Origin of the sequence: Parabacteroides gordonii MS-1 = DSM 23371 (assembly GCF_000969825.1) — a bacterium.
In the GTDB taxonomy this organism is placed as follows: domain Bacteria; phylum Bacteroidota; class Bacteroidia; order Bacteroidales; family Tannerellaceae; genus Parabacteroides; species Parabacteroides gordonii.
This window is the reverse complement of the sequence record NZ_KQ033919.1, coordinates 229,373-344,715: the sequence shown is the minus strand read 5'-3', so window position 1 is coordinate 344,715 and position 115,343 is coordinate 229,373. Positions and strand designations below refer to the sequence as shown.

Annotated in this window: 80 protein-coding genes (2 of these 80 running past the window's edge); 37 read left to right on the top strand and 43 right to left on the bottom strand. The window is 47.2% G+C overall.

Translation table 11 applies throughout. The features are described 5' to 3' along the window. The 10 genes from HMPREF1536_RS01410 to HMPREF1536_RS01365 form a co-directional block, all read left to right on the top strand. Window positions 1–6 carry the final stretch of an HU family DNA-binding protein gene (locus HMPREF1536_RS01410; RefSeq protein WP_028727649.1) on the top strand. The gene continues 585 nt to the left of window position 1, outside the view, so the window shows 6 of its 591 coding nt (coding positions 586–591); its start codon lies beyond the left edge, outside the window; the stop codon is at window positions 4–6. Further along, window positions 3–4,091, top strand: a complete 4,089-nt coding sequence (locus HMPREF1536_RS01405; RefSeq protein WP_028727650.1) for a hybrid sensor histidine kinase/response regulator transcription factor — start codon at window positions 3–5, stop codon at window positions 4,089–4,091. The genes HMPREF1536_RS01410 and HMPREF1536_RS01405 overlap by 4 nt, the downstream gene beginning before the upstream one ends. Window positions 4,092–4,190: 99 nt before the next feature. Next, window positions 4,191–5,339 carry a glycoside hydrolase family 88/105 protein gene (locus HMPREF1536_RS01400; RefSeq protein ID WP_081693312.1) on the top strand — a complete coding sequence of 383 codons (1,149 nt, stop codon included), beginning with the start codon at window positions 4,191–4,193 and terminating at the stop codon, window positions 5,337–5,339. A gap of 168 nt (window positions 5,340–5,507) precedes the next feature. Next, a complete protein-coding gene (locus tag HMPREF1536_RS01395) occupies window positions 5,508–8,543 on the top strand; it encodes a SusC/RagA family TonB-linked outer membrane protein (protein ID WP_028727652.1) in 3,036 nt (1,011 codons plus the stop codon). Window positions 8,544–8,564: 21 nt separating this feature from the next. Beyond that, the gene (locus HMPREF1536_RS01390; RefSeq protein ID WP_028727653.1) at window positions 8,565–10,172 is read left to right on the top strand and encodes a RagB/SusD family nutrient uptake outer membrane protein; all 1,608 of its coding nucleotides are present in this window, start codon (window positions 8,565–8,567) and stop codon (window positions 10,170–10,172) included. 84 nt (window positions 10,173–10,256) lie between these two features. Beyond that, window positions 10,257–12,530 carry a hypothetical protein gene (locus HMPREF1536_RS01385; RefSeq protein ID WP_028727654.1) on the top strand — a complete coding sequence of 758 codons (2,274 nt, stop codon included), beginning with the start codon at window positions 10,257–10,259 and terminating at the stop codon, window positions 12,528–12,530. A gap of 32 nt (window positions 12,531–12,562) precedes the next feature. Beyond that, the gene (locus tag HMPREF1536_RS01380) at window positions 12,563–14,980 is read left to right on the top strand and encodes a glycoside hydrolase family 3 N-terminal domain-containing protein (RefSeq protein ID WP_028727655.1); all 2,418 of its coding nucleotides are present in this window, start codon (window positions 12,563–12,565) and stop codon (window positions 14,978–14,980) included. After that, on the top strand, window positions 14,970–15,416 hold the full coding sequence (locus tag HMPREF1536_RS01375) for a hypothetical protein (protein ID WP_028727656.1): 447 nt from the start codon (window positions 14,970–14,972) through the stop codon (window positions 15,414–15,416). Before HMPREF1536_RS01380 ends, HMPREF1536_RS01375 begins: the two co-directional genes overlap by 11 nt. Window positions 15,417–16,054: 638 nt before the next feature. Beyond that, window positions 16,055–16,810 carry a DNA-binding domain-containing protein gene (locus HMPREF1536_RS01370; RefSeq protein WP_028727657.1) on the top strand — a complete coding sequence of 252 codons (756 nt, stop codon included), beginning with the start codon at window positions 16,055–16,057 and terminating at the stop codon, window positions 16,808–16,810. A 629-nt stretch (window positions 16,811–17,439) separates the two neighbouring features. Beyond that, complete coding sequence (locus tag HMPREF1536_RS01365; protein ID WP_052349824.1) at window positions 17,440–19,980, top strand: ligand-binding sensor domain-containing protein; 2,541 nt, start codon at window positions 17,440–17,442, stop codon at window positions 19,978–19,980. On the opposite strand, the gene HMPREF1536_RS26925 is transcribed toward HMPREF1536_RS01365, so the two are convergent. Then, window positions 19,898–20,458, bottom strand: a complete 561-nt coding sequence (locus tag HMPREF1536_RS26925) for a sensor histidine kinase (RefSeq protein ID WP_081693316.1) — start codon at window positions 20,456–20,458, stop codon at window positions 19,898–19,900. The genes HMPREF1536_RS01365 and HMPREF1536_RS26925 overlap by 83 nt on opposite strands. On the opposite strand from HMPREF1536_RS26925, the gene HMPREF1536_RS01360 reads away from it, so the two are divergent. From HMPREF1536_RS01360 to HMPREF1536_RS01340, 5 genes are all read left to right on the top strand, one after another. Next, on the top strand, window positions 20,347–21,486 hold the full coding sequence (locus HMPREF1536_RS01360; RefSeq protein WP_044192097.1) for a response regulator: 1,140 nt from the start codon (window positions 20,347–20,349) through the stop codon (window positions 21,484–21,486). The genes HMPREF1536_RS26925 and HMPREF1536_RS01360 overlap by 112 nt on opposite strands. A 110-nt stretch (window positions 21,487–21,596) precedes the next feature. Next, entirely contained in the window at window positions 21,597–24,767 is a 3,171-nt protein-coding gene (locus tag HMPREF1536_RS01355; RefSeq protein WP_028727658.1) for a SusC/RagA family TonB-linked outer membrane protein, read from the top strand. Window positions 24,768–24,808: 41 nt separating this feature from the next. Further along, window positions 24,809–26,716, top strand: a complete 1,908-nt coding sequence (locus HMPREF1536_RS01350; RefSeq protein ID WP_028727659.1) for a RagB/SusD family nutrient uptake outer membrane protein — start codon at window positions 24,809–24,811, stop codon at window positions 26,714–26,716. Window positions 26,717–26,888: 172 nt separating this feature from the next. After that, window positions 26,889–30,212, top strand: coding sequence for an SUMF1/EgtB/PvdO family nonheme iron enzyme (locus tag HMPREF1536_RS01345; protein WP_028727660.1), 3,324 nt, complete (start codon window positions 26,889–26,891; stop codon window positions 30,210–30,212). Between the two features lie 164 nt (window positions 30,213–30,376). Beyond that, window positions 30,377–31,600: a DUF4925 domain-containing protein gene (locus tag HMPREF1536_RS01340; protein WP_028727661.1), complete on the top strand. Its 1,224-nt coding sequence runs from the start codon at window positions 30,377–30,379 to the stop codon at window positions 31,598–31,600. A 91-nt stretch (window positions 31,601–31,691) separates the two neighbouring features. Here the strand turns inward: HMPREF1536_RS01340 and HMPREF1536_RS01335 are convergent, their stop codons facing one another. Next, window positions 31,692–34,664: an SbcC/MukB-like Walker B domain-containing protein gene (locus tag HMPREF1536_RS01335; protein ID WP_028727662.1), complete on the bottom strand. Its 2,973-nt coding sequence runs from the start codon at window positions 34,662–34,664 to the stop codon at window positions 31,692–31,694. Then, window positions 34,661–35,911 carry an exonuclease SbcCD subunit D gene (locus HMPREF1536_RS01330; protein ID WP_028727663.1) on the bottom strand — a complete coding sequence of 417 codons (1,251 nt, stop codon included), beginning with the start codon at window positions 35,909–35,911 and terminating at the stop codon, window positions 34,661–34,663. The genes HMPREF1536_RS01335 and HMPREF1536_RS01330 overlap by 4 nt, the downstream gene beginning before the upstream one ends. 100 nt (window positions 35,912–36,011) lie before the next feature. Here HMPREF1536_RS01330 and HMPREF1536_RS01325 point away from each other — a divergent pair, with 100 nt between their 5' ends. After that, window positions 36,012–37,682 (top strand): putative transporter, encoded by a 1,671-nt coding sequence (locus HMPREF1536_RS01325; RefSeq protein WP_028727664.1) that lies wholly within the window; start codon window positions 36,012–36,014, stop codon window positions 37,680–37,682. A 67-nt stretch (window positions 37,683–37,749) separates the two neighbouring features. Here the strand turns inward: HMPREF1536_RS01325 and HMPREF1536_RS01320 are convergent, their stop codons facing one another. The 3 genes from HMPREF1536_RS01320 to HMPREF1536_RS26920 all read right to left on the bottom strand — a co-directional run bounded on the left by HMPREF1536_RS01320 (window position 37,750) and on the right by HMPREF1536_RS26920 (window position 43,953). After that, complete coding sequence (locus tag HMPREF1536_RS01320; protein ID WP_028727665.1) at window positions 37,750–40,806, bottom strand: InlB B-repeat-containing protein; 3,057 nt, start codon at window positions 40,804–40,806, stop codon at window positions 37,750–37,752. Window positions 40,807–41,355: 549 nt separating this feature from the next. After that, on the bottom strand, window positions 41,356–43,692 hold the full coding sequence (locus HMPREF1536_RS01315) for a DUF3987 domain-containing protein (protein WP_028727666.1): 2,337 nt from the start codon (window positions 43,690–43,692) through the stop codon (window positions 41,356–41,358). Between the two features lie 36 nt (window positions 43,693–43,728). Beyond that, window positions 43,729–43,953, bottom strand: a complete 225-nt coding sequence (locus HMPREF1536_RS26920; protein WP_081693314.1) for a DUF4248 domain-containing protein — start codon at window positions 43,951–43,953, stop codon at window positions 43,729–43,731. Between the two features lie 225 nt (window positions 43,954–44,178). Between HMPREF1536_RS26920 and HMPREF1536_RS01305 the strand changes: the two genes are divergently transcribed. From HMPREF1536_RS01305 to HMPREF1536_RS01275, 8 genes are all read left to right on the top strand, one after another. After that, complete coding sequence (locus tag HMPREF1536_RS01305; protein WP_028727668.1) at window positions 44,179–44,631, top strand: HU family DNA-binding protein; 453 nt, start codon at window positions 44,179–44,181, stop codon at window positions 44,629–44,631. Between the two features lie 26 nt (window positions 44,632–44,657). Further along, the gene (locus HMPREF1536_RS01300) at window positions 44,658–45,125 is read left to right on the top strand and encodes a glucosaminidase domain-containing protein (RefSeq protein WP_028727669.1); all 468 of its coding nucleotides are present in this window, start codon (window positions 44,658–44,660) and stop codon (window positions 45,123–45,125) included. Window positions 45,126–45,151: 26 nt separating this feature from the next. Beyond that, a complete protein-coding gene (locus tag HMPREF1536_RS27805) occupies window positions 45,152–45,328 on the top strand; it encodes a hypothetical protein (RefSeq protein ID WP_167331500.1) in 177 nt (58 codons plus the stop codon). A 134-nt stretch (window positions 45,329–45,462) separates the two neighbouring features. Further along, window positions 45,463–46,689 (top strand): NADH:flavin oxidoreductase, encoded by a 1,227-nt coding sequence (locus HMPREF1536_RS01295; protein WP_028727670.1) that lies wholly within the window; start codon window positions 45,463–45,465, stop codon window positions 46,687–46,689. Continuing rightward, window positions 46,690–47,574: an SDR family oxidoreductase gene (locus HMPREF1536_RS01290; protein ID WP_028727671.1), complete on the top strand. Its 885-nt coding sequence runs from the start codon at window positions 46,690–46,692 to the stop codon at window positions 47,572–47,574. 99 nt (window positions 47,575–47,673) lie between these two features. Next, window positions 47,674–48,261, top strand: coding sequence for a 50S ribosomal protein L25/general stress protein Ctc (locus tag HMPREF1536_RS01285; protein ID WP_028727672.1), 588 nt, complete (start codon window positions 47,674–47,676; stop codon window positions 48,259–48,261). 118 nt (window positions 48,262–48,379) lie between these two features. Beyond that, window positions 48,380–48,943, top strand: coding sequence for an aminoacyl-tRNA hydrolase (gene pth / locus HMPREF1536_RS01280; protein ID WP_028727673.1), 564 nt, complete (start codon window positions 48,380–48,382; stop codon window positions 48,941–48,943). 8 nt (window positions 48,944–48,951) lie between these two features. Beyond that, on the top strand, window positions 48,952–49,383 hold the full coding sequence (locus tag HMPREF1536_RS01275; protein ID WP_028727674.1) for an RNA-binding S4 domain-containing protein: 432 nt from the start codon (window positions 48,952–48,954) through the stop codon (window positions 49,381–49,383). Window positions 49,384–49,439: 56 nt separating this feature from the next. Here the strand turns inward: HMPREF1536_RS01275 and HMPREF1536_RS01270 are convergent, their stop codons facing one another. Genes HMPREF1536_RS01270 through HMPREF1536_RS01260 form a run of 3 tightly spaced genes read right to left on the bottom strand, consistent with a single transcriptional unit; the run spans window position 49,440 to window position 54,101 of the window. Beyond that, window positions 49,440–49,913 carry a toxin-antitoxin system YwqK family antitoxin gene (locus tag HMPREF1536_RS01270; protein ID WP_028727675.1) on the bottom strand — a complete coding sequence of 158 codons (474 nt, stop codon included), beginning with the start codon at window positions 49,911–49,913 and terminating at the stop codon, window positions 49,440–49,442. 5 nt (window positions 49,914–49,918) lie between these two features. Then, complete coding sequence (locus tag HMPREF1536_RS01265) at window positions 49,919–51,271, bottom strand: hypothetical protein (RefSeq protein ID WP_028727676.1); 1,353 nt, start codon at window positions 51,269–51,271, stop codon at window positions 49,919–49,921. 37 nt (window positions 51,272–51,308) lie between these two features. After that, entirely contained in the window at window positions 51,309–54,101 is a 2,793-nt protein-coding gene (locus HMPREF1536_RS01260; RefSeq protein WP_044192102.1) for a TonB-dependent receptor, read from the bottom strand. Window positions 54,102–54,290: 189 nt separating this feature from the next. On the opposite strand from HMPREF1536_RS01260, the gene HMPREF1536_RS01255 reads away from it, so the two are divergent. Beyond that, window positions 54,291–55,556 carry a DUF3843 family protein gene (locus HMPREF1536_RS01255; protein ID WP_028727678.1) on the top strand — a complete coding sequence of 422 codons (1,266 nt, stop codon included), beginning with the start codon at window positions 54,291–54,293 and terminating at the stop codon, window positions 55,554–55,556. 235 nt (window positions 55,557–55,791) lie between these two features. Here HMPREF1536_RS01255 and HMPREF1536_RS01250 read toward each other — a convergent pair whose 3' ends face one another. After that, a complete protein-coding gene (locus HMPREF1536_RS01250) occupies window positions 55,792–56,817 on the bottom strand; it encodes a Gfo/Idh/MocA family protein (protein WP_028727679.1) in 1,026 nt (341 codons plus the stop codon). Window positions 56,818–56,840: 23 nt separating this feature from the next. After that, on the bottom strand, window positions 56,841–57,569 hold the full coding sequence (locus tag HMPREF1536_RS01245; protein ID WP_028727680.1) for a 2-phosphosulfolactate phosphatase: 729 nt from the start codon (window positions 57,567–57,569) through the stop codon (window positions 56,841–56,843). 236 nt (window positions 57,570–57,805) lie between these two features. On the opposite strand from HMPREF1536_RS01245, the gene HMPREF1536_RS01240 reads away from it, so the two are divergent. Then, complete coding sequence (locus HMPREF1536_RS01240; protein ID WP_028727681.1) at window positions 57,806–58,396, top strand: DUF4251 domain-containing protein; 591 nt, start codon at window positions 57,806–57,808, stop codon at window positions 58,394–58,396. 138 nt (window positions 58,397–58,534) lie between these two features. Here HMPREF1536_RS01240 and HMPREF1536_RS01235 read toward each other — a convergent pair whose 3' ends face one another. From HMPREF1536_RS01235 to HMPREF1536_RS01215, 5 genes are all read right to left on the bottom strand, one after another. Continuing rightward, window positions 58,535–60,529, bottom strand: a complete 1,995-nt coding sequence (locus HMPREF1536_RS01235; protein ID WP_028727682.1) for a glucosamine-6-phosphate deaminase — start codon at window positions 60,527–60,529, stop codon at window positions 58,535–58,537. A gap of 123 nt (window positions 60,530–60,652) precedes the next feature. Continuing rightward, window positions 60,653–61,819 (bottom strand): N-acetylglucosamine-6-phosphate deacetylase, encoded by a 1,167-nt coding sequence (gene nagA, locus HMPREF1536_RS01230; protein ID WP_028727683.1) that lies wholly within the window; start codon window positions 61,817–61,819, stop codon window positions 60,653–60,655. 32 nt (window positions 61,820–61,851) lie between these two features. Then, window positions 61,852–63,018, bottom strand: a complete 1,167-nt coding sequence (nagA, locus tag HMPREF1536_RS01225; protein ID WP_028727684.1) for an N-acetylglucosamine-6-phosphate deacetylase — start codon at window positions 63,016–63,018, stop codon at window positions 61,852–61,854. 154 nt (window positions 63,019–63,172) lie between these two features. After that, a complete protein-coding gene (locus tag HMPREF1536_RS01220) occupies window positions 63,173–65,119 on the bottom strand; it encodes an ABC-F family ATP-binding cassette domain-containing protein (protein ID WP_028727685.1) in 1,947 nt (648 codons plus the stop codon). 37 nt (window positions 65,120–65,156) lie between these two features. Next, the gene (locus tag HMPREF1536_RS01215; protein ID WP_028727686.1) at window positions 65,157–66,128 is read right to left on the bottom strand and encodes an alpha/beta hydrolase; all 972 of its coding nucleotides are present in this window, start codon (window positions 66,126–66,128) and stop codon (window positions 65,157–65,159) included. A 115-nt stretch (window positions 66,129–66,243) separates the two neighbouring features. Between HMPREF1536_RS01215 and HMPREF1536_RS01210 the strand changes: the two genes are divergently transcribed. From HMPREF1536_RS01210 to HMPREF1536_RS01170, 8 genes are all read left to right on the top strand, one after another. Beyond that, the gene (locus tag HMPREF1536_RS01210) at window positions 66,244–66,627 is read left to right on the top strand and encodes a hypothetical protein (RefSeq protein WP_046151776.1); all 384 of its coding nucleotides are present in this window, start codon (window positions 66,244–66,246) and stop codon (window positions 66,625–66,627) included. A 50-nt stretch (window positions 66,628–66,677) separates the two neighbouring features. Next, window positions 66,678–67,544: an IS3 family transposase gene (locus HMPREF1536_RS01205; protein WP_122147178.1), complete on the top strand. Its 867-nt coding sequence runs from the start codon at window positions 66,678–66,680 to the stop codon at window positions 67,542–67,544. Window positions 67,545–68,277: 733 nt separating this feature from the next. Then, on the top strand, window positions 68,278–71,355 hold the full coding sequence (locus HMPREF1536_RS01195) for a SusC/RagA family TonB-linked outer membrane protein (protein ID WP_028730584.1): 3,078 nt from the start codon (window positions 68,278–68,280) through the stop codon (window positions 71,353–71,355). Between the two features lie 24 nt (window positions 71,356–71,379). Beyond that, window positions 71,380–73,038 carry a RagB/SusD family nutrient uptake outer membrane protein gene (locus HMPREF1536_RS01190; protein WP_028730583.1) on the top strand — a complete coding sequence of 553 codons (1,659 nt, stop codon included), beginning with the start codon at window positions 71,380–71,382 and terminating at the stop codon, window positions 73,036–73,038. 159 nt (window positions 73,039–73,197) lie between these two features. Further along, window positions 73,198–74,757, top strand: a complete 1,560-nt coding sequence (locus HMPREF1536_RS01185) for a DUF6057 family protein (RefSeq protein ID WP_028730582.1) — start codon at window positions 73,198–73,200, stop codon at window positions 74,755–74,757. A gap of 12 nt (window positions 74,758–74,769) precedes the next feature. After that, on the top strand, window positions 74,770–76,251 hold the full coding sequence (locus HMPREF1536_RS01180) for a TolB family protein (RefSeq protein ID WP_028730581.1): 1,482 nt from the start codon (window positions 74,770–74,772) through the stop codon (window positions 76,249–76,251). Window positions 76,252–76,303: 52 nt separating this feature from the next. Beyond that, window positions 76,304–76,858: a DUF3332 domain-containing protein gene (locus HMPREF1536_RS01175; RefSeq protein ID WP_028730580.1), complete on the top strand. Its 555-nt coding sequence runs from the start codon at window positions 76,304–76,306 to the stop codon at window positions 76,856–76,858. 95 nt (window positions 76,859–76,953) lie between these two features. Next, window positions 76,954–80,334 (top strand): glycoside hydrolase family 2 TIM barrel-domain containing protein, encoded by a 3,381-nt coding sequence (locus HMPREF1536_RS01170; RefSeq protein WP_028730579.1) that lies wholly within the window; start codon window positions 76,954–76,956, stop codon window positions 80,332–80,334. 88 nt (window positions 80,335–80,422) lie between these two features. Here HMPREF1536_RS01170 and HMPREF1536_RS01165 read toward each other — a convergent pair whose 3' ends face one another. From HMPREF1536_RS01165 to HMPREF1536_RS01150, 4 genes are read right to left on the bottom strand one after another with little or no spacing between them, the layout of a single operon-like run. Then, window positions 80,423–81,280: a TIGR01777 family oxidoreductase gene (locus HMPREF1536_RS01165; protein WP_028730578.1), complete on the bottom strand. Its 858-nt coding sequence runs from the start codon at window positions 81,278–81,280 to the stop codon at window positions 80,423–80,425. A 57-nt stretch (window positions 81,281–81,337) separates the two neighbouring features. Next, a complete protein-coding gene (locus tag HMPREF1536_RS01160; protein ID WP_028730577.1) occupies window positions 81,338–81,967 on the bottom strand; it encodes a hypothetical protein in 630 nt (209 codons plus the stop codon). Window positions 81,968–81,969: 2 nt separating this feature from the next. Beyond that, window positions 81,970–82,953, bottom strand: a complete 984-nt coding sequence (locus HMPREF1536_RS01155) for a TlpA disulfide reductase family protein (protein ID WP_028730576.1) — start codon at window positions 82,951–82,953, stop codon at window positions 81,970–81,972. Window positions 82,954–82,967: 14 nt separating this feature from the next. Next, complete coding sequence (locus tag HMPREF1536_RS01150) at window positions 82,968–83,741, bottom strand: EFR1 family ferrodoxin (RefSeq protein ID WP_028730575.1); 774 nt, start codon at window positions 83,739–83,741, stop codon at window positions 82,968–82,970. A gap of 90 nt (window positions 83,742–83,831) precedes the next feature. On the opposite strand from HMPREF1536_RS01150, the gene HMPREF1536_RS01145 reads away from it, so the two are divergent. Both HMPREF1536_RS01145 and HMPREF1536_RS01140 read left to right on the top strand, forming a co-directional pair. Continuing rightward, entirely contained in the window at window positions 83,832–84,089 is a 258-nt protein-coding gene (locus HMPREF1536_RS01145) for a hypothetical protein (RefSeq protein ID WP_028730574.1), read from the top strand. After that, entirely contained in the window at window positions 84,083–84,397 is a 315-nt protein-coding gene (locus tag HMPREF1536_RS01140; RefSeq protein ID WP_028730573.1) for a type II toxin-antitoxin system RelE/ParE family toxin, read from the top strand. The genes HMPREF1536_RS01145 and HMPREF1536_RS01140 overlap by 7 nt, the downstream gene beginning before the upstream one ends. A 44-nt stretch (window positions 84,398–84,441) precedes the next feature. On the opposite strand, the gene HMPREF1536_RS01135 is transcribed toward HMPREF1536_RS01140, so the two are convergent. The 4 genes from HMPREF1536_RS01135 to HMPREF1536_RS01120 form a co-directional block, all read right to left on the bottom strand. Further along, the gene (locus tag HMPREF1536_RS01135) at window positions 84,442–85,698 is read right to left on the bottom strand and encodes a TolC family protein (protein WP_044193803.1); all 1,257 of its coding nucleotides are present in this window, start codon (window positions 85,696–85,698) and stop codon (window positions 84,442–84,444) included. A 163-nt stretch (window positions 85,699–85,861) separates the two neighbouring features. Continuing rightward, window positions 85,862–88,972: an efflux RND transporter permease subunit gene (locus tag HMPREF1536_RS01130; RefSeq protein ID WP_028730571.1), complete on the bottom strand. Its 3,111-nt coding sequence runs from the start codon at window positions 88,970–88,972 to the stop codon at window positions 85,862–85,864. Between the two features lie 5 nt (window positions 88,973–88,977). Then, entirely contained in the window at window positions 88,978–90,087 is a 1,110-nt protein-coding gene (locus HMPREF1536_RS01125; protein WP_028730570.1) for an efflux RND transporter periplasmic adaptor subunit, read from the bottom strand. Between the two features lie 51 nt (window positions 90,088–90,138). Next, window positions 90,139–90,486 carry a hypothetical protein gene (locus HMPREF1536_RS01120; RefSeq protein WP_028730569.1) on the bottom strand — a complete coding sequence of 116 codons (348 nt, stop codon included), beginning with the start codon at window positions 90,484–90,486 and terminating at the stop codon, window positions 90,139–90,141. A 144-nt stretch (window positions 90,487–90,630) separates the two neighbouring features. Here HMPREF1536_RS01120 and HMPREF1536_RS01115 point away from each other — a divergent pair, with 144 nt between their 5' ends. After that, the gene (locus tag HMPREF1536_RS01115) at window positions 90,631–92,184 is read left to right on the top strand and encodes a M28 family metallopeptidase (RefSeq protein ID WP_028730568.1); all 1,554 of its coding nucleotides are present in this window, start codon (window positions 90,631–90,633) and stop codon (window positions 92,182–92,184) included. A 7-nt stretch (window positions 92,185–92,191) separates the two neighbouring features. On the opposite strand, the gene HMPREF1536_RS01110 is transcribed toward HMPREF1536_RS01115, so the two are convergent. The 19 genes from HMPREF1536_RS01110 to HMPREF1536_RS01020 all read right to left on the bottom strand — a co-directional run. After that, window positions 92,192–92,392: a hypothetical protein gene (locus HMPREF1536_RS01110; RefSeq protein ID WP_028730567.1), complete on the bottom strand. Its 201-nt coding sequence runs from the start codon at window positions 92,390–92,392 to the stop codon at window positions 92,192–92,194. Between the two features lie 35 nt (window positions 92,393–92,427). Beyond that, window positions 92,428–92,733 (bottom strand): DUF4491 family protein, encoded by a 306-nt coding sequence (locus HMPREF1536_RS01105; RefSeq protein WP_028730566.1) that lies wholly within the window; start codon window positions 92,731–92,733, stop codon window positions 92,428–92,430. Window positions 92,734–92,980: 247 nt separating this feature from the next. Continuing rightward, entirely contained in the window at window positions 92,981–98,788 is a 5,808-nt protein-coding gene (locus tag HMPREF1536_RS01100) for an Ig-like domain-containing protein (protein WP_081693459.1), read from the bottom strand. A gap of 1,140 nt (window positions 98,789–99,928) precedes the next feature. After that, a complete protein-coding gene (gene secG / locus HMPREF1536_RS01095) occupies window positions 99,929–100,303 on the bottom strand; it encodes a preprotein translocase subunit SecG (RefSeq protein ID WP_028730565.1) in 375 nt (124 codons plus the stop codon). Between the two features lie 7 nt (window positions 100,304–100,310). After that, window positions 100,311–101,078 carry a hypothetical protein gene (locus HMPREF1536_RS01090; protein WP_028730564.1) on the bottom strand — a complete coding sequence of 256 codons (768 nt, stop codon included), beginning with the start codon at window positions 101,076–101,078 and terminating at the stop codon, window positions 100,311–100,313. Between the two features lie 3 nt (window positions 101,079–101,081). Then, window positions 101,082–101,594 (bottom strand): LptE family protein, encoded by a 513-nt coding sequence (locus HMPREF1536_RS01085; RefSeq protein WP_028730563.1) that lies wholly within the window; start codon window positions 101,592–101,594, stop codon window positions 101,082–101,084. A gap of 1 nt (window position 101,595) precedes the next feature. Further along, a complete protein-coding gene (locus HMPREF1536_RS01080) occupies window positions 101,596–102,780 on the bottom strand; it encodes a sigma-54 interaction domain-containing protein (RefSeq protein ID WP_028730562.1) in 1,185 nt (394 codons plus the stop codon). Window positions 102,781–102,880: 100 nt separating this feature from the next. Next, entirely contained in the window at window positions 102,881–103,708 is an 828-nt protein-coding gene (locus HMPREF1536_RS01075) for a lysophospholipid acyltransferase family protein (RefSeq protein ID WP_028730561.1), read from the bottom strand. A 6-nt stretch (window positions 103,709–103,714) separates the two neighbouring features. Continuing rightward, entirely contained in the window at window positions 103,715–104,602 is an 888-nt protein-coding gene (locus HMPREF1536_RS01070; RefSeq protein WP_028730560.1) for a CDP-alcohol phosphatidyltransferase family protein, read from the bottom strand. A 7-nt stretch (window positions 104,603–104,609) separates the two neighbouring features. Then, window positions 104,610–105,338, bottom strand: coding sequence for an SDR family NAD(P)-dependent oxidoreductase (locus tag HMPREF1536_RS01065; RefSeq protein ID WP_028730559.1), 729 nt, complete (start codon window positions 105,336–105,338; stop codon window positions 104,610–104,612). Between the two features lie 9 nt (window positions 105,339–105,347). Beyond that, entirely contained in the window at window positions 105,348–105,815 is a 468-nt protein-coding gene (locus tag HMPREF1536_RS01060) for an FAD synthase family protein (RefSeq protein WP_028730558.1), read from the bottom strand. Window positions 105,816–105,996: 181 nt separating this feature from the next. Further along, a complete protein-coding gene (pdxA, locus tag HMPREF1536_RS01055) occupies window positions 105,997–107,115 on the bottom strand; it encodes a 4-hydroxythreonine-4-phosphate dehydrogenase PdxA (protein WP_028730557.1) in 1,119 nt (372 codons plus the stop codon). Window positions 107,116–107,128: 13 nt separating this feature from the next. Continuing rightward, entirely contained in the window at window positions 107,129–108,166 is a 1,038-nt protein-coding gene (locus HMPREF1536_RS01050; RefSeq protein ID WP_028730556.1) for a DUF4837 family protein, read from the bottom strand. Between the two features lie 55 nt (window positions 108,167–108,221). Further along, the gene (rlmN, locus tag HMPREF1536_RS01045; protein ID WP_028730555.1) at window positions 108,222–109,253 is read right to left on the bottom strand and encodes a dual-specificity RNA methyltransferase RlmN; all 1,032 of its coding nucleotides are present in this window, start codon (window positions 109,251–109,253) and stop codon (window positions 108,222–108,224) included. Window positions 109,254–109,374: 121 nt separating this feature from the next. Then, window positions 109,375–111,513, bottom strand: a complete 2,139-nt coding sequence (locus HMPREF1536_RS01040; RefSeq protein WP_028730554.1) for a peptidylprolyl isomerase — start codon at window positions 111,511–111,513, stop codon at window positions 109,375–109,377. 97 nt (window positions 111,514–111,610) lie between these two features. Beyond that, a complete protein-coding gene (locus tag HMPREF1536_RS01035) occupies window positions 111,611–112,867 on the bottom strand; it encodes a hemolysin family protein (protein ID WP_028730553.1) in 1,257 nt (418 codons plus the stop codon). 1 nt (window position 112,868) lies between these two features. Then, window positions 112,869–113,537 carry an LPS export ABC transporter periplasmic protein LptC gene (lptC, locus tag HMPREF1536_RS01030; protein WP_028730552.1) on the bottom strand — a complete coding sequence of 223 codons (669 nt, stop codon included), beginning with the start codon at window positions 113,535–113,537 and terminating at the stop codon, window positions 112,869–112,871. Between the two features lie 2 nt (window positions 113,538–113,539). Then, window positions 113,540–114,904: a tetratricopeptide repeat protein gene (locus tag HMPREF1536_RS01025; protein ID WP_028730551.1), complete on the bottom strand. Its 1,365-nt coding sequence runs from the start codon at window positions 114,902–114,904 to the stop codon at window positions 113,540–113,542. A 31-nt stretch (window positions 114,905–114,935) separates the two neighbouring features. Further along, on the bottom strand, window positions 114,936–115,343 hold the final stretch of the coding sequence (locus tag HMPREF1536_RS01020; protein ID WP_028730550.1) for a BamG family beta-barrel-assembly machinery protein. 873 nt of this gene lie beyond the right edge of the window; only the last 408 of its 1,281 coding nucleotides appear in the window; its start codon lies off the right edge, out of view — the gene reads right to left on this strand; it ends in the stop codon at window positions 114,936–114,938.

The window sequence follows — 115,343 nt, the reverse complement described above, 5'->3', positions numbered from 1 at the left end:
GAATGAGTATGAGATTCATTGGCAGGCTGGTTTTATTCCTTACACTATCCTTATTCTTCGTTTCTGTATCCGGCAGGAATGAAAGGCCTTTCTTTTTCTCGCATCTCGGAGTGGAAGACGGTCTTTCTCAAGTTTCCGTTCTCAATATCTTCCAGGACTCGGAAGGATATATCTGGTTCGGGACGCGAAACGGGGCTAACCGGTATGACGGTTATGAGTTTAAGATCTATCAGAACGAGGTGAACAACCAGGCGTCGATCAGCGACAATTACATCCGTTCCATCAACGAGGATAGCCAAAAGAATATCTGGGTGGGGACGTCCAACGGTATGAACTGCATCGATTACAAGACCAAAAAGATCACCCGGTTCTATCCGCAGATCATCAACCCCGACATAAGTACGAATGCGGTACACCGCTTCTTCAAGCATTCGGACGGCCACTTATACGCATTCACGACACGAAGCATGCTGAAATGTTCTCCGGATAAGACAGTGGAATACATGCCTTATCTCACCGAGGTGGAATCGCCCATCTACGCAATCGTGCAGGATGAGCAGGAAGACATCTACATCGGAACGGAAGAAAGCGGGCTTTATATATTCTCGTCCGACTGGAAACTGAAACATCATTTCCCGGCTGACAGTAGCAGCAACCGGGAAACACTTCCGACTAGTACAATTACTGTATTATTGGCGTCTGCCAATAATACTTTCATCGGTACCGATGAAAGCGGTGTTTGTGTCTATAATAAAGAAAAGCAGTCTTTCAAACGCCTCAACACCAGCAACTCCGGGTTAAACAACAACTCGGTGCGCACAATGCTCCCCCTCAATAAAGACTCCATCCTGATCGGGACATTCAGAGGCCTGAACATCCTCAACACAACCGACATGCATATCTCTCCCATCGAGATGAATATGGACGAAGAAGGAAGCCTGAGCCATTATTCGATCCACAGCATGTTGATCGACCGGGATCAGACCTTATGGGTCGGCACTTATTCCGCCGGAGTCAATTACCACAGCCCTTTCTATAAGCCGGTGTCTTTCATCACTCCGGAAGCCTTCACCGGAATTATCGGCAAAGGCGGTGAAGATGAGAACGGGAAGATGTGGTTTGCCACCGAAGGGGGCGGTCTCCTGTTTTACGACCCGCTAAACGGTAAACAACAACTATACCCGATCAAGCCGTTGCATGAAGGGAACTATGAGATCAATATTATCAAATCGATCCTGATTAAAGGGGACTCCATCTTTTGTTCCACTCATTTCGGTTCCGTCTACCTGTTCTCTATCAAAAGCAAGCAGTTCAGGCTGTTGTATGATTTCAAGCATAATGACATCATGACCTTATACCTGGATAGCAGGCAACGCCTGTGGATACCGACTTTTACTCCGTATCAAACGGTTCTGGTAGATGGGAAGGATTATATAAACATGTTCGACATCAACGGCGAGCAGCAGCAGTTGAAAGGTATCAACGCCATCAACGAGATAGAACCGAACGTCTTCCTGCTCGGCGGTTACAACGACAGTCTCTATCTATACGACATGAATAAGCTGGCGATGCAGAACATCAGCGTACGGCTTCGCAGTAAAGATAAGAACCAACGGCTGGGAACAATCGCTTATATCCTCAAGGATTACGAGGACGAGCTTTGGATCGCTACCACAAAAGGCGGCTTGTTCCGGCTGGACAAGAACCTCGAGCTGGTGAAGAATTACCAGAAAGAAGACGGCTTATCCGCCAGTTATATCACATCCATTTCAATCGACCGGAAAGGGGATATATGGGTTGTCACCGGAAACGAGTTATATAAGTTAAACCGCTTCTACGACAAGTTTAATCAAGTCAAACCGGTCGATTCCCCCACCCAGGAGTTCACGCTTTATGCCGGCGACTGTATCTCGTCGGACGGTACGCTCTATTTTCCCGGCAACCGGGGCATCTTGTCGATAAACCCGCAGAAGATGACTACGAACCCCAATTCCCCTCCTATTTATATTACTTCTTTAGTAGTAAACAACCCGGGGAACTCGTCCGACAAGAATGAACAGAATACAATATTATACCCTTCGGAATACGAAGATAAAATCACGTTGGACGCCGACCAGGGCAGCATAACGATACGGTATACCGCCATCAATTACGTGCATTCCGAGGAGAACTCCTACGCATACATGCTGGAAGGAGCCGACCAGAGCTGGCACCAGATCGGAAACCGCCGGGAAGCCTACTACAGTAACCTCCGCCCCGGCAAATATATTTTCCGGGTAAAGGCCTCCAATAACGACGGAGTCTGGAACCCGCAGGAAGCGACCTTGCATATCACCGTCAACCCTCCGTTCTACCAGACTTGGTGGGCATACCTCACCTACCTGGTTATCATTTCGTTGGTCATCATGCGCATCGTGCAGCAACAGCACCGCAAGCATGAACGGGAACGGGAAGAGAAATACAAACAGCTGGAACAGGATAAGATGAATGAATTGCATGAAGAACGGATGCGCATGTTCACGAACTTCTCCCATGAGCTGCGGACACCGCTTACATTAATCATCAATCCGCTAAACGATCTCCTCCAGCGTGTCACCTTCTCACCGGAAGTGAAAGAGGCCTTGCAGATGATCAAAAAGAATACCGGACGGATGTTACTGCTGGTCAACAACCTGATGGATATCCAGCGGTATGAGGCCGGGAAATCGATCTTGCAAAAGACACGGTTCAACTTCTCCTCATTCATCCGTGAAATGTACCACTCGTTCGAAAGCGTGGCCCATAACCGGGATATCCGGTTCACTTTGGAGAATGAATTGCCCGAGCTTTACTTCACGTGCTATGATGAGGCGGAGATAGAGAAAGTCTTTTTCAATCTGCTATCCAATGCCTTCAAATTCACTCCGGCGAATGGCAGTGTCACGATCCGTATCAAACGGATCTCCCAGAGTCAGTGCGAAATGTTGCCGATGTTCCCCGAACAGCAAGCCTCGACCCTGATCGAGTCGTCGTATCTGTTGATAGAGATCGTCGACACGGGTAAAGGGCTGAACAAAGAGGAAGCCGAAAAGATATTCGAACCCTTCTACCGGGCCGAGGAAGATATACACAAACAAGTGGCAGGTACGGGGATCGGCCTCAGCCTGACCCGCTCTATCGTCCTGCAACACCAGGGATGCATCTGGACGGATAGCTCCGAAGAAAAAGGCACCGACTTCCTGATCCTTCTCCCGGACACAGAAAAACAGGATATAAAGAAGGAAGAGGAAGCCGTGAACCCGCATTTGTCCGAGATCAGCAAAAAGGTTGCCCTCCTGGTGGAAGAAACGGAAGCCCGCAACAAACAAACCGTCCTGCTTGTAGACGATAACCAGGAAGTGCTGCAATACCTGGAACAGCAACTACAACCCGACTACATCGTCATGAAAGCCATCAACGGCAAAGATGCGCTGGAACAGCTGGAAGGAACCTTCCCGAATATCGTGATCAGCGACGTGATGATGCCGGAAATGAACGGGCTCGAGCTATGCAAACGGATCAAGGAAAGCCAGGATTTCTGCCATATACCGGTTATCTTGCTAACAGCCAAGTCGATGGTGTCGCAGATTGAAGAGGGGCTGGAAGCCGGAGCGGACGATTACATCGTGAAACCATTTCAGGTATCTCTGCTGAAAGCACGCATCAGAAACCTACTCTCGCTGCGGGAGAAGATGAAAATCATTTACGGCGAATCACTGACCCTGCGTAACCTGGGTGTAGAGGAGCCGGAAGAAGACAACGACTTCCTGACGCAATATATAGATATCGTGAAGGCAAATATCTCGAACCAGGAGCTGGATGTCTCGGTCATCTACCAGGCGTTGGGCATGAGCCGTGCGAATTTCTACCGGAAAGTGAAAGCGGTTACCGGGCTCTCCCCCATCGAACTGATCAAGAATATCCGTCTGGAAGCAGGAGCTAAACTGCTGAAAGAGTCGAATATGAACGTCTCCGAGATCGCCCAACACATCGGTTTCAGCAGCAGGTCTTACTTCGCGCGCAGCTTTAAAGCGGTTTACGGCATGTCGCCCACAGAGTATCAGGAGAAATGAGACGTTTGTACTCGCATTTGGGATGATCGTGTTTTTCCATGAGTCTGTTCTTTTATTCATTTGATTATGCTTATTAATCTAATATAAAAGAACAGATTTATGGATTTTAAATTAATGTCGCTTAAACACATTGCCGCAGCAATGATGCTTGGTTTCGTAACAATCTCTTCATGGGCCGCACCTGTACCGGCCGAAAAACCATCCGGCCTCGACCGGGCAGAAGTACTTTCCGTAGCCCGTAAGGTCGCAGACTGGCAGGTCAAGGAATTTCCCAACAACCCATATGCAGTCAAGGAACCCAAAGGCTGGATAGCCGGAGCGCTTTACCTGGGGATGTACGACTGGGCCGAACTCAGCGGAGAGGAAGGATACTTCAACTGGCTGAAGAAAGTGTTCAACCGCCAGTACTGGCAAGTAGCCGACCGTATGTACCATGCCGACGACGTGTGTGTCTCGCAGACCTATATCGATATGTACAATAAATATAAGGAAGAGAAAATGTTGCTTCCCACCCTGGCACGTATCGACTGGGTGATCAACAACCCTTCCAAAGGCGGCCTGGATATAGATTACAGCAAACCGCTCTCCTACGAACGATGGTCGTGGTGCGATGCGCTCTTTATGGCTCCGGGAGTGTACACCCGCCTGTACACGCTCACCGGAAATAAAAAGTATATGATTTTCTCTGATGCCGAATTCAAAGCCACCTATAACCACTTATATGATAAAGAAGAACACCTCTTCTTCCGTGACAGCCGCTATTTCAACCAGAAGGAAGCGAACGGTAAGAAAGTGTTCTGGGGACGAGGCAACGGCTGGGTGATCGGCGGACTGGCAGAAATACTGAAAACACTGCCGGAGAACGACACCGAATACCGCCCTTTCTACCAACAACTGTTCTGCGAACTGAGCGAACGCCTGGCCGGACTTCAAAACAAAGACGGCTTCTGGCATGCCAGCCTTTTAGACCCCGACAGCTACCCCTCTCCTGAAACCAGTGCCACCGGATTTATCGTCTACGGACTAGCCTACGGTGTCAACCAGGGTTATCTCCCGGCAGACAAATATCTCCCCGTAATCGAAAAAGGATGGAAGGCGCTTGTCTCTGCCGTCGAACCGGCCGGAAAGCTGGGTTGGGTACAACCGGTCGGAGCCGATCCTAAAAAAGTAACCCGGGATATGACGGAACTTTACGGCACCGGGGCACTCCTGATGGCAGCAGTGGAAATCTACAAGCTGTCGGAATAATTTTATAGAAATTACATGTTTTTTAGCGTATTGGGACGATAATACATCCTTTTGAGACGATTTTGTCCGCACACATAACGCGTATTTCATTCTTTTGACACAAAAAATCAAAATAGCCATCTGGTTAATTACTTAAATTGTTTAATGCGCAAATAAATTATGAAAAGCATGAGCAGACTACTGGACGGGAACCTGCCTCCCTGTAAAAAGGCAGCAGAACGAAAGAACAGGATTCTTTCTTTATTATTCTTCTTTATGGCGTTTATATCTGTACAGGTATATGCGCAAGACATCAAAATCTCCGGAACAGTTATTTCCGGATCCGACAATTACCCGATCATCGGAGCAAACATTCTGGTAAAAGGTACTACCATCGGAACCATTACAGATGTAGACGGTAATTTCTCATTCGAGGCTCCCAAAGGTTCTACATTAGTTGTATCTTACATTGGTTACCAATCACAGGAAATGCAGGTAAGCGGAAACGCACCGATTAAAATTGTTTTATCCGAAGACTCTGAAAAGCTGGACGAAGTAATCGTTATCGGTTACGGTTCACAGAAAAAGTCGGACATGACAGGCGGTATCGTTGCCGTCGGTAATGAAAAACTTCAGATGGTTTCGACCAACAACCTGATGGATAAACTGGCCGGCCAGGTTCCGGGCTTGAACATCACAATGGAAAAAGCCAGCCCTTCGGAAGACCAGGTATTGCGCGTTCGTGGTGAAAACTCACTGACGGCCGACAACTCTCCGCTGATCGTTCTGGACGGTATTCCTTACAGTGGTTCACTAGGTGACATCGATCCGGATAATATCGAAAACCTGTCTGTATTGAAGGATGCATCTTCTGCTGCTATCTACGGTTCACGTGGTGCAAACGGTGTTATCCTGATCCAGACTAAAAAGGGGAAAAAGGGAACAGCAACAGTCAGCTATAAAGGACAGGTAGGTTTCTCTCAGCCGGAACGCCGTGTCGATGTAATGAAGGGTCCGGAATACGTAAAGTTCCTACAGGATCAATGGGCTTATATGAACTATAACGGTGTGATCAAAAACCCGGAAGACATTCTGAACGTAAGTGAAATTGAAAACTGGAGAAACGGTATCGAAACAGACTGGCAGGATCAGATCTTCAGAACAGCTTTGACCAACAGCCACCAGCTCAGTGTATCCGGCGGTACGGAAAAGACTACTTACATGGCTTCTATCTCTCGTTTGAACCAGGAAGGTGTAGTGAAAGACACCGGTATGAAACGTACAAACATCGCCTTGAATATTACACAGCAATTAGGTAACTGGTTGACGATCGGTATGGCAACACAAGCCGTTCAGAAAGAATACGGTGGCATACAGGCCGGTATCTCCGATGCTCTTTGTCAATCTCCTTACGGTCAGCCGTACAACAGCGACGGTTCATTGAACTTCTATCCGATGGATCAGACTTTGCATGCCAACCCGCTGGCTGACTTGGAAGCAACAAGCGATAAAACAGATCGTAACATCTTTATTTCTACTTATGCAGATGCAAAGCTTCCGATAAAAGGATTGAGCTTCCGTACTAACTTCGGTTATAACTACCGCAGCAAATTCGAAGGTTCTTACTACGGACGTAACACCGTGACAGGTAAAGCGAAGAACGGTTCTGCCGCTATCAAGAACCAACACGACTGGGATTATACATGGGAAAATGTATTAAAGTATGAACTTCAGTTGGGCAAGCACAAATTCGATGCAACCGGTTTGTTCAGTATGCAGCAGACATCGCAGGAAATATCCGAACAAAAGGGGACCAGCTTCGTAAATGACGATTCTGAATATCACAACATGGCAGGTGCGGAAGAAAACAAAACCGTTACTTCCGAACTGACTGAAACAGCTATGTTATCTTATATGTTACGTTTGAACTACAATTATGCAAACAGATATTTGTTCACTGCAACAGGTCGTTCGGACGGTTACTCCGCATTCGGTACAAACAACAAATATGCATTCTTCCCGTCTCTTGCCGCTGCATGGAACATTTCTTCCGAAGAGTTCATGGAAAGCACAAACAACTGGATGGATATGTTAAAGATCCGTTTGTCATGGGGTTCTAACGGTAACCAGGCTATCAAGGCTTACCAGACACTTGACCGCTTGAAACTGACAAACTACATCTGGGGAGATAAAGGAACAACCGTGAACGGCGTGATCTTGTCATACAACTCGATCGGTAACCCTAACCTGAAATGGGAAACTACCCGCACAGTCAATGCCGGTGTCGATTTCAGCTTCTTCAACAGCCGCCTGTCAGGTAGCGTCGATTTCTATGTCTCAAATACTTCGGATCTGTTGATGAGCCGTACGGTTCCTATCATGAACGGTTACAACTCTATCATGGATAACGTAGGTGAAACACGCAACACAGGTATTGAACTGGCCTTGAATTCTGTAAACATGGAAAACAAGGACTTTCGTTGGAGCACCAGCTATAACTTCTCCCTGAACCGTGACAAGATCATCGAACTTCGCGGAGACGGCAAAGACGATATCACAAACAAATGGTTTATCGGCGAACCGGTAAAGGTTTACTATGACTATAATGTAGTAGGAACCTGGCAGGAAGACGATAATTTCCTGAACGCAGACGGAAAAGAAATACAGAAGGGCGCAAAACCCGGACATGCCAAACTGGAAGATGTAGACGGTGACGGTACAATCACAGCCAAAGATAAAAAGATCATCGGTTCCAAATTACCGAGCTTTACCATGTCATTAGGCAATACATTCACATATAAGGATTTCACATTCTCATTCCTGTTGAACGGAGTATTCGGTGCATGGAAAGAAATGATCGATTACAACTTCGACCGTTGGAGCTCCAAATACAACTACATCAGCGGTATGGATTACTGGACTCCGGAAAATCCGACAAATGCTATGACCTCTCCGGGTTATGTTCCTTACGACAAACATTCATTCTATAAAAAGATGAATTATGTACGTATCAAGAATATCACATTAGGCTATAATATTCCGAAGGCAATCCTCACTCCGGTTGGAATCTCTGCTCTGAACGTTAACCTGAGCGTTAACAACCTGTATACATTCAGCAATGTAAAGAATGCGTTGAACTTCGACGGAACAGACTACAATGCCAATATTGTTTCCTGTTACCCGACAGCACGTTCCTTTATGCTGGGCTTAAATCTTATTTTCTAATCTCATAAACAAATACAGAATATGAAAAATATATTAGCCGCTGCAGCCGCAGCATTTTTACTGATCACAACGACAGGCTGCTCCGATTTCCTTGATGAAGATCTGAAAAAGGAATTGGCTCCTGATAATACCTATACCAGCACATACGGTTTCCAGGTTGGTGTAAACGGATTGTATGCCTGGGCACGTTCTGAATTCAATACCTGGGGAACATCACCGACAACATTAGGACAGGCTTGTCCTTACGAATCGTTCCAGGTGGCAACAGACATTGTATATACGGGGCATGGCGACGGCTCGCTGGTACCTTTCGAAACACTGGCTATCACTCCTTCACTGACATTCGTAGAGAACTATTGGAAATGGTCTTACGGACTGATCTCATCTGTTAATGAACTATTGACCTATGCCGATAAGAACGAAAACTGGGATGCACCGACAGATAAAATCGGTTTCCAAGCCGAAGCACGTTTCTTCCGTGCCTATGCTTACCGCTACCTGGTTTATCTCTATGGAGATGTACCTTACGTAGATAAAATCGAAAGCGACTTCCGCATAGACTTCACTCGTACACCGAAAGCGGAAGTGCTGAATCACATGATCGAAGACCTGACATTTGCTGCTGATAATCTACCGGAAAACCCGGATAATGTAAACGAGGTGGGTAAGTTGACCAAGTGGGCAGCAATCCAACTATTATCCGAAGTTTACTTAATGGCCGGACAATATGATAAGGCTGAAGCTGCTGCCAAGCAAGTGATCGATTGCGGTTATTTCCACCTGATGACAGAACGTTTCGGTGTAAACAAATCAGCTCCCGGCGACGTGTTCTCTGATATGTTCCTGGAATACAACCAGAACCGTACAGCAGGTAATATGGAAACTATTTGGGTAATGCAGCTAGAATATAACACTCCTGGTGGCGGTGGCGACAGCGAAGACTGGACTAAACGTGCATGGGTTCCCAAATACTGGAATGAAACAGGTTTTGTATTGTGCGACTCTCTGGGTGGCCGTGGTCTGGCTCAAATCGTTCCGTTCAAATGGTGGATCGACAGTGAAGACTTCTACGCTCCTACGGATATGCGTAACTCTAAATATAGTATCAAGAGAGACTGGTATTACAACAATCCTGCAACACCGGAACTGTTTGGTAAAAAATGTGAGGTAACAGAAGACACATGGGCCAAATGCTCTGTTTTCCCAACTATCACCAAGTTCAACTATGGTAAAACAGACGACGATCCTGCTTACACAGGTAATAACAAAGACCGTATGAAGTTCCGTCTGGCAGAAACTTATCTGTTGTTGGCAGAAGCTCGTTTACAACAAGGTAATGCACAAGGCGCAGCCGAAGCAATCAACGTTGTACGTAAACGTGCCGGTGCACCGGAAATTACAGCATCACAGGCAACGATAGACTTCCTGCTGGATGAACGTATCCGTGAATTGGTTGGCGAAGAATTGCGTCGCTTTACATTGGTTCGTACAGGCAAGTTAGTAGAACGTACCAAAAAGTACAACTCTCGCAGCAGCAAAATAGACAACGATCATATTTTGTGGCCTATCCCGCAATCTATCATCGACTCTAACACAGGTGCTGATTTCCCACAGAATCCGGGTTATTAATTATACTACATGGTAAGGGGCATCTACAGGCAACGTATTTGCCCCTTCTTTCTCTCCTTTCACGTACCAAGAAAACATCATATCATGAGATACCTACTCCTAATAATAAGCCTATACATCTCCTCTACCCTCAGCTCATCCGCCCAGGACTGGCTGATCGATGGCTCTTCCTATAAATCGAAAGTACAGACAACACACGAAGGGAAACGTCTCGAACTAACCAACGGCCTCCTGCGCCGTATCTTCCTGCTTGCCCCCAACGCAGCCACTATCGCCCTCGACAACCTGATGACCGGGCAAAACGAACTGCGGGCAGTCCGCCCCGAAGCCTTGCTCGTCATTAACGGAAAAGAATATCCTGTCGGAGGATTGACCGGGCAGCCCGTCAACAACTTCCTGACAGATGAATTCATCAACAACATGCAGGCCTGCGACTCCGCTTTTACCCTGGTCGACTACCAGATCAGCGAAAGCAAGGAACGTTTCCCCTGGAAACCGAATAGCCGGTGGATATCCAACCTGTACCCCTGGCCTGCCCCCGGCAAACGGATCACCTTCAACTACCAGGCTCCGGCAACAGCCCCCCGGGAATGCAAAGACCTGAAAGTACGCGTCATCTACGAACTATACGACGGTGCCCCTATCCTGACCAAATGGATCGAGATCGATAACAAAGGGACGGAAACCGTCACACTCGACTCTTTCAAATCAGAAATACTGGCGTTGGTGGAAACCGCCCCGAAAGTGCATTACGGTGAACCCCATGAAGTACGCATGATGGCACAAGAACCGGGCGCTTACACGAAAGACTTCCGCCGGCAACCCGTGCAGACAGATGCCCCCCGCGACTATATCGACCGCTTCACCCAACTGTTCGTCGTCACCGACTACGCGATGGGAGGCGATATGGAAGCGATGAAAGATAACCCGGCTGTCCGTTGGGTGTTCGACCATCCGGAATATGAATTTACCGGCATACGCTATTACGGTCAATACAAACCGGCCCGTTTGGAAGTCACTCCGCTGCTAGGCCCCGGTCTCGACATCGAGGCAGGCGACAGCTTCGAATCGTGCACCGCCTTTGAAATGCTGCGCGACGCCACCGATCAGGAACGACGCGGCCTGGCAGAATGCAAGTTCTGGCGTATGATGGCTCCCTGGACACAGGAGAACCCGATCTTCATGCATGTTCGCGAATCAGATAATGAAGCCGTGAAACAAGCCATCGACCAATGCGCCGCCGTCGGCTTCGAGATGGTGATCATGACATTCGGCAGCGGCTTCAAGATAGAGAACGATTCCGTCTCCTACCTGCAACGGATGAAAGAACTGAGCGATTACGCTGCCCGGAAAGGCATTGCCATCGGTGGTTACTCTCTGCTGGCAAGCCGTGGAGCCAAAGACATAGACGCCGCCATTAGTCATAGAACCGGGAAACCGGCCAACACACGCGAAGAAGGTAGCCGTTTCGGCGTATCTCCTTGTATCGCTTCCGATTGGGGAGATACCTACTTCCGTAAACTGCAAAACTTCTTCACCACAACAGGGATGAATGTTTTTGAAAACGACGGTTCATACCCCGGCGACCCTTGTGCTTCCACGTCACACAGCGGCCATAAAGGGTATCTCGACTCGCAATGGCAGCAATGGAAAAAGATTAACCGGTTTTATCGCTGGTGCCGTGCCAACGGAGTCTACCTGAATGTGCCCGACTGGTATTTCCTGAGCGGCTCCAATAAAACACCGATGGGATATGTCGAAACCAACTGGTCGCTGCCCCGCGCCTACCAGGAGATCATCGAACGCCAGAACATCTACGACGGAACCTGGCAGAAAACACCCAGCATGGGTTTCATGTTCGTCCCCCTCACCCAGTATCACGGAGGAGGTGAAGCGGCCACGATCGAACCATTGAACGAGCACTTGGATCATTACGAAACCCGCCTGCGCAACCTGTTCGGTGCCGGAGTGCAAGCCTGCTACCGCGGCCCCCGTCTGTACGATACCGACGCGACTAAAGAGCTGGTCGGCAAATGGGTCTCCTTCTATAAAAAATACCGCCGGATACTCGACTCCGACATTATCCACCTTCGCCGTCCCGACGGACAGGACTGGGACGGTATCATGCACGTCAACCCGGCTTTGAAGCAAAAAGGATTTATCTCCGTCTACAACCCGCTCGACGTCCCGATCCGGAAAGAGATCAGGATACCTCTTTATTATACCGGACTGACCGACAAAGTCACCGTCAAGGAGCAGGATCAGAACAGTAAGGTATACGTGTTGGAGCGCGACTACTCCGTCACTATCCCTATCGATATTCCAGCGAAAGGATATAACTGGTACGTCATCGAATAAACAGATTTGTATAACCATATAATATAATGATCATGAATATAAATAAAACACCGGCCAAGCGGCTGATCCTGTGCCTGTCGTTCGGGGTTCTTCCTCTGCTGAACGCAGACAACAGCAGTTTACAGGCTTCACAGCCCCATGCTCAAAAAGGCCAGAAGAAGATTTATCAGAAAGGTTGGATCGACTTCAATAAGAATGGAAAGAAAGACATCTACGAAGATCCTTCCCAACCCATCGATAAACGGATAGACGACCTACTCCGGCAGATGACCGTGGAAGAAAAGACCTGCCAGCTCGGCACCATCTACGGATACGGCGCCGTCCTGAAAGACACCCTGCCCACCGCCGAATGGAAAACCCGTATCTGGAAAGACGGTATCGGAAATATAGACGAACACCTGAACGGGGAATGGAAACGCACCTCGCTCGACTTCCCCTATTCCCGTCACGCCGAAGCCATGAACAAGGTACAAGCCTTCTTCGTGGAAGAAACCCGCCTGGGAATCCCCGCCGATCTGACCAACGAAGGTATCCGCGGACTGAAGCACGAGAAATCGACCTTCTTCCCCGCCCAGATCGGCCAGGGCTGTACCTGGGATAAAGACCTGATCCGGGAGATCGGACGCATCACCGGAGAAGAAGCCCGGGCACTGGGATACACCAACGTCTACTCCCCGATCCTCGACGTGGCACGCGATCCGCGCTGGGGTCGCACGGTAGAAAGCTATGGCGAAGACCCGTACCTGGTCGGCGAACTGGGACGCCAGCAAGTACTTGGCATCCAGAGCAACCGTGTTGTCTCCACCCCGAAACACTTTGCCATCTACGGCGTTCCGGCCGGCGGACGCGATTGCGAGTCGCGAACCGATCCGCACGCCACCCCGCAGGAAGTACACGAGTTGCACCTCGAACCCTTCCGCATCGCCTTTCAGGAAGCAGGCGCACTCGGAACCATGTGTGCACACAACGACTACAACGGTACGCCCGTCAGCGCCAGCCATTACCTGATGACGGAACTGATGCGCAACCAATGGGGCTTCAAAGGATATATCGTTTCCGACAGCTGGTCGATCAGTAAGAACGTCGACTTCTACCATATCGTATCGACCCCCGAAGAAGCTGTCGCCAGCGAACTCAACGCCGGACTGAATATCCGCACCTTCTTTGAGGAGTCGGAAGTCTTTATCAAAACGCTGAGAAACGCCTTGAAGAAAGGGCTGGTAACGGAAAGCACCCTCGACCAGCGTGTCCGCGAAGTGCTTTACGTCAAATTCTGGCTGGGACTCTTCGACCAACCGTACGTAAAAGACACCAAGCTGGCCGACCGGGTAGTCAGCAGCGACAGGAACCGGGAAGTATCGCTCCGCGCCGCCCGCGAATCGATCGTCCTTCTGAAGAATGAAAACAATACGCTCCCGCTCTCGAAAGAGATCAAAAACATTGCTGTGATCGGCCCGCAGGCCGACGAGTACAAATCGCTCACCTCCCGTTACGGCTCGCACAACCCGAATGTAATCACCGGTCTGCAAGGCTTGAAGAACCTGCTCGGCGAAAACGTCAACCTGATGTATGCCAAAGGCTGTAACGTCCGCGACAAGAATTTCCCCCAAAGCGACGTGATGTTCTTCGAGATGAGCGACAAGGAACAGGAAGAGATCGACAAAGCCGTCGAAATAGCCCGGAAAGCGGAAGTCGCCATCATCTACGTGGGCGACGACTTCCGTACGATCGGCGAGTCACGTAGCCGTGTCAACCTCGACCTGTCAGGCCGCCAGAAAGAACTGGTACGCGCCGTGCAAGCCACCGGAACACCGGTCGTACTGGTACTGTTCAACGGCCGTCCCGCCACTCTCAACTGGGAGAATGCGAACGTGCCTGCCATCGTCGAAGCCTGGTATCCGGGCGAATTCTCCGGACAGGCGGTAGCCGAAGTGTTGTTCGGCGACTATAACCCCGGCGGCAAGCTGTCGACCACCTTCCCGAAGTCGGTCGGCCAGATCCCCTGGGCTTTCCCGTTCAAACCCAATGCCAACGGTAAAGGCTTTGCCCGTGTAGACGGCGAACTTTATCCTTTCGGCTACGGACTGAGCTACACCACCTTCGAACTGAGCGACCTCCAACCGGCGCAAACCCGTATTGCCGATGGCGACACGCTGGCCGTCACCTGCCGGGTGAAAAACACCGGGACAGTGAAAGGCGATGAAGTCGTACAGCTTTACCTGGTCGACGAGACTTCTTCCATCTCCCGTTACGAAAAGGAATTATGCGGTTTCGAGCGCGTCACCCTCGAACCTGGCGAAGAAAAGACCGTCACCTTCCGGGTCAACCGCCGTGCTTACGGCATGTATAACGATAATAATGAGTTTGTGGTAGAACCGGGCAAGTTCCTGTTGTATGCCGGCAACTCATCCAAATCAACCCCGTTAAACGCTGAATTTTATGTGGAATAGATTACTGATACCCCTCCTGCTGCTCCTTTGCAGCCAGGGGGGCTTCGGCCAGACATGGCTGAACAAAACAGACAAGGACATCCTCCAATATATGGAAGAACATAAGGAACGTATTCAGGACAGTCGACAAACGCCCTCTCTCTTCACCATGACCTGTCAGGAAGAAGACGAGCTGGGCCGCCTGTTCGACGTCACCTACCGCTTCGACCTGAAAGAAAATGTATGCACCTCCTACGAACGCCTGCTACCCGCCCACCGCTACTGGGCTTCCACCCTGCTGGAACAGGCTTCGCAACAGGAAGCCGACGCCTCCGGCAATGAGATCGATGTAGACGGGGAAACACTAAATACGGTATATACGTTCGACGATCATGTAGTACATATTGCATTGAAAGACGATCGGCTATCGCTTATCTATACGTTGGCTAATAAATAGAAGAAAATAACTAGCTATAAAAGTTTGTACATCCATTGAAATGAGAACTGGAAGAAGATGAGGCTCGGAACTAGGAAATAATGAGTCTGTTATAGGAAAAGATGAACTATTTAGCGACGTCAGCGGGCTCGAAGAGTTCGAACTATGTTAACCCACGGTGCAACCGTGGGTTAGGATCTCCGCCGGATGGTATGTCCCCAAAGGGGGCGAACAGCACGTTATGGTTGAACCTCTTCGAGGCTCACCGGATGATGATTGACATGCCCCCAGTTGCACTGGGGGTTAACATAGTTCTGGCTCTTCGAGCCCGTCAACGTCACTATAAACAGTTTCACATTTGACAATAACTGAAACATCCAAAACGGATAACTATCGAAATATTCGCTCCCCCCTAATCCTTCTAAAAGGAAAGATATTCACATTATTTAATGGAGATAAACGAGTGAGGGACAGAGTCCTAATAGAACTCTGTTAATAATGGTGCCAAAGGTAACGATAACAATCGGATTTACAAGAGTTAAAGAAGGATTTTACAAAAAAAATTAAAGAAGCCTTTAAAGAATCCGGTAGATCTTTTTGCCTAGCTATCAATGCATAAGACTAACCTAGTTCTATTAGGACTTAATCCATTCAAGCTTATGCAAAACGTATTAAAAGGGTGGCTCGTCGACAACACGGTGACCACCGATGATCTGAATGACAAGATCTTACAGCTAGAATCGGCAGGTAGTGCAGACTTCGACGACATCATCAGCGAAATGTTGAAGGAAGATACCGGACTGCGTATCGAAACGCTCCGGCATTCCGTTTCGCTCTACAATCGGGTCGTTGCCCGCCTTATCCTGAGCGGATATAGCGTGAACACCGGAATCTTCCGCGCCGTGGCGAAGTTCCTCGGCATTGTGGAAGGCGGCGTTTGGAACAAGGAAAAAAACTCTATTTATGTAGCTGTCACACAAGACAAGGCTTTACGCGAAGAAATCGCTAAAACATCGGTCAGCATTCTGGGAACGAAATCGAACGTAATGTACATCCTCGAAACGGAAGACCGCAAGACCGGGCTTAAAGACGGTACGGCTACTTCCGGACGCAACCTTGTGGTTCGCGGTGCCGCACTGAAAGTGATAGGCGACAATGAGACAGTAGGCGTAACGCTGACCAACAGCGAAGGTGTTGTTACAAAGCTCGATGCCGACATGATTGCTTCCAACAAGCCGTCGGAACTGATGCTTTTGATCCCTTCCGGCCTTGCCGATGGCGAATACACGCTAACGGTGACTACACAATACTCCACCGGAGCCGTTTTGAAAGCACCGCGCAGTAGCAGCATCACCCTTTGGATGGGTGGCAAATCCAGTGGCGGCGGCGAAGATGACCGCCCCGTTATAGAATAACAAAACTCCTCTCATTTCCGGAACACCCCCGGCTGCAATCGCAATCGGGGGACTATTCCGGTCGCAATCGACACCCAATTACGGTCGCAATCGACACTCAATTACGAGCGGAATAGGGTAAGCATTAAAAACTAACTGCAAATTCACTCTCTTTATGTATAAAATTTCGACTCTACTCGTTCTACTCTCACTTTTATTCTCCTTTTCGCTTCATGCAGAAAATATACCCCTTAACATTTCCACAGGAAACATCACCATTACAAATAGCAGTTATACACAAACAGGCGGTGGGTCGGGTAGTCTGTCTGGTAGTGGTGGGAGTTTTATCATTACACAGACGGATAATGGACAGACAACTGGAAATACGATCACTGTTTCCAGAGGTACGCATATGATTACCCTAAACAAGATAAATATTCAGAAAACCAGAAGCAATGATTGTGCTTTTGCAATCAGTAACAGCGCAACCGTTTCGTTTCTCTCCTACTTTTGTTTCAAGGCCGGCCGGTCTGTCTCCGTTTTATTTACTTTAACAAAGTATAGGTTATTAAGAGAAAACTTATATCTTTACGGAAAATCACTATTGAATTATTGCTTAAGCAAGAGTAAAAACCGAACAAACTATTAGTATGACAAGAATAACCACTAAATTATTTTTGCCTGTCTTTTTCCTTGTATTCCAACATTTGGCTGGTATGGAAACCTCTCCATACTTTTTTACACAGATAGGGGTGGAAGACGGGTTGTCACAGGGTTCTGTCTCGCATATCTACCAGGATACCGACGGCTTCCTATGGCTGGGTACCCGGGGCGGACTACACCGGTACGACGGATATGAATTTACCGTTTACAAGAATAACCCGACCGACTCCTGTTCGCTGACGGATAACAATATTCTGGATATCGGAGAAGACAGGAACAAAAACATTTGGGTAATAACGGATCACGGTATCCATAAGATCACACGACAGACGGGCAACATCAAACGCTATCGGGTAAAAGAGACACGGTTCATGCACTGCTGCATGTTAAGCCGCAACGGTGATTTCCTGATGGGCGGCGAGAAATTCCTGTATCAGTATGACGAACAGGGCGACTCGCTCGTTTACAAAGACTGGTTATCGTCGACTCCCATCGCATCCAATATTAAAAGCATTCAGGAAGATGACGAAGGCAATCTGTATGTCGCCAGCACATTGGCCGGGATGGCTGTACTGAACAAAGAGAGGGAAGTCGTCCACTATTTCCAACACGATCCGGATGATCCGTCTTCGCTGATCAAAGGGGCCATCCGCAGAATGTTTACGGACAGCAGTAAACGGTTGTGGATCCTTTCGGAAACTTCCGGCATCTGCTACCTGGACAAAAAGAATAATAAGTTCGTCCACCTGAATACCGCCAACTCAAAGCTAAGCAGCAACGTAGTCCGGGCCATCGCCGAACCGATACCGGGAACCTTACTGCTCGGTACCTTCTCCGGACTGAATAAGGTAGACGGGCAAACGCTGGAAGTAACTCCCTACAAATTCAACCCCGACGAATCGGGGGCATTGAGCTATTACTCCGTGCACAGCCTGCTGAAAGATAACACCGGAGCCTTATGGGCCGGAACATGGAAAGGACTGAATTACTACAGTCCGGCCCGCAAGCAATTTTACCAGATCACCCCCAACGAATTTACCGGACTGCTGGGAAAAGGGGAAGAGGATGACGAAGGTAACATCTGGTTCGCAACGGAAGGAGCCGGACTGTTCTGCTACAACCCGCAAACGCAAAGCCAGCAATTCTATCCCAAGAAGTCGCCTTACAAAAGCAATTACAGCTCAAACATATTCAAATCGTTGCTGATAAAAGGAGACAGCATCATTTGTGCCACCAACCAGGGGGCTGTCTACCTGTTCTCCCGCAAATGGAAAGATTACCGCCTGCTTTACGATTTCCAGCGGGGCGATATCTATACGTTGCTAAACGACAGCAAGGGCAGGTTATGGATACCGACAAACTCCAGCACAGGGTTGGTCATGATAGAGAATGGCAAACAGATCAACCAGTTCCCAGTGGACGGGACAACCAAAAAGTTTTATTTCGTTACCACCATAAAGGAAGTAGAGCCGGATGTGTTTGTCATGGGGACACTCGGACAGGGCATCTACAAATATGATATGAAAAAGGAGACACTTAAGACGGTCTCTTCACCGGAACTCAACTTGCCGGATAATATAAAACCCGGAATAGTGAGCGGCATACAGACCGACTCAATGCAAAATATATGGGTTTCATTCTACGGGAACAGCATATTCCGCTTCGATAAGGAGTTGAACCTGGTCAAACAGTATACCGGAAAAGAGGGGATCACGGATGGTTATATCTATACGATGGTGTACGACCGTAACCAGCTTTTATGGGTTCTATCCGGCAATGACCTGTACTGTTTCGATCCGGCCGAAGACCGCTTTTCGCCTGTCCGGAACGACAGCCAGCTGGTGCTGGAACCTACAATTCACGCAGGAACGACCGATAAACAAGGTATTCTCTATTTTCCCGGAAACAAGGGAATACTATGCTTCAACCCTTCCCAAATGAACAAAAACACATATATTCCGCCTGTCTATCTGACCACCTTATCTATCAATAATAATCCGGTAGAATTTAAGAACACGCAACCACTCCGGTTAAAGGCCAATGAAACCAACATTGCCATCGGATATACTGCTCCGGACTTTATTTCTCCGAAGCAGAACCAATACGCCTACCGGATGGAAGGAGTAGAAAAAGAGTGGAACCATGTGAGGGGAAGAAAGGTCGCTTATTATAGTAATTTGGCCCCGGGTACTTACAATTTCAAAGTAAAGGTTGCCAACAGCGAAAATCTGTGGAATCCGCAAGAGGCCTCCATGAGCATCATCGTAAGCCCTCCCCCATTCAAAACCTGGTGGGCTTACACCTTGTATATCATCATTATTGGCACCATCATCTGGCGGTTTATTTATCATCAGAAAGTACGTCACGAGCTGGAAAGCAGCATTCGTTTCAAACAGTTGGAACAGGAAAAAATGAAAGAATTACACGAGGAAAGAATGCGCCTTTTCACCAACTTCTCACACGAACTATGTCATTTTCGTTGGAAAGAGCGGATAGTTTCATTTCGATTGTACCCCCTTCGGATGTGAACTTAAAGGCATTCGATAGCAGGTTAAACATCACTTTCTCAATCTCTTGCCTGTCGTAATAGACGCAGAAGTCTGTCGAAAAATCATTTTTCAGGGTAAATGAGATGTTCCTGTTCCTAGCTACCGGAGCGAATAACTCATATAATTCGTTAATGAATACAGTCAGATCGAATTTCTCCTTTTGAAGAACCATTTTTTGCGAGTCGTATTTTTGCACATCCATAAGATTATTAACGAGTAGAAGCAATCGTTGCGTGTTTTTACGCATCAGTTGCAACGTGTTTTTTACCTCCATAGAGAAGGAACTATGGCGCAACATATCTTCAAGAGGATTGGTGATAAGTGTTAAAGGAGTGCGTAGTTCGTGTGAAACTCTGGCAAAACAGAGACCTCTCGGAAGACTACTATTTACACATACAAGTATCTGATAATGGGGAGGGTATAGCTTCGGAAGATATCGAAAAAATCTTCGAACCATTCTACCGATCTTCGCAGGACTTACACCACCAGATTGCAGGTTCAGGTATCGGATTGAGTCTGGCCCGTTTTATCGTGGAACAACATGGTGGAATAATCTGGGCTGAAAACATGCCGCAGGCCGGTACACGGATACATGTTTTGCTCCCGCTTCCCCAAAAACCGGTCAGCAATCCGGTGAAACATACGGAACCGTCTTTACTGGTAAATACACAGGAGTTCCTTCCTTCGGATAAGAAAGAAATTCCGGTCATTTCGCAGACATTACTTATAGTGGAAGATAATAAAGATGTATTGGAGTATCTGGAAAAACAGTTTGAAAACGAATATAAGGTACAAAAAGCAGAGAACGGGCAAGAAGCGCTCAAACAAATCGCTATAAAAGTGCCCGACCTGATCATTAGCGATATCATGATGCCGGAAATGGACGGGCTCGAACTGTGCCGACAGGTCAAACAAAGCCAGAAATTGTCTCATATACCGGTAATCCTCCTGACAGCCAAGACAATGCCGTCGCAGATAACCGAAGGGTATAACGTCGGGGCGGACGACTATATCATCAAACCGTTCGACATCGTGCAACTGCAAGCCCGGGTACGCAACCTACTGGCTTCCCGCAAGCAGATTCGTAAGAAATATGAGAAAAAGATCGATCTCAACGAGTTAGGTGTAAAGACATCCCCGCTCGACGAAGAGTTCCTGAAACAATACACGGCTATTGTAAAGGCTAATTTCTCCAATCCCGACCTGGATGTAGACATGATCTGTAAAGAAATAGGCATGAGTCGGGCTAACTTCTACAGGAAAGCGAAAACACTGACCGCCCTCTCTCCCGCCGAAATGATCAAAAATCTGCGCCTGGAAGCTGCGGCCCAAATGTTGCGTGAAACAGATTTAAGCGTAAGCGAGATCCTGGAGAAAGTAGCATTCAGCAGTAGTGGTTATTTCGCTTCTTGCTTTAAGCAGGTATACGGTCTTTCACCAAAAGAATACCGAAAAGTTAATTCTAACGGAAATACCGATAGCTGACACAAAACTAACCATCATTGATATAAAATTAACCTTTCGTATTGGATAATACCGACAATTTTGTCTCGAGTTAATTAATAAGAGTTAACCATTTATTAATATTATTCTATATGAAGAACAAAGTTTTAACCACTTTGATGGGCTTTTTCCTTTTTGCTCATCAATTATTTGCCCAGGACATCAGCGTGTCCGGTAATGTTAAAGACGAAAAAGGAGACGCTTTGATCGGGGTTACAATCCAGGTGAAAGGAACAACCACCGGTAGTATTACCGACATGGACGGTAATTTCAGGCTTCAGTCTGTGCCCGCAAACGGCGAGTTGGTATTCTCTTATATGGGGTATCAAACTCAAACCGTCCCTGTAAAAGGGAAAACGGTGGTAAACGTAGCTATGAGAGAAGACTTACAGGCACTCGACGAAGTGGTCGTAGTCGGTTTCGGTACACAAAAGAAAGTGAACCTGACAGGTGCCGTCGCTTCCATCGGTTCGGAGGTACTTGAAAACAAGCCGGTTGCCAACGTAGGCCAGGCTTTGCAGGGAGTTGTACCTAACTTGAATGTAGCAGCTACCAACTCATCACCGAATGCAGCACCTACTTTCAATGTGCGTGGTGGTACATCCATCGGTCTGAAAAAGGACAAGACGGACGAATGGGAAGTAAAAACCGGAAGTCCGCTGATCATGGTAGACGGTATCCAGGTCGATGCGGATTATCTGAACATGATGAACCCGAGCGACATCGAAAATATCTCTGTATTGAAAGATGCTTCCGCTTCCGCAATCTACGGTGCACGTGCTACTTACGGGGTGATGTTGATCACGACTAAATCCGGTAAGAATGACTCCAAGGCAACCGTTACGTACAATCTGAACCTGCAGTGGAACACTCCTTCCCGCATACCGGATATCCTGGACTCTTACACCCATCAGCTGGCTTCCAACAAGCAGGCTTTAATGACCGGTGGTACAGTGACTCCCTGGATGGAAAGTTTGTTGGCTGCCAAGAAAAAATACATGGAAGATCCAAGACCGGAAAATGCATGGATTTACAACGAAGGTAGTACCTCTGCCATGACATGGGTAGCGAACATGAACCCTTACGATGTGGGAGTGAAAGACTGGACACCGCTTCAGCGCCACAACCTCTCTATCAGCGGTGGTTCTGCCAAAACGCGTTATTACATCTCTTTGGGGTACCAGCGTCAGGAAGGTATGTATAAGATCAATACGGATATACAGAACCGTTACAACATCAATATGAGCCTGAATTCAAAAATTAATGACTGGCTGGATGTTGCTTCCAAGATCTCATACAACACGAGTAAATATAATGAGCCTTTCATGAACGTTCAGAAAGGATCGGTATGGAAAGCTATGAAAAACGAACCGGGACGTAACCTGAACATGCCGATTATGACCGGCCCGAACGATCCGATTCCTAATACATATACAGATAATATCCTGGGATGGCTGGCCTATGGGGCAACGCAAGAAACCCGAAATACGAATGCCGTATTCAATATTACTCCAACCATCACGATCACTCCGGAGTTTAATGTGAAAGCCGAGTTGTCTTACCGTCCGACTGATTATTTCCAGAAACAATTTATCCCGGTACGCAACTATGTGGTAGACTCTTGGCAGGGTACGGTGAATACGCATACATCTCCTTCCAGTGTAAGAGAAGAAACGACACATTCCGATTATTATACGATAAACGCTTACGCCAATTTCAATAAAGCATTCGGCAAACATAATGTTTCCGCCGTAGCAGGTTTCAATCAGGAATGGTATCAGTTTCGTAAAACATGGGGAAAGGCGGAGGATGTCATCACCAACGACCTACCGACACTGGGTATGACCAACGGTGCACAATACACAGGCGATAACTTTGAGCATTGGGCTATCCGCGGAGCTTTCGTTCGTGCCAACTACGATTACGACGGACGTTATCTGTTTGAGTTCAGCGGTCGTTACGACGGTACTTCCCGCTTTTCGAAGGATACACGTTTCCAGTTCTTCCCTTCTTTCTCCGCCGGTTGGAGAATCTCGGAAGAGAAATTCATGACGGGTACACGCAGTTGGCTGGATAACCTGAAACTGCGCGGTTCATGGGGTTCTTTAGGTAACCAGAATGTGGCCAACTACGCCTACATTGCCAGCTACGGAGCAGCCAGTCTGATCTCTTGGTCGATGAACGGCGAACAAATCAAAGGTATGAACCCGACAGCGATCGTTCCGAACGACCTTACCTGGGAAACAGCCAAGACATTAGACTTCGGTCTGGATGTAACCGCATTGCACGGACGTTTGGATGCTTCCTTCGACTGGTACACTCGCCGGACTACCGATATTTTGATGAGCGGAACCAAACTTCCAGCCGTACTGGGTGCATCTGTTCCAAAACGCAACTCCGGGGAGTTAAAAACTAACGGTTGGGAATTGAGTCTGAAATGGAGAGACCAACTGAGCAATGGCATCCGTTACGATGTCGGACTGGTTCTTTCCGATTATCAATCTGAAGTTGTCAAGTTCACAGGGAATCCCAACAAGTTGCTGGATACATTGTATGACGGCATGAAAATGGGTGAAATCTGGGGATATGAAACCGTAGGAATTCTACAAGAAAGCGATTTCACTGTCGACGAGAGTGGTAAGTACACCTTAATTGGCCCGTCACAGAACAAAGTAACGACTACTGCCTCAACCTGGTATCCGGGAGATGTCAGATATGCTGACCTGAACGGTGATAATGAAATATCAAAGGGAGAAAATACAGTAGATGATCCAGGAGACAGGAAGATCATCGGTAACACAACCCCGCGTTTCCAGTATGGTATCACCGGTAATATTTCCTGGAAAAACATCGACCTGAATATCTTCTTCCAGGGAATCGGTAAAAGAGACGTTTGGATTGACGATAACGTATTCTGGGGTGGCTCCGGTACGGCAGGTAACTGGGAGATGTACAACAACTCATGGACACCGGAACGAACTAATGCCAAATATCCGATGTATGCAGGACGCGGACAGAATCAGGTTGCACAGACCGGTTATATTTTCAATGCCGCCTATCTTCGTCTGAAAACGCTGGCAGTAGGTTATACGTTGCCTAGAGAATGGACAAACAAAATAAAATTGTCGACTGTACGCTTTAGCCTGTCTGGCTACAATCTGTTTGAAATAACTAAAGTTCCGAATCTGTACGACCCGGATCAGATCTCATCCGACTATCCGATGATGCGTTCCGTTGCATTCGGTCTGCAAGTAGGTTTCTAAATAATACATTTATCATAATCAACAATTAAAGATAATCAGTTATGAAATTCAATTTTAAGAAATATATATTGGCACTCGGAATGGCTTCGGTATTATTACCGAGCTGTAACGACGACTTTATGGAACGTTACCCGCAGGACCAGATTACGGACGAAAGTTTCTGGAAAACAGAAACCGACCTGAAGCTTATGCTGAACAGCCTTTATCCTCTTTATATTATCGGTCACGGAAGCGGTTGGTCAGACGGCAAGACTCCGGTATTGAACGTTGTCGGCAGTCCGCTGATGTACGGTGACTATTATTCGGACAACTGTATCAAAACAGGTAATGAAGTCACCGGTCTGGCCGGCGAATTTATTGTGCCGACCGGTGCTACAGAGCAAACCGGCTGGTATTGGTGGAACCTGCGCAAAGTAAACTTCTTCCTTACTCATTACGACAAAGCTGAACTTACCCCGGAAAAGAAAAACGCCTATGCCGGTGAAGCTTATTTCTTCAAAGCCTGGGATTATTATCTGAAAGTGCTTTACTTCGGTGATGTGCCTTGGTTGACCCGCGACCTGAATGTGGACTCGGAAGAGCTGTATGCCGCCCGTACTCCACGCGCAGAGGTGATGGACTCCGTTCTGATGTGTATCAACAAAGCAGTGGAATGGTTACCGGAAAAAGCCAACCAGGAAAAAGACCGTCTGAACAAGGATCAGGCAAACTTCCTGAAAGCCCGTATCTGTCTGTTTGAAGGTACATTCCGTAAATACCATACTGAGCTAAACCTTCAAAGTACAGCCAATAAATTCCTGGAAGAAGCGGTTAAGGCCAGTGAAGCTTTAATTGGCAAATACTCTCTTTACAACTCCGGAGAAAATGCGTACTGGAAGATGTTCACCGCGATCGACCTGTCGACCAATCCTGAAGTTATTTTAGGACGTACCTATCTGGAAAATAAAGTCGGACACGCGGCACAACGTTATTTCAACCAGAATAACTCCAACCGCCAGTCGATGGGTGCCACACGCGGAATGATCGACGAATATCTTTGTATCGACGGACGTCCGATCTATACCGGAGGCAGTGAAGGCAACTACACGAATAACCCGAACTTCCTGGGTTACGGCAAATGGACCGAACTGGAAAACCGCGACCCGCGTCTGACACAAACTGTCTGCCGCCCGGGCGAACATGTAACGATCTACCAGGGAGGTGTTCTCGATATTGAAACGAATGGTATCACTTATCCGGGGTTGAACTATACCGGCAGCGGTTCGACCGTAACCGGTTACCGTGTGATCAAACACTGGATGGGCGACAAAATAGAAGAAGACCGTACCACAAAAGGTATTCAGGCTGCTATCGAATTCCGCTACGGTGAATTACTGCTGATATATGCTGAAGCCAAATACGAACTGAACGGGACTCTGTCTCAATCGGATGTAGACAAAACGATCAACGCATTGCGCGAACGTGCCGGTTTCGATTTCAGCAAATACCCGTCTGCCCGCCTGACGGTGGGTAGCGAACCTGCCGACCCCCGTCTGGATAAGATTTATGCAGACAAACTGGAATACCAGGTTCCTCCGTTGTTGCGTGAAATCCGCCGCGAACGCCGCGTTGAAATGGCTATCGAGAATCATCGTTATATAGACCTGATGCGTTGGAAAGCCGGTAAACTGTTCACCGTTCCTTTGCGTGGAATGAACTTCCTGGCTGTACAAGATCTGTATGACGGTTCACATACTGAAAAGCCGGAGATCGCAGTCAAAGTGGAATTGGACAAAACAGTATTCGTCGACGAACAGGGCTTCATTATCTGCTATCCGAAGAGCCCGTACACCAATACAGTGAAAGGAACATTACCCTGGGATGACTACCGCTACTACTGGCCTATCCCGAAAGAAGAACTGGTAATGAACCCGAATCTGGTACAAAACAAAGGTTGGGAAGATAAATAATTATCGAATACCAGCTTTATACGAAAAGGGATCATCCTCCGGACCGGGATGGTCCCTTTTTTCTTCGTAAGAGATAATAATGATCGCATTTGATACGATATTATTACTCCCCGTCCCGCTGAATTCCTACATTTGTTGGTAATAAGAATAACTTTAAAACGGTATCATGAACATGAAATATAAAGCATATTTATTTTCTCTCTTATTTGCTTTTCCTGTTTTAAATATGGCTGCCGGCGAAGCTGACTCCCTCCGGCTATTACAAATAAACAGATTGCAGGAACAGGTCGATTGGGTAAACCCAGAGGCTATTCGTGCCTACCTGAACGATACGAAGTCATCGCTGGGCGACAAAACACCGGAACTCTATCAAAAACTGGAAGAGTTGGAAACATTATTACCTCAGGTTCGCCAGCATTTATCGACAGATACAACCCGCCGGACTATCGACGAAGCACAAAAATTACTTGACCTCAAAAGGGAGATCCTGCTGGCTAACCCGCTACTGGATATAGATAATATCCTGGTGGCACGTTATCGTCTGGGTAATCAGGCGCGTACAGCGATGGGGCCGGCACTCGGCACCTCCAATGCCAACTACAATTCCTTATTCTCCAGCCGGCGCAGCGGATACAACGCAGAGATCAGCCGGCTATCCAATCTGCGGGGAGTTATCGAAAGCCGCACCATCTATAAACCGACAGCAGATGTCCCCCTCTCGGATATCCAACTGCACTGGGATGCCGACCGCCTGCTTTTCTCCTCCCTCGATGAAAACCGCCACTGGCAGATCTACGAAATAAACACCGACGGAACCGGTCTTCACCAAAAAGTAGTTGTCGACGAACCGGATCTGGAATTCTGCGACGCCAACTACCTGCCCGACGGCAAAGTCGTGGCTACCTGCAACATCGGCTATAACGGTGTACCTTGCGTACACGGCGATGATGTCGTTGCTAACCTCGTCTCCTACGATCCGGAAACCAAGAACATCCGCCGCCTGACATTCGACCAGGACGGTAACTGGGCTCCGATCGTTATCCCCAACGGCCGACTGATGTACACCCGCTGGGAATATACCGACCTGACACATTACTTCTCCCGTATCGTGATGCACATGAATCCGGATGGGACAGAGAATAAAGCCCTTTACGGTAGCGGTTCCTACTTCCCGAACAGTACGTTCGATATGAAACCGTTATCCAAACACAACAGCCGCTTTGTCGGCATTATCTCCGGCCACCACGGAACAGCCCGTTCCGGCCGGTTGGTCATCTTCGACCCGGCCAAGAGCCGCAAAGAGGAAAAAGGGATGATACAGGAACTGCCGTTCAGCTGGCGTCCCATCGTTCCGATCATCAAAGACGAGATGGTGGAAGGGGTATGGCCGCAATTCATGAAGCCTTATCCGCTGAATGAAAAATACTTCCTGGTTGCCTGCAAGCCGGGGCCGGATGCACTCTGGGGTATTTACCTGGTCGATATATTCGACAACCTTACCCTGATCACCGAACAGGAGGGCGAAGGCCTCACCGCCCCTATCCCATTGAAGAAAACGGAAACGCCTCCTGTCATCCCTTCCAAGATCAAACCGGGAGAAAAGGAAGCGACCGTATTCATACAAGATATCTATGAAGGCGAAGGCACACAAGGAGTTCCCCGCGGAACGATCAAAGCCCTCCGTATCTTCGCTTACGAATATGCCTATATCCTCGCTCCTTCTGACCACGATGCCCAGGGCATCCAGAGCGGGTGGGACATCAAGCGCATTCTCGGAACCGTCCCCGTAGAAGAAGACGGATCGGCCATGTTCAAAGTACCGGCCAACACCCCTATCTCTATCCAGCCGTTGGATAAGAACGGTGCCGCCATCCAATGGATGCGAAGCTGGCTGACCGGCATGCCCGGCGAGATCGTATCTTGTACCGGTTGCCATGAGGATCAGAATACCATCGCCATGCCGAAACGAACCATAGCCTCCACCATCACGCCCCGCAAACTGGAAGTGCCCGAAGGTGGTATCCGCCCGTTCACCTTCCGCCTGGAAGTACAGCCGGTACTCGACCGCAACTGCGTATCCTGCCATAACGGAACGATCGCGCAGCCGGACTTCCGCAAAGACCAGATGGTCACTTACAAACGGGGAGTCCTGACCAAACTGGAACGGCATTACGACCAGAGCTACCTGAACCTGCATCCTTACGTGTACCGTCAGGGCCCGGAAGCGGATATTTATGTACTTCAGCCTTACGAATATTACGCAAATAACAGTGAGCTGATCCGCATCCTGCAAGCAGGCCACCACGGAGTGAAGGTTCCGGAAACAGACATGCAGACCTTATATACCTGGATTGACCTGAACGCTCCTTACTTCGGCGCTTTCACCCAACTGGATCTGAAAAAGGAAGCCCCTCAAAACCAGATAGAGCGCCGCATGGAATTATCCGAGAAATACAGTGGAGTGCGTGTAGACTGGCAACAGGAGATCAAAGACTATGCAGCCTGGCTGAAGAATAAGGAAAACAATAAAACAGACGGAACAACAGGAGCCACTTCCTCTTCCGAAGGTATAAAAGACAGCGGAAAAAAAGCTAAGACAGTCAAAGTAAAAGGTTTCCCTTTCAACCGGGAAGAAGCGGTACAGAAGCAAACCGAAGCAAACAAAGATCGCCGACAACTGACTATAGCTCCCGGCATCACCCTCGATATGGTCTGGATCCCGGCCGGCACTTTTGCAATGGGCGACAACGGTGAACCTTCCGCTACCCCGGCTTTCAAAGCGCAGGTTAAGAAAGGTTTCTGGATGAGCACCACCGAGATCACCAACGAACAATACGGTGCCTTGTTTCCCGAACACGACAGCCGTTATATCGGTCAGACCTGGAAAGACCATACCACCCCCGGCTATGCCGCCAACTTGCCGAAACAACCGGTTGTCCGTGTCAGCTGGGACGATGCGAACGCATTTTGTAAGAAGCTCGGGGAACTGAACCGATGCACCGTCAGCCTTCCTTCCGAAACGCAGTGGGAATGGGCAGCCCGTGCCGGCTCGGCAAACGACTTCTGGTTTGGTGACCGCCAGGTAGATTTCGGAGCGTACGAAAACCTGGCTGACAGTACCACTGTCGACCTGGCCGTTACCGGAGTGAACCCCAGGCCAATGCGTCCCGACGATCCGATGCGCAAGTTCTGGGACTTCCTGCCGAAAGAATCAGGGGTGAACGATCATCATTTAATATCGGCAAACGTAGCCTCCATGCAACCCAATCCGTGGGGATTATATGATATGAACGGCAATGTGGCAGAATGGACTCGCTCCGGTTTCGTGCCCTATCCCCTGAAAGAAAAGGTGGATCAGGCAGTTTCCGAACAAAAGGTAGTACGCGGAGGCTCCTGGCGCGAACGTCCGAAGTATTCCACCTCGGCCATCCGCAAAGCGTATTATCCGTGGCAACGTCCGTTCAATGTCGGCTTCCGCATCATTATGGAAGAATAATAAAAACAGAACAACAAATAGATAGTTAGAACAACAGAAAAAGCAACATTCTTAAATATAGAACACTCATTCTTTAAAATAGATATTGCCTGGTAAGGAGTAAAACAGTTAATTTGTCCTGGTTTTAAAAGGAATAAACTTATTATTAATTAAATGACTTTATTATGAGCAAAAAATTACTGTATCTACTTACACTGATCTGTTCTATCTGTCTATTTACAGCCTGTGGCGATGATGACGAAAAAAAAGAAGAAGAAATAGACAACAGCTGGGAACAGGTGGCAGGTACTTATGAAGGGGAAAAGCTGGTACTCTCATACGGTGAGACTCCTCTGACAGGGAAGAAAGTAACATTCTCCGCATCAAGCGGCACTAATGGGACTCTTGCACTAACAAACGTTATCCCGGGTGAAAACGCAACGACAATCTCTGATATCAAAGTGGTAAAAAGCGAATTCTCCGGAACAGCAACTACGACCAATGCTAACGTAGAATATACCGGCTCTGTAAAAGACGAAGTTATGACGCTGAAACTAACGGTCGTTATGAATGACCCGAATGGTTGGGCTAAAACTTACAGTCTGGCAGATTATACAACTGGAACAGTAGAAGGACAAGAAATAGTATTAACAGGAGGTTTATACTGTAACTGGGTATCAGAAGGAAATGGAGGAGCTGTAGCCCCAATGCTTAGAACTATCGGTAGCCTGCTTATGCCCCAAGTACTAAAAACAGTAACACTCGAAACCGATGGTAATATTACAGCCAGCTATCATAAAGGCCCTATCGTTTTCGATCAAAGCGTTATTATGGGATTAATGATGGGAACTCCCCCTCCAACAGCAGAAGAAGTAAAAGCTATGATACCTTCTGATGGTTGGTTAGATGCACCGAAAAATCTAGCTCACTGGTTCGTTAAGGATAACAAATTATATGTCAAGCTTAACATTACAGCTATAATTTCCCAAGTATTGGGTTCTGATGCAAGTGGTATGTCTGAAATTATTAACAGCATATTACAAGGAGATCCTGCTACCATCAAAGCCATGTTAAGTAATTTAGTTCCGGGTCTTGATCTTAGCTCTATTAGCGATGATACATTTGAAATGTTATTAAACTGGACTAAAAACGGCATACCAATGAATGTCGTAACAGAAAACGGAAGAACTCATATGTATCTCGATAAAGAAGCATTGACACCTCTTATGGTTGATAAGACTTTGGCAGAAACACAAGGAATGAATGCAGATATTATCAAATTATGGAATCTACTGGTTGCCGCAAAAGTTATTCCGCAAGAAGCAAGTGCTGCATTTATGATTCTACTTAATTTCCCTCAGAATTGGCCGGTAACAACTGAGTTCGGTTTAGGTTTAGACTTCAAATAATCGAATATCTAAATCTACCCGATTATACTTTAGGAGGGTGTATCAGAAGTCTGCGTTCCTTAATTCAGACTTCTGACACACCTTCCTCTTTTTACACAACCTCCAGAAAACTTCTTCCATTCCCCGCACGGCTCACCCGTATCTGCACCGGAATACGTTCCGTCATTTCCTGTACATGCGAGATCACTCCGATCTTACGTCCTTGTGTGCGCAGGCTTTCCAGCGCATCCATAGCTATACGCAAGGTATCGGCATCCAACGAACCGAATCCCTCGTCGATGAAAAGACTCTCCACTTTCATCCGGTTGGAAGAAAGGGACGACAAACCGAGTGCCAACGCCAACGATACAAGGAAAGACTCACCGCCCGACAAGCTATGCACCGTACGGATCTCGTCACACATATCCCGGTCGATCACCTGCAAAGCCAGTGTTTCAGGCACCCGCTCCAACCGGTAACGGCGGCTCAGGTCACGCAACTGCACATTTGCATAGCTGAGTAATACGTCCAGCGTATATCCTTGGGCAATCCGGCGGAACTTGGCACCATCGGCCGAGCCCGCCAGCTCATTCAGCTTCGCCCAGCGTTCACTTTCCAAGCGGCAGGCATTCAGTTCCTCCTGCTGGCTTGCAATCTTCTGTTTATTCTCGGCCTGGGTACGCAGGCGGAAAGCATATTCGTTCTTTTCCTGAGTAATGCGGGGAAGAAGGAGTTCCAGCGGCTCATTGTTGTGAGCGGCATTCCAAGTCTCGTTCCAATCGGCCAATGCTTTTTGTCGGACGACGAGATCGTCGGAAGCCTTTTGCAGATCCTGCGCTATCTGTCCGGCAATGCCCCGCAACTGGTCGGCAATACCGGACTGTTCGGTCTGGACGGTCTGTAAACGCTTCATCCGTTCTTTCAGCTCCTCTTTCCGACGGGTATACGCCGATTCCACCTGATCGGCCGGCTTGCCACCGAGTAGCCGGGCACGTTCCGACTGCAAAGCCAGCAGAGCCGTACGGTTCTGCTCATGAAGCAACGTCACCTCCTCCACCTGTTTGATAAGCGAAGGCAAGAAAGAGGCGTATGATTCGTATTCCGCCTTTTGAGCGCTCTGCTCCCGTTGCAGCTGCTGAAGTTTTTCCGTATTGTCGTGCCACTGACGGGCGAAGGTCGTCAACGTATCACGGAAAGAGTCCGGGTCTTGCTGCCAGCCTCTTTGCCAGTCGTCGTTACCGAAAAGACGGTTGGCGGCCGACAATGATTTGGCAAGGGTTTCCTGACTTTCGGCACGGATCGCCTCCTCCCGGGCGATCTGGGTTTCCGCCAGCTTCTGACGTCCCTGCAAATCGGTACGGGTATGATCGGCTTCGGTCAGTTCCTTATGTAGTTGCAGGAGTTGCTGACGCAATTGGTTCAGTTGCTTTTCACTGCCGACATAGGCTGTTTTACGGGCATTCAGTTGTTCGAGTTGCAAGGTCAGTGCTGCGATGACTTTCGGTACTTCAGTCACTGCCGGATGCGTAACCACCGGATGGTGCATACTACCGCATACCGGACAAGGAGAACCTTCCTGCAACTTCTTCCGCAGTTCGAGCACATCACCGCTGGCCGCCTGCCGTGCCTGTTCGATCAACAGGTTTTCACGTTCCAGGCGGACAGACTCTATCTGCTTATCGAGCGCTGCAATATCCAGCGCCTTCAATTCCTTTTCCGAGCGGACGATTATCTCCTCTGTTTTTTGAAGCTGTGCACGCTTCGTCTCCGCCGCCTGCCGGATAGTAGCCAACTGGGCTACCAGACGCTCGGCCGTTTGTTTTGTCGTCGCAATCGTTTTACCGGCCTTTTCGATAGCCTGACGGGCAGCGGAAGCAGCATCGAGATGCAACAGCAAAGCCGTTAACTGCTCGGCGATGCTCTCCTTACTACGATAACGTTCGCGCCATTCGCTTAACCGCGCGATCTCCGCCGTACTTTGTTGCTGACGGGTTTGGGCGGCTTTCAACTTATCTTCGCCCTCCTTTTTCCGTGCCAATGCCTCCCGCAGACGTGTTTCGGTATCGGCCACGGAACGGGCGGCAGCGTCCAGACGGACATCCAGTCCGCGAGCCTGCTGTAACTCCTGTTGCAAAGCCTTGAACTCCGATTCGGAACGTTGCTCCTCGACCAATCCCTGCTCGTAATCCTTCCGGGCGGCATTCAGCAGTTCGGTCGCCTTTTCCAGTTTAGCGGCAGCGTCTTTCTGCTGGGTCTGCCGGGTAGCGATCTGCTGCTCGGTCGATTTAACAGCTTCCTGCAATGTCTGTTGTTCGGCTTTCGCCTTTTCCAACGCCAGCAGAGAAGTTTCGGACTCCTTCAGGCGGGCCTGCAACTCCTGTTCCACCTCCTCCGTCAGCAGTTCGATTCCCTGAATACGGGCCTGTATCTTATCGTAGGCCTCTTTGGCTACGGCATTCTTTTCAAAGATCGTTCGCGAGATAGCAGAATAGAGCTCTGTCCCCGTCAGCTTCTCCAACAGGGAAGCTTTCTCTCCCTGTTCTGCTTTCAGAAAGGTGGAAAAATCATTCTGCGCCAATAAGACCGAACGCGTAAACTGCTCGAAGGTCAGGCCGATCAGTTCGACGACACGGGCTTGCAGTTCGGAACGCGTTCCCTGCTCCTCTTCCTCTTTATCTATATTATGTAATGTAACGCGGGGACTCTGTAAACGTCCGTTCTCCTTGTCGCGGGCACGTCCCACTGACCAACGCGAGCGGTAACGGTATCCGTTCAACGCCAGGAAATCCACCTCGGCATACCCCGAAGCCGTCCCCCTGCGCAGCAAAAAGCGGGGGTCGCTCTGGGGAAGCACCTCCTCATTCACATCCCGCAGTTTCACATTGTTCTCTTTTGCCTGGTCTGTACGCGGCGTACGGGCAAATAAAGCCAGGCACATCGCATCCAGTATCGTTGATTTACCGGCACCGGTAGGGCCCGAGATCGCAAAGATCCCCGCAGACAATAACGGCTCGGACGTAAAATCAGCTTCAAACTCTCCTTCCAGCGACGCCAGGTTACGCCCCCGTATAGCTAATATCTTCATAAGGAAACCTCCCTCATTACTTCTTTAAACAATGATTCAATATCTTCCGGCAACTCGCCGCCATACTTATTGGTAAAGGCATGCTTCAGCATATCCAGCGGATCGATACGTTGCAGGTCGCCGTAGGTAAGCGGACGTAGCGTATCGTCGTCCTCCCGTTTCGGATAAGACGGGACGATTGAAGTCAGGCGGACAGCCTTATCGGCCAGCACCTCCTCCACCCGATGGCGAAAGCCCGGATCAGGCTCGGTCATCAGGACACGCACTTCCACGTAAGGCCAGCGGTTCGGGTCTTCGTAGCCTTCCGTCCCGGCAAGAGGCAGTTCCGCCAACTGTGCGATCACCTCCTCCGACGGTGCAGGCTGTTGCGGTATCCGGTGCAAGTCCGTCAGTAAAGGGACAGGCACTGGGATGATCTCCGACAGGCACCCGTTCTCCAGCGTAACGGCTACAACCTGATGACGGTAGTTTTTCTCCGAGAAAGACATCGGCAGCGGACTGCCGGAATAACGCAGGTTCTCCCTCCCTCCGATGCGCTGCGCCTTATGGATATGCCCCAGCGCGGTGTAGGCCAGCCCCTCGTCGAATGTATCAGAAGAGACAGACTCGAGCCCGCCCATAATGATCCGTTCGCTGCGGTCGTCGTCCGACAGTTCGGCACCGGTGGCATGCAGGTGCCCCATCGCCAGGAGGGCTTCACCGGGCTTGCGCCTGGCATCGGCATAGTCGTACAACTGCCGGTACATACGGTTTATACCGGCGATATAAGTATCGTGCCCCTCTTCCGAAGCCGGATAATCCCCCTGGCGGAGATACGGGACTGCCAGGCACCAGGCCTCCCGCTCCCTTTCCTTATTATATAAAGGGATAAGAAGCGAGTCGAAATCGATCTCCCCTGTCTCCGTCCGCCGGATCAGGCCGACGATAGAGGTATTCAGTTCTTCCAGCAAAGGGATCGGGGATTCCAGCCGGGCGGCCGAGTCATGGTTGCCGGCAACGACAACGATCTGCAAATGCGGGTTGCGCCGGTTCGCCTCCTTCAGGAAATGAAAGAAACGCCGTTGCGCCGAAGCGGACGGGTTGGCTACATCGAACACATCCCCCGCTATGAGCAGGACATCCGTCTGCTGTTCGGTCAGGGTATCGGTCAGCCAGGACAGGAAAGCATCGTGCTCCTCCTCCCGGTCGTAGCCGAAGAAGGTTTGGCCGAGATGCCAGTCGGCGGTATGTATAACTTTTAATGACATAAATCAACGTTCTCTTTTGAGTAGTCAAAGATAACTAGAATAGAAATAACAGACATCAAAATTAAACTCCTATCTTTGCACCATTATTAAACACACTTGTATGGATTGGTTACAGGAAGCTTTTTTAGAGCCGACAATGTTGCAGGCAGTAATAATCATCTCATTGGTTTCGGCCGTGGGACTATTCTTGGGAAGGCAGAAGATATTCGGTATATCGCTGGGTATCACCTTTGTCTTCTTTGCCGGTATTCTGGCCGGGCACTTCGGCATTGTCGTAAATAAAGATATGCTTTACTTCGCCCAGAGCTTTGGTTTGATTCTGTTCGTCTATTCGCTAGGGTTACAGGTAGGCCCCGGGTTCTTCTCCTCCCTGAAGAAAGGGGGGGTGGCGATGAATATGATGGGGCTCGGGGTCATTCTGCTGGGATTGATTCTCACCCTTGTATTACACTGGACGACGGGCGTCTCACTTCCTAATATGGTCGGGCTCCTGTGCGGTGCGGTAACTAATACCCCTGCCCTCGGTGCCGCCCAGCAAGCCCTCTTGCAGGTAGACCCTACCAGCACAAAGACCGTGACCGACATGGCATTGGCCTGTGCCGTTGCCTATCCCCTGGGAGTGGTTGGGGTGATACTCGCCATTATCATCATGAAGAAGCTCTTTGCCGACAAGAACGAGAACCATAGCAAAGAACAAAAAGACACCACGACCAACGTGGCCGAGTTCCATATCAGCAACCCTGCCATCTACAATAAGAGCATCAAAGACATCATGAAGCTGACGGAGAAACACTTCGTTATCTCCCGCGTATGGCACAACGGCAAGGTGAGCATCCCTACTTCGGATACATTGCTGAAACAGGACGACCACTTGCTCATTATCTCCATCAAATCGGATGTAGAAGCCATCAAGACGCTTTTCGGGGAACAGGAGAATGTGGATTGGAACAAGGAAGATATCGACTGGAACGCGATCGACTCGCAACTCGTCTCCCGCCGCATCGTCGTGACCCGCAACCGGGTGAACGGCGTCAAGCTGGGCTCGTTGCGCCTGCGTAACCTCTACGGCATCAATATCACCCGCGTAAACCGTGCGGGTATCGACCTGATTGCCGACCCTAACCTGCGCCTGCAGATCGGCGACCGCCTGACTATCGTCGGCGAAAAGAATGCCGTGAACAATGTCGGAAAAATACTGGGCGACGAGATCAAGCGTCTCGACAACCCGAACCTGCTGGCCGTATTCATCGGTATCTCCCTGGGGGTATTGCTGGGTTCGCTGCCTATCATGCTGCCGGGTATGAGTACTCCCGTGAAACTGGGTATCGCCGGCGGCCCGATCATCGTTGGTATCCTGATGGGTGCTTTCGGCCCCCGTTTCCACCTGACCACCTATACCACCATGAGCGCCAACCTGATGTTGCGCCAGCTGGGTATCGTCATTTACCTAGCGGGACTGGGTATCGACTCGGGTGCCCACTTCTTCGAAACGGTCTTCCGTGCCGAAGGTCTGCTATGGATCGGCCTGGGCTTCCTGCTGACCATCGTTCCGGTACTGATCGTCGGGTTCATAGCTGCCCGGTTCTTCAAGCTCGACTATGGGCACAACGTGGGAATGCTCTGCGGCAGTATGGCCAACCCGATGGCCCTCACCTACGCCAACACAACGGTAGAAGGCGACGAGCCCTCCGTTTCGTATGCCACTGTCTACCCGTTGTCCATGTTTATCCGGGTGATATCGACGCAGCTGATATTGATGTTGTTCATGTAAATTTCAAAGCAGAAGGGGACGTATCATTGCTGATACGTCCCCTTCTTGTTACTGCCTATGTCTCACATTACCTTCCTACCTGCACCTTAAACCGTTCCCCGCCAGTCACGACAATGTAATTACCTTGCGGCAACCAGAGCGCGGTGTCGTCGGAAAGGGTGCTGTATGCTTTGTACAGGCGGCCTGTAAAAGTATAGATCGCTACCGCTTCGGGCGACGGCAGATGGATATGGAGAACAGCGCCCGAAGTCCAGACCTGCGTCGCATCCGCAGCCACCTGTCCATTGGCTACCGGGTCGGGATTCTTCACAATACCAGTGATAGTGATCGCAATCGGCTGGCGTACCTGCTTGATAATGTATGTACCGTCACTACTACGCGGCTCAATCGTCTCGCCACGGTCGGTAGCGACAACCGGGACTGACTGGCTATACTCCTCATCGAGTGTCAAGGTGAAATGGAAATCACTCCACGATTCGATCTCGTAACTACCGGCTACCGGATCAGTCACTGCTCCTTCCACCTGCGGCAATATAACCGTGTAAGTCGTCGAAGGAGTATCCGGAATAGACGGCGTTTCCGGTTGAGACTCTTCCAGCTTCACTGTCACAGTCTGCTCCGCAACAAGACCGGCCCGATCAGTCACCTTGAGATAAAGCGTATGATTACCATATTCCGACTGGAGGTTCAAGACATACGACTTATCACCGGCATTCAACCCTGATATTACTTGAACCAGGTTGTCCAGTTTGCATTCGACAGAAGCAATACCACTGATATTATCAGTGACAGTAACCGAAATTGTTTTTCCCGACCCCTGCGGCGCACTAATCACAGGAGCCGATTTATCGAGCTTCACGGTGATAGCCTGGCGATCGGTACAAACAGCTCCTTGAGTAGCATCGGCTGCCGTACTTTTCAGCAGATAACTGATAGAGAACTCACCATCGTTTGTCCAGGTGAAATGGTCGTCCCATGCAAGAGCCGCTTTGCCGGAACGCAACAGGCCGGCAGCCGACACCACCGGATCGGAAACCAACGATTCGGCTTCCAACAGGCAAACCTGATGGCCGGCCGGAGCATTGAACTTAATTTCGCCGGTATACCAGCTGTTATCCCCTTCCGTCGCCTCCACGGTCGTTTTTATTCCGGCATCGGGAGTATATGCATTGATTGTCAGAGTAGCTTCGAAGGAAGAAGCAGAGCTGTAGTTGTCGCTTTCCGGGTAAACGGCAGTGACCTTATATTCGCCAACCTCGATCACACCCTTATTGGCTGTTTCCGCTTTTGGGGCAGGAGCATTACCCGGCTGTAATACATACGTATATTGCACAGCCTTCAGGAAAGCCTCTTGATCCGCACTCAATACGTTGCCGGGAATAGCTTCGATACGGATATATTCGCCGGTATAATAAGCCGTTTTACCATTCAACGTGAGAGTCGGTGTTACCCGGGCTATATTGAATGTCAGTTCCACATCGGCTGTTTCGCCGTTGACGGCTGTGATAGTGACAGTCACCTTTTTATCGGTACAGGCGGTTGTGGGAGTACCTGTTATCTTATCGACGGAAAGCGTCAGACCGGCAGGCAATACACTACCCTCTTTTACGGAATATGTTTTCGCTCCCGAGTTATCGGAGTCGTCTATCAGGGTAGAAAGTTTATATTCGGAAATAGCCGCACCATAAGTACCTTTTATTTCCCGGCTCACATCACCTTTCAGTGCGATCTTGTTGGCTACCCAAAGAGCATAAAGGGAAGTCCCCCCTGTTGGAACCGTATTGAAATTCCATACTTTTTCCGCCTTTCCGGCTTCCGTCGTCCAGTCTTTGAAAACATAGAACTCTCTTGTCGGGTCGACAGGGCGGTTCACCTTCGCACCCGGAAAGAACAGTTGTTCCTCCGGAGCAGCCGATCCTCCCTGCGTATCGAACGTGGCAGATAAATAACCGACGGTTGCCGCGCCGCCGCTAACAGTTATATCCGTTCGCGAAATCAGAACACCATCGAAGAAGGTATACGTTTTATCTTCCAGGTCATAGCAATAGACTTTCCCGCCAATGATCCGCGAAAGAGCAGCCGACGTTTCTTTATTTATTATTGCATATTCGTGCGCATAATCGTTCCAGACTGTACCGTTCTTCGTAACGGTCAGATTGAATGAAGACGGGGCGACGCTAGTAGTAATAGTAGGGGTCTCGCTACCTTCGGGCAGCCATACGTACACTTTGCCGTTTTCATCAGCATACATATCATCAGTCGCGTAACCGGAAGCACCATCCAGCCCTGTCACTTTGACTCCGGCAGAAGAGACAGTAACCTCTTTCATAACCACTTTGTTGTTTGATTCGTCTTGAAAATTTGAAAACTGACCTTCCATGCTTGCCCATACGCTTCCACCGATGATAATAGTTGGAACGCCCCCGTCGATAAAACCCGGGTAATCTCCATATTTACCAATAACAGTTCCGCCCGTTATTTTTATTTTATTAGAACTCTGGAGAGCGCACCCGTCAAAGTTACTTTCTTTTACATCCCCCACAATATATCCTCCGTTAATAGTAATATTAGAACCGCTTATTGCCGGAACATATGCCGGAATTATAGCAGTTATTGCCCCACCATTTATAGTTAGATCTCCATAAAAGTTTAGAGAAGTAAACTCTTCATAGTTTACACCTATGGCACTCGCCCAGACATTTCCCATATCCACCGTCAGGCTTGCCCCGTCACTTTCTTTCGTTATAGTGAGCGACTGGTTTTCGGAAATATGCAAGGCTGCTTTTTCTTTCCCGTACTCTCCATCCCCCGTCACTCTTAAAATATTAGTTCCGGACAACGTTAAGTTTACCGTTCCTCCTATAATCTCAAAAAGAGAACCGACAGAAAAGTCAGCTTCAATATGTATGCTTTGGATCGTGATGTTCACTGTTTGGCCTGATGCGTTGACCTTGATCGTGTTTGTTGTTTTTGCCCCTGTACCTGTTATCAGGTAAGTACCGGCAGCATCGATAGTCACAGACCCGGCATTAATATCGTACGTTCGCGTGTACGTTGTCTCTGCTGCTCCGGCCGGTAAAAGGATGGTGCAAAGAATGAGTAATGATAATAGATGTTTCATCATAATTATTAATAATTTATTGTTAGATATTCGAATATTACACACTCCCTATCCATTTCAGGAGGAAGTAAGTGAACCTCATTGGCAATTAACCAACGTATACCACTGTATATCAGTACATTTTTATTTTTAACAAAATAAGTATGACTAGAAAAAACGATCGTTTTTTCTAGTCACTTTCAAGAGGTTACATGATAAAGCTGTATTTTCAGAAAAATGGATATTCAATGTATTGAAAATCTTTCTGTTGATAAGATTTGGAGAGAAAAAAAGGTTTGATTACTTTTGTTGCAAATTCATGGCGAGAAAAAACGATCGTTTAATCTAGTCATTTCATTTTGCTACGCGATAAAGCTATATAACTTCAAAAATAACACTTCCCGCAAGTCATTTCCTAAAACCGTGCGCTTTTTCGGATGAAACCGTGCACTTTCTGACAGAAAAACTTGCGCTTTTTCGGATGAAACCGTGCACTTTCTGACAGAAAAACTTGCGCTTTTTCGGGTCATTAGTGACACTAATGCCACTTGTGCCAATAGACACTAACGTAGGTCAATCGTCGAGCCGGCAGTCGCCTTTGCGGTAATTGCCACGTGAGAGACGTACCAGCAAACCATCTTTGCTCCAACGTTTTAGCAAGCGTTTCACCGTCCGCTCCTTCACGCCCGACGAGTCGCCCTGGGCAACGGCTTCCGACGTCGGGAAGCCGTCGGGCAGACACCGGTAGAACCGTTCGTAAACATCGGAATCGACAAACTCGTCCCGTATCTTTCCGGATGGCAACAACGAAGCCAATGCCTGTATATGTTTCTGGAAAGTGAGGACAAACATCATCGCCAAATCGAAATCGACATCCAGCACACGCACCTTCTCCACCTCGCTCCCTGCCTCGGCCTTGCGCAGGGCGGTAAGCAGCATACAGATGCGGAAATGCATATTCCCCAGACGGTGAATCACACTGAGCTCGTCGTCGCCCTTGAACCAGCGCACTTTTTTCGACATGGCGCTGAAGCGGCGGTTCAGCCGTTTGCGCTGCGCATCGGTGTAGCAGACAAAGGTCTCATGTTCGTCGAGGAAGATACCTGTCAGTTTGATGCGTTCGCCCAGGGCGGGGTAGTAACTACCCGTATGGGGGTCGTCGTCGATATCGGTCAGGTCTTTCCACTCGGGAGCCTCGTCGATGGTGTAGGCCAGGAAGCGGGAAAAGAGTCCGTCGTCGGTACCGCGTATCAGGTCGGTGAACTGTCCGAAGGTGCCGCTGGTAAGGAGCGACATCCGGGGGAAGTCGCAGGAGAGGACACTGTTTTGCAGGGAGCCGCGCCCGATCGTTTCGTGTTGTGCAATCTGGTTGAGCAGGTAGATGTATTTGCCGTACTCCTGTCCGGTGGCATCTACCAGGATACCGATCTCGGTTTCACACATCAGGCCGGGATAATGCTCGTTGGTTTTGAGCAGCTCGGTGAGCTTGGCCTGGGTGATGGTGCCGGGGATGTCGAGCTCCATCTGTTTCACTTCCAGGGGACGGGGCAGGATGGGGATCTTGCCGGCCTTGCGTGCCGCGGTGTTATGATGGTTATAGGCTTCGAGCTCCTCTTCATATTTTTGTACGCGCATGCGCGAGTTGTCGCGTATGTACTGCTGCCAGACAAGCAGGGCTTTGCGCACTTCCTGGAGAATACCCTTACCGAAACCGGGCGAGGCCACAACGTAGAGATAGAGCGTCGGGGCATTGGGACGGCCGTGATACTGGCCGGTGACGCGCGGGGTTACTGTAGATAAAGCCACCAGCGCCCCGGCCAGTGCGATGTCGCGCTGGCGTCCGGTCAGGTCGGGACGCAGCATGTCCTGCAAGAGACGGGGCGCCTGGCTGAACAGGGTATAGTCGAAGAAGGGGGTAAGGCCTTTATCTTCCTCAGTATCAAAACGTTCCTCTGCGGGGTCGGTTTTACGGACGGAAGGAGACTCTCTAGTGGCACGATTGACATTAGTGTCACTAAGGGGTCGCGCGGGCGGGGTGTAATCGCGGCGGTTCACGCCGTGTTCGGCCTGCGACTTCGTGTAGACCGAGTCGATCACACGGCCGATCTCGCGGTCGTCGAAATCGCGTTGCGCATAGCGGCTGATGCAGGCCTGCGCCACCGCGAGTCGGTCGAACCCGGCGCGGTTGAGCGAGTAGGCCAGGCTGACGAGTTGCATATGCCGCTGTCCTTTCTGCCAGCTGACGCGTGCATCCACCCGGTCGAGGTAGAGCGCAAGGCGGTCGGCTTCGGAAGGCGGCAGGTAGCCGGTGGCGGCCGGGGACTGTTTACCGGCTGCCGGTGGCTGCGCGAGGCGGAACACTTCGGGACGGGGGTTGTAGTAGCAACCGTCATCCCAGCAGAGCAGGCTGGTGCGGGTCAGGTCGGTGCAGTTGCGGTCGACGGGTTCACCCAGGGTGGCTTCGAGCAGGTCGTAGAGGGCGCGGCAGACGTCGGCGTGTGTGGCGGCGTCGGTCTCGGCCCGGCAGATCAGGTGCACGCCCTTTCCGCGGGCGCTGACGTAGGCCAGGGCGAGGAAGGGCAGCGACTTGCATTGCTCGAAGTAGCCGGCCACGGGCCCCGACAGTTGGTCGATATCCACCAGCACATAGCCGGTGGGTTCGGCGGCCTGGTCGTTGTAGCGCTCGTCGGGAAAGAGGAAGGAGACGGCAAAGGTCGGGAGCGACAGCTTCTTTTTCCTTGTCTTATCCACTTCCCCTGCGGCATCGAGCCGGCGGATTTCGAGGGTTTTCAACTTCAGTTTCGGGCCGGCAATCACGTCGCGCAGCTGTACTAGTGTCATTTTTCCGTCTTCCCGGAGATTGTAGAGCTTCCGGTAGCAGGAAAATAATTGGTCGTTTTCATTATCCATAATTCATGGTGTATTAAGTAATCAATCGCGGGCGGGTCATGGCTCACCCAGATGGTCAAAAATGCAGGTGGACTGGCGAGGGGTAAGGAGTTTCTTGCCGGGTTTCCAGTCGAGTGCGAGCAATTTGTCTTTCAGGTTGCCCGACTCATTGATCCACCGCCTGAGCTTCTCGGAAGCCACCTTCGGCGTCGACTCGGGGAAGTAGCACAGGGCCAGCTCGTAAAAGGCCCATACGCGGGTGTAATTTCTCGTTTCTTCCATACTTTTCAGCTATTCGTTAACTCTTACAAGGTAAGGAAAAAGGGGGAGAAAAACAAATATATAGACGTTGAAAACAAAGGGTTTCAAAGAAATTCACATCCTAAAATACCCTCAAATGCCGCACTTGGGCTGCCTTCGGCAACATTGGGCCGGATGAAGGGCGAAGGGGGTTGTATCTTTGTATCATACTAATCACAGATCACTAACCCTTAATCTTTTAATGTTATGTCAGTAAGGTACAAATTGGTCTTGCGCAAAGACCTGTCGAAAGATGCATCCGAAGGTGCGCAAAAGTATTTCGCTTCGGTAAACAGTAACGGAGTGATGAGCTACAAACAGATGTGCACCTCTATCGCCGCTTATTCAACGGCTTCGCCGGGCGACGTGCATGTGGTGATGGATGGCCTGCTGTTTGTGCTGAAGGAAGCCCTTTTGCGCGGCGAGGTAGTGCAGGCGGGCGAGTTGGGAAATTTCCAGATCAATGCAGGCAGCGGGGGAACGCCGACTACAGAGGAGTTCAAGGCCACCCTGATCCGTAAGCCCCGCATCGTGTTCCGCCCCAGCGTCGCACTGAAGGAGATACTGGACAAGGTGAGCTTCGAGCGCATCAGCTCCGGCTCTACCGGCAAAGAAGAAACGCCCGGTGGCGGCGAAGACGATCGCCCCGTCATCGAGTAATTATTAATTATCAATTACTAATTATCATGACAGCTCAACAAATCCGCTTCGTCAAAGACTCCCTGCCGGCCGCCGTGTCGGCGGGAGCTGCTTTCAACATGAACCCGCTGGCCATCCTCTCGCAGGCAGCTTTCGAGAGTGGCTGGGGCACGAGCAACCTGGCCACCGCCGGGCGCAACTTCTTCGGCCTGACAGCCTACGGGTGTAGCAACGAGTACTGGCATGGTGGAAAGACAACCGTCCGCACCACCGGTTACTCCCTGGATTTCCGCCGGTACGACACGCGCGAAAATTCGTTCCTCGACTTCGCCCGCCTGATCCGCAACAACTACCGCTCTGCCTGGCAGGTGAGCCACGACCTGACGGCCTACGCCCGCGAGATTGCCTACAGTCCCTACATCAGCGAACTGAACGGCGACGACCGCGAAACGTATCGCCGGAGCCTGGTCGATATCGCCGCAACGATACAGGCGGTTATCGAGATGCTTTCGTAAAATTACTCACATTAAATAATACCACCATGTCCAAATTCAAGCGAATTATCGAGTTCATTCTGGCTTTACTTAACTTTTTGTTTCACTTTAAACCTTCACCGGATGATGCAGAAAAGCCTGAAATTACCAGATCTTATCCGCGTCCTGTGCCGGCTGGCCCGGCAGGGGCTGATCCTCTGTTTGAAGCTATCCCTTCGGATTAGGGTAGGCTTCAGATAGCTTCTTAAGGTTGTTTTCATGTTGTTTTTTGCCGCAGTCCGCCGCTTATCTCCTTCCGGAGATACGGCGGATTGCGGTTTTTTTTTACCTTTACGGTCAATTTTACAGGCTATATATTATGAACAAAGAATCTATACTATTCACCCCGGCCACGATCGGCCCGCTAACACTCCGCAACCGGACGATCAGGGCGGCCGCGTTCGAGAGCATGTGCCCGGGTAACGCCCCGTCGGAAATGTTATATGACTATCACACTTCCGTAGCCGCCGGAGGGATCGGCATGACGACCCTGGCTTATGCCGCTGTCACACAGAGCGGACTGTCTTTCGAACGTCAGTTGTGGCTGCGTCCCGATATCCTTCCGGGACTGAAAAAGATTACCGATGCCATCCACCGGGAAGGAGCTGCGGCCTCCATCCAGATCGGCCATTGCGGGAATATGTCGCATAAGAAGATATGCGGCTGCACCCCTATCTCGGCATCCACTGGCTTCAACCTCTACTCGCCTACTTTCGTCCGGGGGATGCACCAGTCGGAGATCGCCGCTATGGCCAAAGCCTTCGGGCAGGCCGTACACCTGGCACGTGAGGCGGGCATGGATGCCGTGGAAGTGCATGCCGGACATGGCTACCTGATCAGCCAGTTCCTCTCCCCTTACACCAACCACCGGAAAGATGAATACGGCGGAAGCCTCGAAAACCGGATGCGTTTCATGAAGATGTGCATGGAAGAGGTGATGAAAGCGGCCGGATCGGATATGGCCGTCCTGGTCAAGATGAATATGCGCGACGGCTTCAAAGGCGGCATGGAGACAGACGAGACGCTGGAAGTAGCCCGCACCCTGCAAAACGAATGCGGCGTACATGCCCTGATACTCAGTGGCGGCTTCGTGAGCCGTGCCCCGATGTACGTGATGCGCGGCGCCATGCCGATCCGCACCATGACCCATTATATGCCTTTCGGATGGCTCCCTCTCGGAGTACGGATGGCCGGGCACCTGATGATACCGACCGAACCGTTCAAGGAAGCTTATTTCCTGGAAGATGCGCTGAAGTTCAGGGCAGCCCTGAAAATGCCGCTGGTCTATGTCGGCGGACTTGTCTCACGCGAAAAGATAGACGAGGTGCTGGGGCATGGCTTCGAGTTCGTCAGCATGGCACGCGCCCTGTTGAACGATCCGGCATTCGTCAACCGTATGAAGGAAGACGAGCAGGCCCGTTGCGACTGCGGACACAGCAATTATTGCATCGCCCGCATGTATTCGCTCGAAATGGCTTGCCACAAGCATATGCAGAACCTACCGAAAAGTATCATTAAAGAAATAGATAAACTGGAATATAAATAAATGGAAAAGGGATTAGCCATTATAACCGGAGCAGACGGCGGCATGGGACAGGTGATCACGGAAGCGCTGGCCCGCGAAGGCTATCCGGTGATCATGGCCTGCAAGGAACCGGAGAAAGCCCGCCCTCTTTGCGACCGGATCAAAAAGGATACAGGCAACGACCGGATCGAGATCCGGCAGATAAACCTCGCCTCGCTGGCTTCCGTCAAGGCATTTGCAGACAGGCTGCTGGCCGAAGGGCGCCCGGTAAGTCGGCTGATGAACAACGCCGGCGTGCTCACCACCCCGGTACGCCGAACGGAAGACGGGCTCGAAACCATCGTCAGCGTGAATTATGCAGGCCCTTACCTGCTCACCCGGCAACTCCTCCCCCTGATGCATGAGGGTACGCGTATCGTCAATACGGTGTCCTGCACTTATGCCATCGGCAAGATAGAGGCCGACTTTTTCAGTAAGGGGAAGAACGGACGTTTCTCCCGGATAGCGGTCTACGGGAACACGAAGCTGGCGTTACTGCTTTTCACCCGCGAGCTGGCCGAACGGGTGAAAGACCGGGGCATTACCGTCAATGCGGCCGACCCCGGAATTGTCAGTACCAATATGATCACGATGCAGGCCTGGTTCGATCCGCTGACCGATATCCTGTTCCGCCCCTTCATCAAAAGTCCGGAACAGGGTGCCGCCACTGCCATTTACCTGGCCCGGTCGGCAGATGTAAGCGGTAAGACCGGGTGCTGTTATGCCAACTGCAAAGAGAAAAAACTGGCGGAACGTATCCGCCGGCACCCCCTGCAAGGCCGGCTTTGGGACGATACGGAAGCATTGCTCCTCTCCCGTAATCTGCTGGATATAAAAAATATTCAGGAGACTGTTGGAACGTATTGATAAAAACTTTACCTTTGCACCGCTTTTAACCCCCGTACGTGTGATGGGAAATTAGGAAGCATATATACTAATTTTGAGTAACACAATTAATTAAAGAAAATGAAGACATTCCAATTAGAAGGAAAAGGTAGAGAAGTAGCTGCTACTTCTGCCGATCAGAAAAGAGCTTTGAAAGCTTTGCGTAAAAATCAGGAAATCCCTGCTGTATTATACGGTGGCGAAAAAGTAACTCACTTCGTTGTAACAGTAGACTCTGTACGTAAGCTGGTTTATTCTCCGGAAATTTTCGTTGTAGAACTGAACATCGACGGAAAAAAGACAATGGCTGTTGTTAAAGATATCCAGTTCCAGCCTGTAACTGACGCTATCATGCACATGGACTTCATGGAAGTTTCTGACAGCAAGCCGGTTGCAATGGAAGTTCCTGTTGTTCTGACTGGTCACGCTGAAGGTGTTAAAGCCGGTGGTAAGCTGACATTACGTATGAGAAAGCTGAAAGTGAAAGCTATTTATACTCAGATCCCTGAAAAACTGACTATCAACGTAGATCACCTGGGCTTAGGTAAATCTATGCAGGTTGGCTCTTTACACTTCGAAGGTCTGGAACTGATGAATGCAAAGAACGCTGTTGTTTGCGCCGTTCAGTTGACTCGTGCCGCTCGTGGTGCTCAGGCTAAGGCGAACTAATTAGTCAATTAAAGTTTCCGGTTATTCCTTAAAGGATGATCCGGCTTTGATAAAGAAATAAAAGGGAAGGATATTCAGCTGAATGTTCTTCCCTTTATCATTATAACGATAAAGAATTATGAAATATCTGATAACCGGACTTGGTAATATCGGCCCTGAATATTGGGGAACGCGTCATAATATCGGTTTCCGTGTCGTAAATGCATTGGCCGAAGATGCCGGCGTCCCTTTTACGGAAGAACGCTATGGCGCGATCGCCCGGATGCGGGTGAAGAACTGCGACCTGATACTGCTCAAGCCGAACACATTTATGAACCTGAGCGGCAATGCCGTACGCTACTGGTTGCAAAAAGAAAACATCCCCGTCGAGAATCTCCTGGTTGTAGTAGACGACCTGGCTCTCCCCTTCGGTACCTTACGCTTGAAGCCCAAAGGAAGTGACGCGGGTCATAACGGATTAAAGAACATACAGCAAATTCTCGGCACACAGGAATACTGCCGCCTGCGTTTCGGCATAGGAAGCGACTTCCCCCGCGGCGGACAGATCGACTATGTATTGGGTAAATTCCCTCCCGCAGAGCTGGAACTTATGCCCGAAAAGCTGAAACGTGCGGCAGAGATAGTCAAGAGTTTTTGCCTGGCGGGTGTACAGATCACCATGAACCAGTTCAATAACAAATAAGTAATAGTATGAACGAAGTACGAATAGATAAATGGATGTGGGCTGTCCGCATCTTTAAATCCCGGACTATTGCGGTAGAAGCCTGCAAGAAGAACCGGGTAATGATCGGTGGCGTGAATGTGAAGGCTTCGCGCATGATAAAGGTAGGTGATGTCATACAGGTGCGTAAACCGCCGATCACCTTCTCCTTCAAAGTGCTGGCCCTGACGGAACGCCGCATGGGAGCCAAGCTGGTTCCCGATTATATGGAGAATGTAACGACTCCGGATCAATACGAGATCCTGGAAATGAACCGTATCTCCGGCTTTGTGGATCGTGCCCGCGGTATGGGTCGCCCCACGAAGAAAGACCGCCGCGAACTGGAGCAGTTTACCGAGCCCGGTGCAGGGGACGGATTCGATTTCGAGTTCGATTTCGGGCCGGAAGAAGGGGAAGAATAAATATATGATCCCAAAGGGCGGATTTGAAATCCGCCCCTACGAGGTCTGTTATCTTCTTATTTCTGTTCTTCTTCCGTCAGCAATACCCCTTCATCATCCCATGTTCGCCAAACGCCGCTTTTCTTGCCGCGGGTGTAGAACATTTCGAAGCGGAGCACGCCTTTATCATTCCAGATGCGCCAGGGGCCATCTTTCTGTCCGTCCTTGTAAGAGGCCAGACCGACCAGGCTTCCCGCTTCATTGTAGGTACGCCATTCGCCGTGGAAGACTCCCTGGTAATAGGAACGAACCTCAGCTATTTTTCCGTCCGGATAATAAATGACATACGTACCTTCGGGACGGCCGTCTTTCAGAAACAACTCCATCTTCAGCATACCGTCGTCGTAGAACTCGGTGTAGCGTCCGGTGTAAGGGGTTGTCTGCGTGGCATCCGTATAATATTGCCCTTCACTGAGTACCAGATCCTGTGCCCGGATAGCCAGAGAACTTCCGGCAATCAGTGTAGAAGCGACTAGTAGTTTCCTTATCATACTGATTAATAAGTTGTATTCTGCGGATCCCAGTTAGCCCAACCTTTTGTCCAGTCGTTCGTTCCGTCGAAAGCGCCTTTGTAAGATACCTTGTCGAAGTAAGCATCGGTCAGGGCGGTATCGGAGAAGTCGGCACCGGCGATCTTATCCACAACAACGGAAGAATAATCGGCATTCGTGGCGATCAGGTCGTTGCTGGAAGCATATACCTGGTTGTTCAGGCCGTTTGTTTCGAAGTAACTTTGGCTGGCATCATCCTTGAAGTTCTCCCACATTCCGGCGAAGATCACGTTCTTAACCGTAGCTCCCGCATTCGCAGTCTGAAGATACAAGCCATACGGCCAGCCAGTGAATACAGAGTTGTAGACATTCAGTGCCGAGTTGCGACGGATATGCATGGCAGCCTGGAACTGTCCACCCTTCGCACCGTTGGCAGCATCTTCCGTATTATACAGGATATCGCTTTCCGCTTTGCCAGCCGACTCGCCATAGAACGGGCCGATCAGCGTCACGTTGGAGAAGATAGGGTTTGTCAACGGTTCATTGCCCGAACCATTCGCATCGTTATCCGACTCGAAGCCGTTGGACTTGGATGTATCGGCCACCTTCGGGTCGCGAACGCCCAGCAGGAACTGCAACTTACCACTATAACCATAATCCGTATCGAACTCGTCATCCCAGCCTTTGTAAGCGATTAGGTGCTTGGCATTCACCGTGCCGCCGAACCATTCGAAAGAGTCGTCGCCACAGAAAGCCACCTGGATATATTCCAATGTCGTGCCGCTACCTACCCCACCGCAAGTCAGGCCGTTGATCTCCTTGTTCGGTTCCAACGGATACCCGGCAAACTCGATACGTACATACTTCACGATACCCGAGTTGTCTTCCGGCTGATCGCCACCGTATCTGGTACGCGGGCCCCCTTCGATCTGCGGTTTGGAAGTGGCATTCACCGGAGCATTACCGCACAGGATCAAGCCACCCCAGTCGCCATACGCACGCGAACCGGCAGCCTGGTCGGAAGTAAAGACGATGGGCTTTTCCGCCGTACCCTGGGCAATGATCTTACCGCCCGGTTCAACGATCAGGGAACCTTTGGTGGCTTTCTCGCCTTTGATCACCGTACCCGGTTCGATCGTCAGCGTCACACCGTCGGTCACGTATACGAAACCTCTCAGCAGGTTATTGTCCGTTGCCTTCAAAGTCATATCAGACGTTATTTCATTCTCCAGTATAACATCTTTCGTTTCCGGTGTTTCACCTCCGGAAACAGGATCATCCTCGCTACATGCTACGCTTCCAAACATTGTGGCCATGCACAACATGGCGGCCACACCTTTCAATAAAAACTTGTTCATAATAAAACTAATTTAGTTTGTATATAAGTGATACTAATTAAAACTTGACGGATACCCCCAGGTTGACAGTCACGCCCGGACGGTAGCTGCGCACCAGCTGTTCCACTTCCCGTTTCGCGCCGGCACCGTCTGTCAGCTCCAGGAATTGTTTGTATTCGATCTTCGAATTCAGCAGGTCTTTGATACCGGCTTTCACCTCCACATATTTACCCAGCCTCTTCGAGAAACTCAGGTCGAGCGAGTTGCGGGGCATTTCGTAGATGTCGGGAATGTCGTCGTTCGGGTTCTGCGCCGGCACGCCGACCGTCTCGATACGTTTGCCGATGCGGTTGTAGAGCACCGAGGCCGACAACCCCTTGCCGTCATGCTGGTAGAACAACCCGGTATTGATCAGGTAAGGCGACTGCCCCTGCATAGCCCGGTCGCGCTCGAAAGCCCCTTCCGGGAAATAGACCTTACTATGGATATAAGCGCCGTTGAAGACAAAGCTCAGCTCCTTCAGGCCGATAAAGTCGAGGTGCTTCTTTATATCCACCTCTATCCCGAAAGCCCTGGCATGGTCGGCGTTATGATAGGTATATTGCAGGCCGGAACCGGCTTCGTTGTAGGTCTGCTCGATCGGGTCTGCAAAGTATTTATAGAAACCGCCTACCGTAACCGTCTCGCCCGGCGAAGGGTAGAACTCGTAACGCAGATCCACGCTGTTGGTATAGGCATTCTTCAGATCCACATTTCCGGTGATATTGGCGTCGAGCGTAAAGTCGTAATATACGTAAGGTACTACCTCGCGGAACTCGGGGCGGTTCACCGACCGTCCGTAAGCCACCCTCACCTGCTGCTTGTCCGTCAGGCTGTAAGCCACATTCAGCGAAGGGAAGAACTCGGTCGAGCTCTGATCGAGATGCACCGGCTTGATGCCGTCCGACTCGTAGCCGTCGAGCTTCAACCGGTAGTATTCCATGCGGACACCGACGTTCGCGTTCAGCTTCTCCCCGTAGTTCAGCTTGGCAGCCACATAAGCGGCACCCAGCAGGTTGTCGGAAGTATACGAGTCGCTCTTGTTCGTGCTCTCTTTCATATAGATACGGTCAGCGGAGATATTCTCATTCGTGAAGATCGAGCTGTAATCCCACTCGGCAAAGCGGTTGTAACCAGTCCCCAGCAGGTTGTAGACGAAGCGGCGGGCGTTGAACGAACGGTCTTTGTATTCGCCGTACAACCCGGCATTCAATACCGGCTTGAAGAGTTCGGAGACGGTGAACGTATGCTCGTAGTTCGTACCGACCGAGAAGCTGTTATCCGTCAGATCCTGGTAGTAACGCGTCGGGTCGGAGACGTAATACTTCAGCTCCTCCTCCTGCTTGCGTTCCATCGACTTCACGACCTTGCGGTCGGGTTCCTTGTAGGCAGCATAGGCATAACCGACTGTCCAGTCCAGCTTGTCGGCATCCTCCCGCCAGCGGTGTTCGCCCGCCAGCTGACCCGCATAGGTGGTGCGCCCGGTGTAGAGCGACTCCCATTTGCGGATATTCTCTTCGGAATAATAGTCCGTCCCCTGCCGTTGCGACAGGGAAGAGGTTCCGCGTTGGTTGAAGAAGTTGCGGAACTCATATTTGTTATTGCCTTTCAGGAAAGACCAGTTGAACAGGGCACCGAGCTTGGTGGTGTTCTTATACTGCACATCGTCGTATTTGTAACGGTAAGACGATTGGTCGTCCGTCATATTATACGAGAGGTAGTTGTTATTCTTCAGTTCGTAGTAATCGTATCCGGTGCTGTAATTCACGTTGGTGATATTACCGATCTTCCAGCCGCCGAGGTTGAACAGGCGGTTCATGGTGAAGGTCAGCTTCTGCTCCGGCAGTGCGGTAAACCGGCTGATGTCCCACCCCGTATTCACCCGGCGGGTAAAGGCGGCGGCATCGGAAGTGCTTACGTCGTTCAGGTGGGCGGGGGTATTAGAGGGCAGGCCGCGTTTACCGGCACCGAACCCCAGGTAGTCCACCGCATGCCCTTTGGTGAGCTGGAAGTCGCGGAAAGCGGAATTCGTATTGAAGCCCAGTTGATAGGAGATATTGAAGGTGTTCCCCTCCGACACATTCTTCGTCAGCAGCCGCACGAACCCACCCGAAAAATCGGCGGGCAGCTCGGCCGACGGACTCTTATAGACCATCATATTATCGATCAGGGAAGAAGGCAGCACATCGAATGAGAAGGCACGGCTGTCGGTCTCGCTCGAAGGGGTCGTCGCGTTGTTCAGCCATACGTTATTATAGCGTTGCGCCAGGCCGCGGACAACAATGAAGCGGTCGTCCACGATCGTGATACCGGGGATGCGGCGAAGCACCTCGGCGGCATCGCTGTCCTGCGTCTTGCTGATCTGCTGGGCGGAGATACCGCTGACTACCGGCAGGCTCTTGCGGACGGTATTCAGTACCGCCGTCTCCGTCCCCAGTTTGCGTTGGGCTACTACGACTACGTTCTGCAACTGAAGGTCGGCGTCGGAAAGTTCGATCCGCAACACAGTTTCCTGGTGGGCTACGACGGCCACGTCCTCGATCGTTTCCGTCTTATAAGATACGTAAGAGGCTTGCAGGGTGTATTTTCCCGGCTGCACCTTTTCGATACGGAAGTTACCGTCTATATCCGTGATAGCTCCGGTGGATGTCCCTTCGATAGATACGGTCGCACCGATCAACGGTTCTTTGAATTTGGCATCGGTCACGGTTCCGCAGATCACACCGGTCTGTGCCCCGGCCGTTAATGAGATAAAACAGCCGGCCAGCAGGATCAGCAGTTTCTTTATTTCCCTAACTCTTATAGTACTCATTCTTAATACTTATTACATCTTTGATTGTTTCGGGAGCAAAAGTACAGGGGGAATATGTCAGGGTTGTTTAGATTTTGTCACAGTGTGTGACAGTTCGATTACATTGTAATGACAGAGAGACAATCAACTCCGCATAAACTTATTTTTACTACATTTGTGCCTTTATTATTCTAAACAGATAAACAACTTATGAAGAACACTAAGATTTTTCCGAAAGACTGGCTGCAACTGCATCCCTATAAACAATCCGGCCCTATCGACCTTTATTATACACGTATGGCTAACCAGATACATGATATTCTGGAACATACCGATCTGGTAAACTCTTTTGAAAAAGAGGATGCCCTGCAGGTTAGTATGCGTATGGCTGCTTACTTCGAGGATGTTATCTCGGGACTGAATATCTGGCGTGCATTCATCACTGAATATAAGAAACTGACCGGCAACTACGTTCCTTTCTATACCGTCAGCGACCATTATTACGACGATGAAGCCAACCTCGAAGATGTCCGCTTCCTTCTCTGGCATTATCTCCAGCAGTATCACGGAGCGAAAAAGGGCACGTTCGTCAACCCGGACAACCCGACAACCGAAGAGACAGCCCGCCTCATCTACCAGCTTTTCTGCAAGGAATGGACTACCGCCCCCGAAAACACGAAGATGCAGTTGCTCTTTGCCCCGGAAACATCCTACGAGACACCGGAGCAATATGTTCCGCTGTTGCACTGGTTCCATTACGACTCTTACTTGTCTACCGATGCAAAATACAACCTTAGTGAAACGTTGAAGGAGTATTGGAGCCAAAGCCCGGAAAACAGGAATAACACCGAGGCGCTTATGGCGATCCATAACTCGATGTCGTATATCGACCGGACAGCTTTCCTGGCTTACACTTCCCCGAAATGGTTGTCGCTGATCCTGCCGGAAACGCACCCGAACCATGCTTTCTTCGTAGAAAGTGCAGAGAGTGCCGAAAGCTTTGTCGACCCGGCCATCCAGGAACGGGAAGAAAGTAACCGGGCTATTTATAAGAAATTCACGGAGATGGCTGACGGTAAGTTGCTGTTCTACATGAAAAGTAAACAGGAGTTCATCGACTTTGCTTCCGGGCAGTTGAAGCTGGAAGAGAGCGAATACACTCCGCTGGCCGATTGTATCGAGTTCGATAAGTTTGCCGCATACGCTTCTGCTAAAGAAGGTCTTCAACTATTAGTCGACGGCATCGAATTCATTAAAGACAAACAGAACCCCTTCTACGACGAAAAGAAAGCATCCGAACAAGGATTAGGCTTCTTCATCGTCAAACATTGCAGCCTGGATCTGCTGAAAGCCCTCGAAGAACGCGGTATGCTGGCCGACGCACAGACCAAAAGCCTGCATAGCCATGAACGCGGTAAGGCTATCATTCATGATAATTGGGAGTTCCTGGTGAAGTATTTTATTAGGGAAGTTTGATTATAGAAAAATGTGAACCCAAATGACAGGCTTTGTAGGGGCGGGGTTTGCCCGCCCTTTGCGACAATAATATAACAACCGGTGGAGAAGGGCGGGCAGACCCCGCCCCTACGGTCGAACCTGCCTGTTCCATTATGACGGCGCCTGTAAGGGCTGTTCGCGAACCGCCCCTACCAACGACTCTACATTCACCTCTGTCAAGAACTGAAACACCTATCTCTATCAAATCCATCCGCTACCTGTCAGCCGGATAAACAACCCCCAACTGGCGGCGTACCTCGTCGATAATCTCCAGGGTAATCAATGAATTCTCATGGCTATTGATCTCCGACTCGCGTTTACCGTTCTCGATCAGATCCATAAACTCAGCCACCTCATAATAATATTCATTCTTATCCGTCACCGCACTTATATCCATCGGTTCAGAAACCGCAGTCTTTCCCGCACCCGCCGGGACACGGGGTGTATAAGTAACCTTTCCTATTATATTGATACGATCCAGATTGATATTCCCCTCCTCCCCTTGTATCTCCGTAGGCAGATAAGAGTTAGCGATCTTGGAATACAGTATGGTGGCATTCATCCCCTCATACACGAAATTGACGGCACCCTGTCCGTCAGCCCCCGAAGAAAGCACGACGCCCGTAGCCTCCACCCTTTGAGGACGACCGAATAACACCACCATCGGGTACAACGTATAAATACCTATATCCATCATCGCTCCATTCGAGAGCTCCGGCTTGAAAGCATTCAGTACGACCCCTTCCCTGAACTTGTCATAACGTGAGGAATACTGGCAATAGCAGGAAAAATACCGGCGTATGGTTCCCAACTTATGCAGATTCTCTCGTACAGTCCGGAAATTCGGGGTTAGCGTCGGCTTCATCGCTTCCATCAGCGTTACATTATATTGACGGGAGGCAGCAATCATTTCCTTTACCTCCCTTGCATTAGAGGCAAAAGGTTTCTCACACAGTACATGCTTGCCGTGCTTCATACAAAGAATACTCTGTGAAGCATGAAGGAAGTTGGGTGACGCGATATATACCGCATCGATCAACGGGCTCTGCGCCATTTCCTCCAATGAAGTAAAAGTATGGGGTATCTGATGTTTGGCAGCGAAAGCATCCGCCGTCTCCTGTGTCCGTGAATAGACAGCCACCAGTTCAAAACGTTCATCCTGCCGTGCACCGGCAATCACCCAATCTGTTATAAAGTTCGTTCCAACTACTCCGAAACGTATTTTATTTGTTGTAGCCATTTGTATTTATCATTTCTGTATTATCAAATCGTAATAACCTTCTTCAAAACCAAAGTTTCCCCTTCTATCGTCAGCTCCGGAACCACAATGGCACTATCCGGTGTGAGGCAGTAAGGTACGGCATCTTCCAGATGATTTGCTTTCAGGCGGGCCATGTGATCGGTCGGATCGAGGTAAGCGGTCAGGTTTTCTTTGTTATTCGTCCACATATCGCGGGCTATGACGGCGGCATCTGTAGCCGGTTCGTATTTACCGGTTTTAACAAGCACCTCAACCAAAGCGCCACCGAACAAGGTATCTTCTATATTCACCTTGTCCTGCCAGCCGGAACATAACACAACGACATCGCGTCCATGAAACAGACAATAGTCTGCCACCGCCTGCAAATTAACAAAAGCACCTGTGATTACGCGGTAAGCCGACTTTGCGATCATGATAGCCCGCGTTCCATTGGTTGTTGTGAATACAACATCTTTGCCGGACACCATTTCCGGGGTATAGTCGAACGGTGAGTTTCCGAAATCGGCAAAATCACAACGTTTCACATTTCGCTCGGCTCCTACCAGCCAGCCCTTTTCCTTATATTCTTTCGCTTCTTCCACTGTTGCCACCGGACGGATACTACGTACGCCATTCTTAAAAGCAGCCGCCATCGTCGTTGTCGCACGAAACACATCCACTACCACAACAATCGCTTCCGGATTATGATATACCGGATACAGAGCCGGCGAAAAACAAACATCTATCTTCATATCTTCTCGTTTTTATCATCTGATATGACCACAAATGTACTGGATAATTCGCTGAATACCTAGCCTGTCGCACCCACAACATGGCTATAATATTAAAGTTTCAATAATAAATATGAGGATTAACCAAATAACTCTGATAGAATGTTATAGTATCTGTATTCGCTTATTTGCCAGAAACCTTTTTACCCTTTGCTTGTTTTTTTATTACATTTTGAAAACGTTTTAAACTAAATCGTATGAAAAGAATTGTATCTTTTATCGTCGTTTTCACTCTAGTTATGGGGGGAATGACACATGCACAGGCTCAGAGTAAAGCCGCAGAAAAAGCAGAGAAAAAGTTAGAAAGAAAAGAAAAGAAAGAAGCCAGAGAAGCAAAAGATGCTGTCATGGATGAACAGGAATTCAACACAGCTCTGCAAGCTATCAACAACCAGTCTTTTGTATTGGAAGCCAACTCCGTACAACCGATGAACGGAATGGTTTACTATGTGAACTCTAACACTAACTTCGTCTCTTTGAATGACGGACAGGCAATGGTTCAGATCGCTTCCAACTCTCCGTATCCAGGTCCTAATGGTTTAGGTGGTGTTACCGTACAGGGTAGCGCTTCCAACATACAAAGTAAACAGGATAAAGACGGCAACGTTTACCTGTCTATGAGTGTACAGGGTATTTTCATCTCTGCCACTGTGAACCTGGTTCTTATGAACGGTAGCAACAGAGCAACTGTTACAGTTGACCCTAACTTCTCAGGAAGAGACTTGACAATGAATGGAACTTTACTTCCATATTCTCAATCAAACATTTTCCAGGGTACTACTTATTAATAAAGTATCCACTCAGGAATAATAAAAGAAGGTGCCCTGCAAAGGACATCTTCTTTCTTTTTACAGACAGCTCCGTTACGAGCATAAAAAAAGGTATCCCCGAAAGGATACCTTCTTCTATTTTATAGGATAATGTTCTTATTTATCGAACGGGATCATATACTGTACAAATGCTTCGATCGCTTCATAAGAAGCCAGACCCAATTCTTTATACAGTTCGGCAGTAGCCCGGTTACGGTCTTCTGCACGTTGCCAGAACAAACGTTCGTCATCACCCAGGAACGGAGCACTTTCTGCCTGTGACTGGTGTTTCAGGATAGCGTTACGTTTGAAGCGCAATTCTTCGGGACTGATAGGAACGGCCATTTCTATGTGGTCCATTTCCCATTCTGCCCATGCACCACGGTACATCCATACACGGCAATGTTTCATCCATTCTTCTGTTTTCAGTTCGTCGATAGCGGCCAGAACAGCATCCAGACAAACTTTATGTGTTCCGTGCGGGTCAGCCAGGTCACCGGCAACAAACATCTGATCCGGTTGGATTTCCTGCAACAGTTTCTTTACGATAGCGACATCGGCATCACTCAGGTCGTTCTTCTTAACAAGACCGGTTTCGTAGAACGGCAGATCCAGGAAATGTACATTTTCATCCTTCACACCTGAATAACGGCAGCCATGACGGGCTTCTTCACGACGGATCGTTCCCTTCATGAACAGTACGTCTTTCTTTTCCGGCTCCCCGTTTTCTACCTTTTCGAAACGCAGATATTTAATGATATCTTCCGCTTTATCCTTTACCGTAGCATCGTTCGGAGAATACTTATCGCAAACGTCACGGAGATATTCGCAATAACGGATCACTTCGTCGTCACCTACAGCGATATTACCGGAAGTTTCATAAGCCACATGCACATCATGGTGCTGGTCGCACAAACGGCGCAGCGTTCCACCCATAGAGATCACATCGTCATCCGGGTGCGGACTGAATACGATCACTTTCTTAGGATACGGAGTGGCACGTTCGGGACGATTGGAGTCGTCGGCATTCGGTTTACCACCCGGCCATCCAGTGATTGTATGCTGGATATCGTTAAATATCTTGATGTTTACATTGTAAGCCGAACCATACAGGGCCAACAGTTCGCCCAGACCATGTTCGCTGTAATCTTTGTTAGTCAGCTTCAGGATCGGTTTGCCGGTCAACTGGCACAACCAAACGATAGCACGACGGATCAATTTGTTATCCCAATCGCAGTTGGTAACCAACCAGGGATGGCTGATTCTTGTCAGTTCGTAAGCAGCGGACAGGTCGATAACAGCCTTTGCATTCATATGATTCTGCAAATAGGTAGAAGGAACAGCTTCGCTCACCTTACCTTCAATCGTATTGGCTACGATACGGGCTTTATCTTCACCCCAGGCCATCAATATAACGTTCTTTGCACGCAGAATAGTAGAGATACCCATTGTGATCACACTGGCCGGGACATTCTCGATAGACTTGAATGTTCTGGCGGCTTCCTTACGGGCATCATTATCCAGCAACACCAGACGGGTACCTACACTGACAGAAGAACCCGGGCCGTTGAAACCGATATTACTTGCATGACCAACGCCCAGTAAGATGTAATCGATGCCTCCTACTGCCTGGATTTGCTGTTCATAGTTTCTGCAGAACTCAAAGATAGCATCCTTCGGCATGGAACCATCCGGTGAATAGATATTCTTCGGATCGATATCCACATGATCGAGGAACGATTCTTTCAGATATGTCAGGTTACTATTAGTCGATGCACTCAGGGGATAGAATTCATATACATTAAATACGATCACGTTGCGGAAGCTCAATTGTTCTTCCTTATGCAGGCGGATCAATTCTTTAAAGACGCTCTGGGGAGAACGTCCTCCGGATAATGCCAGAACAAACATTTCTCCGGCATCCTGCTTTTTACGTATTTGTGAAGCCAATTCCTTTGCGATCGCGAAGGAACCTTCATTTGCCGATTCGTAGATGTTTGTCGGAATCTTTTCAAAACGAGTTAAAACTGATTGCTCGTAAGCGTTTTCCGGACGGTAATACCTGAGCGGTATACGCGTCAGGGTAATTTGAGAACTAAGGTTCGTCTTCATGTTTAATTACGATTTAGTACAACTTTTTTACTTGAACTACAAATATAACAATTCTTCGGCAAATAAAGATTAACGGAAGCAATCAAAAATATCTATTTACCTATAAGTTGGTACTGTCTGTCATCAGGCCAATGTATTCGTTCCTTCCACCAAATGCCCCATCGACCAAACCGAACGGACGTTTAGTTTACGATCCAGGATAACGATGTCCGCATCCTTACCACGCTGTAAAGAACCTTTACGATCGTCCGCACCCATCAGACGGGCAGGTGTTTCGGAAGCCATGCGGATCGCATCGGCCAAAGGTACGCCGGCTTTCTGTGCCATCGTGCGAACCAATACATCCATCGTTGCAATACTACCGACCAATGATGAATGGTCGGCCAACTTACAAACGCCATCTTCGATGATAATACGAGGGTCGGTAACCGGCTTCCCTTCGTTGGCCGCATACGCCAAAGCATCGGTAGTCAGGCAAGTGTTCTCCACCCCTTTCAGCTTGTAAACCAGACGAAGAATCGTTGAAGGCAAATGACGGCCATCGGCAATAACCTCAACGGTCATGTTATCGACAAGGAATACACTTTCCACTGTCCCTTCATATTTGTATTCGCGGCGCTTGTGGAAACCCGGCATCGCATTATAGAAATGAGCGGCATGCGTAAAACCGGCTTCATAAGCTGCTTTAATATCATCGAATTCAGCTTCCGTATGTGATACAGCCGCCAAAATACCTTTTGAATGCAGATAACGGGCAAAATCCAAAGCTCCCGGTAATTCGGGACTGGCATCCCAACGTTTGATGCAAGTCGTACTATCCAGTAAAGACATGTATTCCGAAGATTCAGGATCTTTCAGGGCGTCCGTCAAAAGACTACCTGCCATCTTAGGGTTTAGATAAGGGCCTTCCAATTGCAATCCGAGAACAGGGCTGTTCTTTTCAGCCATCACGCTTTCGCAAACGGCAATACCTTTCCGGATCTCAGAAACAGGCAGCGGAGCCAATGTAGGGAAAATACAGGTAGCGCCATATTTCATATGGGCATTTACCGCTCCATGAAATGCTTCTTCCGTACACTCCTTAAAATCATATCCTCCCCCTCCGTGTATATTCATTGCCACGAAGCCCGGGACGATATACATTCCTTTGGCATCGATTATAGTCGCACCGATCACAGCCAGGTCGCTGTTGGTTACTTCCAGTATTTTTCCATCACTGATCAGGACGGAACCATCCTTCAACCAACCTTGCGGTGTCAGGATCTGTCCGTTTATTATTTGTGTCAACATAACTTCTACTATTTTATTTGTGTTCTATCCCGTTAAAACAGTTTATTGGTTCCTTCCACCAATTTACCCATCGCCCAAACAGCACGTACGTTCAAATCTTTATCCAGAACCATGATATCGGCATCCTTACCACGCTGTAAAGATCCTTTGCGATCGTAAACACCCATAATACGGGCAGGCGTTTCCGAAGCCATCCGGATAGCATCTTCCAAAGGTATCTCCGCATTCTGCACTACCGTACGGATCAGGCGATCCATCGTAGCGACACTTCCCGCCAAAGCCGAACGGTCTGCCAGTTTACATACACCGTCCTCAATGATCACACGGGGGTCGAAAGCAACCTGACTGTCACTTGCGGCACAAGCCAGTGCATCCGTTATCAAACAAGTGCGTTCAACTCCTTTCACTTTATAAACCAAACGAAGGATCGTGGCAGGGACATGGATACCGTCGGCTACGACTTCAACCGTCATATCATCGATCAGATAGATGCTTTCCACAGTTCCTTCATATTTATATTCACGACGTTTGTGGAAACCGGGCATCGCGTTATAGAAATGCGTTGCATGCGTATAACCGGCCTCGTAAGCCGTCTGGATATCTTCATACTCAGCCTGTGTATGACCGACAGCAGCCAGAACACCTTTTGAAGTGATATACTTACCGAACTGCATTGCTCCCGGTAATTCGGGGGCAGCATCCCAGCGCTTGATACAATTGGTTTCTTCCAGCAACGGGATATACTCTTCCGGATCAGGGTTCTTGATATTTTCCGGAATCTGTCCGCCGGCCATCTTCATATTGAAATAATGACCTTCCAGATGTAATCCCAGGATAGGGCTATCCTTTTCAGCCATCAGTTTTTCCGTAGTAGCTGCCGCTTCACGGATCATAGGAATAGTTGAAGATGATAAGGTGGGGAAAATACTGGTAGTACCGTGTTGCATGTGAGCTGCCACTGCTCCACGGAATGCCTCTTCCGTTCCCTCCATAAAGTCACGGCCACCACCGCCATGAACATGGATTTCCACTCCGCCCGGAACGATGTACATTCCTTTGGCGTCAATTAAGTTCGCACCAACTATGGCCAGGTCACAGTTCGTTACTTCCAGGATCTTGTTATCACTGATCAGCACAGAACCATCTTTCATCCAGCCCTGCGGTGTCAGGATACGACCGTTAATAATTTGAGTTAACATAATATTTTGTCTATATAAATTAGGCGTTTGTTATTTATCAATTAGCTACGATTCATAGTATAACAGATAAAGTCTGTGAGAGAGCAAAAGTAAATACTTTTATTTAATTGAGACCCTTCTCCAATCAATATCTTTCAAAAAAAGCGTCTCCGGATTACCGGGACGCTTTTTCGTTTAATTCTTCTAATTCTATCGTCTGTTCCGTCCATGTATCCATGACATCTGACAACTCTTTTTTCAAAGAGGAATAATCGTTGTATAGTGAAGTATCGGAAGCTCCTTCGGGCGTAGCCAGTTTGGCTTCGACAGCTGCAATTGCGTTTTCAAGCTCCGTTATTTTCTTCTCGGCTTCGGCCACTGCCTTTTCAACTTTCTTGATCGCCTTGCTTTGTTCCTTCCGGGCTTCATACGAAAGTTTGTTCTGTGTGGGCTGGGCATCCATATCGTTGGAAGAAGAGGCAGCTTGCGTAGCACGTTCCAGTTCGCGCAAGCTATCCATTTTCTTTCTTTCCAGGAATTCATAAATACCGCCCAGATGTTCAACGACACGCTGGTTACCGAATTCATAGACTTTATCCACCAGGCCATCCAGGAATTCACGGTCGTGGGAAACCACGATCACGGTTCCGTCGAATTCTTTCAAAGCATCTTTCAGTACATCTTTCGAACGCATATCCAAATGATTCGTAGGCTCATCGAGGATCAACAGGTTGACCGGCTCGAGCAGCAGGCGGATCATTGCCAACCGGCTTCTTTCACCACCTGACAGGACTTTTACCTTCTTGTCGGAAGCCTCGCCTCCGAACATAAAGGCACCGAGTATATCACGTATCTTTGTTCGTATATCTCCCTCAGCTACATAGTCGATGGTGTCAAAAACCGTAAGGTTGTCATCCAGCATCTGCGCCTGGTTCTGTGCAAAGTAACCGATCTTTACATTGTGGCCCAACTGTAGTTTTCCCTCGTAGTCGATCTGATCCATGATGCATTTTACAAGGGTAGACTTACCTTCCCCGTTCTTTCCGACAAAGGCTACTTTATCACCACGGTTGATAGTCAGCGTCACATGCTCGAAGATCAGATGATCGCCATAGCTTTTGGAGACTTCCTCCGCGATAACCGGGTAAGAGCCGGAACGGGGAGCCGGGGGAAACTTCAGGCTTAACATGGCTGTATCCACGTCATCCACTTCGATACGTTCTACCTTTTCCAGTTGTTTGATACGCGACTGAACCTGCACAGACTTAGTTGCCTTATAACGGAAACGTTCGATGAATGCCTCCGTATCAGCCAGTTTCTTCTGCTGGTTCTCGAAAGCACGGAGTTGTTGTTCGCGACGCTCCTTGCGGAGTTCCACGTAATCGGAATATTTTACTTTATAATCGTATATCTGTCCCAGTTCGATTTCAATAGTACGGAAAGTGGTATTATCGATAAAAGCACGGTCGTGGGAAACCAGTATTACGGCATTAGCACGGGTTGCGATAAAATTCTCCAGCCATTGGATAGACTCGATATCCAAATGGTTGGTCGGCTCATCGAGCAACAAGACATCAGGACGGCGAAGCAATAACTTTGCCAGCTCGATACGCATACGCCAGCCACCGCTGAATTCGGAAGTAGGACGATCGAAATCAGTACGGGAAAATCCCAACCCGATCAATGTCCGTTCCAGTTCAGCATGATAATTGCTCCCTCCCATCATCTGGAAATGTTCGGAAAGATGGGTTACTTTGTCTATCAGCTTCTGGTAGGATTCAGTTTCATAATCGGTACGTTCAGCCAGCTGCAGGTTCAACCGTTCGATCTCTTTCTCCATTTCCCGGATATGACCGAAAGCCAGTTCCGCTTCTTCCTTAACGGTACGTGTATCTGTCAGCTGCATCTGCTGCGGCAGGTAGCCGATCGTCGTTTCTTTGGGTACACTGACTGTACCGGATGTCGGAGATTGCAATCCAGCAAATATCTTCAACATCGTAGATTTTCCCGCCCCGTTCTTTCCGACCAGTGCGATACGATCTTTCTTGTTTACCACAAACGAAACGTCATCAAAAAGCGTAAAACCGCCAAATTCAACTGTTAGTCCTTCAACCGAAATCATAATTATTTCTATTTTACGGGCACAAAGATACAATTGTTCAGGGCTTCTTCACAAACTTTTCAATGAATAAGAGCAAGTTCTCGTTGACAGGAAGGTCTGGATTAGTGTAAACAGCCATCTGTTTCTGCCTGTCCATCGTGTCGCAATCCTTTAATACATGGTTCATACCGTCTATCAGATGTAATTCTGCCGAAGGCAATGACTGCTTCAGCAGTTCTGCATCTTTTACGGAAATCTGTATATCTGTTTTTCCCTGCAATAGCAGGACAGGAACGGTCAGTTTCTTTATTTCTTCCTGCGGGTTATATTTATAACAGGAAATAAGATACGGTTGGACGGAAGAACGGAATAAAGCTTGTAACCCCAACGGAACACTCGGTACTAACTTCCCTGCCTTCAGTGAGTCATTGATGGATACAATCATTTTCCGTATCACTTCAGGTTGTGCCGACATCTGCTCTTCCAGTATATCCGACAAAGGGCGGCCTGCTCCTGCCAATGATATATATCCTTTTACTTTCGGGTTATTCTGGCTTGCAACCATTCCGATCAATGCCCCTTCACTATGACCAGCTATATAAATGCCACTCAAACGACGGTCGCGGGATAAGAGATCGATCCACTCGCGTACATCTTTTATAAGGTCTTCGAAGCGCATGGAATATTCATCTTTTCCGGCAGCCGCACTTGAAGCTATTCCCCGCTTATCAAAACGAAGAGATCCGATCCCTCGCCTGCCCAATTCTTCGGCCAGATATTTCAACGAATTATTCTTCATCCCTGCCGGGGCTGAATTACCATCCATATCGGTAGGCCCCGAACCTGCAATAATCAGCACCAACGGATAGGTAGAAGCTCCCGGTGCAATTATCTTTCCATTGATCTGCCCAGAGGAAGTATTCAGACTGATGGAACGTTCGTTTAGCCGGACAGGCATTTGGGCTGAAATTGCCAGGCTAAAAAACAGGATACAAAACGAGACGAATATACGGTAAGATATATGCTGCATATACATTAATATTATATTATACTCACAAAGCTAAGAAAACAAATACAGATATACAAAAAACTATGTCTTATACTGAATAGGGTTTACACCCAGTGTAACCATAAAGTGTAAAAAAATGCAAAATCGTAAGAAATGTCATTATGAAGAAAGTTTCAAATTAGAGGTTCTAACAGACTACTATGCCAGTGGCAGCAGTGTTCGTTCAATAACACTGAAGTATGGTCTAAGCTGTACCCGTGTGCTTTTATCCTGGCTGCAACGCTATCCTATTGATGGCAAAGAGTTATCTTTGTCAGAAGAAGTAATAAGCAAGCATATGGAAAAGATTGAAGACCGATCAAATCCTCGGTCCGAAAAGGCGTTAAATCAACGTATAGCAGAGCTTGAAAAGGCTCTGTGGTATGCCAATCTCCGGGCTCGCGGCTTGGAGCTCCTCATTGATGTAGCAGAGAAAAATGAGGGCATAAGCATCAGAAAAAAGCCTGGTGCCAAACAGTAACTCTCCTGCGTGAAGAGTATCAGCAAGAAAGTGTTGAAACTCTTTGCGGATTGTTTGGTAATAGTAGGCAAGCCTACTATCAGTACAAGAAAGAACATGCTGGCCAAGAGATCGTGGAGAACATGATTTGTTCGGCTGTAAAGGAATATCGAATGGAAGATCCCGGCATAGGTGCTTTTAAACTGTATCTAATCCTTTGTGATCTCTATGGGCGTGATCAAATGATGGGACGTGATTCTTTTTACAAGCTTCTACGGCGTAAAAAGCTGATGCTCAAGCCTTCCAAAGGACGTCGGACAACAAACTCCAATCATCGGTATCGCAAGCATAAGAACCTGATAAAAGGCTTCACACCGGATGCGCGTAATCAATTGTGGGTAAGCGACATAACCTACATACCATTAAAAGATACGGTTTGCTATCTGCATCTGATAACTGATGCTTATTCTCATAAAATAATTGGTTGGTGCATGGCTCCCGGACTTCATGCCGTTTATACGTTAAGTGCTTTAAATCAGGCTATAAAACAGGTTGGTAGTGAACCTCTGTCAGGACTGATTCATCATTCGGACAGAGGCGTCCAGTATTGCTGTGACTTATATGTGCAGACATTGACTGACCATCATATAGCTATCAGTATGACAGAGGATTACAAGCCAACAGACAATGCTGTAGCCGAGCGGGTTAATGGAATAATCAAACAGGAGTGGCTTTACAAGATGGGGGTGTTTGAGAAGCTGGAAGAGATAGAAAAGAAAATGTGTCAAATCATTGATTTCTATAATACCAAGCGTCCTCATATGAGTAACAATATGCTTACTCCCGAGAAAGCCCACCAGGGCACAGGGGTATTGAAAAAGTACTGGAAAAACAAAGTTTATACACCCAAAGAGGCTATGAACCAGGATTATGTATAACTTTGCAAGACCCGGAAAGAATAGGCGATGGTTTATGCCATTGTTATTCCTAAACAAGAGGAAGGGCATCGAGCCCTCCCACTTGTTCCCCCGGAAAGAAAGAGGCTCCGGATTGTCCATTGTTGACCGTGTAAACTTTTTTAGTAAGACACGGTTAGCTACTGTAAAGAGTATCAGTATGAATAAACTTATTTTGACAAGTTTTTTAGTATTGAAGTAATTAATTTGTAAACCTATTTCAGGTAAAGTCACTATCCGGCAAGTAGTTATAATACCATATATTATAATAATAGAGTATCATAATATATGAGAATGCAATATCATAATATATGGTACAGAAGTATCACAATATATGGTACTAATGAATCATATATTATAATAATCTTACAGAAAAGTTACTTATTAGGTAGAAACAAACAGAGGGTATTTATTAGATAAATTAGAGATCCATAAAGACATAGTTCTAGTAGAACTATTTTAAAACAACGCTGCACAAATAGCAAAGTTTTTAATTTTAATGCATACATTTATTATAAATTCTCAGAGAAGTAGTAGCCTCTTGTCCGTATTGATAATTAACACAACTGTCAACAGGCTAAGACTTCACTTATAATTCTGAAGAAATGTATGGATAAATATCTAAAAATTTGCTAAATTTGCATCATTATTTTACCATAGTCCTACTAGAACTATGTTAGCAACAGTACTAGTATTAATTATCAATAAAAAACACATGAATTACAGGTCTATTTTAAAGCAAAATCAACTATCATTGCTTTTAATCGCACTTGCTTTTCCTGTTTCAGTAACCGCATCTTCCCTGTATGCCACTACAGCAGAAGTATCTATTACACAACAGAAAAAAGCCATAAGCGGAGTAGTTTTCGACGGTGGAATGAATGAACCATTGATTGGAGCCAATGTTGTTATTAAAGGAACAACGAACGGTACGGTTACCGATCTGGATGGAAAATTCACACTAGAAGCCAATCCTAACGACATTCTGGTCATCAGTAGCATCGGATTTAAAACACTGGAAATTAAAGCATCTGAAGCTTCCAAAGGAAAAATAACTTTGAAGGAAGATTCACAGGCGCTGGATGAAGTTGTAGTTGTTGGCTATGGTGTACAGAAGAAAGCAAACCTGACAGGGTCAGTTGCTACTGTAAAAGCGGAGACATTAGAATCCAGACCCGTATCCAGCGTATCTGCTGCATTAGCCGGACAGATGCCAGGTGTTACGGCAATTCAAAGTTCAGGTCGTCCGGGCAGCCAGACCGGAACTATTACTATTCGTGGTAAAAACTCTGTCAATGCCGTAAGTCCTCTTGTTATTGTAGATGGTGTACCCGGAAGTATGAATACAATCGACCCGTCTGATATCGAGAGCCTGACTGTACTAAAAGATGCTTCTTCCGCTGCCATCTATGGTGTACAAGCAGCAAACGGAGTAATCCTTATCACGACTAAAAAAGGTAAAAAAGGGGAAAGAGCTCGCGTAAGCTATTCTGGTAATGTAGCTTGGGCAACTCCGACCATGCGTCCCAAATTCCTGGGATCAGCTGATTATGCAATGCTATACAACGAAGCGACATTAAATGATAATCCTAACAATCCGCTTCGTTTCACAGATGAAGATATCGAACTTTATCGCAATGGCTCCGACCCATACGGTCACCCGAACACAGACTGGTATAAGGAAACAATGAAGAAAAACTCCATTGAAACGATGCACCACTTATCCATCAGCGGAGGTTCAGAAAAGACCAGTTATAGCGCATCTGTCGGTTACACTCAACAGGACGGTTTGATAGACGCTAATAATTATAAACGTTTCAATGCCCGCACAAGTATCGATTCACAAATCAACAAATGGTTTTCCGCCGGAATGAATGTTTCAGGCTACCGAGGTACTCTGATGGACGGATGGAACAGTGTGGCTAGTATGACACAATTCACAAACCGCGCCACTCCGATTGAAGGTGTCCGTAATGAAAATGGAGACTTTCTTTACCACGGAAAAGACAATCCGGTCGCTTTATTAGGACGTGACGGCTTCAAAAGGACAATGGATCAACAAGTAAACGGAACATTGTACGGACAAGTCAACATCCTGCCAAATTTATCTGCCAAAGCATTATTCTCTATCCGTAACGACTTCCGCGACGAAAATGGTTTCAAGACAAACATTGTTTACGGTGAGAAAAACGAGGCCAACACCGGATTACGCGAAGCTAATGAAAAACAGACTTGGTGGAACTGGTATACCACACAGGTTCTGATAAATTATAATGAAACCTGGGGGAAACACGACCTGGGCTTACTTGCCGGTTTCGAACAGATCGACCAACGTTATAAACATTTGGAAGCAACCCGCAAAGGAGGAGGCAACAATGAGTTGCAGGAATCATTGAGTACGTTGGATGCTTCATCACAAACAAATAAGGAAACAGGTTACGAAGTTGCTCACCGTTCTTATTTCGGCCGTGCACAATACAGTTTTGCTGACAAATATCTTTTTGAAGCCAATGTCCGCATAGACGGTTCCTCTCGCTTTGCTTCAGGTAACCGCTGGGGAACCTTCCCTGCTTTTTCGGCCGGTTGGAGAATAACGGAAGAAGAATTTATGAAGAACGCCGATATTAGTTGGCTGAGTAACCTGAAACTGCGTGTAGGCTGGGGACAGACCGGTAACGAAGAATTGAAAGACGATGAAGTTTATCTGACAATTCCTTCTTACGCTTATGAAAAGTATATGTTTGGCAATTCCCTATATTCTACTGCATATGAAAGTCGCTATGCCAACAAGGATCTGAAATGGGCTACTGTTACCAGTCTGGAAGGAGCCATCGAAGCTTCTTTCTTGAATAATAAATTAGGATTTGAACTGGCTGGATATAAAAAATCGACCAAAGATATGCTTCTTTTGCTCCCTGTACAAGGTGTTTTCGGCCTGGACGCTCCCAGACAGAATGCCGGTGAAGTACGGAACACAGGTTTCGACCTGAGTGTATTCCATAATAACGTGGTAAACAAGGATTTCAGATATGACATCAATTTCAACTTGGCATATGTTCACAACGAATTGGTCGACCTGAAAGGTACTGAAGGTAAAGAGCCAGGAGACGGACGCGATAATTTCTGGTTCTTGGAAGGATATCCTATCGGTTCTTATTACGGCTACAAAGCTGACGGTTATTTCAACACAGAAGATGATCTGAAGAATCATGCCAAACGCACTGGAACAGAACAATTGGGCGACATCAAATATGTGGACCTGAACAATGACGGAAAGATCGATGCAGCCAACGACCGCGAAGTAATCGGCAAAGAATTCCCTAGTTGGACTGCCGGACTTGGTGCCAATCTTTACTACAAGAATTTCGACCTGTCATTCTTCTTTCAGGGAGCTTTCGATGTAGATGCCTATGTAAACGGTGAAGCAGCCTATGCTTTCTTTAACGGAGGTAAAGTACTGGAACGCCATCTGGATCGTTGGACTCCGACCAACCACGACGCATCTTATCCGCGCATCACGATGTCCGACCAGATCAACTACCAGCTCTCTTCCTATTGGTTGGAAGACGCTTCATATGTCCGTCTTAAGAATCTGACGGTCGGTTATAACTTACCAAAAACGTTGCTGGCCAAAATCAATCTGGAACGTGTGAAAGTGTATGTAACCGGTGAAAACCTGTTCACTATTACAGGTATGGATAGCCTTGACCCGGAATCTGCACCAAGCAATTCACGCGGCGGACTTTACTCAAATGTAAGAAAGATCTCTGTGGGTCTTAAAGTTGGATTTTAAATAATTAGTTTATCAATCAGAAATATGAAAAAGAATCTTATATATATAGCTATCTCGGCTGTTACACTGCTTAGTTTCAGCTCTTGTAGCGATTTCCTGGACAGAATACCACAGGACGAACTATCCGACGGAAGTTTCTGGAAAACACCAAACGATGCTAAAATGTTCATTGGAGACGTATACCGTCAGGTTATGCCGGGGAAATATAATGGAGATGTAGACGGAGATATTGACTCGGATAATGCCGTACACGGCATCAAATGGGCAGCCGGTAATGTATCGAAAGGTATCTACGATCCGGCAGATATGGGTTGGAAAGATGATTATAAAGCCATCCGGGCCTGCAATGTATTACTGGAAAAGATCGATCTGATCGAGAACTTCCCCCAAACCGACAAAGAAGCGACGATTGGAGAAGCACGTTTCCTGCGTGCCTTCACTTATTTCGGACTGATCCAGACTTTCGGTGATGTTCCTTATGTGGAAAGCACACTTGATCTGCATGACATGGATGGCATCACCCGTACCCCGGTTGACCAGGTATATGACAAAGTAATGGAAGACCTGGACTATGCAGCAACCCACTTACCTGCCCAATGGCCGACAAGCGATTACGGACGTGCAACCAAAGGAGCAGCCAATGCGATGAAAGCCCGTGCCGCACTTTACTTCAAACATTTCGACACAGCAGTCAATGCGGCTAAGGCCGTCATGGACTCCGGCGAGTACGAGCTGTTTGATGCCAACAATACCGGCAAATACGCTGAATTGTTCTGGGAAAGCCAGGAAGCCTGTAAAGAAGCTATTTTGGTAAGACAATTCAATGCTCCGGAACTAACGCATTACCTGATCGGCTGGGAATGTTTCCCGACATTAGGCTGGGGCGGTATCAACCCGACACAGAGCCTGGTAGATGCTTTCGAATGTGCAGACGGTTCTCCCATCACAAAATCGGAAACATACGATGAAACAAATCCGTTTAAAGACCGCGACCCTCGTCTGGAAGTATGTGTATTACATGACGGTGAAGTGATGTATGGTGTTACAGTAAAAACAGCTCCGCTTAAATCAAGTGGTAGCACAGGAGTGGCACAACATAACGATGCAACCGCTACCGGCTACTATCAGCAGAAATGGCTTGATCCGAGCATCGACCCTCAATCTACAGGGTGGGATATGGGAAAAGACTGGCACGTGATCCGTTTTGCGGAAGTGCTGCTTACTTATGCCGAAGCCAAAAACGAAATATCTGGCCTGGATGCATCCGCTTTCGAAGCTGTCAACCGTGTACGCCGCCGTGTCGGCATGCCAGAACTGCAAAACACAGACGCATCCAAACCGACTTATTGCGGCACACAGGATGCACTGCGCCAGCGTATCCGCAATGAATGGCGTGTGGAATTCGCACTCGAAGGCAGTAAACGCAAATGGGACATCCGCCGTTGGGGTATCGCCAAGGATGTACTGAACGCTCCGTTCCTAGGTATGAAATACAAACTCATAGACGATCCAAACGCTTGGGAAGGTGATAATGGTAAAGTATGTATCCTGTATCAGGGAGAGAACATTAAGCTGACAGGTAGCAAATATGAAGATCATAACTATTTGTTTCCAATTCCCCAATCTGAAATAGACTTGAATCCGGCTCTGACACAGAACCCGGGTTATGCAACCAAAGATTAAATTACTATGCAGGGACATCCAACCTTCCCGGGGAGGATGTCCCTCTCTTCGTATATAAGGCGTTCGTCCCTTACCGTTGACGACCACCGTCTCTCCCCGTTGACGATGACCGTAAATAACCGAGCATGCAATCAACACATGAAAACCAGTAATATTCGAATGAAGCAAATCTCCTTTTTCCTTTCCGTCCTACTCTTTCTACTATTCTTCCTTCTCCTGGAAGGTCCGATGTTTTATATACCTTATTATCACGAACAGCATCATCTGTTCCTTTTCACTCAAACCTACCTGGACAGCCATCTTTCCGCACCGGGACAGTTGCTCGGTTACCTGACCGATTTCTGCATACAGTTCTTTTATCTGCCGCATACAGGAAAGGGTTGGTTCGCTTTGCTGCTTTCTCTACCTTATCTTCTTAACGTCACGATCTGCCACAGATTAACCAGGAAACACGATCTCTTTCTATTGGCTTTGGTTCCTTCCCTCTGGCTCCTGATCCAATACCTGTCTGTCGATTTTCCGGTTGCCCATATTGTCGGGTTAGATTTTTGCCTGCTGGTTTATTGGGCTATCAGTTCCGTAAAACCGAACCGGCTGAAACTTATATTATTCATACCGGCTACTGCCATATTATATTGGATATGCGGATGGATTTATCCAGTCATTACGCTCATTATCATTCTTATCCCGATGTTATCCGCCTTATCTGTGACCGGATATATAACAAACAATAAATACCGTCTGGCTACCAACCTATTCAGCTTACTGGTCTACGCCGGAGGTACTTTCTACTTTTTCATCTTCTCGTATAATATGCGTGAACGGCTGATCATCGAAGCTGAAATACATCTTAAGGCCGGCCAATGGGAACAGGTAATGGACTGCTGCCGACGATACCGCGGACAAAACCAGTTAATCTTATATCTCAACAATATAGCCCTTTACCATATGGGTAAAATGCCTGACAACCTGTTCGACTATCCGCAAACGATGGGAGTACAATCACTCTATCTGCCCTGGAAAAGCGATAGCCGCCAAACCGAATACGGACATTATATCTACGAACAACTCGGCTATATAAACGAAGCACACCGCTGGGCCTTTGAAGCGATGACCGTATTCGGCGAAACAGCTCCAAACCTGATCAACCTGATCCGTTACAATATCGTCAACCACCGCCCGAAAGTAGCCATGCGCTTTATCCGGAAGCTAAAGCACTCTCTTTTCTACCGGAAACAGGCAGAAAAACTGGAAAAACATCTTTCTTCCGGAGAACTCACCGGCTTAAAGACCATCCCTTACGATAAAGATGAAAAAGTCCGCTTTGCCAATATTCTGAATATAGGGCCGGAGCTTAGCTATTTATGCGATAAAGACTCTACCAACCGGATGGCGTTCGAATACCTGATGAGCGACCTGTTATTGAGTAATCAGCTAGTCCGTTTTGCAGAGAACCTGAAACGGATACGCTCTTTCTCCTATCCGGCACTTCCCCGGATATACGAGGAGGCACTTTACACCTATCGACTGGGAGTAGACGAAGATACCTTCAACAAACTAGGCTTCGACATCAGCCCGGCCACGGAAGAAAGGTTTAAAGCCTATTACGCCCTTTACCAGAGAAAAGACAGGCAGGCACTGAAGAAGCAATTCGGTAACACCTACTGGTATTACCTCAACTTTCTCAGTCCTTACGGAAACAAAGTAATCACCAAGTAATCCCCCTATAAAATGAAATATTTCCCTCTTCATTGGCACATTGGCATACTAGCCTGTTGGCTCATTATCTCCGTTAGCTGTACTCAGCCCCGTATAACCCCGGAAGTACAGACCGACAAGGCGGTCGCCCTCTTCCCCGACTATACCGGAGTCACTTTCCCTTCCAACATAGCTCCCCCCAATTTCAGGATCTTGGAAGAAGGGGACGAATTCTACACGGAGATCGGCAATAAGGAAAATACCTATATTACGATCCGAAGCAAACAGCCATCCGTAACGATCCCCGCCGGGCAATGGAAAGAGTTGCTAAAGCATACAGCCGGTAATACATTCTTTATCCGCATATCTATCAGCCAAAACGGCAAATGGACGCAACATCCGGATATTACCAATGTGATTGCCCGTTCTGCTATCGACCCGTATCTTGTTTACCGGCTACTTTACCCAGGATATGAGCTCTGGAATCAAATGGGCATTTATCAACGTGATCTGACTTCCTATAAAGAAACACCGCTTATCGAAAACCAATCCATAGAAGAAGGGTGCCTGAACTGCCACACCTTCTGTAAAAACTCTCCGGAGACAATGATGATACACATACGCGGAAAAGCGGGAGGCACATTGATCCGCCGGCAAGGGAATATAGACAGGATAGAAGTCAAAGCACAGGAAATGGCAAACTCCGGTGCCTACGCATCATGGCATCCCGAAGGCAGATACCTGGCTTTCTCCGTCAACGAGATACAGCAATACTTCCACTCCACCGGCCCTAAAGCGGTAGAGGTATCAGACTCCGAGTCAGACCTGGTGATACTGGATACGGAAACAAATACACTGATCACAGACACTGCCGTCTACGGTAAAAAGTGGATGGAAACCTTCCCTGCCTGGAACTCGTCAGGAGACATGCTTTATTACTGCCGCAGCAAGGCCATAAATAAAAAGACCCCGTTGGATAGTATCCGTTACGACCTGTACAGGATCCCTTTCAATGCGACAGATGAAAGTTTCGGAACCCCCGAATGTGTTTTCAATGCTTCCGAAACAGGCAAAAGTATCTCTTTCCCCCGTATCTCACCGGACGGAAAGTTTCTGATGTTTACCTGTTCCGATTACGGAAACTTCTCCATCTGGCACCCGGAAAGCGAATTATATCTGCTCAACCTGGAGACTGGCAATATACGTAATATGGAGGAAGTAAACAGTAACGATGTAGAAAGCTTTCACACCTGGTCATCTACCGGCGAGTGGTTCGTTTTCAGCAGTAAACGGCTGGACGGATTATGGGCACACCCTTATATAGCAAGCTTTGACAGCCGGACAGGGATGGCAGGAAAACCCTTTGTCCTTCCGCAGAAAGATCCTGATTTCTACCTCGATTTCACGAAGACATTCAACCTTCCGGAACTGATTACTAAACCGATAGAATACAGAGAAGAACTGATCGACGGGTGCCGAAATAATAGAAGAACAGTAAGTTGGAAAACAAAATAATTATTATCTTCGTCCCCAATTAACTAACTACTAACATCAATTTCAATAATTCATGAAGAAAAAAGGATTAACATTATTAGTGGCAACCACATTAGCCAGCAGTGTATTGTTCTCTTCCTGTATCGGATCGTTCGGTTTAACGAACAAACTCCTGGATTGGAACAGAAACATCGACAGTAAATTTGTAAACGAATTGGTATTTATCGCATTCTGGATCGTTCCGGTTTATGAAATATCTGCACTTGCCGACGTATTGGTTCTCAACTCCATTGAATTCTGGAGTGGAAACAATCCGGTAGCTGATGCGGGAAGTGTTAAAACAATAGAAGGAAAAGATGGTATCTACACCGTTGAAACAAAGAAGGACGGATACCATATCCAGAAAGAGGGCGAAGAAAAAGCAATCGACCTGGTATTTGACGAAACAGACAAGAGCTGGAGCGTTGAAGCTGACGGAGAAGCAACCAAATTACTGAAGTTCAAAGACAACGACGAAGTTGTTATGTTCCTCCCCGACGGTAAGGAAATGAATGTCGAGCTGAATCAGGCCGGTGTTCTGGCATTCCGTCAAGTTGTTGAAGGATACTCTTTCTATGCTGCTAAATAAATAGCATTCATACTCATCAGGGGAATTGATAATTATCCAGGTGCTTAATTATCAGTTCCCCTTTCTTCAGACTATACCAATCTAAATAAATACAGATGAAACACTCTATTAAAAAAGCTGTGCTCGCAGGAGCATTCAGTTGCTTCCTTCTGGGGTCTGTACTGGCTGACGGTACGCCAACCACCCAGGCAACGAAGCCGTATTGGCAAGACATTCAAGTCGTTGCCGTAAACAAAGAGCTGCCACGCTCCTCGTTCATGACGTACGGGGATCGTTCTACCGCTCTTTCTTCCCGCTTTGAAAAAAGTCCGTACTATTCGCTGCTGAACGGTACATGGAAGTTCTTCTTCGTAGACTCCTATAAAGATCTTCCTGCCAATATCACTGATCCTTCAATAAACACTTCTTCCTGGGATGATATTACCGTTCCGGGTAACTGGGAAGTTCAGGGACATGGCACAGCCATCTATACCAATCACGGGTATGAGTTCAAACCACGTAATCCGCAACCTCCGCAATTGCCGGAAGCTAACCCGGTAGGTGTTTACCGCCGCGACTTCGAAGTACCGGCCAACTGGGACGGACGCGATGTATATCTGCATATCGCCGGAGCCAAATCGGGCCTTTACGTTTATGTAAACGGACAGGAAGTCGGTTACAGCGAAGACTCCAAGAATCCGGCCGAATTCCTGATCAACAAATATCTGCAACCGGGTAAAAACGTACTTACCCTGAAGATATTCAGATGGAGCACCGGTTCTTATCTGGAATGCCAGGACTTCTGGCGCCTCAGCGGTATCGAACGTGATGTGTTCCTGTGGTCGCAGCCGAAGATTGCCGTGAACGACTTCCGCGTGATCTCCACACTCGACGATACGTATAAAAACGGTATCTTCAAACTGGCTGTCGACATCAAGAACCATACAAAAGAAGCCAAAGACATTACCGTATCTTACGAACTGCTGGATGCTAAAGGTCAATCCGTTGCAACAGCCGACAATAAACTATGGGTAGGTGCCAACAGCATCCAGACAGCCTCTTTTGAGAAAGACCTGAACGATGTGGCTACCTGGAACGCCGAACACCCCAATCTTTATAAACTGTTGATGACAGTAAAAGAAGATGGTAAGGTGACAGAAGTCATTCCTTATAACGTTGGTTTCCGCCGCATCGAGATCAAGCCGATCGACCAGATCGCCGGTAACGGTAAGCCGTACACAGTCCTGCTGTTCAACGGACAGCCGATCAAGTTCAAAGGCGTGAACATCCACGAACATAATCCGTTAACCGGACATTATGTAACGGAAGAACTGATGCGTAAGGACTTCGAAATCATGAAGAAGAACAACCTCAACTCCGTTCGTTTATGCCACTATCCGCAAGACCGTCGCTTCTACGAACTGTGTGACGAATATGGACTGTATGTATATGACGAAGCGAACATCGAATCGCACGGTATGTATTATAGCCTGAGTAAAGGCGGTTCACTGGGTAACAACCCGGAATGGTTGCTCCCGCACATGGATCGTACCATGAATATGTATGAACGCAACAAGAACTACCCGTCGGTAACCATCTGGTCGCTGGGTAACGAAGCCGGTAACGGATACAACTTCTATCAGACTTACCTGTATGTGAAGAATAAAGACAAAGAATTGATGGACCGTCCAGTCAACTACGAACGTGCCCTTTGGGAATGGAATACAGATATGTATGTACCGCAATACCCGAGTGCCGGATGGTTGGAAGAGATCGGAAGTAAAGGTAGCGACCGTCCGGTAGCTCCTTCCGAATATGCCCACGCAATGGGTAACTCGACCGGCAACCTATGGGATCAGTGGAAAGCGATCTACAAATATCCGAACCTTCAGGGTGGCTGGATCTGGGACTGGGTAGACCAGGGACTTCTTGTTAAAGATAAAGACGGCAAAGAATTCTATGCTTATGGCGGCGACTTCGGTGTAAACATGCCTAGCGACGGTAACTTCCTTTGCAACGGTATCGTAAACCCGGATCGCACTCCGCACCCGGCAATGGAAGAGGTTAAGTTCAGCCATCAGAATATCGGCTTTGAAGCAGTAGACGCTGCTAATGGTGTATTCAAAATCACCAACCGTTTCTACTTCACCAACCTGAAGGATTATATGATCACTTATACTGTTAAAGCAAACAACAAGGTGATCAGCAGCAACAAACTATCTCTCGATATGGCACCGCAGGCTTCACAGGAAATAACAGTTCCGGTCGCCGGATTGAAACCGCAGGCCGGTGTAGATTACCTGGTTAATTTCGTTGTTTCTTCTACCAGACCGAACGGGGTTGTTCCTGCCGGTTTCGAGGTGGCAAAGGATCAGTTCCTGTTACCTATCACTGCTGACAAGGTGGCTTATAAGGCCGGTGGCCCTAAACTGACTGTATCTGAAGAAGGTGACAATGTGAAGGTTACTTCTTCTAAAGTAAACTTCGTGTTTGATAAGAAATCTGGTGTTGTCAGCTCCTATAAGGTAGGCGGCACGGAATACTTCAACGAAGGCTTCGGTATCCAGCCGAATTTCTGGCGTGCTCCTAACGATAATGATTACGGTAGCGGTAACCCGAAACGTCTGGAAATATGGGAACTGTCGAGCCGTAACTTCAACGTAACAAAGGCATCTGCCGAAATCGTCGAAGGAAATGCGATCGTCAATGTAGAATACAAATTACCGGCCGGTAATGAGTTCCTGATTACTTACAAGATCTATCCTGACGGTGTAATGAACGTGGCTACCCACTTCACTCCTGCCCATCTGGATGGCGTAAAGATCGGTATTTCCGAAGCGACTGCCACTGCAACGTTCTCACCGGGACGTGATAAAGTGAGCGAACGCGATAAGATGGTTGTTCCCCGTATCGGCGTACGTTTCCGTCTGCCTGCTACGATGGATCAACTGGAATACTTCGGACGTGGCCCGCTGGAAAACTACTGGGATCGTAAGGCCGGTTACATAATCGGACAATACAAGAGCACAGCGGAAGATCAATACTTCCCCTATGTTCGTCCGCAGGAAAACGGCCACCATTGCGATACCCGTTGGATCACACTGGGTGGTAAGGGCAAAAACCTGTTGATCGTTGCCGACGACGAAATGGAATTCAACGCAATGCGCAACTCCGTTGAAGACTTCGATGCAGGTAAAGCAACCAACCGTCCGTTCCAATGGAACAACTTCACGCAGGAAGAGATAGACAACCGACCGAACATCGGCCCGTACGACAAACCTCGCCAGACCCATATCAACGACATCACTCCGCGTAACTTCGTGGAAGTATGTGTTGACCTGAAACAACAGGGACTGGCCGGTTACGACAGCTGGTATTCACGTCCGGAAGCCCAATACACATTGCCTGCCGATCAGGAATACAAATGGGGCTTCACTGTGATCCCCGCCGGAAATGCCGGCAGTGCACAAAAGAAAGCCGGCTTTAGCTACAAATAAGTAAAGCAATATTATAAGAAAGAAAGGGGATTCTGAATGAACAGAGTCCCCTTTTTGTATATTATTAGAATTGTTAAGTGCGTATTTACTACATCATGAAACTATACAAAGCTAGCCGTATATCCGAATAACGGAACACGTAGCCGGCAGAGAGCAGGCGGGCTGGATAAGCCTGTTGCCCTTTGGTGAGCAACTCCTCTCCTTCTCCATAGAGATAGTGAAATATTTTTCCGGGAATAGTCAGCCAGGCCGGACGGTGCATCACCTCGGCAGTCGCTTTTGCGAAAGCCCGGTTCGTCAACGGTTGAGGGGCAACCAGATTGATAACTCCGGAGAGCTCGTCATGGTCGATAATAAACTGAATAGCATACAATACATCATCTATATGTATCCACGAAAAACCTTGTTTACCGGAAGCGATCTTCCCACCCACAAAGAAACGGAACGGCAACAACATCTTCGGCAGAGCTCCCCCGTCTTTCGACAGTACCACACCGAAACGGGCAATAACCAACCGCACATCCCTCGATAGCTTCTGGGCTTCTTCTTCCCAATGGATACAGACGTCGGCCAGGAAGCCGGTGCCTTCGGAAGTGCTTGTTTCCGAATAGATACCCTCATCCGGGTAAATACCTACTGCGGAAGCGGATATAAACAATTGCGGCTTGACCGGCATCTCATTAATGATCGACACCAGTCGCCGTGTCGTATACACACGGCTGTTCTTTATTTTACGTTTAGCCCGGCCAGTCCAACGTTGATTAATGGTTGTACCGGCCAGATTGATCACGACATCACATCCGGAAAGAGCCTCTTTCAGCTTCTCATTAGTCCTGAGACGAAACATCGAATGCTTCAGAGGGACAACGATATCTCCCCTGCCGGAAAAGAAATCCGTCAGATGCCGTCCTATAAAACCGGAATTACCACTAATTGCGATCTTCATCTCCTTTTTAATCAATTTATGCTTCTCTAGTAGAACAACCTGAAGAAGTGGTTTGTTTTAATTGATTGGAGACGATTGTATTAAAGGTTGTAATTCTTCTTCAAAAATATCTTTACTGATAATACGGTAATGCGGAGAATAACTGTCTTCGAAGATTCTACTGTGATGCCCTACATATTCACCTCGGCTCAAGCGGTCGTCGATCTCTTTTTTATCTTCTTCATAACCGGGAAGGGAAAGATCCATTGAACGGATAACAGCTTCGATCTGTTCCCACTCCTTTTGCCACTCGGCTACAGGAACCGGACGGATGCCATTCACGCTACGGATAAAGGCATCGAAATATACGGGATAAGGGATTTGCCCCTTTTTAATAACGGACAGGTTCACCCGGTAGAAGTTTCCTTCCCAGCCGGTAGGTTCCGCTATTTCCCCTTTGGTATCCGTATAAGAGGCCATTTCACGGCGCAGGTAATTGGCAGCGGCAGTCGTATCGCTGACGATATGGCCGGGGCCGAATTTATCCTGAAAGAAATTCTTATACAGGTCTTTCAGTGTCGATTTGGGATAGGTCTGCATCTGCCTTTCGACAGCCTGGCGGACTGCCTTTTCAAAGTCTGTCTTCTCCGCCGCGGAACCCCACAGGCAGAGAAGACAGAGAAAGGATATAAGCAGATTTCGCTTCATACTTATTTAATGACTTCTTTTAATGTATCGTGCAATTCTTCACCGGTGATATTCTTGGCGATGATTACACCATTAGGGTCGAGCAGGACGTTGGCTGGGATACCACGAACACCGTACAATGCAGGTATTTCAGAGTCCCAATACTTCAGGTCGGATACATGTGTCCAGGTCAGCTGGTCGTCGGCAATCGCTTTCAGCCATTTGTCCTTATTGTTATCGAGGGAGATTCCCAGGATGGTGAAATTCTTATCCTTATAGTCCTGGAATGCCTTCACGACATTCGGATTCTCGCGGCGACAAGGAGGGCACCAGGATGCCCAGAAGTCGAGCAACACATATTTACCACGGAAATCAGCCAGGGCAACCGCAACTCCGGCAGTGTCCGGCAAAGAGAAATCAGGAGCCGTCTTACCGATCTGTACATTCTCCAACTGGCCGATGATACCATCCAGATCCTTTACATAAGGACAACCGGCCAAAGCCGGAGATATCTTGGCGCGGGTAGCTTTCAACTGATCCAGCGGTAACTGGTAGGTGAAATAACGATACAGATAGAAAGCCGCAGCCGGAGAGTCCGGATATTTGCTGATCAGGCTATCGATATCGAAACCATTCTCAAATACTTTGCTCTGATTTTCCTGGAAAACGGCATTCACGGGAGAGTTCTGCACGATAATCGTCTCACCGTCATTCCCAATCGTTACATCCATAGTAGTATTCTCAACAAAGAGCTGCACCGGATAATTCATATTCTCGGTGGCCAGACCATACAGGAGAGGCTGATCCACTTCCCCCTTAAATGTAAACTTACCTTCCTTGATCTCGGCGGTATCTACATCGAAGAACATTTTATTACGGAATGATTTCAGGTAGATCTTGCCATCCGGCATATTCTCTACGACTCCGTTTATCACATAACCTTTAGGCGTTTCCTGGCAGCTAGCCAACAGGAATACGGCCATAACCATCATTAACAGTTGTTTCATTTGACGTTGTTTTTTTATTTAATACCGGGATGATGATATCTCCCTTTCTTCAGGCTTATCTTACCATACTCTATGGCGCGTACCGGGCAACGGTGAATACAGGCAACACATTGCACACAGGTATCCGACCAAACAGGCTTCCCATCGGACAGTGTGATCGTGCCGGTTGGACAAACCCGTTCGCACAAGCCACAAGAGATACAGTCGTCTGTCACCCGAAAGGAGTTCTTCCCTATCGCAAAGTTAGTAAAAAGCGGATATACACAGTAGCTTTTCAGTCCGGGCAGGCTTCCTTTCTTGTATAAATTAACGTTTTTACCATCCCGGATAGCTTCGGCAATAGCGGCAACCGCCGAAGGGGCTTCTTTCAGTTTTTGCTCTTCCACCTCTTTACTGTCCACATCGAAACCCGGCAGCAGGATATAGTTGTTAGGCATAATGACGGAGTAACTGGCGGTCAGTGTGATACCTCTTTTCCCCAGTGCTTTCCGCATTATATCTGCGGTGTAGCCACATTCATCCCCGCAGGTGGAGACGGAGTAGACCGGTTGCTGATCGTAGCCGGTCAGCTTCAACCGAGAGATAAAGCGGGCAACAGGAACAGCCGGCCCCCAGGAGTGAACCGGGTAAACGAACAGCACTTTCTCGTCTTCCCTAAGCGGGCAGACAAATTCCTTTTTACCTGTTTTTAACTCCTTCGCAATCGAAACTACGGGCTCTCCCAAAGCAATACCCAGCGTATCTGCCACCCAACGGGAGTTGCCGGTTCCTGAAAAGTAAAATATCATACGCGTATCTCTTATTAGGCTGCAAATGTAAAAATAATTCAGAATTAATATCTTATCTTTGTCGGATAAGAAAAACTAAAGCAAATAATTATGACAACAATGGAATTAAATTTACGGAAACAAAGTCTGGCTGATCTCATCTTTTCAGCCAATGAAGAAGAGTTGACTAAACTGGAAAAGTATGCAGCAACTTTATTTCAGAAGAAGGCTACTCCCAAATGCAAGCCATATCCCTGGGCCTTATCTGAGGAAGAATTAACTTCTTGTGTCAGAGAAGCAAGAGAGGATGTCCTATATGGACGTTGCATTTCAGACGCAGACTTAACAGAAGAAATGAAAGAATGGTAAAACTGGTATGGACTACTTGTGCCAGAAAACAATTGAAAAACATCAAACAGTACTATAAAGAAATGGCTAGTGAAAAAGTAGCCATGTCTATTATTCTACAGATTCAACAAACGGCACAATTACTGACCGATCAACCTTGTCTAGGTAAATTAGAACCAGCTTTGATAAACGAACCTGAGGGTTTTCGCTCTATTATTGAAGGTAATTATAAAATAGTCTATTGGGTTGAAAAAAACACAATACGTATTGTTACTGTGTTCGACACTCGACAAGCACCTGATAAATTAAAGAATTTATTCAATCTATAATAAAGTCTCCCGGAAATAGATTCCGGGGGACTTTATTTATTTTACTACATCTCCACATCCCAAACCCCGGCACTCTTCTCCAACTCCACGAGAGCCGTACTGTAATTAAACAGCGTTTCTATATACTGAGCCTGTACATCATCATACGTTCGTTGGGCATCCAGCACTTCCAGCAGGGAGACTTCGCCACGGTTATAGCTATACACTTTCCCGTCGATCACTTCGCGGGCGGCATGGAGCATCCCCTTCTCGTAATGGCCGACCTGTTCGGTTAGCGACCGGTAACTGCGGTAGGCCTGCATCACTTCATTTTGTACCTGTAATAAAGCCTGCTGATATTGCGTCTCCGCCTGTTGCTCACGGAAACGGGCAGCACGAACGGCTCCCTTATTAAAGTTCGAGAACTTCAGGGGAACAGCAATCCCCGCCGTCACCCCGGTAAAGGGAGGAGCCGGAGCCTCTTCGTTATGTACCCGGGCATTCTTACTGACGGCGATGGAAAGATCCACATCCGTATTCCGTTCCCGACGTGCCACCTTCAAAGCACGGGATGCCACCTCTTTATTCTTCAGCGCAGCCACCAGGTCGGCACGGTTGACCGAAGCAGTAGAAATCAGGTCGGCAAGCACAAAATCACGGGGTGACAAATGCAGGGAAGCTTCCGGAACATATAAAGTATCCTGTGCAACCGCCCCGGTCAGCAAGTTCAGGTTGGAAAACGCATTATGCAGATCCGTTTCCGCCTGCAACAGCTCGTTCTTCAAAATACCGGCTTCCAATCGGCTTTGTATGGCATCGATCTCCATGATCTTTCCCAACGCGAAACGGACACTGTCGCTCTCGGCAAGCTGGCGGATATTATCGTACGCATTCTGCTTTACCTTATACAATTCATATTGTTTCAACGCTTCCAGATAAGAGATCGTTGCATCCGCACGCAGGTTACGGAAATAATCGGCTAGCAACGCCTTCGACAGTTCGCTTTCACTCCGTGCCAGGGCGATATTCGCCCCACGTTTCCCGAAAGAAAAGGTCTTGCTCAACTCTACTTCCACCCCTTCTCCCATCTGCAGGTTGTTGTTCTCGTTATTAAAATAAGAGACAGAGAGATTGGGATCGTTGAATACTTTCGAAGCAATCACTTCGGCATCCGAAACATCCACATTCAGGCGTTCGGCCGCATATTCCAGGTTACCTTCCGTCACTTTCTGCATATAATGACGATAGGAAAGAGGAACCATTTGCTGGGCACTGGCTACCAGTCCCCAGGCCAGTAGGCAGATTGTAATATATTGTCGCATATCTTCTATTCTTTTTATTAGTACTTTCAAATATGTTTCTCCCTATCTCTTATATTTTTGACCCAGGTCGAAAACCTTTACCACCTAGGTCGAAAACGTTTATCACCTAGGTCAAAAACATTTACCACCAAGGTCAAAAAATCATTAGGTAGGGAGCTTTCTATCAGGCAGTCGTATCCTTTGCTTCAGGAGATACCACCTCTTCATCCAGATAATGCTTTTCCACCAGATAATACAAGGCAGGAAGCACATAGAGGGTAATAACAGTCGCAAACAGCAAGCCATACACGATGACGGTTGCCAGCGGACGCTGTACATCGGAACCAATACCCGTACTCAAAGAGGCCGGCAGCAAACCGAGCACGGCCACCGTTGCCGTCATCAGAATCGGCCGGAAACGGTGTTTCGCGCCTGTTATGATAGACTGCTTGAAACCGCGGTCACGACTGCGCAGGTTATTAATATGCGAGATCATGATCACCCCGTTCTGGATCGCCACACCGATCAAGGCTATAAAGCCGACGGCAGAAGACACATTCAGCGTCATACCCCGGACATTCAAGGCCAGCATACCACCGAAAAGAGCCAACGGAACAACACACATCATCAAGGCAGCCTGACGGAATTTACCACAGGCGGCAAACAACAGCAGCAACATAATACCCAACGCCAGGGGAACCACTGCCGCCAGACGGTTATAGGCACGGTGCTGGTTCTCGAACTGTCCCGCCCATTGCAGGTGAACGGTATCATGGTTATAGCTCACTTCCTTATCGATCAGCCGGTTGGCCTTATTCAGAAACTCAGTCAGGTCTACGCCGCGCAGGTTGATATGGATGGTCAGGTGGCGCCTGTTCATCTCGCGGGAGATGGTACTGGCTCCGGTCGTCATCTTCACCTCTGCCACCTGCGAGAGGGGGATCTTTGCACCTGCCCCATTCGTAAGCAACAGGTTACCAATACTTTCGGGCGAGTTACGGCTGGCATCGTCGAAACGGCAGATCACATCATAACTTTTACTTCCGACGAATATCTGCGAGATCGCCTTCCCACCGATTGCCAACTCGATCATATCGGCTACATCGGAGAAGTTAAGGCCATACTGCGCGATACGGTCGCGGTCGGCGATGATCTGCAACTGCGGAAGCGGCGGTTCCTGGTCGATAGCGACATCGGCAGCTCCGGGGATCGTACGCAACACATTCACCACCTTATCGGCGATATGGCGGGTATCGGTGATATCATCGCCATATACCTTTATGGCCAGGTCGCTATGTGCACCGGCTATCTGATCCATTACCATGTCGATGATCGGCTGCGAGAAGCTGACGGTATAACCCGGCATAGCCGAAAGCTTTTCCGACATTTCCTCGATCAGGTCGGCCTTTGTCTTACCGAACTTCCAAGTATCGTAAGGTTTCAAACCAACTCCGCATTCGATATGGGAAAGGGAGAAAGCTTCGGCTCCCTCATCGTCACGCCCGACCTGGGTCATTACATAGGAGACTTCTTCAAACTGTTTCACTGCTTTACGCAGCTCGGCTCCCATCTCCTTCGACTTCTCTATGGAGATACCCGGCGGCAACTGCACCTGTATCCAGATCGCTCCCTCGTCGAGCGGCGGCAGGAAGTCTTTTCCCACCGTATAACTCAGTACACCGGCAGCCACCAGGATCACAAGCAACGGCATCAACACACGCTTAGGTTTGTCCAACAGGACAATGATCTGTTTATGGTAGATATCCCCCAACTTCTCCAGCCAGCGGTTATGATAAATCTTGCGCGGCTTGCGGTAGGCATAGAAAGCCAACCCCGGAATCAGGAACAAGGCAACGGCCAGGGCACCCAGCAAGGCATAACCTACGGTATAAGCCATCGGGGTAAATAGCTTCTTCTCAATATGCTCGAAAGCGAACAAGGGAAGATAGGCAGTGATAATAATTAAGGTAGAGAAGAAGATCGGGCGAGCCACTTCGGTTGTACGCCGCAGGATAGACTCTTCGGTCAGCAACTCGTCCGGATGCCGTTCGCGCTTCTTAAGGACAGTTTCCATCATCACGATCGCCCCGTCTACCAGAATACCGAAGTCGATCGCTCCCAGCGAAAGCAGGTTAGCCGGGATATCGGTCAGCTGCATCAGGATAAAAGCAATCAACAGGGATAACGGGATGGTAAGCGCCACCAGCAATGCACCGCGCCAGTTACCCAGGAACAGGATCAGCACCAGCACGACCAGCACCATTCCTTCGAACAGGGTGTGGGAAACGGTATGCAAAGTGGTATCCACCAGATTGGTACGATCCATAAAGACATGCAGATGGGTTCCTTTGGGTAACGTCTCGTTATTCAGTTCGTCTACCGCCCGGTGCACCCCTTCGAGCACCTGCGAAGGGTTCTCCCCGCGCAACATCTGTACGATACCTTCCACGCCGTCGGAATAGTCGCGCACACCGTCGAAGAAGCCCAATACGCCTTTCCGTTCCAGGTTACCGTATTTCAGCGTCCCCAGGTCGTCGAGGTAGACAGGTATGCCGTTCTCGGTCTTGATAACGATGCGTCCCAGATCCTTCAAGTCTTTCACAAGACCGATACCGCGAATCACATAGCTCAGGTCGCCACGGCTCAACATACTGCCGCCGGCGTTTACATTGTTCTTTTCTATCTTCTCGGTGATATCGCCCAATGTAACGTTATATTGTTCCATCTTATGCGGGTTCACCTCTATCTGGTATTGGGTGGTGATACCGCCGAAGTTGCTGACATCGGCAACGCCTGTTACCTGCTTCAGACGGGGAATGACTACCCATTTATGCAGGTCGGTCAGTTCACGTATATCGAGTTGGTCGCTTTCCAGTACATAACGGAAGATCTCACCGGTAGGCGAAGTCAACGGGTTAAGTCCCGGCACGGCATCATAAGGCAGTTCTACGTCCACCAGACGTTCCTGTACCCGCTGGCGAGCCCAGTAATCGTCGATGCCGTCATCGAAAACCAATACGACTGTCGAAAGGCCGAAAGTATTTTTGCTTCGCATCACGTTCAGTCCCGGCATACCGTTCATCGCCCTTTCGATAGGGATGCTTATCTGTTGCTCGATCTCCTCTGCTGCCAGGCCGGGCACTTGCGTTACGACCTGTACGGTAGTATCGGCGATATCCGGATAAGCGTCGATCGCCAGTTTCGTCCATGAATAGTATCCTACTACGGCAAGAAACAGGAATAGCACGAACATCAGTCCCCGCCGATGTATCGCAGTATAAATTATCTTTTTCATAGCGTTTACCGGGCATCAAGTAAATAAAACGCTCCGGTAGTCACGATCGTATCGCCGGGAGTAAGGCCGGAAAGGATTACCGTCTTACCACCTTCGCTGACGGAAGTCGATACCTTTTGTTTCCGGTAGCCATTGTTACCCAACGACACCAGCACGTAAGCACTCTCTTCTTCCTGAAGGATCGCAGAGTCCGGGATACGGATCATTTCAGCACTACGGTCGCACAACCGGACGGTTCCGTACATGGCCGGTTTCATCAGGTGCTCGCTATTATTGCATTCGATCAGCACTTCCACCGAACGGGTATCTTCGTCCAGCATCTCGCTGATATGGTAGATCTTTCCGGGAAGGGGCCGGTCGGGCATAGCCACCAGGCGTATCTCCACACTATCCAGCGACTGGATCATTCCCATATCCTTTTCCTTTACATGGGCGGCGACCCACACCTTGTCGAGATTAGCGATAACGGCTACCGGCTCGGCATCCTCGCGGATATACTGGCCGATCACGATACGGTCGGTCACTACCTCCCCGGCTATCGGCGAACGGACAATCAACGGCTGACCCAGTACCAGTTCCTCAGGATCGATCTGAAATACTTTCAAGGCGGCGACAGCGTTCTCGTAATCCTTCTTCTTCAGTTCGTAATTCACTTCGGCTTCTTCCAACTCTTTCTGTACACCTACTTTGTTCTGCAACAGGTCTTTTTCGCGTTTCAGGCTTTTCAAAGCCAGCTCCATCTCCTGCTTAGCCTGGTAATAGCCTTTCCCCGTCTCAAAGAAGGAAGGGGAACTGATCTCAAAGACCGGACTCCCCGGCATCACCTTCTGTCCCAACCGCACGAACGATTTCGAGATACGCCCGGCAAACGGAGAAGCGATCTCCGCATAATCGGAAGGAATAGCCCTGACTACCCCCGAGGTGGTAAACTCCGGACGATAGGCTTCCTTTTTCACTACGTCTGTTTTCAACCGGGATAAGATCGGCGATTTATCCCCTATTTGTATCGTGTCGCCCCGCAAAGTTACGGCAATAGCAACCTCATCGTCCTGCTTGTTTGAGTTGCAGGAACATAATACCATTGCCGGAAGCAATAGCATAAGTAATTGTTTCATATTGTTGTTATATTGTATTAAATAATTCTGTTTTCGTTACGAATAGATTATTTAATACAAAGGCGGGGCACGCAGACTGAGATTGCGTACGAGACGTACAGAGGTTATATACCGGTGTTCCTGAATAAACACGGAGAGAAGTACCCAGGCTGTCGCCAATGCAAAGAAGAAGGCGGCCGCTTCCACCAGCAGATCGTCCAGTTCCTGTATCGTATTGAAAGCAGACGAACTATGTGAATGATGCGGCAATCCGTCCGCACCCGGCAGGAACGGATGGGAGTGGGTAATCGAATAGGTCGGGAAATAATGGGTATGAGTGAACGCAGTGCCCCCTACATAGTAGCTCACAAAGAGAACTACCAGCAGATATTTTGCTATGGCATTGCAGATAGATTTCACACGCTCCCGATTTTGTCGCAAAGGTATTTATTTATTTTGATTATACTTTTACAAAACTGTAACGATTATATTATTATTTCTTGCTTTTCATTTGGTGCGCATTATTTTTATCCATTAATTTGCAAGACTTAAACAAACACTTGTATGAAAAGGACTATACTTCTTTTTGCAGCTGTGGCCTGTATGGCCGTATCCTCGCTGCCGGCACAGGATGCCGCTGTAAACAAAATCATTGAGACCGGACGTACCGATAATCGTGTAATGAACCATCTGGATATCCTGACCAACCGTTTCGGTGGCCGTCCTATCGGCTCCGATGCGTATGATAACGCAACGGAATGGGTAGCCTCCAAGTTCAAAGAATGGGGACTGGAAGTAGAATTGCAGGAAGCCGGAACACTTCCGGTTGGTTTCAACCGCGGCCCGTGGTTCGGTAAGCTACTCGGGGAACAGGGAATGGAACTGCACTTCGTCACCCCTTCCTACACTTCCGGCACAAAAGGCCTGCAACGGGGACATGTACTGCTGGAACCCCGCACACAAGATGAGTTCGACCGCATCAAAGGCCAGCTGAAAGGTGCCTGGGTCTTGGTGAACGGAACGAATGTAGGATGGCCGATCGACCGCTCCGTTGCTGGCGACTCCAGCCGCGCCGCTATCATTGCCGAAAACAACGAAACAGCCCAAAAGAACCGTGAGATCATGACGGGTAACTGGGAAAACAAGACAAACAATCCCCTGCTACCGTTAAAAGAAGATATCCCGGCCCTGTTCTATAAAGAAATGTGCGAAGCCGGCGTGCTGGGTTTCATCCAGTCCGCCCCTGTCCCACTGCGTGCACTCTACGACAAAAGCGTCGTATTCAATCCGGATATGACAATCGAGACATTACCAACCGTACCCGACATCAAACTGGATGAACATCAGTTCGCCACCATCAAACAGATGGTAAAAGAGCGCCGTTCCTTCATGCTTGAATTCGATATACGCAACCATTTCCGCATGGGCCCGGTGAAATATTATAATGTAATCGGTTCTATCAAAGGAAGCAAATATCCCGGCGAATACGTTATGCTTAGCGGGCACCTCGACTCTTTCGATGTCGGCACCGGCGGAGTCGATGACGGCTCAGGCATTACTCCCGTTATGGAAGCTGCCCGCCTGATCGCCACATCCGGAGCCAAACCCAAGCGTACCATGTTATTCTGTGCCTTTGCCGGTGAGGAATTTGGTTTGCTCGGAGCAACAGCCTGGGTGAAAGGTAATCCGAAGAAACTGGATAAGATAGCCAACCTCTTTAACCGCGATGGCGGCCCAACGCCTCCGGTGGGTATCAGCGTACCGAAAGCAATGTATGATGATTTCGTTAAGATTTGTGCCCCTATCCAAAAGGTCAATCCTGAATATCCGTTTGAAGTGAAGGAATCCGCTCCCCGCCGTCAACCCAAAACACCGGGTGGCACGGATGCTTCCGTTTTCGCTATCGAAGGTGTACCGACTATCGGCTTTATGGAAAAGGATATAAAAGGGTATAACTTCAGTTACGACGAGATCTGGCATACCGAACGTGACCTCTACACCAAGAGTATCCCCGAATATCAGGAACATGCCGCTACCGTCATGGCTATTGTCGGCCTGGGCGTTGCCAACCTGGATCATCAGCTATCCCGCGAAGGGCTTTATCAGAAAGAAGAATAAGGTTTGATCAGCAAGCCATAAGAATCAAATAAGGCAGACGCCCCTGGGCATCTGCCTTATCTCTTTTACGGTTGTAAACTTTTTTCGATACATGCACCCGGTTATGACTTACCGGACGTCCGTGATTCTCGATTTCCGCTTCGCGGCTACCTTTACGGTTGGCCTTGATGTACTCGTCCAGCGGAGAGACTTTCTTTTTCTTCTTCATAGCTGTACTATTTAATTACGGCTACAAAGATACAATTATTTTTCCGGATATTGTCTTTTTGGATTTTTCGGAAACCAACCTTTCAGCACGCGTTCTTCCTGTTCAAACACTTCTTTGATCGTCCAGAACGAAGAAAAGGCAAATACACCGCAGATCGCCGAGACAAAAACGCTCTCGATCAGTAAAGAGGCAACCGTTCCTGCAATCCCCAGAATAAGGAAAATCCACCAACATTTGGTTCCCCAATAATATTCAGCCTTCACAACTACCGGATGGAACAACCCGATTATCAGAAAAGTAGCGATCCCAATCAATAGACCGTCAAAATTTATCATATCCATAATATTGTATTGTTTTATATAAAACAGTTTGATCTGTCCCAACAAAGATACAAAAATCAACCGTCATTCCTCATAAAATATATCTATCCGGATATAAAGCATACAGATACAAAAAAGATCAGCTAACAGATTACCGCATCACAAAAGAACTAAATATCAAGAAAAAGGCTGTATCAGCCGGAACCAAAGTCCTTTTGATACAGCCTTTCGTATTAGTCAGCTTCCTTTCGGAAGGAGCGAAAAACCGTTACTGAACGATAACCTTTTGTGTTTGTACTCCGTTAGCGTTACTTAATCTGACAATATAAACGCCTGCCGAAACAGCCATCTGTTTCTTTTCAGACAGTTTACCCTGCCAGATCACACGACCGGTCATATCGGAAACAAGTACCTGTATAGTCATCGCGGGTTCCAGAACGATAGAACCATCCTGTGCATATACGCGGGGTCCGCTCAGGATATCTTCGATTCCTGTCGGAACAGATACGGAAATCTTGCAGGTAGCAGTGAAACCACCGTCATTGGTTGTTGCCGTAATTGTTGCAGTTCCGGCTTTCAGAGCTTTTACATTTCCTTTTGTATCTACGGAAACAATATCCGGGGCACTGCTACTCCAACTAACTCCTGTATCTGTTGCATCAGCAGGAGCAACAGTTGCCTTCAAGGCAAACGTTTCATTTACGGCCAATGTTTTGCTGGTCGGCTCCAGAGTAATACCTGTTACATCTACTGTCGAAGGATCGGGATCAGGGTCAGTGCCGGGATTGGGGTTATTAAAAACAAAGGAGACAGCAACTTCCACATTACCACTTTCAGGTACTATATATTCTGCCCCGCTCTTGTAATCACTTCCACCAATGGTTGCCGATGGCTTATAATTAGCAGCTGTCGCAACATAGGTAACAATCAGTTTATCACCTTTAGTAACACTGGCACCAGCCACAACCTCACTACCATTCAACGTCATAGTAACAGTTCCCTTTTCCGGATTTGTTATATTGACATTCAAGGTACGCAAGGTTACACCCTCAGCTTTGGTGACTGTTACATTCGTAGTCAACACTTCGCTTTCCCTATAATTGGCATTGGCTGGAACGAATTTAGCTTTCTGATTGCCTGTTTCTGTCATCTGAACAGTCGGGTCGATCCATACGAATGAACCGTCTACATCAGCCGTACCGGAAAGAACGGACTGTGCTAAAGATTGTCCTTTCAAGATCGGAGTAGCAACTGGAACTTCAGCTGTAGCCTGTTTTTGAGCAATCGTGAAGGAACCGACATTCTGATCGATCACTGCACTATAAATTGCATCTGCCGGACGGCTTACATAAATATCGTATGTGCCGGCATTGATCGGAGTAGAAGTGGCAACACCGCCCTGTTTGAAGGCTATTGACCAGTTATCTGTTACTGCACCTGTACCACCTTTAATTGCAGGAGTTCCGGTTCCGTAAATCGTTCCGTCGTAAACAGATTTGTCTAAACCATCCAATCCGGGGAATACCGGAGAAGACTTTGCAGCAAAAGTAGCAGAAACAGTAATACTTCCCTCTGCCAATGTCAGTGTTGCTTCCGTATCTGTTTGGTCGCTAAGCGTACCATTGGTGACAGACCAAGTTACTTTAGCAGCATGTGCAGCATCCGGGGTAGCTACCAAACGGATCTTTTGTCCTGCATACAAGGTTGTACCGGAAGAAAGCACAGCGCTACCATTCAAGACAGCCAAAGAACCGCCGTTTACGGTGAATTTCACATTCGGGCTTGTACTGCGGGTTTGCAAACCACCCCAGTCAAGAGTTACTTCTGCCGGCTTCGTACCTTTGCCGGTAAGGATAGAGAATGTTGACTTCTTAAAGTTTTTACTTGTCGGGGTAAAGATAGCATTGTGAATAGGAGCGTCATTTCCTACACTTCCATTTTCCCAAGCATAACTTCCTAAATCCGAATTTGGATTACTCTCTAAATTACCACTACTAGCCGTTGGTATAGCAACCCCTTTCATATCGGCAGCCAGGATAACAAGTCCACCTTCGATTTCCTGCGACACTGCGGCATATACATCATCAGCATCACGGGTAATGATTACCTTGTATGCTTTTTTATCATAGCCGGCTGCATCCTGGGGAACAGCATCATATGTCACAGTAAAGTCACCGATACCTGCCGGAATTGTCTTTACAACGAATTCTTTCTTATTTCCATCGTAAACAAATGTTTGCGGTGTCTTATCGATAACAATCGTTGCCAACTTGCACATAACGGCTTTAACTTCTGTAGCAGCTGTTACAGTAAAGGTTCCACCGTTAGCGATCTCCTTGCCGTTCACGACTAAAGATAGCAGCTTGTAACCGGCAGCTGGCGCAACGCTGGCTGTAAGTTTTGTACCATATTCTACTTGATCCAAATTCAACGTTCCTGCTTTTTCAACTGCGAGCGCGAGTGTGATAGTCGCATTATTTCCAGTCGTTTTCACAGCAAATGTTTGTTTTTCGAAAGCAGCCGTGATAGAAACAGCAGCAGATACTTTTATTTTACCTCCTGTAATAGAAGAACCATTATTCTTTATACCATCGCTTGTCAGCTTATATCCCAGATCCGGAACAGCCAGCACACTGACATCCGTACCAGTTTCAACCGATGAACCTGCATTGATCGCATTACCGTCCTTATCATACAACAGAATCTTACCATTCTGAACAGCAGGAACTGATACAACAAACTGATCTTCAAGCTTTGCCGTAAATGAAGCAGTAACCGTAAAAGGTTTGTCTACCGTAACGACGCCATTGCTTATCACTTTGCTGTCGGAGCAAGTCAGCGAACCTACATACTCAGCAACCGGTATCGCCTGTACAGCCAGTTCGGAGCCTTGTTGTACGGATATAGTATTCGAACTTCCGGAATAAGTTATTCCGTTCACAGATACACTACCGTTCTCACCGGCTGCAATCGTAACCGTATGCATAATAGGTTCAAAGATAGTAGTAATCTCTTGCTTTTCTGTTACGCTCAGTGTTGTTGCTGCATCGGCATTCGTTTTATAATTAGCATCCGGATGATATACGAGAGTCAGCTTACTACCTTTCAGGTAGCGGTTGGCCGCATTCGCCTCTTTAATTTCTACACTACCGTTTTCACATTTACCGGTAGTAACTGTGTAATACTGCTTAATTGCTTTCGTACCGGAGAAAGTATATGTAGTCTTTGCCGCACTGTAAGTAGACAAGTCAGCAGGAGTAAAGACCACCGGATAGGATTGTTCACCTTCCTTAGCAACAGTTGTCGGATCTTCCCAGGCAAAAGTTCCGGCAATCTCAATAGTTTTGTCACCGGTTGTTACAGTTGCTTTACCTCCACTCAAAATAGAAGCGGAAAGCGTCTGTTCAGCTTCGATGGTAGAAGCAGTCAGTTTAGAGTTGTCGATTGTCGGAGCATACGTCTTTTTCTCTGCTTTATAATCGCCACCATCCATTGTGAAAACTAATACCGGAAGATCGTTTCCTGCCAAGCTTTCATTAGTCACCAACCAGGCATCACTACATCTGATTGCAATCGCTTTATCAGTAAGAGCCGGTTTATCAGTAGCGTTCAACGCTGTCAAGACAGCTTCATTGGTTACTGCCGGAGCATTGATCGTCCCTTTATCCATCGAAAGCCATGCATCGGCAACTCCGTCGGCGCTTTGGGTACTGCTATATACATATTTATTAGCTGTCATATGAATATAATCGGCAAAGCAGCTTGTAAATGTATTATTCTTTACAATTGCCGTTTCATCAAAGCCGGTTACTTCCGGGATCGTGATACTTACCGTCCCATTCAGCTTGGTCAACGTAAATTTATCCTGAAGGATAACAGCCGTAGCAGTCCAATTGTCTGCAGTTTTCTGGTTGAAATTCTTAAAGGTATTTCCGGTAATGACAAAGTTCGTTTTTGCAGCGGTAGGTATCAGATTAATACCGTTTGCCACATACTTGTCATCAGAAACACTTCCTTCAAACTCGCAATTCTCAATCTTTGCAGACGAACCGACCAGAACGATAGCCGTCTTTTCCCAACTTTCGAAACCAACACTCTGAGCGGTGAATTTCAGATCTTTAATATTAACATCGTTAGTCTTTACAATCAGATGGCCGTTGAAGGTCGCTTTGGCTTCATCAACCGAACATAACGTAATCGCTTTCTCTATCATCACTGTAGCTGCAGGCGTAATAGTACCACTTAATCGGATAGTACCACCTTCCGGTATAGCAAGCAAGGCTGCTGCCAATTCATCAGCATTTGTAACATCCATGGAAGCTACATTACTCCAAATACGCATTGCCTCGACATCATAAGTATACCAGCCCTGATTTTCAGGATAAGTAACAGTCATGCTAAGTTCTTTATTATCTGCATAGATTTTAGTGTTTTCAGCAAAAGTACTTGTTTCATCAAACTTAAAAGAGATAGGATAAGAAGGAGACCCTTTATCCAGATTTACACCACCCCATTGATTACCTTCGGTTTTCAAACCGGTAACTTCTACAGCTGAATGGACGACCATACCTGCTCCCGTATTATTTTTCAAAGTCACATTATTCAGCTTTAATGTCATAGCAGACTGGGCATTGAGGCCGGAACGCTTAGCTTCCTGAATAGTAATATTGGCAAGTGTGGCAACACCCGTTCCATTACCTTCTACCGAAACGAGGTTTTTCTGAGCATTCGCACTTCCCTCCCAACTAGCTGCTGCTTTAAGAATAACTTTTCCTGCATCCGCGCCTTCCAGAGTGATCGGTTTATTAACGACTAATTGTTTACCTACCTCATAAGTACCCTCAGCCAAATGTAATACAGCATTAGCCGGAAGATTTTTAATTGTATTAGCAGATAAAGTATAGGCATCGCTATTAGCTGCCACCTTCACAGTTACATTTTCCGTATTGATTGTCAAACCGGACTTTCCGGTTGTAGATCCGATCGGATCATACGCAGCCAACTCCTCCATACTGCTGCCGGCAATCTTTACATTCGTATAATCAATGTTGACATCCGACATTTTCACTGTTCCGGTTGTCGCTCCGGTAAAGGTGATACGACCACTGTTCAATTGCAGATTGCTTAACGAAGCAGTTCCCAAGTCGGCAATATTGAAGTATATAGAACCGGCAAAGTTTTCTCCGGAGGGAGGATTGCAGGTGATATTCTTCAACTGAACATTCTTTCCTACAACTTCAATAACCTTATTGGTCTCTTTCTTACAAATAAACGTAAGGTTCTCTAAAGTTACATCATCTGCAAAAACTGTTACTAGATTCTGAGTAGACCATGCGGTATTAGAAGCGAAAGTAGAAGAAGTGATCTTCACACCTTCCCGGCTTTCACCTTTAATCGTTATTCCCTTTTTATTAATAGGAAGATACCAGCCGGCCTCGTTCGAGCCTTCTGTAATCGCTTCCGTACCTCTTCTCAAGTCATAGTTGCCATTAGGAACATTTATGACATCATTTTCTTTGGCAAAACGAACCGCTGTGTAAAGAGATGCATAATAAGTTGTTTCACCATTATTCGTAATAGAAATGTTTTTTGCATCGCCAGTTACTGTCAATTCATCATTTAAGACAGCAATTGGCTCGCCCGAATTAGCAACATTTATTACACTTACTTTAGAAACCAGCTTACCACTTCCTACTGGAGTCAGTTTAAAGTAAGAGGTCGCATCCCTTAAAGGAAAGCCTACCGGAAGCCCGAATGTAAATATTTTGCCATCCTCTAACTCACCTTCAACCCATCCCGGAGTAGGCTGATTAGGTTCATAATAGGCAAAAGTAGACTTATTCAGATCCAATCCTTCGGAAGAAATGATTTCAAACTTTACTTGTACATTCATATCCCCGGCATTACCTTTTAGTGATGTAATACCATAAACTACCGGAACTCCCGATCGCGCCGTGTGGAGTTCAGAATTGATAGACGGGCCATTCTCTTCTTGTACCATCGCCCATCCTACACCTGCTAGTGCCAGAAAGGCAACCAACACAAACATTTTCTTAAGTAAATTTACCCTTTTCATATTGGGAAATAAGTTAAGTTATCCATCAATTCCCAGACTGGATCGTTATAAAATAAAAGAGGCGTAGGAACTGTTGAATATATCTTATAGTGAGGCCTTCGACTGCCCTAGATAGTGATATAAACAACAGCCCACGCCCTTTTATCTTGTCTATACGCATGGCTAGCATGAGTGTACATAACAAGGAAAGGTACGTGAGCGTTCAGTTGTCTATTATCCACTATCTATGAAAGTGTCGAAGTTTCACTATAAGGATAATATCTTTAAACGCTTCTCGTAATCAATAAGATGCACAACCATGTATCGCTATACTAGTGTGCAGGGGCAAAAGTAGAGAGAACCGCCTGAATATGCAAACAAAAGTGAAACTATTTTATATATCCATTGAAAACAAGGAAGCGATGGCATAATCATTGATTTAACCAAACAATAGAATAAACAGGTGTATTTATCAGAAAAAGTAAACCGATAATATTTACTATATATATTTTGAAAAAACAACTATCACACTATCACGATTCTACTTTACAGCATAATAATCAATGTTTACAGAAGTGATGGTTACTGTTTTTAACTATCACTCACCTATCACCAACCATCACTTGTCTTGTCCTGAAAAACAATACATGCCTGTCTTATTACACAAAGTACACTACTAATTATCAGATATATAGTTATAAATACCGCTTGACACCCGGGTATCAACCACCCTGACACCCGGGTGTGAGCATCGTCAACATGGGGGTGTAAAACAGGTTGAAATGCGGGTTTTAGAAACAATTAGTAAGTATTTTGATGAAAAAAACTTACCTATTCAGTGTAAATATATAAGGGGAAAGATGAATATGCAGATGGAAAGAATCTCCTTTTAACGGTGTTTTTGGGAGATAAAAACGCTGTCAATAAGTTAATATACAGTTAAAACAAGGCATTTTGTGATAGTTAGTGATAGATGAGTGATAGTTGAAAACAGCAACCATCACTACTACAAGCCTTGATTATTACAGCGTAAAACAAATTCGTGATAGTATGATAGTTAATTTGCCGAAACAATATAGTAAGCAGGCTTATATCCATAAAAAAAGCATCCCTTGCGGAATGCTTTTTTATATGCATTTAAATATTTGATAAATATCTAACTTATTGTGCTTGTGCAGGTTCTTCAGCCGGAGCTTCTTCTGTAGCAGCAGCCGGTTGCTGAGCTGTACCGAAGTTAGGTGCTACCGTATTCGGATCGATTGTAACAGCTTCGTTTACCTGTTGTTTGATTTCAGATTGAACAGTTGTTGTTGCTCTGGGGATGAATGCAGTAATAACGATACTACAAACAATAACGAAACCTGCCAGGCCCCAAGTTGCTTTTTCAAGGAAATCTGTGGTCTTACGTACACCCATAATTTGGTTAGAAGAAGAGAACCCCGAAGCCAGACCTCCACCCTTTGAGTTCTGGATCAATACTATCAGGATCAATAGTAATGACGCAATCAGGATCAAAATAGAAATAAATACGTACATCTTTGTTTTATTTTTTAGTGTTAATAATCAATTTTTCCAAAAATCTTATTTGGTCTGCAAAGTAAGCATTTTTTTCCGGATAATTCAAATATAAGTTTTTAATAATTTGCAGAGCTTTCTCATATCGCTTCTGTTTAACATAAATATGGGCTAATGTCTCGGTAAAATAAGAATCATCTTCCAGAGAACGAGACTGTTCCTCCTCCTCCGGCTTCAAAGGCGAAACCGGGTTGTCTTCACCCGGCTCCAGGTTAATACCCAGGCCACTGCCCGGCGCCCGCTGTTCGTCATTCTTAATGAAAGAATCGATCAGATCGTGGTGCTGCAATTTAACGGACGGATCTTCTTCCTCCGTTTCGGAATCCTTTGTCAGCGACCAGTAGATATAATCCGACGAAACGGATGGCTGGAATAATAATGTAGAATCTGTTGCCTGTTGCTCCCCTTCACTTTCACGGTCGGCAAGGAAGGCTTCAATCAGAGAAAAGGCGTCGGCTGTTTCTGTTTCTTCGCCCGACGCTGTTTTAAGATGCATACCGTAACGCTCCCCTTCTATCAATGTAAATAACTTTTTCCTGTCTGGTATATAGACAGCCATTTTCCTCAATTCGGCGGCAAAACGCATATCGTTCAATACAGCCAGATTCTTCAGGTAAAGCATCCGGGCTATATGGAAATAAGGATATTCGTCCACTATCTGCTTTAGTTGAGGAAGGGTTTCCTTCGTCAGCAGAGAGGGATCTTCTATCAGTTGATATAAATCTGCCGCTTTCATTTTTTACCAGTTCGCTACTGTTGCATTGTAAATCTGATCGACTATTTCCTCTATAATGAGCGGACATAACTCCGGTTCTACATCCTGAAGCATTCGTGTTGCGTCAAACTCCTGATAAGCGGAGAATGTCTGTTCAAAATCTTCATCCGGGTTCGTACGGTTAGAATAACGCACACGTACCGTAATCGTCAGCTTCGTTTGTGAAGACCAGGCATCTTCCTTGACTGCCATCGGCGTCAACTGATAACCAGTTATCTCACCTTCCAGCTCCAGGTCGCCATTATCGTTGACCAGTTGGAGACGTGTCTGACGAATATATATATCCTTCAGTGCTTCGGTAAACTCCTGCGATAACTGCGGGTAAACCAAAGGTGCCTGGTTAGGGAAATCCTTGATCGTGATGGTCTTTACCTTTGTATAGTCGATAGAAGCTCCATTGAACTTATAGGAGATGGAGCAAGCAGTCAGCACGACTCCTATCAGCAGGCAAAGCCAGATCACATTTTTTTTCAACATATTATTCCAAATTATATTCTTTAATCTTCCTGTAAAGCGTACGTTCCGATATCTTCAGATCGGCGGCGGCATTCTTACGGCGGCCGTTATGCTTTTCGAGTGCTTTACGGATCATTTCTTTCTCTACCTCTTCCAACGACAAGGTTTCCTCCTCTTCCACCGCTTCCACTTCCTGTATGGAAGAGGTATGAACCGGATGAATAGGATGTGCATAGGTTGTCTCTTCGGCAACCGGCATCTGCATCTTTCCTCCCATTATGTCGTGGACAAGCTTCTTCAGCTCGTTCACATCTTTCTTCATATCGAAAAGAACCTGATAAAGGATTTCACGTTCGCTGTTGAAGAATTTCTGGTCGTTATCCTGCTGCTTGACCAGAACCGGATATTTTTCCATATTCAAGTCAGGAAGATACAAACGCAAAACATCAGCTGTTATATCACGGTTTTCTTCAATGACAGAGATACGCTCTGTTATATTCTTCAGTTCACGGACGTTACCCGGCCAGCGGTATGCAGTGAGCAACTGGCGGGCTTCATCATCCAGACGGATCGACGGCATACGGTATTTCTCCGCACAGTCGCCCGCAAATTTACGGAACAGAAGGATAATATCATCCGGGCGTTCACGCAAAGGCGGAATCTGGATGGGAACCGTATTCAAACGATAATACAAGTCCTCGCGAAACTTTCCATCGGCCACGGCCTGTATCAGATTCACATTTGTTGCAGCCACGATCCGCACATTCGTTTTCAGCACTTTGGAAGAACCAACCTTAATGAACTCACCCGTTTCAAGCACACGCAGCAAACGGGCTTGGGTTGGTATAGGCAACTCCCCCACTTCATCCAGGAAGATTGTTCCACCGTCGGCCACTTCAAAATAACCTTTCCGGTCGGCCAATGCCCCCGTAAAAGAGCCTTTTTCGTGTCCGAACAATTCGGAGTCGATCGTTCCTTCAGGAATGGCACCGCAGTTTACGGCTATATATTGTCCGTGTTTACGCGGACTGTTCTGATGTATAATCTGTGGAAATGTTTCTTTACCGACACCACTCTCACCGGTTATCAGGACAGACAAATCTGTCGGAGCCACCTGGAGAGCCACATCGATAGCCCTATTCAGGCCAGGGCTATTTCCTATAATTCCAAAACGTTGCTTTATTTGCTGGACGTCTAGCTTTATCATCATATCTGTTGAATATCTGTAATTATTTCAGTTTGTCTGCCAAAATTACAAATCTTAATTCAAATTCCAGCTATCCGAAGTAGATTCTATCGGCGGTTTCTCATTTTTTAGCACCATACGTCCTGTTGAACAGGAATTCTGCAAGCGCAGTATCGTCGGTAAACTTCTTTATTTCCTCCGGTGAGATCGGTTCCCCGATATAGACATCGACCGTTTTACCTCTTTTGTTAAATGCTTCCGCCGGAATACGCAGTGTACGGATCTTCCAGCTTATATTTCCCAACCAGTAAAAGAAACGGGAATTAAGGAAATCAAAATAAACCGGATAAACTGGTACATTCGCCTTCTTTATCAAACGGATCACGCTATGCGTCCAGGGTAAATCATGGATCTCTTTATCTTCCTTATTATAAAAAGAAATGGCTCCCGCCGGGAAAAAGCCCATAGGATGGCCTTCTTTCAGGCGCTGAAGTGAATAACGGACACCGTTTATATTGGCAGGATTCGGCCCGTTGCCTGTCGAGTCGGGCATGACCGATACAAAATTATCCTTCATGGCTCCGATCTTTGTCAGGATACCATTTACCATTACTTTGAAGTCGGGACGACGGGATGCCATGATGTCAATCAGCATAATGCCGTCCACCGAACCGATCGGATGGTTGGAGATGGTGATAAATGCTCCTTCCGGTAAGTGATCCAAGATCTCTGCGTTGTGCAGATTATACCTGATATCGATCAACGGATCACTTAATAACGCAGAAGTAAATGCCGACCCGCGCAAATGGCAATTGTTGGCATGTACCCTGTTTACTTTATCTACCCCCAATCCTTTAATTAATAATTTGCCAAGGAAGGTGCCTATACGGCTTTTGAAGAACGGGGCAGCTTCCTGCAAATCATTAATGTCTACTACGCTCTTTTTCATACTTTTTTATTCTATAAACGATGCGCACATCTTTTCGTGCTTTCGCATAGCCAGCAATAAAACAATGTTCAATACTATTATTTCATACAGGAAATAAATCCAGACTTCTCCTATCAACACAACGATAAACATAACAATCGTACGTCCGTTGAATGTGAGTAGGTCTATATAACGCATTAACTCACGGCTTTGTTTACGGAAAGCGACCCGCACGTTTTCTGGAATATCATCCCCGTATTTAGCGTGCAGGCTTTGCAACATACGCTGCAAAGCGGGAGTTGCCTTCACCTGAAGTAAAGTATATCCTCTGTAAAGAAAGTAAAATGTCTTATTAATTCCGAGCTTCATCTCTTTATGGCGGGCTATCACCTGTTCCAGCGATTGGAACTCGGCTCCTTTATCCTTGCTGATAAAATAAAGATGAAGTGTTTTGTAATAGTCGGTAATATTAGCCTGCACCAAATGGGACAGCCCTGATAAAACGGCCAAAGCGAAGAACCAGTGGGTTCCGTAATCGTGTGACAGGCGCAGGGCGAAACCTACATAAATAGATGCGAACCATATATCACCGGCAAATCCGTCGAGTATTCGTCCGATAGCGGACTTTATACCGGTCAGGCGGGCCAGCTGCCCATCCACGCAATCGAGGATATTGGCAAATACCAATAACAATATACCGCAAATATTATAGACCAGATTATCATGGTAAAACATAAAACCTACGGCCGCTCCAACAAAGATAGAAATTACCGTTACCATATTCGGGGTAATTCCTGTACCACGCAACATACGAGCTATACGGAAACCGATCGGACGGTAGAATGCCCGGTCGACAACATTTTCTGTTTCTATCGATTTCAGCGATGCTTCGTATTCCTTATCCAAATTACTCATCTATTTATTATTTATACGAATAACCGCCGTCTACAACGACCACTTCGCCATTAAAATAACTATTTTCAATTAACATCTTATATACTTCGGCCAACTCATCCGGATCGCAAAAGCGACCGAGAGAGACCTTATTCTCTATATTCCGGCGTATCTCCGCAGGTTTTGTTTTCTGCCATTCCGTATCCACAAATCCGGGAGCGACTGCATTCACACGCAGTTCGTAAGGCGTAAGGAACTTAACCAGATTCTTCACAAGGGCATGCACCGCACTCTTTGTCACCCCATAAACAAGAGAAACCGAGTGAGGTTGGATTCCCATCAGGGAGCCCGTAAAGACTACACTGCCTCCCTTATTTATCCGGCCAACGATACGTTGCAGGAAGAATACTGGAAAATGTACATTGGCAAAAAAGACCCGTTCCCAGTCTGCAAGCGACAGATCTTCAAAAGAATCGCGACAGGTCAGGCCGGCATTAAAGACTACTGCGTCAAGCCGTAAATCTTTTGCCTGCAGATAAGTATATATTTTTTCTATGGATTCTTTATCCGTAACATCAGCCTGCAACACAAATACCTTGATCTGTAATTGCTGCTGCAACTCCTCACAGGCTTGTTCCGCGGCGTTCGCGTCTGAAGCATATGTAAGCACAAGGTTATACCCGGCTTTACCTAAACAGAAAGCCACCGCTTTACCTATACCTTTCGTTCCACCGGTAATTAAAGCATACTTTTCCATGAGTCGTTTTTATTCTTCTCCCTGGCCTTTTACAGTTGCGGGTTTAGCGTGTCGTTGATATTTCAGATTTTCTTCATAAGAGTCATGAATGGTTTTCTTCAGGTTGGAAGAAGAAACCCCTGTTCCGTACGGGAAATAAAAAACCTGTACACCCAGATCTTTCAGATAATCATATTTACCATACCAGTCATCGCCTACAACAAAAGCATCGATATTCAGTTTCTTTACTATTTCCGTATGATCCAACGTATGTTGCGGTATGACAATATCCGGAGTCTTCAACGCTTCGATGATCTGAAGACGTTCGTTGAACGGTATAATTGGGTTTGCCTTATAAGAGGAGACTAACTCGTCCGTACTCACACCAACAATAAGGATATCAGCCAGACTACGGGCATAATTGATCATCCGCAGGTGATTATAATGGAACATATCAAACGTTCCTGAGGTATATACGATCGTTTTATCTTTAAACATAATTCATGTTGCAATTTGAAACCACAAACTTACGCAAACTTTTCCTATCAAAAAAAGATTGAAGTCAAAAAGCGTAATACGAACCAGATTATTATAAAAAACAACAGGCCCGAACAAGTCTGATTTATAATAAATATCCCCCGGAATAACTGTTCCGGGGGATACCTTTCTTTATCTTTATTTACTGGGGACAAACATCCGTATCGTCGTCCTCCCTGGTAAGGTCGAGTTTTTCATTATCTCCGCCTTTATCAAAGTATTGCTTACGAAGCGGATTGGCTGTTGCTTCACGGAAAATCAACCGATTCCGGTAAATATCCAATGCGGCGTACAAAGCCTGGCGGAAAGACTCCTCAGAGGCTAAATTCTGCCCGGCAATATCATAAGCCGTTCCATGTGCAGGAGATGTACGTACAATAGACAGGCCGGCTGTATAGTTTACGCCATCGTCCATTGCCAGTGTCTTGAACGGAGCCAGTCCCTGGTCGTGATACATAGCCAGTACACCGTCAAACTTATCGTACATTTGCGAACCGAAAAATCCATCCGCTGCATAAGGGCCGAAAGACATGACACCTCTTTTCTCCGCCTCCTGCATAGCCGGAATAATGATCGTTTCTTCTTCCTTTCCAAGCAGGCCGTCGTCTCCGGCATGCGGATTCAATGACAAGACAGCGATACGCGGCTTAACGATTCCGAAATCCTGTTTGAGCGATTGATTGAATATGCGCAGTTTCGACACAATGTCCTCCACCGTTATTTTGGACGGTACTTCCGACAAAGGGATATGCCCGGTCACCAAAGCAACCCGCAAGTTATCCTTCATCAGGATCATCAGGGCTTTCCGCCCTACTCCGCCAAAACGTTCTTCCAGATATTCCGTATGTCCCGGAAAATGGAACTGGTCATTCTGGATATTGTGCTTATTAATAGGGGCCGTCAGCAACACGTCTACAGCTCCCCGTTTGAGGTCGGCTACCGCTGCTTCCAACGACAGGAAAGCGGCCTCACCTGCTATAGTCGTCGACTGTGCCAGCTCCACCTTAGTTTCATCATCCACACAGTTAATGATATTCACGCGGTTTATACCGGCATCTTCAGCCTGAGAGATGATGTTCATATTCACAGGGGGCAATTCCAATGCTTTCCGGTGATAAGCTGCGATCTTTGACGATCCGTATATGATCGGAGTACAAAGTTCGGCAACCCTGGCATCCGAGAATGTTTTCAATATCACCTCATATCCGATGCCATTTATATCTCCGTGGGTAATGCCCACCTTTATCAATCGTTCTTCCATGTATTATGTTTGTTTATTTCTTACTTTCCGGAATATCCAGCTTTTCTTCTACCGATTTATCGAATTCGCCCGGCAGACGAAGTGTGTATAAAGCGGCTTCGATACGGCGGATAAAATTACGTTTATCTGTTTCAGGAGCAAATACAAAACCTTCGGCTACCACTACGCGGTTGTTCTTTTCGTCCAGACGGACATGGCTGACGAACGGCCCTCCCATCATATCGCCGACCATCTTCCACAAACCACGCATTTCACCGCAATATTTTCCGTTTACAGTGATCGGGGTATAAGTTACTTCAGCACGGGTTTCGGTGGCCATATGAGACTCAGGGAAAGCGCCCGGCAAATTCACCTTCAATACGGAATCACGTTTAGCTATCAGATATTCGGCTGTAAACGTATTCGGATCGGAATAAGGGAATGTATATACGATCAGATCCGTACGACCTGTATTGGCATTATTGGACGCCCAGAAGAAATCGGTCGTATCCCGATAATAAGTCATGTTGGCAGGCGCATTCAGCATCAGGTCATATTTATCCTTCAGGTTTTCCATGACTACCGAACTGTAATCTTTCTGCAACTGTGCTATGGCGCGGTTCATTTCTACCTTTACAAAGAAATCGACCAATGCCCTCGGATGTTCTTGCACATATTCGAGAATAGCTTCCGGAGAAGGTGCATTCAACGTTACTACAACCTGTCCTTTTGCCCAACGGTCGTTTTCATAATTGACTGATACCTTTGTATAAATAGCTGGATCGACGTTTACAATCAAAATATTACGTACAAAAGTCAATAACCCGTCGAATTGCGAAGGATCTACATAAGTTATTTTTAATGCAGGTTCAGATTGAGGAAGGCCTGGGACATCAGATGTCAGTTCTTGCTTGATAGCCTTTCCCGAAGGGCCATCCCAGTTTGCTTTTTTCATTACGACAACAACCTCATAAGCGAGGCCTGTGGCCCGTTTTCCAACCGGCCCTGAGCTACATGCTCCCAGCAATACCAGAAACATCAAAAAGCTGATCAGTAAAGAAATCTTTTTCATACCCATTCGTTTTTAATACACAAATATAATTCTTTTCTATTAAATGACTTGTCTTCTATCCGTTTTGTTGCTTTTTAGCAGTGGATAACATTCCGCAAGCAGCAAAGATATCTTCCCCTCGTGAAGCCCTGATCGTACAGATTATCCCGGCATTATTCAGTGTATCACGAAACACCTCCATTCTTGCCCAATCCGAACTTTCCAGCGATACACCGGGAATAGCGTGAAAACGAATCAGGTTAACCCGGCAATCCAATGTATTCAATAAACAAATCAGAGCTTTAGCATGTTGCGGACTATCATTTAAATTTTTAAAAACTATATATTCGAAAGAGACACGACGTTGATGAGAAAAATCATATTCCTTGATCATATCGATGAGACTCTGCGCCGGATAAGCCTTTTCCACAGGCATCAGCGACAGTCTTTCTTCATGAAACGGAGAGTGGAGACTTACAGCCAGATGGCAGTCGCTTTCCTCCAGAAAACGTTTTAAGCCTTTTGCCACACCGATGGTCGAAACGGTTATTCTTTTAGGACTCCAGCCATAACCATAAGCAGAGGTCAGGATTTCAAGTACTTTAAAGAGTTCATCCACATTATCCAGCGGTTCCCCCATCCCCATAAAGACCAGGTTAGTCAAACGATCGGATTCGGGAAGTGATTGTATTTGATTCAATATCTGGTTGGCAGTAAGATTCTTTGTAAACCCCTGCTTGCCCGTCATACAGAACAGGCAATTCATTTTGCATCCCACCTGGGAAGATACACACAAAGTGGCACGATCGTCTGTCGGGATATAAACGGATTCGACAAAATTACCGGGGCCGGCTGCAAATAAATATTTTATCGTTCCGTCTACAGACTTCATACAGTCTATGGGAGGAACTGCTCCTACTTCGAAAGACTCTTCCAGTAATGTACGTTTAGCAGCCGCAATATTGGTCATTTCAGCAATAGAGGTAACTTTCTTCTTATACAGCCAGTCAGCTATCTGCTTAGCAGCATAACCCGGCAAACCGGTCTCTGCAGCCACCTCCTTCAACTCGTTCAGCGTCATGCCCAACAATCGTCTTTTCTCTTGCATTGTTTTATTTATATAGCGATTAATCCGGCACAAAGATAAAAAAAGCTGCCGGACTTTTTGGAATAAGTCCGGCAGCTTTCTGATAAAGGTATCGTTATTACCTTTTGTTATCTTTATTTATTTAGAAGAAACGTACGCGGTTATCTTCTACTTCTGCTTTATTTACCAATGACTGGATAGCCTGGAATCCGAAACGATAAGCGTTGGAAGCATCCAGCGTACGGATTTGTTCAGCTTCATTGAATTCTTTAGCGTCTTTGTTTCTGTCATATACTTTGAATACATATACGCCATTGTTACCTGCTACAGGTTCGCTTACCTGACCTACTTCTGCAATTGAAACCATTGCATTCATTTTCGGTTCTACACCGATACCTGCGATACGACGTGTACCGAAGTTGATAAACTTAACAGAGTCAACTCTTGATCCCATTGCATCCGCATAAGCTTCAACAGAAGTCAGACTTTTAGCTTTCAGGTCGGCAGCGATCTTTTCACCTTTCTTCTGAGCAGCGATCTCGGCTCTCAAAGCCGGAGTAACAGAAGCAACTGAACGGTAACCTTCTTTCAAAGTACCTTCAACGCCTGCAATTACAAATTTATCATCACATTCGAAGATTTCGGAGATTTTACCTTTGTCGTTCTGGAATGCCCAACGGATCACCGGACGAGAATTCTTAATACTTCCCAACGTCTGGTTGTCAGCTGTAACAGTTACACCGGAAATCAGGTTATAGCCTGCTTCTTTAGCAGCGTCATCCAACTTAGCCAAATCGCTGTTCTTTGATACAAACTGGTTCAACTCGTTATAGATATTGCTGTAAGTCTTAGAGCTTGGAGATACTGTCATGTCAATATCAGCAACCTTATACTTATTTACGTTATTCGTTTTTTCAGTAACCTTTACAAGGTGAGTTCCATATAAAGATTTAACTTTTGCGATGTTGTTCACCGGAGTTGAGAATACGGCATTCTTAAATTCTTCATTTACACCTCTCAATGCAGTAATTTCAGTAAACCATCCCAGTTCACCACCATTTTCAGCAGCCTGGTCAGCAGAGAATTCTTTTGCCAGCTCAGCAAAGTTACCACCATTCTTCAATACGTTCATCAAGCTATCGGCCAAAGCTGTTGTACGAGCTTCGTCGCCTGTGTTTGCCAACATGATGTGACTAACTTTTACAGAGTCGGGAGCGACAGTCTTGTCTACCAACTTGAACATTCTGTATTTGTCGTTGTCGAATACAGGGCCATAAACCTCACCCACTTCGGCTGTTGTTGCAAATTGTTTCATTTCCGGATCGAATGCGTTTTCTGTAAAGAAAGCATCCATATAAGGAACTTCTGAGTTTTCATTTACTATATCAGCCACCTTTTCAGAAGTCTTAAATTCTTCTTTCAAAGATTCGATATCTGCACTAGCCTTGTCATAGTCTTCCTGGCTCGGACGGATATCAACAGCGATATATTTAATTACTTTACCTTCTTTTTGTTTGTAAAGTTCTTTGCGCTGATTGTACAGTTTTTCGATTTCGCTCTTGCTAACTTCCACGGTTGAATCGGGGATGCTTGCATACGACTGCATAGCATATACGATATCTGAACTTTCTGCAGCGTCATTAAATGCTTCTTTAGCATCCAGAACGTTAGCAGAAACTGCTTTGCTCAACAAGGTGGTATATTTCTGTTCCAGACGCTGACGTTTGATGTTCTTTTCCCAGAACAACCAGAAATTACGAGCCTGGATCAACTGTGCCTGTTGTTCTGCAGGATAGTTTGCAATGTTATCATCATCGATCGATTTCAGGAAGTTCAATAATGCTGTCTTGTCAAACTGTCCGGTCTGCGGATTAACGAACATCTGCATCTGTTGGATCATCGGTGAAATATTTTCACCCTGTACCATGTCAAACAGTTCTTCCGGGCCGACCTGCATACCTAATTTATCAGTTGCTTCGTCCAATACAATTTCCTGTACCATAGCGTCGAATACGGACTGACGGATCTGATTCATGTATTCCTCAGGCAGACTACTTGAACCTGACTGCATCTTATACATTTCAGTCATTTCATCAATACGTCCCTGATAATCCTGAATTTTAATTACTTCCCCGTCAACCTTAGCAACTCTCTCCTGAGTTTGTCTGAAATAAGTAGAACCGGAGTTCAAAAAGTCTCCAATGATAAAAGCGAACAATGCCAAACCCACAACGAGTACGAGCAGTCCTGCTTTGCTTCTGATTTTTTCCAGCGTAGCCATTTATCGTTATTTATTTTTAAAGTTTATATTTTACAGTTTAAGGGCACGAAGATACGAAAAAAAGGATTTGTTACATCTTTTATTTCATTTTTTTTCATTAACCACCCACTTTCATTCGCACAAGTTCTATTTTTGTCGCTGTCACTTTCATTATTTTGAAAGTATACTTATCTATTACGATTGATTCATTCAATTTAGGAAATTTTTGATAGAAATGTAAAATATAGCCGGCTATCGTTACATAGTCGTCCGATTCCGGCAGCTCCAGATTGAACTTCTCATTCAACGAATCTATCTCCATACGGCCAGATACGAGATACTCGTCATCCGATACTTTCCGGGCGACATACGACTTCATATCATGTTCATCTTCAATCTCTCCGAATATTTCTTCCACAAGATCCTCCAATGTAACGATACCGGATGTACCACCGAATTCATCGACTACGACTGCCAGACTTTTCTTCTCCTGCATCAATATCTTCATCAACTTATTAGCGGCCATTGTTTCCGGAACAATGGAAACAGTTTTTATATTTTGCGTCCAGTCCTCCGGGTTCTTAAACAACTCCGAAGAATGGATATAACCGATGATATCATCTATATTTTCGTTATATATCAATATCTTCGACAAACCGGTTTCAATGAATTTAGAACGAAGTTCTTCCATACTGACAGTCGTATCGCAAGCTACGATCTCTGTGCGCGGTACGATGCAATCACGCAAACGTACGTTCGAAAAGTCGAGCGCATTCTGAAAGATCTTCACTTCCGTATCCATATCCGAATTAGACGGGGCATCATCTATACTTTGTTGTATAAAAAAGTCCAGATCGACTTTCCCCAGCGTACGTGCGGAAGACTTCGATACATCTTTAACCCCAACCAGCTTCAAAAACAGATAAGAAACCAAAGCGGAGAATTTGGATATCGGATATAAAATAATATATATAATGAATAAAGGAACCGAAAACAGATTCAGAGAAAAGTTCGGATTCAATTTAAATATCGTCTTAGGGATAAACTCTCCGGTAAACAAGATCAGGAGAGTCGAAATGATCGATTGAACGAGTACGATCAGCGCTTCATTGTTTACGAACTTTGCAATAAACGGCTCCAGTATGATTGCCATTTGCAGACCGTATACAACTAATGCGATATTATTACCGACCAGCATTGTAGAAATAAACTGGTTCGGATTCCGATAAAAGATATCCAGTATTTTACCGGCAATAGTTTTGTTCTTTTTATCCAGTTCGTGCCGAAGCTTATTTGAGGAGATAAATGCGATCTCCATCCCTGAAAAAAAAGCGGAAAAAGCCAATGAAATTAATATGTACGTTAATGCATTCACACTACTCCTTTTTTATTGAGTCTACTTTTGAGACAGCCACTACGGTGGTATCTGCAGATGTATTTACCCGGGATGAGTCGGGGGCAGATTCGCTGACAGGGAAAGTTCCCTGCGAGTTAAAGATTTTATATTTTGTCATATTCAGGTTGGATTCAAAACCAATACCGGTAATGATCTTCTCCTCTTCCTGCAACTCGAAATATTCATCCGTATAAACCCGATCTTCGGTCTGATCAATAAACAAGATCGAAGTATCCAGTTTTTTATTATCCTGAGTCAAAATATTCACATGACCAATCAACTTAATCAAACCTTTCTTGTCCCAATGATAAGCCGTATCGGCTTTTATGCTGGTTTCCACATTGAACAAAGAATCAAATTTCTCCACATAAACACCTTGAGGAAGATAGGAATAAGGCTCTTTTGCCTTGCCAAACATCAACCACTCTTTTGCCTTCATCCGATAACGAGTAATACCGGAGTCTGATATCAAGCTAGTGATGTCCGTTGTTTTCATTGTGTAGGTAGTTTCAGGTGCAAACTCCACCACTACGACTTCTTTATCTGAATTGCGACAGGAAGCCATAAATAAAAGAAGCATAACAACCACCACAAAGGTAGTTGTTATGCCATATTTTCCCGTTTTACTAAGAAAACGCGTTTCTATCATAATTATCTGATTCTTGTTGACTCGCCGATCCAACCACCAACAGTAAATGTTTTACCCTTTTCCAAATCGGGGTGCATAAATATTTCTTCTGTTGAAGGTAAATGAGCACGATAGGTACCGATCAATTTATTTGCTTCATCTATACAGCTTTCGTCCACTTGTTTTGCTTTTTCAAACTTATCGATAGCTGCATTGTAAGCGGCTCTTGCCAATACACCGTCATTCGGGAATACAGACTTAACTGTTGCTGCATACATCTGTCCGATCAGGATGTAAGGCTGCCCGTAGCTTGCGTTGGCTGATGCAGCTTTCAAAGCATATTCTCTTGCTTTTGAATAGCTCTTCTGGTCGAAGTTAAGCAAAGCGATCATGTAAAAGTCTTCTGCTTTTGAAGCAGGGTCTGTTTCCATGTTGGCAGCTTCTTCGAAATATTTGATAGCTTTATCGTAATCTTTGTTCTTCACAGCTTGTTTTGCAATACCGATAGCTGCGTCAGCACTCGGTTCCAACTGATAAGCATAACCTGCAGCAGCAAAGAATGCGTCGATTTCCTGACAACGAACACGTCTCAGCAAAGTAACGATTTCTTTCAAAGCAGCCAGATCGCTTTTGCTTTCTTCCACTTTAGGAGCATACAGATTCTGCAGAGTTTCGCAGTCGGCAGCACCACTGTTAGCAAACGCACCGTTTACACTTGTTTTGAATGTAGTCAGGTTGTTTACTTCTTTTTCGTTATTTGCAGCCTGTGCAGCCTGCAACTGGCTATCAAGAATTTTAGAAGCTTTCAGATAATCCTCTACATACTGTCCTTTATGATTAGGATCGTCTGCCATCATCTGGTAAGAAGCGAACATATATAAAGAAACACCTAATGCTTCAGTTTTATCACCATATTCATTGATGATATCGCCCAACCATGTATACAGTTTCTTATAATCAGCCTTTTCACCCATCTGGGCAATATAATCCTGAGCCTTACGTGAAACGATCCAGTCTTTACCATAACGTCTGTCGTCGCCGAAATATTTCACACGCTTGTCGTATACAGCCATCAAGTCATCTACCAGAGCAGCTTTCTTTGCCGGATCCTTTTCATTGGCAATCTTCCACGCCATGATCTTTACACCATGCAGATAGATATCCTTTGTTGCAGCAGGACATTCATCATACACAATCTTCCAAAAATCATATGCATCCTTAAAGTTTCCTGCTTTCGCATAAGGAACGAACAAGCTGATATTGGTAATACAACGGATACTGTCTTCACCTGATCCGAATTGCGTACCATTATCTACTCCTTTCTGTGCATAAGCGCCAAATGCTCCTAAGGAACATGCAGCGGTAATCAATAATACCTTTATTTTCATATCTGTTTTTAATTTAAGTTAGCAATTTAAATTAATCCACTTTTTTCTTCCAGAACCACATTTCGTTGAATGTGTAGTTAACAGTAAAACGGAAATACTGTTCATCAATCATGTTCACACCTCCGGGCTTAATCTTTGTATATTCAAAAGATACATTTACCAAAGAACGGTTATCAATCAACGGCAACCCCATACCGAAACTCACTCCATATTCGTTATATCCATTACCTTTATAAGCGACGTCATCTGTGTTATTAATCATCAAATAAGAGTTACTATAATGAGCTCCGACGCGATATCTTACCCGATTGAAAAAATTACGATTCTGATAATTCGGAATGAACTCACCCCCGGCAGCAACCCTGACACGGTTTTTGAAATTGTCTTTCGAATCATCATAATTCGCATTATCCCATGCTTCGTACAGTACATCCGCTGC

Excerpts from the sequence above, each read along its gene's own strand:
- HMPREF1536_RS01405 (WP_028727650.1), top strand. The coding sequence starts at position 3 with ATGAGTATGAGATTCATTGGCAGGCTGGTTTTATTCCTTACACTATCC.
- HMPREF1536_RS01065 (WP_028730559.1), bottom strand. The coding sequence starts at position 105,338 with ATGGAAAAGTATGCTTTAATTACCGGTGGAACGAAAGGTATAGGTAAA.
- HMPREF1536_RS01080 (WP_028730562.1), bottom strand. The coding sequence starts at position 102,780 with ATGATAAAGCTAGACGTCCAGCAAATAAAGCAACGTTTTGGAATTATA.
- HMPREF1536_RS01160 (WP_028730577.1), bottom strand. The coding sequence starts at position 81,967 with ATGAAGCGAAATCTGCTTATATCCTTTCTCTGTCTTCTCTGCCTGTGG.
- HMPREF1536_RS01250 (WP_028727679.1), bottom strand. The coding sequence starts at position 56,817 with ATGGCTACAACAAATAAAATACGTTTCGGAGTAGTTGGAACGAACTTT.
- HMPREF1536_RS01135 (WP_044193803.1), bottom strand. The coding sequence starts at position 85,698 with ATGCGACAATATATTACAATCTGCCTACTGGCCTGGGGACTGGTAGCC.
- HMPREF1536_RS26920 (WP_081693314.1), bottom strand. The coding sequence starts at position 43,953 with ATGGAAGAAACGAGAAATTACACCCGCGTATGGGCCTTTTACGAGCTG.
- HMPREF1536_RS01330 (WP_028727663.1), bottom strand. The coding sequence starts at position 35,911 with ATGTCATTAAAAGTTATACATACCGCCGACTGGCATCTCGGCCAAACC.
- HMPREF1536_RS01380 (WP_028727655.1), top strand. The coding sequence starts at position 12,563 with ATGAATATAAATAAAACACCGGCCAAGCGGCTGATCCTGTGCCTGTCG.
- HMPREF1536_RS01370 (WP_028727657.1), top strand. The coding sequence starts at position 16,055 with ATGCAAAACGTATTAAAAGGGTGGCTCGTCGACAACACGGTGACCACC.
- HMPREF1536_RS01270 (WP_028727675.1), bottom strand. The coding sequence starts at position 49,913 with ATGATAAGGAAACTACTAGTCGCTTCTACACTGATTGCCGGAAGTTCT.
- rlmN (WP_028730555.1), bottom strand. The coding sequence starts at position 109,253 with ATGCAAGAGAAAAGACGATTGTTGGGCATGACGCTGAACGAGTTGAAG.
- HMPREF1536_RS01100 (WP_081693459.1), bottom strand. The coding sequence starts at position 98,788 with ATGAAAAGGGTAAATTTACTTAAGAAAATGTTTGTGTTGGTTGCCTTT.
- HMPREF1536_RS01300 (WP_028727669.1), top strand. The coding sequence starts at position 44,658 with ATGACAGCTCAACAAATCCGCTTCGTCAAAGACTCCCTGCCGGCCGCC.
- nagA (WP_028727683.1), bottom strand. The coding sequence starts at position 61,819 with ATGTTGACACAAATAATAAACGGACAGATCCTGACACCGCAAGGTTGG.
- HMPREF1536_RS01390 (WP_028727653.1), top strand. The coding sequence starts at position 8,565 with ATGAAAAATATATTAGCCGCTGCAGCCGCAGCATTTTTACTGATCACA.
- HMPREF1536_RS01025 (WP_028730551.1), bottom strand. The coding sequence starts at position 114,904 with ATGAAAATAAAGGTATTATTGATTACCGCTGCATGTTCCTTAGGAGCA.
- HMPREF1536_RS01195 (WP_028730584.1), top strand. The coding sequence starts at position 68,278 with ATGAATTACAGGTCTATTTTAAAGCAAAATCAACTATCATTGCTTTTA.
- nagA (WP_028727684.1), bottom strand. The coding sequence starts at position 63,018 with ATGTTAACTCAAATTATTAACGGTCGTATCCTGACACCGCAGGGCTGG.
- HMPREF1536_RS01285 (WP_028727672.1), top strand. The coding sequence starts at position 47,674 with ATGAAGACATTCCAATTAGAAGGAAAAGGTAGAGAAGTAGCTGCTACT.
- HMPREF1536_RS01355 (WP_028727658.1), top strand. The coding sequence starts at position 21,597 with ATGAAGAACAAAGTTTTAACCACTTTGATGGGCTTTTTCCTTTTTGCT.
- pdxA (WP_028730557.1), bottom strand. The coding sequence starts at position 107,115 with ATGGAAGAACGATTGATAAAGGTGGGCATTACCCACGGAGATATAAAT.
- HMPREF1536_RS01345 (WP_028727660.1), top strand. The coding sequence starts at position 26,889 with ATGAAATATAAAGCATATTTATTTTCTCTCTTATTTGCTTTTCCTGTT.
- HMPREF1536_RS01395 (WP_028727652.1), top strand. The coding sequence starts at position 5,508 with ATGAGCAGACTACTGGACGGGAACCTGCCTCCCTGTAAAAAGGCAGCA.
- HMPREF1536_RS01125 (WP_028730570.1), bottom strand. The coding sequence starts at position 90,087 with ATGAAACAATTACTTATGCTATTGCTTCCGGCAATGGTATTATGTTCC.
- HMPREF1536_RS01245 (WP_028727680.1), bottom strand. The coding sequence starts at position 57,569 with ATGAAGATAGATGTTTGTTTTTCGCCGGCTCTGTATCCGGTATATCAT.
- HMPREF1536_RS01215 (WP_028727686.1), bottom strand. The coding sequence starts at position 66,128 with ATGCAGCATATATCTTACCGTATATTCGTCTCGTTTTGTATCCTGTTT.
- HMPREF1536_RS01350 (WP_028727659.1), top strand. The coding sequence starts at position 24,809 with ATGAAATTCAATTTTAAGAAATATATATTGGCACTCGGAATGGCTTCG.
- HMPREF1536_RS01090 (WP_028730564.1), bottom strand. The coding sequence starts at position 101,078 with ATGAAAGCGGCAGATTTATATCAACTGATAGAAGATCCCTCTCTGCTG.
- HMPREF1536_RS01240 (WP_028727681.1), top strand. The coding sequence starts at position 57,806 with ATGAAAAGAATTGTATCTTTTATCGTCGTTTTCACTCTAGTTATGGGG.
- secG (WP_028730565.1), bottom strand. The coding sequence starts at position 100,303 with ATGTACGTATTTATTTCTATTTTGATCCTGATTGCGTCATTACTATTG.
- HMPREF1536_RS01260 (WP_044192102.1), bottom strand. The coding sequence starts at position 54,101 with ATGAGTACTATAAGAGTTAGGGAAATAAAGAAACTGCTGATCCTGCTG.
- HMPREF1536_RS01165 (WP_028730578.1), bottom strand. The coding sequence starts at position 81,280 with ATGAAGATCGCAATTAGTGGTAATTCCGGTTTTATAGGACGGCATCTG.
- HMPREF1536_RS01175 (WP_028730580.1), top strand. The coding sequence starts at position 76,304 with ATGAAGAAAAAAGGATTAACATTATTAGTGGCAACCACATTAGCCAGC.
- HMPREF1536_RS01145 (WP_028730574.1), top strand. The coding sequence starts at position 83,832 with ATGACAACAATGGAATTAAATTTACGGAAACAAAGTCTGGCTGATCTC.
- HMPREF1536_RS01290 (WP_028727671.1), top strand. The coding sequence starts at position 46,690 with ATGGAAAAGGGATTAGCCATTATAACCGGAGCAGACGGCGGCATGGGA.
- HMPREF1536_RS01105 (WP_028730566.1), bottom strand. The coding sequence starts at position 92,733 with ATGGATATGATAAATTTTGACGGTCTATTGATTGGGATCGCTACTTTT.
- HMPREF1536_RS27805 (WP_167331500.1), top strand. The coding sequence starts at position 45,152 with ATGTCCAAATTCAAGCGAATTATCGAGTTCATTCTGGCTTTACTTAAC.
- HMPREF1536_RS01320 (WP_028727665.1), bottom strand. The coding sequence starts at position 40,806 with ATGATGAAACATCTATTATCATTACTCATTCTTTGCACCATCCTTTTA.
- HMPREF1536_RS01375 (WP_028727656.1), top strand. The coding sequence starts at position 14,970 with ATGTGGAATAGATTACTGATACCCCTCCTGCTGCTCCTTTGCAGCCAG.
- HMPREF1536_RS26925 (WP_081693316.1), bottom strand. The coding sequence starts at position 20,458 with ATGGTTCGAAGATTTTTTCGATATCTTCCGAAGCTATACCCTCCCCAT.
- HMPREF1536_RS01275 (WP_028727674.1), top strand. The coding sequence starts at position 48,952 with ATGAACGAAGTACGAATAGATAAATGGATGTGGGCTGTCCGCATCTTT.
- HMPREF1536_RS01180 (WP_028730581.1), top strand. The coding sequence starts at position 74,770 with ATGAAATATTTCCCTCTTCATTGGCACATTGGCATACTAGCCTGTTGG.
- HMPREF1536_RS01385 (WP_028727654.1), top strand. The coding sequence starts at position 10,257 with ATGAGATACCTACTCCTAATAATAAGCCTATACATCTCCTCTACCCTC.
- HMPREF1536_RS01340 (WP_028727661.1), top strand. The coding sequence starts at position 30,377 with ATGAGCAAAAAATTACTGTATCTACTTACACTGATCTGTTCTATCTGT.
- HMPREF1536_RS01130 (WP_028730571.1), bottom strand. The coding sequence starts at position 88,972 with ATGAAAAAGATAATTTATACTGCGATACATCGGCGGGGACTGATGTTC.
- HMPREF1536_RS01085 (WP_028730563.1), bottom strand. The coding sequence starts at position 101,594 with ATGTTGAAAAAAAATGTGATCTGGCTTTGCCTGCTGATAGGAGTCGTG.
- HMPREF1536_RS01060 (WP_028730558.1), bottom strand. The coding sequence starts at position 105,815 with ATGTTTAAAGATAAAACGATCGTATATACCTCAGGAACGTTTGATATG.
- HMPREF1536_RS01150 (WP_028730575.1), bottom strand. The coding sequence starts at position 83,741 with ATGATATTTTACTTTTCAGGAACCGGCAACTCCCGTTGGGTGGCAGAT.
- HMPREF1536_RS01070 (WP_028730560.1), bottom strand. The coding sequence starts at position 104,602 with ATGAGTAATTTGGATAAGGAATACGAAGCATCGCTGAAATCGATAGAA.
- pth (WP_028727673.1), top strand. The coding sequence starts at position 48,380 with ATGAAATATCTGATAACCGGACTTGGTAATATCGGCCCTGAATATTGG.
- HMPREF1536_RS01365 (WP_052349824.1), top strand. The coding sequence starts at position 17,440 with ATGACAAGAATAACCACTAAATTATTTTTGCCTGTCTTTTTCCTTGTA.
- HMPREF1536_RS01140 (WP_028730573.1), top strand. The coding sequence starts at position 84,083 with ATGGTAAAACTGGTATGGACTACTTGTGCCAGAAAACAATTGAAAAAC.
- HMPREF1536_RS01255 (WP_028727678.1), top strand. The coding sequence starts at position 54,291 with ATGAAGAACACTAAGATTTTTCCGAAAGACTGGCTGCAACTGCATCCC.
- HMPREF1536_RS01115 (WP_028730568.1), top strand. The coding sequence starts at position 90,631 with ATGAAAAGGACTATACTTCTTTTTGCAGCTGTGGCCTGTATGGCCGTA.
- HMPREF1536_RS01400 (WP_081693312.1), top strand. The coding sequence starts at position 4,191 with ATGGATTTTAAATTAATGTCGCTTAAACACATTGCCGCAGCAATGATG.
- HMPREF1536_RS01190 (WP_028730583.1), top strand. The coding sequence starts at position 71,380 with ATGAAAAAGAATCTTATATATATAGCTATCTCGGCTGTTACACTGCTT.
- HMPREF1536_RS01110 (WP_028730567.1), bottom strand. The coding sequence starts at position 92,392 with ATGAAGAAGAAAAAGAAAGTCTCTCCGCTGGACGAGTACATCAAGGCC.
- HMPREF1536_RS01040 (WP_028730554.1), bottom strand. The coding sequence starts at position 111,513 with ATGGCTACGCTGGAAAAAATCAGAAGCAAAGCAGGACTGCTCGTACTC.
- HMPREF1536_RS01210 (WP_046151776.1), top strand. The coding sequence starts at position 66,244 with ATGCAAAATCGTAAGAAATGTCATTATGAAGAAAGTTTCAAATTAGAG.
- lptC (WP_028730552.1), bottom strand. The coding sequence starts at position 113,537 with ATGATAGAAACGCGTTTTCTTAGTAAAACGGGAAAATATGGCATAACA.
- HMPREF1536_RS01325 (WP_028727664.1), top strand. The coding sequence starts at position 36,012 with ATGGATTGGTTACAGGAAGCTTTTTTAGAGCCGACAATGTTGCAGGCA.
- HMPREF1536_RS01265 (WP_028727676.1), bottom strand. The coding sequence starts at position 51,271 with ATGAACAAGTTTTTATTGAAAGGTGTGGCCGCCATGTTGTGCATGGCC.
- HMPREF1536_RS01155 (WP_028730576.1), bottom strand. The coding sequence starts at position 82,953 with ATGAAACAACTGTTAATGATGGTTATGGCCGTATTCCTGTTGGCTAGC.
- HMPREF1536_RS01315 (WP_028727666.1), bottom strand. The coding sequence starts at position 43,692 with ATGGATAATGAAAACGACCAATTATTTTCCTGCTACCGGAAGCTCTAC.
- HMPREF1536_RS01170 (WP_028730579.1), top strand. The coding sequence starts at position 76,954 with ATGAAACACTCTATTAAAAAAGCTGTGCTCGCAGGAGCATTCAGTTGC.
- HMPREF1536_RS01295 (WP_028727670.1), top strand. The coding sequence starts at position 45,463 with ATGAACAAAGAATCTATACTATTCACCCCGGCCACGATCGGCCCGCTA.
- HMPREF1536_RS01050 (WP_028730556.1), bottom strand. The coding sequence starts at position 108,166 with ATGAAAAAGATTTCTTTACTGATCAGCTTTTTGATGTTTCTGGTATTG.
- HMPREF1536_RS01220 (WP_028727685.1), bottom strand. The coding sequence starts at position 65,119 with ATGATTTCGGTTGAAGGACTAACAGTTGAATTTGGCGGTTTTACGCTT.
- HMPREF1536_RS01335 (WP_028727662.1), bottom strand. The coding sequence starts at position 34,664 with ATGAAGATATTAGCTATACGGGGGCGTAACCTGGCGTCGCTGGAAGGA.
- HMPREF1536_RS01185 (WP_028730582.1), top strand. The coding sequence starts at position 73,198 with ATGAAGCAAATCTCCTTTTTCCTTTCCGTCCTACTCTTTCTACTATTC.
- HMPREF1536_RS01075 (WP_028730561.1), bottom strand. The coding sequence starts at position 103,708 with ATGAAAAAGAGCGTAGTAGACATTAATGATTTGCAGGAAGCTGCCCCG.
- HMPREF1536_RS01235 (WP_028727682.1), bottom strand. The coding sequence starts at position 60,529 with ATGAAGACGAACCTTAGTTCTCAAATTACCCTGACGCGTATACCGCTC.
- HMPREF1536_RS01305 (WP_028727668.1), top strand. The coding sequence starts at position 44,179 with ATGTCAGTAAGGTACAAATTGGTCTTGCGCAAAGACCTGTCGAAAGAT.